At 68.4% G+C, this 106131-nt stretch carries 109 protein-coding genes and 4 tRNA genes (1 of these 113 cut by a window edge); 57 read left to right on the top strand and 56 right to left on the bottom strand.

Annotated elements, in window-relative coordinates; genetic code table 11:
* Nucleotides 1-776 carry the 3' portion of an ammonium transporter gene (locus R2707_18240; GenBank protein ID MEZ5247035.1) on the top strand. Its footprint begins 544 nt before the window's first position, so 776 of the gene's 1320 nt are visible here — the last part of the coding sequence; the start codon falls outside the window, past its left edge; the stop codon is at nt 774-776.
* 85 nt (nt 777-861) lie between these two features.
* Here R2707_18240 and R2707_18245 read toward each other — a convergent pair whose 3' ends face one another.
* Entirely contained in the window at nt 862-1053 is a 192-nt protein-coding gene (locus R2707_18245) for a hypothetical protein (GenBank protein MEZ5247036.1), read from the bottom strand.
* 1 nt (nt 1054) lies between these two features.
* Nucleotides 1055-1813 carry a phosphoglyceromutase gene (locus tag R2707_18250; protein ID MEZ5247037.1) on the bottom strand — a complete coding sequence of 253 codons (759 nt, stop codon included), beginning with the start codon at nt 1811-1813 and terminating at the stop codon, nt 1055-1057.
* Nucleotides 1814-1858: 45 nt separating this feature from the next.
* On the opposite strand from R2707_18250, the gene R2707_18255 reads away from it, so the two are divergent.
* Complete coding sequence (locus R2707_18255) at nt 1859-2668, top strand: SDR family NAD(P)-dependent oxidoreductase (GenBank protein ID MEZ5247038.1); 810 nt, start codon at nt 1859-1861, stop codon at nt 2666-2668.
* A 3-nt stretch (nt 2669-2671) separates the two neighbouring features.
* On the opposite strand, the gene R2707_18260 is transcribed toward R2707_18255, so the two are convergent.
* Nucleotides 2672-4387, bottom strand: coding sequence for a right-handed parallel beta-helix repeat-containing protein (locus tag R2707_18260; protein MEZ5247039.1), 1716 nt, complete (start codon nt 4385-4387; stop codon nt 2672-2674).
* Between the two features lie 219 nt (nt 4388-4606).
* Here R2707_18260 and dnaK point away from each other — a divergent pair, with 219 nt between their 5' ends.
* The 4 genes from dnaK to R2707_18280 are packed head-to-tail and all read left to right on the top strand — an operon-like array spanning nt 4607 to nt 8535.
* Nucleotides 4607-6439: a molecular chaperone DnaK gene (gene dnaK / locus R2707_18265; GenBank protein MEZ5247040.1), complete on the top strand. Its 1833-nt coding sequence runs from the start codon at nt 4607-4609 to the stop codon at nt 6437-6439.
* Entirely contained in the window at nt 6436-6981 is a 546-nt protein-coding gene (locus R2707_18270) for a nucleotide exchange factor GrpE (protein MEZ5247041.1), read from the top strand. The genes dnaK and R2707_18270 overlap by 4 nt, the downstream gene beginning before the upstream one ends.
* A 49-nt stretch (nt 6982-7030) precedes the next feature.
* Nucleotides 7031-8146 (top strand): molecular chaperone DnaJ, encoded by a 1116-nt coding sequence (gene dnaJ, locus R2707_18275; GenBank protein MEZ5247042.1) that lies wholly within the window; start codon nt 7031-7033, stop codon nt 8144-8146.
* Between the two features lie 2 nt (nt 8147-8148).
* Entirely contained in the window at nt 8149-8535 is a 387-nt protein-coding gene (locus R2707_18280; GenBank protein ID MEZ5247043.1) for a helix-turn-helix transcriptional regulator, read from the top strand.
* A gap of 4 nt (nt 8536-8539) precedes the next feature.
* Here the strand turns inward: R2707_18280 and R2707_18285 are convergent, their stop codons facing one another.
* Together R2707_18285 and R2707_18290 are read right to left on the bottom strand one after the other, a co-directional pair.
* Nucleotides 8540-8929, bottom strand: coding sequence for a GntR family transcriptional regulator (locus R2707_18285; GenBank protein MEZ5247044.1), 390 nt, complete (start codon nt 8927-8929; stop codon nt 8540-8542).
* A complete protein-coding gene (locus R2707_18290) occupies nt 8926-9813 on the bottom strand; it encodes a hypothetical protein (GenBank protein ID MEZ5247045.1) in 888 nt (295 codons plus the stop codon). Before R2707_18290 ends, R2707_18285 begins: the two co-directional genes overlap by 4 nt.
* Nucleotides 9814-9879: 66 nt before the next feature.
* On the opposite strand from R2707_18290, the gene R2707_18295 reads away from it, so the two are divergent.
* The 7 genes from R2707_18295 (at nt 9880) to R2707_18325 (ending at nt 19764) form a co-directional block, all read left to right on the top strand.
* On the top strand, nt 9880-10497 hold the full coding sequence (locus tag R2707_18295; GenBank protein MEZ5247046.1) for a hypothetical protein: 618 nt from the start codon (nt 9880-9882) through the stop codon (nt 10495-10497).
* Nucleotides 10498-10665: 168 nt separating this feature from the next.
* A complete protein-coding gene (gene egtB / locus R2707_18300; GenBank protein MEZ5247047.1) occupies nt 10666-11931 on the top strand; it encodes an ergothioneine biosynthesis protein EgtB in 1266 nt (421 codons plus the stop codon).
* Nucleotides 11928-12911, top strand: a complete 984-nt coding sequence (gene egtD / locus R2707_18305; protein MEZ5247048.1) for an L-histidine N(alpha)-methyltransferase — start codon at nt 11928-11930, stop codon at nt 12909-12911. Before egtB ends, egtD begins: the two co-directional genes overlap by 4 nt.
* A 90-nt stretch (nt 12912-13001) precedes the next feature.
* Nucleotides 13002-15491 (top strand): AAA family ATPase, encoded by a 2490-nt coding sequence (locus tag R2707_18310; GenBank protein ID MEZ5247049.1) that lies wholly within the window; start codon nt 13002-13004, stop codon nt 15489-15491.
* 91 nt (nt 15492-15582) lie between these two features.
* Entirely contained in the window at nt 15583-17289 is a 1707-nt protein-coding gene (locus tag R2707_18315) for a hypothetical protein (GenBank protein ID MEZ5247050.1), read from the top strand.
* Nucleotides 17290-17501: 212 nt separating this feature from the next.
* Complete coding sequence (locus tag R2707_18320; GenBank protein ID MEZ5247051.1) at nt 17502-18302, top strand: hypothetical protein; 801 nt, start codon at nt 17502-17504, stop codon at nt 18300-18302.
* A 181-nt stretch (nt 18303-18483) separates the two neighbouring features.
* The gene (locus R2707_18325; protein MEZ5247052.1) at nt 18484-19764 is read left to right on the top strand and encodes an adenylosuccinate synthase; all 1281 of its coding nucleotides are present in this window, start codon (nt 18484-18486) and stop codon (nt 19762-19764) included.
* Between the two features lie 22 nt (nt 19765-19786).
* Here R2707_18325 and R2707_18330 read toward each other — a convergent pair whose 3' ends face one another.
* Nucleotides 19787-20272: a hypothetical protein gene (locus tag R2707_18330; protein MEZ5247053.1), complete on the bottom strand. Its 486-nt coding sequence runs from the start codon at nt 20270-20272 to the stop codon at nt 19787-19789.
* Nucleotides 20273-20368: 96 nt separating this feature from the next.
* On the opposite strand from R2707_18330, the gene purB reads away from it, so the two are divergent.
* The gene (gene purB / locus R2707_18335) at nt 20369-21778 is read left to right on the top strand and encodes an adenylosuccinate lyase (GenBank protein MEZ5247054.1); all 1410 of its coding nucleotides are present in this window, start codon (nt 20369-20371) and stop codon (nt 21776-21778) included.
* Here the strand turns inward: purB and R2707_18340 are convergent, their stop codons facing one another.
* Nucleotides 21779-22183 carry a hypothetical protein gene (locus R2707_18340; protein MEZ5247055.1) on the bottom strand — a complete coding sequence of 135 codons (405 nt, stop codon included), beginning with the start codon at nt 22181-22183 and terminating at the stop codon, nt 21779-21781. It lies immediately after the preceding gene.
* Between the two features lie 181 nt (nt 22184-22364).
* Here R2707_18340 and pyrE point away from each other — a divergent pair, with 181 nt between their 5' ends.
* Genes pyrE through R2707_18355 form a run of 3 tightly spaced genes read left to right on the top strand, consistent with a single transcriptional unit; the run spans nt 22365 to nt 26573 of the window.
* Nucleotides 22365-22910 carry an orotate phosphoribosyltransferase gene (pyrE, locus tag R2707_18345; GenBank protein MEZ5247056.1) on the top strand — a complete coding sequence of 182 codons (546 nt, stop codon included), beginning with the start codon at nt 22365-22367 and terminating at the stop codon, nt 22908-22910.
* A 60-nt stretch (nt 22911-22970) separates the two neighbouring features.
* Entirely contained in the window at nt 22971-24374 is a 1404-nt protein-coding gene (locus tag R2707_18350) for an NAD-dependent malic enzyme (protein ID MEZ5247057.1), read from the top strand.
* A 48-nt stretch (nt 24375-24422) separates the two neighbouring features.
* The gene (locus tag R2707_18355; protein ID MEZ5247058.1) at nt 24423-26573 is read left to right on the top strand and encodes an FAD-dependent oxidoreductase; all 2151 of its coding nucleotides are present in this window, start codon (nt 24423-24425) and stop codon (nt 26571-26573) included.
* Nucleotides 26574-26640: 67 nt separating this feature from the next.
* On the opposite strand, the gene R2707_18360 is transcribed toward R2707_18355, so the two are convergent.
* A tRNA-Phe gene (locus tag R2707_18360) sits at nt 26641-26716 on the bottom strand.
* A 35-nt stretch (nt 26717-26751) separates the two neighbouring features.
* A tRNA-Asp gene (locus R2707_18365) sits at nt 26752-26826 on the bottom strand.
* 128 nt (nt 26827-26954) lie between these two features.
* Here R2707_18365 and R2707_18370 point away from each other — a divergent pair.
* Both R2707_18370 and R2707_18375 read left to right on the top strand, forming a co-directional pair.
* Complete coding sequence (locus R2707_18370) at nt 26955-27674, top strand: hypothetical protein (GenBank protein ID MEZ5247059.1); 720 nt, start codon at nt 26955-26957, stop codon at nt 27672-27674.
* 4 nt (nt 27675-27678) lie between these two features.
* Nucleotides 27679-28674, top strand: a complete 996-nt coding sequence (locus R2707_18375) for an NADPH:quinone oxidoreductase family protein (GenBank protein ID MEZ5247060.1) — start codon at nt 27679-27681, stop codon at nt 28672-28674.
* Nucleotides 28675-28693: 19 nt separating this feature from the next.
* Here the strand turns inward: R2707_18375 and R2707_18380 are convergent.
* Nucleotides 28694-28766: transfer RNA gene (locus R2707_18380), tRNA-Glu, on the bottom strand.
* A gap of 160 nt (nt 28767-28926) precedes the next feature.
* Here R2707_18380 and R2707_18385 point away from each other — a divergent pair.
* The 4 genes from R2707_18385 to R2707_18400 are packed head-to-tail and all read left to right on the top strand — an operon-like array spanning nt 28927 to nt 32340.
* The gene (locus R2707_18385) at nt 28927-29556 is read left to right on the top strand and encodes a glycerol-3-phosphate acyltransferase (protein MEZ5247061.1); all 630 of its coding nucleotides are present in this window, start codon (nt 28927-28929) and stop codon (nt 29554-29556) included.
* Nucleotides 29553-30389, top strand: a complete 837-nt coding sequence (locus R2707_18390; GenBank protein MEZ5247062.1) for a DegV family protein — start codon at nt 29553-29555, stop codon at nt 30387-30389. The genes R2707_18385 and R2707_18390 overlap by 4 nt, the downstream gene beginning before the upstream one ends.
* Before the next feature lie 35 nt (nt 30390-30424).
* Nucleotides 30425-30886 (top strand): PH domain-containing protein, encoded by a 462-nt coding sequence (locus tag R2707_18395; GenBank protein ID MEZ5247063.1) that lies wholly within the window; start codon nt 30425-30427, stop codon nt 30884-30886.
* On the top strand, nt 30883-32340 hold the full coding sequence (locus R2707_18400) for a PH domain-containing protein (protein MEZ5247064.1): 1458 nt from the start codon (nt 30883-30885) through the stop codon (nt 32338-32340). The genes R2707_18395 and R2707_18400 overlap by 4 nt, the downstream gene beginning before the upstream one ends.
* On the opposite strand, the gene R2707_18405 is transcribed toward R2707_18400, so the two are convergent.
* The 3 genes from R2707_18405 to R2707_18415 are packed head-to-tail and all read right to left on the bottom strand — an operon-like array spanning nt 32337 to nt 34075.
* Entirely contained in the window at nt 32337-32798 is a 462-nt protein-coding gene (locus tag R2707_18405; protein ID MEZ5247065.1) for a DUF2017 family protein, read from the bottom strand. The genes R2707_18400 and R2707_18405 overlap by 4 nt on opposite strands.
* A gap of 60 nt (nt 32799-32858) precedes the next feature.
* Nucleotides 32859-33146, bottom strand: a complete 288-nt coding sequence (gene clpS / locus R2707_18410; protein MEZ5247066.1) for an ATP-dependent Clp protease adapter ClpS — start codon at nt 33144-33146, stop codon at nt 32859-32861.
* Complete coding sequence (locus tag R2707_18415; protein ID MEZ5247067.1) at nt 33143-34075, bottom strand: COX15/CtaA family protein; 933 nt, start codon at nt 34073-34075, stop codon at nt 33143-33145. Before R2707_18415 ends, clpS begins: the two co-directional genes overlap by 4 nt.
* A gap of 59 nt (nt 34076-34134) precedes the next feature.
* On the opposite strand from R2707_18415, the gene R2707_18420 reads away from it, so the two are divergent.
* The 11 genes from R2707_18420 to R2707_18470 all read left to right on the top strand — a co-directional run bounded on the left by R2707_18420 (nt 34135) and on the right by R2707_18470 (nt 45559).
* A complete protein-coding gene (locus R2707_18420; protein ID MEZ5247068.1) occupies nt 34135-35031 on the top strand; it encodes a heme o synthase in 897 nt (298 codons plus the stop codon).
* A gap of 202 nt (nt 35032-35233) precedes the next feature.
* The gene (locus tag R2707_18425) at nt 35234-36889 is read left to right on the top strand and encodes a cbb3-type cytochrome c oxidase subunit I (protein ID MEZ5247069.1); all 1656 of its coding nucleotides are present in this window, start codon (nt 35234-35236) and stop codon (nt 36887-36889) included.
* Nucleotides 36890-37480, top strand: a complete 591-nt coding sequence (locus R2707_18430) for a hypothetical protein (protein MEZ5247070.1) — start codon at nt 36890-36892, stop codon at nt 37478-37480.
* A 7-nt stretch (nt 37481-37487) separates the two neighbouring features.
* Nucleotides 37488-38342: a hypothetical protein gene (locus R2707_18435; GenBank protein ID MEZ5247071.1), complete on the top strand. Its 855-nt coding sequence runs from the start codon at nt 37488-37490 to the stop codon at nt 38340-38342.
* Nucleotide 38343: 1 nt separating this feature from the next.
* A complete protein-coding gene (gene coxB, locus R2707_18440) occupies nt 38344-39630 on the top strand; it encodes a cytochrome c oxidase subunit II (GenBank protein MEZ5247072.1) in 1287 nt (428 codons plus the stop codon).
* Nucleotide 39631: 1 nt separating this feature from the next.
* Nucleotides 39632-41650 (top strand): cytochrome c oxidase subunit I, encoded by a 2019-nt coding sequence (ctaD, locus tag R2707_18445; protein MEZ5247073.1) that lies wholly within the window; start codon nt 39632-39634, stop codon nt 41648-41650.
* A gap of 2 nt (nt 41651-41652) precedes the next feature.
* Entirely contained in the window at nt 41653-42300 is a 648-nt protein-coding gene (locus R2707_18450) for a heme-copper oxidase subunit III (protein MEZ5247074.1), read from the top strand.
* A gap of 14 nt (nt 42301-42314) precedes the next feature.
* A complete protein-coding gene (locus R2707_18455; protein ID MEZ5247075.1) occupies nt 42315-42662 on the top strand; it encodes a cytochrome C oxidase subunit IV family protein in 348 nt (115 codons plus the stop codon).
* Between the two features lie 4 nt (nt 42663-42666).
* Nucleotides 42667-43569 (top strand): cytochrome c oxidase assembly protein, encoded by a 903-nt coding sequence (locus tag R2707_18460; GenBank protein ID MEZ5247076.1) that lies wholly within the window; start codon nt 42667-42669, stop codon nt 43567-43569.
* A 54-nt stretch (nt 43570-43623) separates the two neighbouring features.
* The gene (serS, locus tag R2707_18465; protein ID MEZ5247077.1) at nt 43624-44913 is read left to right on the top strand and encodes a serine--tRNA ligase; all 1290 of its coding nucleotides are present in this window, start codon (nt 43624-43626) and stop codon (nt 44911-44913) included.
* Between the two features lies 1 nt (nt 44914).
* Nucleotides 44915-45559 carry a class I SAM-dependent methyltransferase gene (locus R2707_18470; GenBank protein ID MEZ5247078.1) on the top strand — a complete coding sequence of 215 codons (645 nt, stop codon included), beginning with the start codon at nt 44915-44917 and terminating at the stop codon, nt 45557-45559.
* Here the strand turns inward: R2707_18470 and R2707_18475 are convergent.
* Together R2707_18475 and R2707_18480 are read right to left on the bottom strand one after the other, a co-directional pair.
* Nucleotides 45552-45872: a CrcB family protein gene (locus tag R2707_18475; protein ID MEZ5247079.1), complete on the bottom strand. Its 321-nt coding sequence runs from the start codon at nt 45870-45872 to the stop codon at nt 45552-45554. The genes R2707_18470 and R2707_18475 overlap by 8 nt on opposite strands.
* Nucleotides 45869-46228 (bottom strand): CrcB family protein, encoded by a 360-nt coding sequence (locus R2707_18480; protein ID MEZ5247080.1) that lies wholly within the window; start codon nt 46226-46228, stop codon nt 45869-45871. Before R2707_18480 ends, R2707_18475 begins: the two co-directional genes overlap by 4 nt.
* Nucleotides 46229-46250: 22 nt before the next feature.
* Here R2707_18480 and pdxH point away from each other — a divergent pair, with 22 nt between their 5' ends.
* Nucleotides 46251-46886 carry a pyridoxamine 5'-phosphate oxidase gene (gene pdxH / locus R2707_18485; GenBank protein MEZ5247081.1) on the top strand — a complete coding sequence of 212 codons (636 nt, stop codon included), beginning with the start codon at nt 46251-46253 and terminating at the stop codon, nt 46884-46886.
* Nucleotides 46887-46890: 4 nt separating this feature from the next.
* Here the strand turns inward: pdxH and R2707_18490 are convergent, their stop codons facing one another.
* From R2707_18490 to R2707_18500, 3 genes are all read right to left on the bottom strand, one after another.
* On the bottom strand, nt 46891-47508 hold the full coding sequence (locus R2707_18490) for a poly-gamma-glutamate hydrolase family protein (protein ID MEZ5247082.1): 618 nt from the start codon (nt 47506-47508) through the stop codon (nt 46891-46893).
* Complete coding sequence (locus R2707_18495; protein MEZ5247083.1) at nt 47480-48598, bottom strand: cytochrome c biogenesis CcdA family protein; 1119 nt, start codon at nt 48596-48598, stop codon at nt 47480-47482. The genes R2707_18490 and R2707_18495 overlap by 29 nt, the downstream gene beginning before the upstream one ends.
* Before the next feature lie 292 nt (nt 48599-48890).
* Entirely contained in the window at nt 48891-49259 is a 369-nt protein-coding gene (locus tag R2707_18500; GenBank protein MEZ5247084.1) for a WhiB family transcriptional regulator, read from the bottom strand.
* A 443-nt stretch (nt 49260-49702) separates the two neighbouring features.
* Here R2707_18500 and R2707_18505 point away from each other — a divergent pair, with 443 nt between their 5' ends.
* Nucleotides 49703-50476 carry a thioesterase gene (locus R2707_18505; GenBank protein ID MEZ5247085.1) on the top strand — a complete coding sequence of 258 codons (774 nt, stop codon included), beginning with the start codon at nt 49703-49705 and terminating at the stop codon, nt 50474-50476.
* On the opposite strand, the gene R2707_18510 is transcribed toward R2707_18505, so the two are convergent.
* Nucleotides 50457-51536, bottom strand: coding sequence for an MBL fold metallo-hydrolase (locus R2707_18510; GenBank protein ID MEZ5247086.1), 1080 nt, complete (start codon nt 51534-51536; stop codon nt 50457-50459). The genes R2707_18505 and R2707_18510 overlap by 20 nt on opposite strands.
* A gap of 9 nt (nt 51537-51545) precedes the next feature.
* Nucleotides 51546-52094 (bottom strand): oligoribonuclease, encoded by a 549-nt coding sequence (gene orn, locus R2707_18515; protein MEZ5247087.1) that lies wholly within the window; start codon nt 52092-52094, stop codon nt 51546-51548.
* 35 nt (nt 52095-52129) lie between these two features.
* On the opposite strand from orn, the gene dut reads away from it, so the two are divergent.
* Complete coding sequence (gene dut / locus R2707_18520) at nt 52130-52567, top strand: dUTP diphosphatase (protein MEZ5247088.1); 438 nt, start codon at nt 52130-52132, stop codon at nt 52565-52567.
* Between the two features lie 6 nt (nt 52568-52573).
* Here dut and R2707_18525 read toward each other — a convergent pair whose 3' ends face one another.
* Entirely contained in the window at nt 52574-52975 is a 402-nt protein-coding gene (locus R2707_18525) for a hypothetical protein (protein MEZ5247089.1), read from the bottom strand.
* A gap of 61 nt (nt 52976-53036) precedes the next feature.
* Here R2707_18525 and R2707_18530 point away from each other — a divergent pair, with 61 nt between their 5' ends.
* Genes R2707_18530 through R2707_18550 form a run of 5 tightly spaced genes read left to right on the top strand, consistent with a single transcriptional unit; the run spans nt 53037 to nt 58907 of the window.
* Entirely contained in the window at nt 53037-53552 is a 516-nt protein-coding gene (locus tag R2707_18530) for a DUF4031 domain-containing protein (protein ID MEZ5247090.1), read from the top strand.
* 30 nt (nt 53553-53582) lie between these two features.
* Complete coding sequence (locus tag R2707_18535) at nt 53583-54818, top strand: aspartate kinase (protein MEZ5247091.1); 1236 nt, start codon at nt 53583-53585, stop codon at nt 54816-54818.
* Nucleotides 54819-54848: 30 nt separating this feature from the next.
* Nucleotides 54849-55664: an SDR family oxidoreductase gene (locus tag R2707_18540; GenBank protein MEZ5247092.1), complete on the top strand. Its 816-nt coding sequence runs from the start codon at nt 54849-54851 to the stop codon at nt 55662-55664.
* 44 nt (nt 55665-55708) lie between these two features.
* Nucleotides 55709-57766, top strand: a complete 2058-nt coding sequence (locus R2707_18545) for a DUF6351 family protein (protein ID MEZ5247093.1) — start codon at nt 55709-55711, stop codon at nt 57764-57766.
* Nucleotide 57767: 1 nt separating this feature from the next.
* Complete coding sequence (locus tag R2707_18550; GenBank protein MEZ5247094.1) at nt 57768-58907, top strand: serine hydrolase domain-containing protein; 1140 nt, start codon at nt 57768-57770, stop codon at nt 58905-58907.
* A 12-nt stretch (nt 58908-58919) separates the two neighbouring features.
* Here the strand turns inward: R2707_18550 and R2707_18555 are convergent, their stop codons facing one another.
* A complete protein-coding gene (locus R2707_18555) occupies nt 58920-59942 on the bottom strand; it encodes a hypothetical protein (GenBank protein MEZ5247095.1) in 1023 nt (340 codons plus the stop codon).
* 226 nt (nt 59943-60168) lie between these two features.
* Between R2707_18555 and R2707_18560 the strand changes: the two genes are divergently transcribed.
* The 3 genes from R2707_18560 to R2707_18570 are packed head-to-tail and all read left to right on the top strand — an operon-like array spanning nt 60169 to nt 62580.
* The gene (locus R2707_18560; GenBank protein MEZ5247096.1) at nt 60169-60534 is read left to right on the top strand and encodes a nuclear transport factor 2 family protein; all 366 of its coding nucleotides are present in this window, start codon (nt 60169-60171) and stop codon (nt 60532-60534) included.
* A gap of 16 nt (nt 60535-60550) precedes the next feature.
* Nucleotides 60551-61600, top strand: coding sequence for a hypothetical protein (locus R2707_18565; GenBank protein ID MEZ5247097.1), 1050 nt, complete (start codon nt 60551-60553; stop codon nt 61598-61600).
* Between the two features lie 11 nt (nt 61601-61611).
* The gene (locus R2707_18570; protein ID MEZ5247098.1) at nt 61612-62580 is read left to right on the top strand and encodes a pyridoxal-phosphate dependent enzyme; all 969 of its coding nucleotides are present in this window, start codon (nt 61612-61614) and stop codon (nt 62578-62580) included.
* On the opposite strand, the gene R2707_18575 is transcribed toward R2707_18570, so the two are convergent.
* Complete coding sequence (locus R2707_18575) at nt 62572-64302, bottom strand: amidohydrolase family protein (GenBank protein ID MEZ5247099.1); 1731 nt, start codon at nt 64300-64302, stop codon at nt 62572-62574. The two genes, R2707_18570 and R2707_18575, sit on opposite strands and share 9 nt — an antisense overlap.
* Before the next feature lie 123 nt (nt 64303-64425).
* Here R2707_18575 and R2707_18580 point away from each other — a divergent pair, with 123 nt between their 5' ends.
* Nucleotides 64426-66954, top strand: coding sequence for a glycoside hydrolase family 3 N-terminal domain-containing protein (locus R2707_18580; protein MEZ5247100.1), 2529 nt, complete (start codon nt 64426-64428; stop codon nt 66952-66954).
* Here R2707_18580 and R2707_18585 read toward each other — a convergent pair.
* A complete protein-coding gene (locus R2707_18585) occupies nt 66951-67721 on the bottom strand; it encodes a hypothetical protein (GenBank protein ID MEZ5247101.1) in 771 nt (256 codons plus the stop codon). The two genes, R2707_18580 and R2707_18585, sit on opposite strands and share 4 nt — an antisense overlap.
* Before the next feature lie 114 nt (nt 67722-67835).
* On the opposite strand from R2707_18585, the gene msrA reads away from it, so the two are divergent.
* Complete coding sequence (gene msrA, locus R2707_18590; GenBank protein MEZ5247102.1) at nt 67836-68480, top strand: peptide-methionine (S)-S-oxide reductase MsrA; 645 nt, start codon at nt 67836-67838, stop codon at nt 68478-68480.
* Between the two features lie 94 nt (nt 68481-68574).
* Here the strand turns inward: msrA and R2707_18595 are convergent, their stop codons facing one another.
* The 5 genes from R2707_18595 to R2707_18615 all read right to left on the bottom strand — a co-directional run bounded on the left by R2707_18595 (nt 68575) and on the right by R2707_18615 (nt 72735).
* Nucleotides 68575-69510, bottom strand: a complete 936-nt coding sequence (locus tag R2707_18595) for an SDR family NAD(P)-dependent oxidoreductase (protein ID MEZ5247103.1) — start codon at nt 69508-69510, stop codon at nt 68575-68577.
* A gap of 102 nt (nt 69511-69612) precedes the next feature.
* On the bottom strand, nt 69613-70341 hold the full coding sequence (locus R2707_18600) for a DUF3152 domain-containing protein (GenBank protein MEZ5247104.1): 729 nt from the start codon (nt 70339-70341) through the stop codon (nt 69613-69615).
* Nucleotides 70338-70976: a hypothetical protein gene (locus R2707_18605; protein ID MEZ5247105.1), complete on the bottom strand. Its 639-nt coding sequence runs from the start codon at nt 70974-70976 to the stop codon at nt 70338-70340. Before R2707_18605 ends, R2707_18600 begins: the two co-directional genes overlap by 4 nt.
* Nucleotides 70977-70979: 3 nt before the next feature.
* Complete coding sequence (locus tag R2707_18610) at nt 70980-72161, bottom strand: acetyl-CoA C-acyltransferase (GenBank protein MEZ5247106.1); 1182 nt, start codon at nt 72159-72161, stop codon at nt 70980-70982.
* A gap of 109 nt (nt 72162-72270) precedes the next feature.
* Nucleotides 72271-72735 carry a hypothetical protein gene (locus R2707_18615; GenBank protein MEZ5247107.1) on the bottom strand — a complete coding sequence of 155 codons (465 nt, stop codon included), beginning with the start codon at nt 72733-72735 and terminating at the stop codon, nt 72271-72273.
* Nucleotides 72736-72895: 160 nt separating this feature from the next.
* On the opposite strand from R2707_18615, the gene R2707_18620 reads away from it, so the two are divergent.
* The gene (locus R2707_18620) at nt 72896-73375 is read left to right on the top strand and encodes a hypothetical protein (GenBank protein MEZ5247108.1); all 480 of its coding nucleotides are present in this window, start codon (nt 72896-72898) and stop codon (nt 73373-73375) included.
* Nucleotides 73376-73390: 15 nt separating this feature from the next.
* On the opposite strand, the gene R2707_18625 is transcribed toward R2707_18620, so the two are convergent.
* Both R2707_18625 and R2707_18630 read right to left on the bottom strand, forming a co-directional pair.
* Nucleotides 73391-73999, bottom strand: coding sequence for an MBL fold metallo-hydrolase (locus R2707_18625; GenBank protein ID MEZ5247109.1), 609 nt, complete (start codon nt 73997-73999; stop codon nt 73391-73393).
* Between the two features lie 27 nt (nt 74000-74026).
* A complete protein-coding gene (locus R2707_18630; protein ID MEZ5247110.1) occupies nt 74027-74200 on the bottom strand; it encodes a hypothetical protein in 174 nt (57 codons plus the stop codon).
* A gap of 110 nt (nt 74201-74310) precedes the next feature.
* Between R2707_18630 and R2707_18635 the strand changes: the two genes are divergently transcribed.
* Both R2707_18635 and R2707_18640 read left to right on the top strand, forming a co-directional pair.
* The gene (locus R2707_18635) at nt 74311-74868 is read left to right on the top strand and encodes a peptidylprolyl isomerase (protein MEZ5247111.1); all 558 of its coding nucleotides are present in this window, start codon (nt 74311-74313) and stop codon (nt 74866-74868) included.
* Between the two features lies 1 nt (nt 74869).
* The gene (locus R2707_18640) at nt 74870-75721 is read left to right on the top strand and encodes a 3-hydroxybutyryl-CoA dehydrogenase (protein ID MEZ5247112.1); all 852 of its coding nucleotides are present in this window, start codon (nt 74870-74872) and stop codon (nt 75719-75721) included.
* Here the strand turns inward: R2707_18640 and R2707_18645 are convergent.
* The 5 genes from R2707_18645 to R2707_18665 form a co-directional block, all read right to left on the bottom strand.
* A complete protein-coding gene (locus R2707_18645) occupies nt 75715-77160 on the bottom strand; it encodes an MFS transporter (GenBank protein MEZ5247113.1) in 1446 nt (481 codons plus the stop codon). The genes R2707_18640 and R2707_18645 overlap by 7 nt on opposite strands.
* A 53-nt stretch (nt 77161-77213) precedes the next feature.
* Nucleotides 77214-77570: a DUF4157 domain-containing protein gene (locus R2707_18650; GenBank protein ID MEZ5247114.1), complete on the bottom strand. Its 357-nt coding sequence runs from the start codon at nt 77568-77570 to the stop codon at nt 77214-77216.
* Entirely contained in the window at nt 77567-78028 is a 462-nt protein-coding gene (locus R2707_18655) for a DUF3291 domain-containing protein (GenBank protein MEZ5247115.1), read from the bottom strand. The genes R2707_18650 and R2707_18655 overlap by 4 nt, the downstream gene beginning before the upstream one ends.
* A complete protein-coding gene (locus R2707_18660) occupies nt 78025-78705 on the bottom strand; it encodes an HAD family hydrolase (protein MEZ5247116.1) in 681 nt (226 codons plus the stop codon). The genes R2707_18655 and R2707_18660 overlap by 4 nt, the downstream gene beginning before the upstream one ends.
* 373 nt (nt 78706-79078) lie before the next feature.
* Complete coding sequence (locus tag R2707_18665) at nt 79079-79498, bottom strand: DUF983 domain-containing protein (GenBank protein MEZ5247117.1); 420 nt, start codon at nt 79496-79498, stop codon at nt 79079-79081.
* 38 nt (nt 79499-79536) lie between these two features.
* Between R2707_18665 and R2707_18670 the strand changes: the two genes are divergently transcribed.
* Nucleotides 79537-81066 (top strand): PQQ-binding-like beta-propeller repeat protein, encoded by a 1530-nt coding sequence (locus R2707_18670; protein MEZ5247118.1) that lies wholly within the window; start codon nt 79537-79539, stop codon nt 81064-81066.
* Here the strand turns inward: R2707_18670 and R2707_18675 are convergent.
* Entirely contained in the window at nt 81063-81512 is a 450-nt protein-coding gene (locus R2707_18675; protein MEZ5247119.1) for an Lrp/AsnC family transcriptional regulator, read from the bottom strand. The genes R2707_18670 and R2707_18675 overlap by 4 nt on opposite strands.
* Before the next feature lie 111 nt (nt 81513-81623).
* Here R2707_18675 and R2707_18680 point away from each other — a divergent pair, with 111 nt between their 5' ends.
* Nucleotides 81624-82568 carry an EamA family transporter gene (locus tag R2707_18680; protein MEZ5247120.1) on the top strand — a complete coding sequence of 315 codons (945 nt, stop codon included), beginning with the start codon at nt 81624-81626 and terminating at the stop codon, nt 82566-82568.
* Here R2707_18680 and R2707_18685 read toward each other — a convergent pair.
* The 6 genes from R2707_18685 to R2707_18710 are packed head-to-tail and all read right to left on the bottom strand — an operon-like array spanning nt 82517 to nt 88332.
* On the bottom strand, nt 82517-83584 hold the full coding sequence (locus R2707_18685; protein ID MEZ5247121.1) for a serine hydrolase: 1068 nt from the start codon (nt 83582-83584) through the stop codon (nt 82517-82519). The genes R2707_18680 and R2707_18685 overlap by 52 nt on opposite strands.
* A 29-nt stretch (nt 83585-83613) precedes the next feature.
* Nucleotides 83614-84990, bottom strand: coding sequence for a cysteine--tRNA ligase (gene cysS, locus R2707_18690; protein MEZ5247122.1), 1377 nt, complete (start codon nt 84988-84990; stop codon nt 83614-83616).
* A complete protein-coding gene (cysS, locus tag R2707_18695; GenBank protein ID MEZ5247123.1) occupies nt 84990-86174 on the bottom strand; it encodes a cysteine--tRNA ligase in 1185 nt (394 codons plus the stop codon). The genes cysS (R2707_18690) and cysS (R2707_18695) overlap by 1 nt, the downstream gene beginning before the upstream one ends.
* A gap of 21 nt (nt 86175-86195) precedes the next feature.
* Nucleotides 86196-86711: a DsrE/DsrF/DrsH-like family protein gene (locus R2707_18700; protein MEZ5247124.1), complete on the bottom strand. Its 516-nt coding sequence runs from the start codon at nt 86709-86711 to the stop codon at nt 86196-86198.
* Between the two features lie 18 nt (nt 86712-86729).
* Entirely contained in the window at nt 86730-87050 is a 321-nt protein-coding gene (locus tag R2707_18705) for a TusE/DsrC/DsvC family sulfur relay protein (GenBank protein MEZ5247125.1), read from the bottom strand.
* Nucleotides 87051-87078: 28 nt separating this feature from the next.
* Entirely contained in the window at nt 87079-88332 is a 1254-nt protein-coding gene (locus tag R2707_18710; protein ID MEZ5247126.1) for an FAD/NAD(P)-binding oxidoreductase, read from the bottom strand.
* Nucleotides 88333-88449: 117 nt separating this feature from the next.
* Here R2707_18710 and R2707_18715 point away from each other — a divergent pair, with 117 nt between their 5' ends.
* Nucleotides 88450-89064, top strand: a complete 615-nt coding sequence (locus tag R2707_18715; protein MEZ5247127.1) for a DsbA family protein — start codon at nt 88450-88452, stop codon at nt 89062-89064.
* Nucleotides 89065-89098: 34 nt separating this feature from the next.
* On the opposite strand, the gene R2707_18720 is transcribed toward R2707_18715, so the two are convergent.
* Both R2707_18720 and R2707_18725 read right to left on the bottom strand, forming a co-directional pair.
* On the bottom strand, nt 89099-89320 hold the full coding sequence (locus tag R2707_18720; protein ID MEZ5247128.1) for a hypothetical protein: 222 nt from the start codon (nt 89318-89320) through the stop codon (nt 89099-89101).
* A gap of 64 nt (nt 89321-89384) precedes the next feature.
* Nucleotides 89385-90725 (bottom strand): PspC domain-containing protein, encoded by a 1341-nt coding sequence (locus R2707_18725; GenBank protein ID MEZ5247129.1) that lies wholly within the window; start codon nt 90723-90725, stop codon nt 89385-89387.
* Nucleotides 90726-90855: 130 nt separating this feature from the next.
* Between R2707_18725 and R2707_18730 the strand changes: the two genes are divergently transcribed.
* Nucleotides 90856-92034, top strand: a complete 1179-nt coding sequence (locus R2707_18730; GenBank protein MEZ5247130.1) for a PspC domain-containing protein — start codon at nt 90856-90858, stop codon at nt 92032-92034.
* Nucleotides 92035-92036: 2 nt separating this feature from the next.
* Nucleotides 92037-92693 carry a response regulator transcription factor gene (locus R2707_18735; protein MEZ5247131.1) on the top strand — a complete coding sequence of 219 codons (657 nt, stop codon included), beginning with the start codon at nt 92037-92039 and terminating at the stop codon, nt 92691-92693.
* On the opposite strand, the gene R2707_18740 is transcribed toward R2707_18735, so the two are convergent.
* From R2707_18740 to nhaA, 6 genes are all read right to left on the bottom strand, one after another.
* Complete coding sequence (locus tag R2707_18740; GenBank protein MEZ5247132.1) at nt 92659-93717, bottom strand: Gfo/Idh/MocA family oxidoreductase; 1059 nt, start codon at nt 93715-93717, stop codon at nt 92659-92661. The two genes, R2707_18735 and R2707_18740, sit on opposite strands and share 35 nt — an antisense overlap.
* A gap of 39 nt (nt 93718-93756) precedes the next feature.
* Nucleotides 93757-94119 carry a cupin domain-containing protein gene (locus R2707_18745; protein MEZ5247133.1) on the bottom strand — a complete coding sequence of 121 codons (363 nt, stop codon included), beginning with the start codon at nt 94117-94119 and terminating at the stop codon, nt 93757-93759.
* 115 nt (nt 94120-94234) lie between these two features.
* Nucleotides 94235-94633: a hypothetical protein gene (locus R2707_18750; GenBank protein MEZ5247134.1), complete on the bottom strand. Its 399-nt coding sequence runs from the start codon at nt 94631-94633 to the stop codon at nt 94235-94237.
* 96 nt (nt 94634-94729) lie between these two features.
* Nucleotides 94730-94801: transfer RNA gene (locus R2707_18755), tRNA-Arg, on the bottom strand.
* A gap of 97 nt (nt 94802-94898) precedes the next feature.
* Nucleotides 94899-97934, bottom strand: a complete 3036-nt coding sequence (locus tag R2707_18760; protein MEZ5247135.1) for a fibronectin type III domain-containing protein — start codon at nt 97932-97934, stop codon at nt 94899-94901.
* 139 nt (nt 97935-98073) lie between these two features.
* A complete protein-coding gene (nhaA, locus tag R2707_18765; protein ID MEZ5247136.1) occupies nt 98074-99372 on the bottom strand; it encodes a Na+/H+ antiporter NhaA in 1299 nt (432 codons plus the stop codon).
* Nucleotides 99373-99443: 71 nt separating this feature from the next.
* Here nhaA and R2707_18770 point away from each other — a divergent pair, with 71 nt between their 5' ends.
* The gene (locus tag R2707_18770; GenBank protein ID MEZ5247137.1) at nt 99444-100223 is read left to right on the top strand and encodes an SDR family NAD(P)-dependent oxidoreductase; all 780 of its coding nucleotides are present in this window, start codon (nt 99444-99446) and stop codon (nt 100221-100223) included.
* Nucleotides 100224-100401: 178 nt separating this feature from the next.
* On the opposite strand, the gene R2707_18775 is transcribed toward R2707_18770, so the two are convergent.
* On the bottom strand, nt 100402-100929 hold the full coding sequence (locus R2707_18775) for an S-layer homology domain-containing protein (GenBank protein ID MEZ5247138.1): 528 nt from the start codon (nt 100927-100929) through the stop codon (nt 100402-100404).
* 653 nt (nt 100930-101582) lie between these two features.
* Between R2707_18775 and R2707_18780 the strand changes: the two genes are divergently transcribed.
* A complete protein-coding gene (locus R2707_18780; protein ID MEZ5247139.1) occupies nt 101583-102251 on the top strand; it encodes a hypothetical protein in 669 nt (222 codons plus the stop codon).
* Here the strand turns inward: R2707_18780 and R2707_18785 are convergent.
* The 4 genes from R2707_18785 to R2707_18800 all read right to left on the bottom strand — a co-directional run.
* Nucleotides 102215-103633 (bottom strand): phosphodiesterase, encoded by a 1419-nt coding sequence (locus R2707_18785; GenBank protein ID MEZ5247140.1) that lies wholly within the window; start codon nt 103631-103633, stop codon nt 102215-102217. The genes R2707_18780 and R2707_18785 overlap by 37 nt on opposite strands.
* Nucleotides 103634-103873: 240 nt before the next feature.
* Nucleotides 103874-104356 (bottom strand): prepilin-type N-terminal cleavage/methylation domain-containing protein, encoded by a 483-nt coding sequence (locus R2707_18790; protein ID MEZ5247141.1) that lies wholly within the window; start codon nt 104354-104356, stop codon nt 103874-103876.
* Nucleotides 104357-104517: 161 nt separating this feature from the next.
* Complete coding sequence (locus tag R2707_18795) at nt 104518-105738, bottom strand: type II secretion system F family protein (GenBank protein MEZ5247142.1); 1221 nt, start codon at nt 105736-105738, stop codon at nt 104518-104520.
* A partial coding sequence (locus R2707_18800) for a type IV pili twitching motility protein PilT (protein MEZ5247143.1) occupies nt 105735-106131 on the bottom strand: 397 nt, incomplete at its 5' end. The genes R2707_18800 and R2707_18795, both read right to left, overlap by 4 nt.

Consider the following 106131-nt stretch of genomic DNA (forward strand, 5'->3'; position numbering starts at 1 on the left):
TCACCGGTGGTGTGGCCGCCCTCGTCGGTGCCGCAATGCTCGGTCCACGCATCGGCAAGTACGGCCCCGACGGCAAGCCGCAGGCGATCCCGGGTCACAACATCGCCTACGTGGTGATCGGCGTCTTCATCCTCTGGTTCGGTTGGTTCGGCTTCAACGCCGGTTCCGAGCTGGCGGCCGACGGCCTCCTGTCGTTCCTCGCCATGAACACGCTGATGGCGGCAGCGACCGGCACGCTGGGTGCAACCCTGGTGATCTGGCTGAAGACGGGTGTGGCCGACGTGGCCATGGCCGGCAACGGCGCACTGGCCGGCCTCGTGTCCATCACGGCGCCCGTCGGCACCGTCGAGCCCTGGGCCGCCCTGGTCATCGGGTTCATCGGTGGCATCATCGTGGTCTTCGCGGTGCTGTTCTTCGACAAGATCCGCATCGACGATCCGGTCGGCGCCATCTCGGTGCACGGCGTCTGCGGCATCTGGGGCACGCTCTCCATCGGCCTCTTCGCCAAGTACGACGACGCCTTCCTCGGTGGCGGCGGCATCACCGAGAACTACGGTCTCTTCTACGGCGGTGGCATCGAGCAGCTGCTGGTGCAGGGCCTCATGGTCCTGATCGTGATCGCCTGGGTCGGCATCACGAGCTTCATCGTCTTCAAGGGCATCGACATGACGCTCGGTCTGCGAGTCGACGCAGAGGAAGAGGTCATGGGCCTCGATGTCGCCGAGCACGGCACTGCCGGCTACGGCGTCGAGCAGCTCGGCGCCCACTCGGCCTGAGTCTCCAACCCACCGAAGCGGCCCCGGGATCCCCCCTCCCGGGGTCGTTTCGCGTCCCGGGGTCGTTTCGCGTCCCGGGCTGGGCTCAGATGCGGCGGACGCGGGCGATGTAGAGGATCGCGAGAACCACACCGAGCGGTGCGTAGAGGGCGGTGGTCACGGCCATCCCCAGGGTCCAGACCCGCTCGCGGTCCTTGAGTGCCAACACCACCCCGACCAGCACGATCGCGACCGAGACGATGAAGACGATGCCGTTGAACGCGCCCATGCCGAGCATGTCAGTGACCTCCGGCCTGGGCGGCGACTTCAGCGGCGCCGGCGGCGGCCGCCGCCGGGTCGAGCGCCCGTTCGAGGGGGTGCTTCGACTCGACCGGACGCATGTCGCCGTCCAGTCGGTAGTGCAGCGGCATCCCGGTCGGGATGTTGAGTTCGGCGATCTCGTCGTCGGGGATGGAGTCGAGGTGCTTCACGAGCGCCCGCAGCGAGTTGCCGTGGGCGGCGACGAGCACGGTCCGGCCCACCCGCAGGTCGGGCACGATGCCGTCGAACCAGTAGGGCAGCATGCGCTCGACCACGTCGGCGAGGCATTCGGTCTTCGGCAGCAGCTCCGGAGGGAGCTCGGCGTAGGCGGCCGAGTGGTTGGGGTTGTACTCGTTGTCGTCACGGATCGCCGGTGGCGGGGTGTCGTAGCTGCGTCGCCAGATGTGGAGCTGCTCATCGCCGAACTTCTCGCGGGTCGCAGCCTTGTCGAGACCGGTCAGGTCGCCGTAGTGCCGCTCGTTGAGCCGCCAGCTCCGACGGACGGGGATCCAGCGACGGTCGCAGCCGGCGAGCATGAGTTCGGCGGTCTCGATCGCTCGCTGCTGCAGCGATGTGTGCACGACGTCGGGGAGCAGAGCCGCCTCGGTCAGCATCGGGCCGGCAGCACGGGCTTCGGCCCGCCCCTTCTCGATCAGCGGGCAGTCGTACCAACCGGTGAAGAGGTTGAGCTCGTTCCATTCGGAACGCCCATGGCGGACGAGAATCAGGTCGTACATGGGCTGCAGGCTATCCGCCGACGCGTTCGGGCTAGAAAGGCGGCCATGAAGAGCTTCACCGACAAGGTCGTCGTCGTGACCGGCGCGGGCTCCGGCATGGGTCGGGCCTACGCGATCGAGTTCGAGAAGGAGGGGGCGAAGCTGTCGCTCTGCGACATCGACCCGGTCGGTCTGCAGCAGACGGTCGATGCGCTGCGGCGATCGGGTGGCGATCGGGTGTTCTCCGCCGTCGTGGACGTGGCCGACGAGGACGCGATGAACGACTTCGCCGATCGATCGAGGGCCGCGCTCGGCAACGCCCATGTGGTGATCAACAACGCGGGCATCGCCGGTTCGATGCTGCCCGGGGTCGAGACCTCGGTGAAGGACCTCGACCGCGTGTTCTCGGTCAACTTCTACGGTGTCGTTCACGGCACGCTCGCCTTCATGCCCCAGCTCCAGGTCAACCGCGAGGCCGCACTGGTCAACGTGTCGAGCATCTTCGGGATGATCGGTGTGCCCGGCAATGCCGACTATTGCGCGACCAAGTTCGCGGTTCGGGGCTACACCGAGTCGCTCATGGCGGAACTCGACGGGTCCCACATCCAGGTCCACCTGGTGCATCCGGGCGGTATCGCCACCAACATCGTGAAGGGCACGACCGCCGAGGCGGATGCGAAGGATCTGCTCACCACCCCGCCGAGCGAGATCGCGGTCAAGGTCATCGAGGCGATCCGGAAGAACCGTCGGCGGGTGGTGTTCGGCAACGCGGCTCGTCCGGCGCGCTTCGCGTCGAACTTCATGCCGTTGGGCGCGGTCGCCCGGATGCTGCGGAAGGGTGTCGAGCGGGGTCGGGGCCCGGGCGCGCCGAGCTGACGCTCAGTCGTCGTCGTTCACGAAGCCGAGTCCGATGCCCCACCATCCGCCGATGCGGGCGTTGGTGGGATTGCGGAACAGCACTCCCGCCCACTCGAACGGCTCGGTCACGTCGTCGTCGAGGAGTTCGAGTTCGATCGTGGCATCGACCTGGCCGGGCTGGAACGTCACCACGCCGCTGCCGGGAGCGATGTCGGTCCCCAACTCGGCCCATCCCGGGGCCTGCACGGGAGGCGTGTGCCAGTCGACCCGGACCGTCTGATCCGACGGGTGCGACAGTCGGACGGGGATGGTGATCACGCCATCGCCCTCGGTCACCTCGGCGCTGCCGGGGATGACTGCCGGGGTGTCGGGCACCTCGCACGGTTCCAGCGGACCGAGAACGGGGTGGGAGAGGTCGGCCGGCGGTGAGGAGATCGGTGCGCCCAGCGGTTCGAAGGTCGCGGCGATCACCCAGATGAGGCCCAACCGGGGAGGTTGGGTTCCCTCGCAGATCCCGACCGGCCGGCCGTGGCTCGTGTTGCCCTCGACGGTCAGTTGGTCGAAGCCGTGGATCCAGCGGATCGGGCTCTCGTTGCCGGTGACGTCGAGAGTGTTGCCGACGATCGACGTCCGGATGACCGGCTCGCCGAGCACGGTGGTGCGGTACTCCGTTCCCACGATGATGCCGTGGTGCGACGGGTCGCCCGACCTGATCGTGTTGCCCTCGATCGTCGTGCCGTCGTCCTCGACCCGGATGGGATACGTGACGTCGACGAACTCGTTGCCGACGATCGTGTTGTCGGCGGCGTAGTCGCGGGTGACGCGCTGGAGGGGGCCCTCGAGGAAGGCGGGCTTGGTGCACTCCATCGGGAGGGTGTTCTCCGCCATGCGCTGACCGACCCACACGCCGTTGAGTCCGCCGGTGAACGTGTTGCCCTCGATCAGGTTGCGATCCGAGGGCCAGCGACGGTCGAACCACACGCCGGAATCCGGGAACTCTCCGCAGTTCGTGTAGAGCAGGATGCCGCCGTGGCTGTTGCCCTCGAAGGAGTTGCCGACCACGACGTTCTCGTAGCTGCCGTCGATGGCGAGTCCTTCCCGCCCGATTCCCCACCACCGGAACCGCAGGCCGCCGAACTCGTCGACCTGGCCGCCGGGGCCGTTCTCGCGATACCCGTTGTCGTGGATCCGGTTCCCCTCGACGAGGGTACGACGGCTGCCGGTCTCCAGATAGATACCCGCACTGCCCGTGCCCTCGATCACGTTGTCGCGGATCGTGGCATCGCTCACGTAGCCGTCGATGAACACCCCGACGCCACGTGAGTTCCGGAACTCGTTGTCCTCGATGACGACCCCGGTCAAGCCGTTGTCGTACTCGACCCCCGGCTGCAGGTCGCGGAAGCCGACACGGGTGACGCGGAGGTTGTTGAGGAACCCCTCGACTCGGCAGTTGCGGACCACCACGTCGCTCATCGCCGTGTCCGTCGGCGACGAGATCTCGATGCCGCGGCCGCCGCCGTCGCTGCGGATCAGGGCACCGCGGCAATCCAGGACGACGTCGGAAGCCGTGATGTCGAACCCTCCGGTCCACACGCAGCCCGGATCGAGATCGGTGCTCGTGGTGAGTTCGTGACGGACATCGGCGGTGGAGCAGTCGAGTGCGATGGCGGTCGACGCCTCGGCGTCGTCCCCGGCGCCGGCCGGCGTGATCGGTCCCAGGATGCCGAGAACCGCCAACGCGAGAATTGTCGGGCAGGAAACCACGCAACGTCGCATCCCGCAGTATTGATCGCGGCGCGTCCTCTTCGCCACCCTGCGTCGTCGGGCCGGCGTTCGGGCGAGCCGCCAAACCTGATAACAACACACTCAACTTTTCGGTGTTGATGGGAATTTCGGTCGGTATGGTGCGGTTCAAGCACCTGTACTCCCCCAGACACCAGAGAAAGAGCGTGTTCCATGCCCAAGGCAGTCGGTATCGATCTCGGCACCACCAACTCCGTCGTTTCCGTCCTCGAGGGCGGCGACCCCGTCGTCATCCCCAATGCCGAGGGCTCCCGCACCACTCCGTCCGTCGTGGCGTTCGCCAAGGACGGCGAGGTCCTCGTCGGTGAGGTCGCCAAGCGGCAGGCCATCACCAATCCCGGTCGCACCATCCGTTCGGTCAAGCGCCACATGGGCACCAACTGGACCATCGACATCGATGGCAAGGCCTACAACCCCCAGGAGATCTCGGCCCGCGTGCTCATGAAGCTGAAGCGTGACGCCGAGGAGTACCTGGGCGACACGGTCACCCAGGCCGTCATCACGGTGCCCGCGTACTTCGACGACGCCCAGCGCACCGCGACCCAGGAGGCCGGTCAGGTCGCCGGGCTCGAGGTCCTGCGCATCATCAACGAGCCGACGGCGGCCGCGCTGGCCTACGGCCTCGACAAGGAGCAGACCGAGCAGACCATCCTCGTGTTCGACCTCGGCGGTGGCACCTTCGACGTGTCGGTGCTCGAGCTCGGCGATGGCGTGTTCGAGGTGAAGTCGACCGCCGGCGACACGAAGCTCGGCGGTGACGACTGGGACGATGCCGTCATCAACTGGCTCGCCGACTCGTTCAAGAACGACCACGGCGTCGATCTCCGGTCCGATCCGATGGCCGCGCAGCGTCTGAAGGAAGCGGCCGAGAAGGCCAAGATCGAACTGAGCCAGACCCAGTCGACCCACGTCAACCTTCCCTTCATCACGGCGACCGATTCCGGTCCGCTGCACCTCGACTACGAGCTGACGCGCAGCAAGTTCCAGGAGATGACCTCCGACCTGCTGGCCCGCTGCCGCAAGCCCTTCGAGCAGGCCATCAAGGACGCCGGACTCAGCAAGGGCGAGATCGACCATGTCGTGCTCGTGGGTGGTTCGACCCGAATGCCCGCTGTGACCGAACTGGTCAAGGAGCTCACCGGCTCCGAGCCCAACAAGACCGTCAACCCCGACGAAGTCGTGGCGATCGGTGCGTCCGTCCAGGCCGGCGTGCTCAAGGGCGAGGTCAAGGACGTGCTGCTCCTCGACGTGACCCCGCTGTCGCTCGGCATCGAGACCAAGGGCGGTGTCATGACCACCCTGATCGAGCGCAACACCACCATCCCCACCCGCAAGAGCGAGACCTTCACCACGGCCGAGGACAACCAGCCGTCGGTCGAGATCCACGTGCTCCAGGGTGAGCGGGAGATGGCGCAGTACAACAAGACGCTCGGCAAGTTCCAGCTCGTCGACCTGCCCCCGGCGCCCCGCGGCGTGCCCCAGATCGAGGTCGTCTTCGACATCGACGCCAACGGCATCGTCCACGTCAGCGCCAAGGACAACGCGACCAACAAGGAGCAGTCGATGACCATCACCGGTCAGAGCTCGCTCTCCGACGACGTCATCGAGCAGATGGTGAAGGACGCCGAGGCGCATGCCGAGGAGGACCGCAAGCGCAAGGAAGAGGCGGAGATCCGCAACACCGCCGACACCCTCGTCTACCAGACCGAGAAGCTGCTCAAGGACCAGGCCGACAACGTCAGCGACGACGAGAAGTCGACCATCGAGGCGAAGCTCGAGGGTCTCAAGACGGCGCTGGACGGCACCGACCTCGAGGCGATCAAGGACGCCACCGAAGGTCTGATGTCGGCCAGCCAGGAGTTCGGCCAGCGTCTCTACGAAGCGGCCGCGGCGCAGGAGCGCCAGGCAGAGTCGGCCGCGAGCACCCCTGACGACGACGAGGTCGTCGACGCCGAGATCATCGAGGACGACGGCGAGGCATCGTGAGCAACGACCAACGCGAGCCCGACGAGGCCGCGACGATCGACCCGTCCGGGTCGGATGAGCCCCCCGCATCCGGCCCGGACGGCGTCGACGGCGCTGCCCTGACGGTCGAGGAACTGGTCGCGACCCTCGAAGCAGTGACCGCCGAGCGGGACCAGCATCTCGCCGATCTCCAGCGGGTCAGCGCCGACTTCGCCAACTTCCGCAAGCAGACCGAGAAGCGCAACGCCGACATCGCCGCCCAAGCCGGGTCGCGGGTCGCCGAGGCGCTCCTCCCCGTGCTCGACGCGTGCGACGCGGCAGCCCACCAGGGCGTCGAGGGCGTCGAGCCCATCGCCGCCCAGCTCCACGGGATCCTGCAGGGATCGGGGTTGGAGCTCATCTCCGACCAGTCCGAGCCCTTCGATCCCAACCGCCACGAGGCGGCGATGAGCGAACCGGGCGACGAAGGCCAGGAGGTCGCCGTCGTCGCGGAGGTGCTCCGCAAGGGGTACGCGTGGAACGGCCGCGTGCTGCGAGCAGCAATGGTCCGGGTCAAGGGTTGAGCATCACGGCGTCGACGACCGGCGAGTGACGAGACGAAGGAGGTGACACATGGCCGCAGAACCCCAGAAGGAATGGTTCGAGAAGGACTACTACAAGACGCTCGGCGTCGATGAGAAGGCTTCGGCCAAGGAGATCACCAAGGCGTATCGCAAGCTCGCCCGTGAGCTGCACCCCGACGCCAACCCCGGCGATGTCGCCGCGGAGGAACGCTTCAAAGAGGTGTCGTCCGCCTACGACGTCGTCGGCGACGAGGAGAAGCGGGCCAAGTACGACGAGGTTCGGCGTCTCGGCCCGATGGCCGGCGGGTTCGGCCGTGCCGGTGGCGGCCCCGACGGTGGCTTCAATGTCGGTTTCGACGACATCGGAGATCTGCTGGGTGGGCTCTTCGGCCGAGGCGGGCGCGCCCCCCGCGGCGGTCCGCAGCAGCAGTCTCGTGCCCAGCAAGGTGTCGACCTCGAAGCCGACCTGACCCTCGATTTCGACGACGCCGTGAAGGGTCTCGAAACCACCATCACGCTGACGAGCGAGGCAACCTGCCACACCTGCGCCGGGACCGGCTCGAAGCCGGGCTCCAAGCCCGAGACCTGCAGGGTCTGCAAGGGAAAAGGCGTCCAAGACGAGAACCAGGGCCTCTTCTCCTTCAGTCGACCCTGCTCGGCGTGCGGCGGTCGCGGGACGATCATCACCGATCCGTGCACCACGTGTCGCGGAATCGGTGTCGAGGTTCGCCCGCGCGATGTCAAGGTCCGTATCCCGGCCGGGGTCAAGTCCGGCCAGAAGATCCGCCTCAAGGGCAGGGGCGGTCCCGGCCGTGCCGGTGGTCCTCCCGGCGATCTCTACGTGCGGGTCAAGGTGGCCGATCATCCGTTGTTCGGTCGTTCGGGCAAGGACCTCACGATCGATGTGCCGATCACCTTCGCAGAGGCGGCTCTCGGCGCCGACGTGAAGGTGCCGACCCTCGATGCCGATCCCGTCACGATCCGGATCCCGCCCGGAACCGCCACCGGAAAGACCTTCCGTCTGCGGGGCAAGGCCGGTGCCGGCGACCTCCTCGCCACGGTCGTCGTGTCGGTGCCCCCCACACTCTCCGACGAACAGCGCCGGGCGATCGAGGCGTTCGCTGCGGCGTCGCCCGAGTCGCCCCGATCTCACCTGGGAGTCTGATCATGGATCACGAACGGTTCCATCGCGCGGTCTACGTCATCTCCGTCGCTGCCGAGCTCGCCGGGGTGCATCCCCAGACGCTTCGGATCTACGAGCGAAAGGGCCTCGTCGATCCGGCCCGCACCGGCGGCGGTAGTCGGCGCTACAGCGACGCCGACATCGCCCTGCTCCAGCGGATCCAGGAGCTCACCAACGACGGTCTCAATCTCGCCGGCGTGAAGCGGGTGCTCGATCTCGAGGCCCGGGTGGCGCAGCTCGAAGCCGAGCTCGCCCATCGCGAAACGGCGACGTCGGTCGCCGTCGACCAGGTGCATCGCCAGTACCGCCGCGATCTGGTTCCCATGCCGCCGCGCAGCATCACGCTCTACCGGCGGGCCCGGAGCGGCTGAGGCGTCAGCCGAGCGATCGGGTCCGCAGCCGGGTGAGTGCGTCGCGCACCGCCTGCACCGCGGCGTCGTCGTCGATGTGGAGCTGGTACACGGCGACGGCGAAGGAGTCGCTCGCCTGTTCGAGTGCCGCCTCCGCCTGCGCAGCAGCCGCCGGGCGGGGCGAGCGGACGAAGCTGCCGGCGCGCCCTCGTGTCTCGATGAGCGCCTCGCTCTCGAGGAGCTGGAACGCCCGCTCGACGCTTCCCTTCGACAGTCCAAGGTCGGCGGCGAGCTGGCGAATGGTGGGGAGCTGCACGCCGGCGCGGAGCGCACCGGACGCGACCATGCGTTCGATCTGGCTGCGGATCTGTTCGTAGACCGGCACCGGGTCGTTCGCATCGACGTGGAGGATCACGTCGCGATTCTCAGTGTGATGGTGATGAGCGCGAGGATCCCGACGCCGGCGAGGACCAATGACACGACCCGTGCCCCGGACGGTTGGAGTCCGACGCGCCGTGCCGTTTCCGTCATGCCGAACGAACGGTTCCGTCGCCACCACACGAACGCGACCACGAGGCACGCGATGGTGGCCCAGTTCAGGATGGTGAGCCCGGGGGTGAGTAGGCGGTACTGCCACGAGACGACGATCAACTCCAGCGTGACGACGGGTCGCCCGAGCCCGACCGACGCGGCCATCCGCCGGATGTCGTCGTCGGCAGCTGCGAGCTCGGCGGGGAGCGCGGGACGAGGCCGCAGCGCGATCCGGGTCACGGACCATCGGCGGATGCCGCGCAGGGCCACGACGATCGCGGCGAGGGCCACGACGCCCACTGCGGCGGCGTCGAGAACTGCGGACAGGGCGACCGCCGCGATCGCGGCTGCGGCGACGGCCCGTTCCCGCTCGAGCGAGACCGCGTCGTCGTAGTCGTGCGGTGTCCGGACATCGAGCGAGACGATGCGCGTGGCGTTCGGACGGCGGAAGCGGAACACCTCGGCCACGATCGATCCGGCGACGGAACCACCGAGTGCCACGGAGGCGACGAGGGTCAGGTCGAGGCTCCATCCGTCGTCCTGTCCGAGGTCGGCGGCGATCGTGGCGATGAGCAGCGCGAGGGTCCACCCGACGATCGCTCCGGCCAGCCGGTAGCGGCGGGAGCGGGCGAAGAAGCGTTCGTAGAGCGCTCGCTCGGGACCGGTGGAGGTCAACGTGCCCAGGTTGGCGACCGACACGGATGAACTCCGGACCGTCATGGCGATGATCGCGGCGATCACGATCAGGGAGAGCGAAGCGAGTGCCATCGGATTCCTCGGGTTCGGGATGAAAGGGCTTGCTTTGACCTATTGTCCTAGGACAATATGACAAACATGACCGACGAGGCAAGCGACATCGCTCGAGGTACGGCGCGATCGACGATCCCGCCCGAAGTTCTGGACGCGCTCGTGCCGGCACCGGCCGCCCGCTGGCGGCGAGCCGCGCTCTGGCTGCTCTTCGCGGCGGCGGTCGCGGGCGTCGGGTGGGGGTGGAGCACCGGCATCGCCAATCCGGAGATCTCCACCCATCTCGCGAGCTGGGGTGGCGACGGGCCGGTGCATCTGGGATTCCGGGTCGAGTCCCGATCCGCAGTCGACATCGAGATCACCGAGGGGTTCGACGTGCCGGACGGTCTTCGCCTGCTCGGCTACACGACCGCGCCGTTCAGCGACGAACTGGGGATCGCCGACATCGACGGAGGCGTGTTCCCGGTGCGGGTACGTCCCGACGGCCCCGTCGACATCACGGCGTTCTTCGAGATCACCGATTGCGGTCTGCTCGCGAACCAGGTCGGCCCTGCTCGGGTGACGGTGGCGATCGCCGACGGCCCGTTCTCCTGGTTCGAGCATCGGCGAGTCGTGGGGACGGACTTCTTCGCCGCCTCCGACGCCACCGGGCAGGGTGCCTGGCCGACCGCGATCTCAGAGGGCGCCTGCGTGTCGTCGGAGTGAAATCCGGGTTCGAGGGACTGCGGCGGGCACTTGTCGGGTTTGGATGGAGGCGCCGAACCAACGAAGGGCCTCACCAATGTCTGTGCAACTCATGTCTGTGCGAACCATGTCTGTGCATACCTGGATCCATCTCGGACCGATTCGCGATCGCGAGTGGGAGGCAGCGGCATGCGGGCATCAGTGACCGACCTCGCGACCATCACCCTCGCGGCCCGCTACGACGCGGTCCGCGACCAGACCGAGGCACTGGCCTCGGTGCTGAGCCCCGAGGACCAGGTCGTGCAATCGATGCCCGACGTGAGCCCGACGAAGTGGCACCGGGCCCACAGCACATGGTTCTTCGAGACGTTCCTCCTGATTCCCCATGGCGTGGAACCGGTCGAGGAGTACTACGGCTATCTGTTCAACTCCTACTACGAGGCCGTCGGAGCCCGTCACCCCCGCCCCGATCGGGGGTTGATCACGAGGCCGAGCAACGACGACGTGCGGGAGTATCGCCGCCTCGTCGACGAGCAGATGCGCCGACTGATCGACTCCGAGGTCGGCGATGATCCCGCCGTCGCGGCGCTGATCGAGCTCGGGCTCCACCACGAGCAACAGCACCAGGAACTGCTGCTGATGGACATCAAGCACGTGCTCTCGCGCAATCCCTTCTCACCGGCCTACGACCCGCGGCCCGCGCCGCCGGCCGACTCGGTCCCGGACCTGGGCTGGATCGCACACCCGGGTGGCATCATCGAGGTGGGTCACACCGGTGACGGGTTCCACTTCGACAACGAGGGCCCCCGCCATCAGGCCCTCGTCCCGTCGCACCGGCTGGCCGACCGGCTGGTGACCAACGGTGAGTGGCTCGAGTTCATGGCCGACGACGCCTACGCGAATCCCGCGCTCTGGCTCTCGGCCGGCTGGCACACCGTCGTCACCGAGGCATGGGACGCCCCGATGTACTGGTCGCGAACCGACGACGGTTGGGTCGTGCACACGCTGACCGGCACCCGCCCGGTCGACCCCGGTGAGCCGGTGGCGCATGTCAGCTACTTCGAGGCCGACGCGTTCGCCCGTTGGGCGGGGGCGCGCCTCCCGACCGAGTTCGAGTGGGAGGCGCATGCCGCCGCTCGTGCCGTCGACGGCAACCTGCTTCCCGGCGGTGCGCTGCATCCGACCCGCGCAGCGGGCAACGGTGTCCGACAGCTCTACGGCGACGTGTGGGAATGGACGTCGAGTGCCTATGCCCCCTACCCGGGCTATCGGCCTGCGGCCGGGGCGGTGGGCGAGTACAACGGAAAGTTCATGATCGACCAACAGGTCCTGCGAGGCGGGAGTTGTGTCACCCCGGGCGACCATGTCCGCGCCACCTATCGCAACTTCTTCCCGACACATTCGCGTTGGGTGTTCGCGGGCGTACGGCTCGCCGACGACGGGGGTGCGCGATGATCCACCTCCCCGAGGTCGTCGTCGACGTCCATCTCGGGCCCGATGATCTGGCCGCGTCGTTGCGACACGACGTCCGCGACGGCTTGACCCGCCGGTGCAAGGAACTGCCGCCGAAATGGCTCTACGACGAAGCCGGCAGTGCGCTGTTCGATCAGATCACGAGGCTCGAGGAGTACTACCCGACCGCCGCCGAGCGAGAGATCCTCCTGCGCCATGCCGCGACGATCATCGAGCGGGCCGAGGCCCACACGATCGTGGAGCTCGGTGCCGGTACGTCCGACAAGACCCGCGCCCTGCTCGATGCCGGTCGCGACCAGGGAAGTCTGCATCGGTTCATCCCGTTCGACGTGAGTGAGGAGTTCCTCCGCACGACCTCCGACGCGCTGGCCGAGGCCTATCCGGGTCTCGCCGTGCACGGGGTCGTCGGCGACTTCGATCGGCACCTCGGGCGGATTCCCCGCGATGGCGAGCGACGCATGATCGTGCTGCTCGGCGGCACGATCGGGAACTATCCGACCGAGGCCCGCGCGGAGTTCCTGCGGCGGATCGTCGACCTGCTGCAGCCGGGCGACCGGTTCCTCCTCGGCACGGACCTGGTGAAGGACCCGGCGCGCATGGAGCTCGCCTACGACGACCGCCAAGGGGTCACCGCGGCGTTCAACAAGAACGTGCTCGAGGTGCTCAATCGCGAACTCCACGCCGATTTCGACGTCGACTCGTTCGACCACGAGGCCACCTGGGACCCACACGAGGAATGGATGGACCTCGGCCTGCGCAGCCGGCGCGCCCAGCAGGTCCGCGTCGATGCCCTCGATCTCGACATCGCCTTCTCGGAAGGGGAGTACCTGCGAACCGAGGTGTCCGCGAAGTTCCGGCTTCCGCTGCTGGCCGAGGAACTCGCGGCCGTCGGGCTCGAGATCGAGCACTGGTTCACCGACGTCGCCGGCGACTTCGGCGTGAGTCTGTCGGTTCTGCGCTGACCGTCGTGGTGGGGCGGGAATAGAACCCCTCCCGGCAAAGTTGAGTCCATTGCACTCAGGTTTTCTCGACTCGACCGTGGAGGTCCCCCTATGGCGCTCGATCCGAATCGCTGGACACTCAAGACCACCGAGGCCTTCTCGGCCGCCAGCGAGTCGGCTCGCGCCGCATCGCACCCCGAAGTGGTTCCCGCCCACCTGCTGACCGCACTGCTCGGTCAGTCGGAGGGGATCGTCCTCCCCATGCTCCACAAGGTCGGTGTCGATGTCCCGTCGGCACGCAACGCCGCCGCTGATGCGCTTGCCAAGCTGCCCCATGCCTACGGATCCGACCCGCAGATCTCGAAGGAACTGCGCGAGGTCCTCGAGGCCGCCGACCAGGTGCGGGAAGTCCTGGCCGACGAGTACCTCTCGACCGAACACCTGCTCCTCGCGCTCGACCACGCGATCGGGGTCGATCGTGAGACCCTTCTGGGTGCGCTGCGCGAAGTGCGGGGAAGCCATCGGGTCACCAGCCAGACGCCGGAGAACGAGTACCAGGCCCTCGAACGTTTCGGTCGTGACCTCACCGAAGCCGCCCGCAACGGCGAACTCGACCCGGTGATCGGCCGTGACGACGAGATCCGCCGTGTCATCCGAGTGCTCTCGCGTCGCACCAAGAACAACCCGGTGCTCATCGGCGAACCGGGTGTCGGCAAGACCGCGATCGTCGAGGGGCTCGCCTCCCGCATCGTCGAGGGCGACATCCCCGAATCGCTGAAGAACAAGCGCCTGATCAGCCTCGACATCTCGTCGATGGTCGCCGGGGCGAAGTACCGCGGTGAGTTCGAGGAACGACTCCAATCCGTTCTGAAGGAGATCGAGGACGCCGACGGCGAGATCATCACGTTCGTCGACGAGATGCACACGGTCGTGGGTGCGGGCGGCGCCGAAGGTGCCATGGACGCCGGCAACATGCTCAAGCCCATGCTGGCCCGCGGCAAGCTCCGCATGGTCGGCGCCACCACCCTCGACGAGTACCGCAAGTACGTCGAGAAGGACCCTGCTCTGGAGCGCCGCTTCCAGCAGGTGCTCGTCGAGCCGCCGTCCGTCGAAGCCGCGATCGCCATCCTCCGCGGGCTCAAGGAGCGCTACGAGGTGCACCACGGTGTGCGAATCCAGGATTCCGCCCTCGTCGCCGCCGCGGTGTTGAGCGACCGCTATCTCACCGGCCGCTTCCTCCCCGACAAGGCGATCGATCTGATCGACGAGGCGAGTGCATCCCTGCGCATCGAGATCGATTCGGTGCCGACCGAGATCGACGTCGTCGAGCGCCGCATCCGCCAGCTCGAGATCGAGCGGCTCGCCCTGGCGAAGGAGACCGACGCCGCCTCGGCCGAGCGGTTGGAGGAACTCGACCGCGAACACGCGGATCTCACCGAGACGCTGGCGGGGATGACCGCCACGTGGCAGGCCGAGAAGGACGCGATCACCGCGCTGCGCGAGATCAACGAGGAGCTCGAGTTCGTCCGCGGTGAAGTCGAACGTGAGCCCGACCTCGAGCGGGCGGCCGAGCTCCGCTACGGACGTATCCCCGAGTTGGAGCGGCAGTTCGGCGTCGCCCGGACCGAACTCGACAAGATCCAGGCCGAGTCGTCGATGCTGAAAGAAGAGGTCGACGAGGAGGACATCGCCGAGGTGGTGAGCCGTTGGACGGGTGTGCCCGTGTCTCGGCTTCTCGAGGGTGAGGTCCAAAAACTCGTGCGCCTCGAGGACCATCTCCACAAGCGCGTCGTCGGACAGGACAGCGCCGTGTCCGTGGTCGCCAACGCCATCCGGCGGTCCCGGGCCGGGCTCGGCGATCCTCACCGTCCCATCGGCAGCTTCCTGTTCCTCGGCCCGACCGGTGTCGGCAAGACCGAACTGGCCCGATCGCTCGCCGAGTTCCTGTTCGACGACGAGCGGGCGATGGTGCGCATCGACATGTCCGAATACATGGAGAAGCATTCCGTGAGCCGCTTGATCGGAGCGCCTCCGGGTTATGTCGGCTACGACGAGGGTGGGCAGCTCACCGAGACCGTTCGGCGTCGCCCGTACTCGGTGGTGTTGCTCGACGAGGTCGAGAAGGCGCACGGCGACGTGTTCAACGTCCTCCTGCAGCTGCTCGACGACGGTCGTCTGACCGACGGCCAGGGTCGCACCGTCGACTTCGCCAATGTCGTGTTGATCATGACCTCGAACCTTCCGGGTGAGCCGGAGGACTTCTTCCGGCCCGAGTTCGTCAACCGCATCGACGACATCGTGCGGTTCCGCTCGCTGACCGAGGACGACCTCGTCCAGATCGTCGACATCCAGCTCGCGGGTCTCGCCGGTCGCCTCGCCGATCGCCGCCTGACCCTCGAGGTCACCGACGACGCCAAGCGACTCCTCGCCACCGAAGGGTTCGAACCGGCCTTCGGCGCCCGACCCCTCAAGCGACTGATCCAACGGGCGATCGGAGACCCGCTGGCCATCGCGATCCTCGAGGGGACGTACCAGGAAGGCGACACGGTGACCGTGACTGTGGACGGCCCTGTGGACAACCGGGAGTTCGTGCTGGCCTGATCGATCGGGCGGGTGCCGCCGGCGCCCGCAGCATCACCCTCCGTGAGTGGATCGACCACTACGTTCTCTGCCAGGAGTACGGGAGAGCGATGTGAAGCTGCGACAGCTGTGGAAACTGCTGTCCGGCGTCGCCTTGCTCGTCACCGGCATGCTGTTCGGCGCTTCGGCACCGGCGGCGGCCACGACGGGCGGGTGCGCCGGCGACGTCGTTGTCGCGCTCGACGTCGCCGTGTGGTCCCGATCCGGCCATGACACCTACGGCTTCACACTGAGCGAGCCGCTGCCGCCCGGCGAATGGACGGTCCGGACCAGTTCGTCGGATGCCTATGTCGGCCGTAGTGCCAGTCTGCAGCTCCACGAACAATGGCTGCTCGACATCGCCGGCCATGTCGTCCTCGGCCCGACCACGGATCTGGCCGATGGCGTCGAGTCGGCCCAGGTGGCCGACTCCCTCGGTTCGTTCGTGAGCACCGCCGGCGTCACGCGGTTCACGGTGCGCCACGCGGCACCGAGCACTCCGGACGGGACCAACTCGGTGACGGCCGACTGTGTCTCGTTCACCCGGGTCCCTCCACCGACCACGACGGCACCGCCGACGACGGCGCCGACCACGACAGCCCCGACCACGACGGCCCCGACCACGACGGCCCCGACGACGACGACTGTTGCGCCGCCCTCGACGACGATGGCGCCGACCACGACGACGACGATGGCGCCGACCACGACCACGGCCCCGACCACGACCACGGCCCCGACCACGACGACGGCCCCGCCCGCAAGACCCGCGCCGCCCACGCCGACCCCTCCCGGGATCCGTGCCTCCGCGGTCGTCGACTGCCTCGCCGACCGCGTCTACGTCCTGTTGGGCAACGACGGCGACACCGCGGCGACGGTCGACGTCGCCCTTCCGCTCGCCACCGTGCAGTCGGGAGTCGCCGTCGGCGCCGGTTCGACCACGACCAGCACCCTCGCGATCGGCGATGTCGAGGGCGCCAGCGAGATCCGTGTCACCGACTCCTCCACCGGTGCGACCTATCTGCGCACGCCGGTCGAGGTCGACTGCGACGAACCCGCGCGCCCGACGGCAACGACCGTTCTCGACTGCGCCGCCGGGGTGCTCGTGGTGGTGTTGGGCAACGATGCCGGCGACCCCGCCGAACTCATGGTCGTGCACGAACGAGTGGCCGTCATCGCCGAGGTCGTCCTCGAGGCCGGCTCGACCATCCAGGTCGAGGTGCCGGTCCGAGACGCCGACGTCATCCCGATCCGGGTGATCGACGGCGACGGCAACGATGTCATGCGGGTCACGGTCGACAACATCTGCCCGCCGACGGACCCGGCGACCGGCGACGACGGCGACACCGATGGGCCGGGCGATGGCGGCACGGGAGTCGACGGTGCCCCGGGCACGTGCGCCACATCGGTACGAGCGGCGCCGGAATGCGCCGACGTCCGCATCGTCGTCGAGCCCGACTGTCCGCGTTCGCTCGCCGATGTGTCCGTGCGCCGCGAAGGGATCGGCCGGGAACGCTTCGTCGTGCTCCTCGACGGCGCCGTCGCCGGGGTCGTCGCGATCGACGGGACCGGCGATCGCTCGGTTCCGGTGTCGTTGGGCGGCGACGATGCCCTCCTGACCGTTTCCCGTTCGACATCCACCGAGGCGATCGTCGTCGGCAGGATCAGCTGCGATACCGAGAGCAGTCGTGCCGGACCCATCGCGGCGTCGCTGGTCGTCTTCGCCGTGCTCTCGACAGCCGCCGGTGTGCTGCCCTGGCCGCTCAAGGCCGGCGCACTCTGAACCCTCGGTCATCCGAAGTGCGGTGGCCATTGGGCACAACTGTTGGTCCGGGCGGCCTATTGTGACCCCGGTCGGGCCCCTCGTAGCCTGATCTCACGGGGAGGCAACGACCCGTCGGACAGTAATTGGTCGCTTCGTCCGACGGTGAGCCAGAGCGAAACCGACCCTGTTCCACTCCCTCCACTGCACACCTCCGAGAGGTCGGTTTCCAAATGTTGACCCGGACCAAAGCCGCGATCACCACCGCAGCCGTTGCTGCCGTCATGCTGGCGCCTGTGGAGATGAGTGGCGCCGCGGCCGCCGACGGTGCCGCGTACTGCGCCGGCGCCGACCAGGTGATCGCCTTCCCGAACGTGGGCTTCAACGCCGGCGGTGCGGCGACGATCGTGATCGGCAACAGCTGGTATCCGCGCTCCTTGACCGTCTCGGCTGCCCTCCCGGCGGGCGACTACGCCGTGAACACCGCCGCCTACGACGGCTATCCCGGCCGTACCGGCACCGCAGCACAGGACTTCGAGCAGTTCGTGCTCCAGTTCCTCGACTCCGGCGGTGCGGTGATCGCGACCACCGCCATGTCCGGCGACCTCGTCGACTTCGTCGAAGAGGCGAGTTGGACCGGATCGGTGGGCACCGTGGTGCTCGACCGTGAGGCCGTTGCGATCCGTGCCATCCACGCCCACCTGGGGAACGCTGCGATTCTCGCGATCGGCGAGGCCCAGTCGGTGCAGCCTGCGTGCATCGGCGTGACCGATCTGACGCCGCCCACCACCACCAGCACCACGACGACGTCGACCACCACGAGCACGACCACGAGCACCACGACCACGACCGAGGCGCCGACCACGAGCACCACGACCACGACCGAGGCGCCGACCACGACCACCACCGAGGCGCCGACCACGACGACCTCGCTCGTTCCCACGACCTCGACGGTTCCGACGCAGGTGCTGCCCCAGGTGCAGGAGATGCCCGACCCGGATCCGGTCGTCGGCACCCCCACCTTCACGGGCTGACCCCACCGGAGTCACACGCTCGCCCCCGGGCGAACTCCCGCACCCTGGACAGCAAGGGCGAGGCCGTTGCGCCTCGCCCTTCGCCGTTTTCGTGCGTGGGCCGCACTCTCGTTTCAGTGGGCGTTCCACGGCTCGGCGGCTAGCCTCTCCCGGTAACGCAATTCCTCGAGAGGAGAGCGCCGTGCCCGCGACCGTCGTCGTCGGTACTCAGTGGGGCGATGAGGGCAAGGGGAAGTTCACCGACCTCATCGCCAAAGAGATGGAGATGGTCGTCCGCTACCAGGGCGGCCACAACGCCGGCCACACGCTCGTGGTCGATGGCGTGACCTTTGCGCTCCAGCTCGTGCCGAGTGGAATTCTCTACGACCACATCACGCCGGTCATCGGCAATGGTGTGGTCGTCGATCCGCGTGTGCTGCTCAAGGAGATGGACACCCTCGAGTCGAAGGGCGTCGACTGCAGCGCCCTCAAGGTGTCGGGCAACGCACACCTGATCATGCCGTACCACCAGGAGCTCGACGCACTGCACGAGCGCCACCTCGGTGATGGCAAGCTCGGGACCACCAAGCGCGGCATCGGGCCTGCGTATGCCGACAAGGCGATGCGGGTGGGCCTGCGCGTGCAGGACCTGCAGGATCCCAAGATCTTCCGTCAGAAGCTCGATGTCGTGTTGGGTCACACCAACCAGGTGTTGACCAAGGTGTTCAATCGGCTGCCCGTCGACGCCGACGAGATCGCGACGGAGTACCTCGAAGTGTGTGCGCCGCGCGTCATCCCGTACATCGCCGACACGATCAGCCTCGTCCACAACGCGCTCGATGCCGGCCAGGGTGTGCTCCTCGAGGGCGCCCAGGCGACCTTCCTCGATCTCGATCACGGCACCTACCCGTTCGTCACGTCGTCGAACCCGGTCGCGGGTGGGGCGTGCACGGGCGCCGGCATCGGCCCCCGCGACATCGGCCGCATCATCGGGATCGCCAAGGCCTATGTGACCCGTGTGGGCTCCGGCCCGTTCCCGACCGAGCTGGCCGATCAGATCGGTGACCACCTCGTCGACGTCGGCCACGAGTACGGCACCAACACCGGCCGCCGCCGGCGTCCGGGATGGTTCGACGCGGTGATGATGCGTCAGGCCGTCCGTGTCAACTCGTTGTCAGAGGTGGCGCTCACGAAGCTCGACGTGCTCGATGCGCTGGAGTCGCTGAAGGTCTGTGTCGCCTACGACATCAATGGCGTCCGCCACGAGCAGCTGCCGTATCACCAGAGCGACCTCCACGCGGCGACGCCGATCTATGAAGAGCTCCCGGGCTGGGGCACCGACATCAGCAAGGTGACCAACCCCGGCGATCTTCCGAAGAATGCGGCCGACTACATCGCGTTCCTCGAGGCGCAGATCGGTGTCCCGATTCGGCTCGTCGGCGTCGGACCGGGACGCGAACAGTTCCTCGACCGGGCGGCGTGATCGGCGCGGCGACCGGCCGCCCTCAGCCGAAGGGCTGGCTCCAGTCGATGGGCGGCGCGACCCCGTCGGCCGGCTCGTCGGCCTTGGGGGCCGGCGGGGGCGGGGGAATGTCGCCGAAGCTCTCGGCGAGCGCGGCGGCAACGTCGGCGCCGTGGTCCGGGACCGTCACCGGCACCCGTTCGAGGTCCGCCTCGGTCGGCGCCAGCGGGTCCGTCAGCAACGGATCGGAGATCGTGACGGCGTCGCCGTGTGCGCTCGACCGTCCCTTGACGTTGCGGGCCTCCCACACCTTCACCCGTCGTTTGAGATCGCGTTTGGGCATCTCGGGCCGAGCGGCATGGCTCCTGACCCCTCCGGCGACCATCGCGCACTCCTTGCACAACGGCTTTTTCGCCCCGAACGGGAACACCAGGCAGAGTTCGCAGTACTCGAGGCCGCAACGACGGCAGATGTTCTCGGCGGTTTCGAAGCTGTGGTCTCGGCAGAGGCCGGTGAGCTCGTCAGTCACTTCGCATTCTCCTCGTGGTCTGCCACTCCCGTCGGCATCTCTGCCCTGGTTCTTGATGAGTCGAACGACCGGTGAAAGGGTCCTTTTGTGACTGCGATGCCCAATCTGTTGTCCGAGCGCTACGCCAGCGCCGCCATGAACGAGATCTGGTCGCCGGAGCGCAAGATCGTGCAGGAACGTCGGCTGTGGATGGCGGTCCTGCGGGCCCAGGCCCAACTCGGGGTCGATGTGCCCGCCGGTGTGATCGAGGCGTACGAAGCGGTCATCGACGATGTCGACCTCGCCTCGATCGCCCGACGTGAGGCGGTCACCCGCCACGACGTCAAGGCCCGTATCGAGGAGTTCTGCGCCCTGGCGGGACACGAACACATCCATCGGGGCATGACGTCGCGTGACCTCACCGAGAACGTCGAACAACTCCAGGTCCGAGAGGCGCTCGAACTGGTACGCGACCGGCTGGTCGCCGTGTTGGCTCGGGTGGGTGGCCTGGCCGCCACCCATTCGGATCGGGTCATGGTGGCGCGAACACACAACGTGTCCGCCCAGGCGACCACCCTGGGGAAGCGGTTCGCCGATGTCGCCGAGGAACTGATGATCGGGCTCGAACGCGTCGAAGAACTCCTTCACCGGTATCCGCTCCGCGGTATCAAGGGCCCGGTCGGCACCCGTCTCGATCAGCTCGACCTCCTCGGTGATCCCGCCAAGGTCGACCAGCTCGAAGCGGCGGTTGCCGATCATCTCGGCTTCGCCCGTGTCGTCGACAGCGTCGGTCAGGTCTATCCGCGCTCGCTCGATCTCGACGTGGTGTCGGCGCTCGTGCAGGCGGTGTCGGCACCGTCGAGCGCCATGACCACGGTGCGGTTGATGGCCGGCCAGGAGTTGGCCACCGAGGGCTTCCGTCCCGGTCAGGTCGGCTCGACCGCCATGCCCCACAAGATGAACGCACGGAGCGCGGAGCGGGTCGGCGCGTTGCGTACCGTGCTCGACGGTCACCTCACGATGGCGGCGAGCCTCGCGGGCCGTCAGTGGAACGAAGGCGACGTCAGTTGCAGCGCCGTGCGCCGCATCATGCTCCCCGATGCCTTCCTGGCGACCGATGGGCTTCTCCAGACGGCGCTCGTGGTCTTCGAGGAGCTCGGGGTGTTCCCGGCAGTCATCGAGGCGGAACTGGCACGGGATCTGCCCTTCCTCGCGACGACCCGCGTCCTGACCGCGTCGGTCGAGCGCGGTCTCGGCCGTGAGGTGGCTCACGAACTCGTGAAGGAGCACGCGGTCGCGGCCGCGCTCGACCGCCGCGAGATGGCGGGTGCTCCCGGTCTGGTCGAACGGCTCGCCGCCGACGACCGGATCCCGCTCGACCGGGCCGACATCGACGCACTCCTGGCCAACCCGGCCGAGTTCACCGGTACGGCGGTCGACCAGGTCCGACGCGTCGTGGCCCGCGTCGACAAGATCGTCGAACAGCATCCCGAGGCGGCTGCGGCCGCCTCGGAAGTCAGGGTCTGATCAGGCCCCTCGGCTGATGCCGGCCCGCTTGAGGATGGCGGCCGGGACTCCCACCTCGCGCCATGCGGCGTAGCTGATCCCCTTGCGGTCGCCGTATGCGGCTGCGGCGGCGACGAATCCCTCCTCGAGGGCGGTGAGATCGACGGTGGTCTCGGCGGCCGCGATCGCCGCCGCGAGATCGAGGCGCTCCTGCACCAACTGCAGACGTGTCATCGGGTCGGCGCTGTCGATCGTCGCTTCGATCTTGGCGAGCCGGGCCTTCATCGAATCGGGTGTGCGCTTGCGGCCTCGCTTGGGCCGATGGGCGTCGAGCGCTTCGAGATAGCTGCGAACGGCCCGTCCCTGGGCCCGCCCTTCCGCGAGTGCGGCCTTGTGCTCGTCGGTCATTTCCTTGCGTGGTGCCATGGGACTTCCTCGTGATGAACGTTGTCGACCTGTGTCCCGCCGTCATGTGTCCCGCCGTCGTGCGCACCATATCGCTGAAAGATTCGTCGCCCATACACGGAAATACCCGTGGTCTCATTCTGCCGGTCACCGAACTCGGCATCGGAAATCGGTGGGAAGGCGCCGCGGTAGAGTCGCCGCCATGGCCTCACCTGCACTCGTCGCCCACCTGAAAGCGCACTCGGTTCGTGAAGGCGACTTCACCCTCAAGTCGGGGCGCAAGAGCCGCTGGTTCATCGACTCGAAGCAGACCGTCTGTCGTCCCGACGGCATCATCGCCGTGGCCGACGCGGCCCTCGACGTCATCCCCGACGACGCGACCGCGATCGGCGGGTTGACGATGGGGGCCGACCCGGTCGCGTTCGGCATTGCCGCCGTGGCCGCCACCAGAGGTCGGGATCTTCGTTCGTTCTCCATCCGCAAGGAGGCGAAGGGCCACGGCGTCATGGGCCGACTCGCAGGGGCGCTGCAGGAGGGCGACAAGGTCGTCATCACCGAGGACACCGTGACCAGGGGGATCTCCCCGCTCGAGGCCGCGGCCGCCGTGCGAGAACTCGGGGCCGACCCCGTCCTCATCCTGTCGGTGGTCGACCGGGGCGGCACCTGCGCGGCGATGGCCGCCGAGGCGGGGATCCCGTTCGTCGCGCTGGTGACCGCGATGGATCTCGGATTCGAGTACGGCGACTGAGGCAACGCTTCACCGCTGCGCGTACGCCCACTCGGCGCGCGTCCCGGTAGCGTTTCGCCCGTGCAGAACGCCCCGACCGCCGCCTATTCCATCACCCTCAAGGTCTCGCTCGACAACGTGCCGGGAACGCTCGGCCGGTTCGCCACCACGATCGGCGAAGCGGGCGGCAACATCGCCGCCATTCCCGGCTTCGAGGCCAAGGGTCCGACCGTGGTGCGCGCCATCGACGTGCACTGTCGTTCCGAAGAGCACGCCGAGCAGATCGCCGCCGCCGTCGACGCGCTCGCCGGCGTGACCGTGGTCGAGTGGTGGGACCGGACCTACAAACTCCACGAGGGCGGCAAGATCGAGGTGATGGCGCTGTGCTCGGTGGGCGACGCCGACGACCTGGCCATGGCCTACACCCCGGGCGTCGCTCGGGTCTGCATGAGCATCCACGAAGACGAGTCGCTTGCGCACCGCTACACGATCAAGCGGAACACGGTCGCCATCGTCAGCGACGGCAGTGCCGTGCTCGGCCTGGGCAACATCGGCGCAGCGGCGGCGATGCCGGTCATGGAAGGCAAGGCGCTGCTCTTCAAGGAGTTCGGCGGTGTCGACGGATTTCCGATCTGTCTCGACACCCAGGACACCGAGGAGATCATCGAGACCGTCATCCGTCTCGCCCCCACGTTCGGCGGTATCAACCTCGAAGACATCGCCGCGCCGGCCTGCTTCGAGATCGAGGAGCGGCTCAAGGCCGCCCTCGACATCCCGGTCTTCCACGACGACCAACACGGCACGGCCGTCGTCGCGCTCGCCGCGCTGAACAATTCGCTGAAGCTGGTCGACAAGAAGATGGGCGACATCAGCGTCGTCATCTCGGGGATGGGCGCCGCCGGCGTCGCCTGCGGCAAGATCCTGCTCGATGCCGGTGTGGGCGAGGTCGTCGGTGTCGACAGCATCGGTGCCGTGTACTCGGGCCGTGATCGCCTCAACGACGCGAAGCAGTGGTTCGCGGAGAACACCAACAAGGACCGCAAGGCGGGCACCCTCCAGGAGATGCTCGTGGGGGCCGACGTCTTCATGGGGGTGAGCGCACCGAACCTCATCGATGCCTCCGATCTGCGGAAGATGGCGAAGGACCCGATCGTGTTCGCGATGGCGAACCCCGATCCGGAGATCCGGCCCGAACAAGCCGATGGACTCGCCGCAGTCATGGCCACCGGCCGTTCCGACTTCCCCAACCAGATCAACAACGTGCTCGCGTTCCCGGGGATCTTCCGGGGCGCGCTCGATGCCAACGCCCACAGCGTCACCGAGAGCATGAAGGTCGCGGCCGCGACCGCCATCGCCGCGTGTGTCACCGACGACGAGCTCCGGCCCGAATACGTGGTCCCGTCGGTGTTCGACCGCTCGGTCGCTCCTGCCGTTGCGAGGGCGGTGGCCGACGCAGCGATCGCCGACGGTGTCATCCGCGACTGACGGCGCCGAACTGTCACTGCACCGACAGGAGAAATAGGGTCTGGCTCCATGCCGCAGCCCGCATACGACCACCTGCTCTCCCCGATCTCGATCGGCTCGATGACGCTGCGGAACCGCATCGTGATGGCGCCGATGGGCGTCGAGATCGTCGACTCCGACGGTCAGGCGAACGAGGGGATCGTCCGCTACTACGAGGAGCGGGCCCGCGGCGGCGTGGGGATGATCATCACCGAGGTCTGCGCGATCGCCTACCCGGGCGGTGCGAACTCGGTCCATCAGCTCGGGTTGTCCGAGGACGCGTTCGTGCCCGCCCTGCGCGAGCTCACGACGAGAGTGCAACAGCACGGCGCCAAGATGGCCGTGCAACTGGTCCACCACGGCAAGGTGTCGCGGGTCGACACCATGAAGGGCAACGACGTGCTCGTGCCGTCGATCCCGCAGTGGCACGGCTCGCTCAGCATGATCCAGGACCTGACACCGGGGGAGCTCGGTCTGATGGCTGCGGCCAACGGTGGCGGCGCCCCGCGCTACAAGGCCATGACCACCGACGACATCGCCCGGGTGACCGACGACTTCGTGCAGGCAGCACGGCGGGCGAAGGACGCGGGATTCGACGGGGTCGAGATCCACGGCGCCCACGGCTACCTGCTGTCGGGCTTCCTCTCGAAGCAGTGGAACCTCCGCGACGACGACTACGGCGGGAGCATCGAGAACCGTTCGCGGTTCCTGTGCGAGGTGCTGCGGGCGGTGAAGGCCGAGGTCGGCGCCGAGTTCCCCGTGTGGTGTCGGCTCGACGCCCTCGAGTACCGGACCCCCGACGGCATCGTGTTCGAAGACACCGAGGTGACCGCCCGGCTGGCCGTCGAAGCCGGAGCCGACGCGATCCATCTCAGTGCCTACGGCGACATGACCTCGGCCTCGGCGTTCACCGAGGGCACGCTGCCGCACCGCGAGGCGAAGCATGCCGCGCTCACCGGTCGTCTCAAGAAGACCCTCGACGTGCCCGTCATCGGCGTCGGGCGGATCCGCCCCCACACCGGCGACGAGATGATCGTCCACGGCAAGGCCGACCTCATCGCCATGGGGCGACAGATGCTGGCCGACCCGGAGACGGCCAAGAAGCTTCGTGAGGGACGCGAGGACGACATCCGGCCCTGCATCAACTGCTACGTCTGTGTGGCGCAGCCCTTCTTCGACCAGCGGGTTCGCTGCGCCGTCAACCCGGTGCTGGCCAACGAGGTCGAGCTCGGTGAGATCGAACGCACCAAGGCCCCGACAGCGAAGAAGGTGGTGGTCATCGGCGGCGGACCCGCCGGCATGGAGGCGGCGAGGATCGCCGCGACCCGGGGCCACGACGTCACCCTGTTCGAGGCGTCCGAACACTTGGGCGGCGCGCTGCGTTTCGCTGCCCTCGTCTACGAACCCAACCTCCGGCTGCTGCGGTGGCTCACCCGGCAGATGGAGGTCCTCGGCATCGATGTCCGTACCGGCACGCCGGCCGACGTCGAGGCCGTGCGAGGGCTGCAGCCCGACGAGTTGATCGTCGCGACCGGCGCCGCCCGCGAACGTTCGTCGCTGCCCGGCGCCGACCGGCGGTTCGTGGTCGACGGCGATGACCTGCGAGCCATGCTCACCGGTGCGGGAGACGTTGCCGGCGCGTTGAAGAAGCTGCCGCTCGTGGGTCGGATCGCGGCGACAGCCGGTCGCCGACTCGGACTTCTCGACGATCCGGGGCGCCTCGCGAAGCTGACGGAGCACTACATGCCCATCGGCAAGCGGGTCGCCATCATCGGCGGAGGTCTCGTCGGTATCGAGCTCGCCGAGTTCCTGGTCGAGCGCGACCGCACCGTGACCGTGCTCGAGGAGGGCGACGTGCTCGCCACCGAGATGGCCCATCCTCGGCGCTGGCGGGTGTTGACCGACCTCCGAGACGACGGCGCGCAGCTCGTCACCGGGGCCACGGTCACCCGGATCGACGAGGGATCCGTGAGCTATGTCGTGGGTGAAGGTGCCGACGGCACCGCAACGGTCGAGGTCGACTCCGTCGTCATCGCCACCGGCCTCGTCGCCGACGGTCGTGTCGCCGACATGTTCACCGCAGCCGGGTTCGAACCGAAGGTGATCGGCGACTGCAAGGGTGTCGGCTATCTCGAGGGCGCGATCCGCGAGGGGTTCCACGCCGGCGTCGCCGTCGGCTGAAGTCGACCGACCGCTCGCCCGTGCCGGAAAACAAAGGCGACCCGGCAACGAGGCCGGGTCGCCATGGTGGTGGTCGGGACCGGCGTCGATCCGGTGACCTACCGCTTTTCAGGCGGTCGCTCTGCCAACTGAGCTACCCGACCCCACAAACGGCCACCCCGAAAGGGTGGCCGTGCGGCGGTCCTGACGGGATTTGAACCCGCGGCCTCCACCTTGACAGGGTGGCGATCACTCCAAACTGATCTACAGGACCCCCCGCCCGGCGGACCGGGCGAAGATTCCACGACGCCGCCGGAGCGGCACCGCAGAGAGTCAAAAGGTACGGCAGGAACCCCGCGATCACAACCCGGTAACTCGCATGGGGGTCTAGGTTCTTCTGCCATGTCGCCGCTCCTGCAGCCATGGTCCGTGCGTGCGGTCAATCTCGCCGAGCACGCCGACAACCCGGTGCACACCCGTGAAGGTGGTCTCGCCGCGGGATACGCGGGCGCCGTGGTCGCGGGAACGACCGTCTACGCGTACCTGACGCGGCCCGCGGCCGAGGCCTGGGGCGCGGACTGGGTCGGCGGCGGCACCGCCGAAGTGCGGTTCCACGCACCGGTTCTCGCCCATGACGCCGTCACCGTCGTTCCCGTCGAGGGCGCTGATGGCGACTGGGTGATCGAGGCCCACAACCCGACGGGTCGGTGCGCCACGCTCGCGGTCGGGCTCACCGCCGGCGATCCGCCCGACCCCGTCGGCGAACGACTCGAGCCGTTCGTCGAAGTGTTCGGTGAACGCTGGGCCGGCTACGCAGACCGCGTCGGCGAGGATCTCCCGCTCTACGCCGCATCGCGGCTCGCGCATCCCGTGATCTGGCCCTCGCTGGCCAACCGGGTCTTCGCGACCCAGCTCGTCGACGGGGCGTGGGTACACACCCGCAGCGTCGTCCGCCACCTGGGCACCGCCGCGCCGGGCGACACCGTGGTCGTCGAGGCGTGGCTCACCGACCGCTTCACGACGAGGGCCGGGGACCGCGCGGTGATCGACGTGCGGATCAGCGTCGATCGTCGTGCTGTGGCGGCGATCGAACACGAGGCGATCGTGCGTCTGGCAGGGTGACGACATGACTGCAGCCGAGGGACATGCCTGGATGGCCGACGCGTTCGGTGATCCCGGCGAGGTGTTGGTCTTCGCACCCCGGACCTGGGACGCCCCGCCGGAGGGGGCGCTGCTGGTCGAGGTCGCCGCGGCCGGTGTGGGCCTGCCGGACTCGCTGATGCTCCGCGGTACGTATCCCCTCGTCCGGCGTCCACCGATCACGCCCGGCCAGGAGGTGTGCGGCAGGGTGGTCGCGGCCCCGTCGGGATCGAGATTCCGGGTGGGTGAGCGTGTGCTCGGGCCGACCCACTTCTACGCGGGCTCCGGCGGCTTCGCGACGCACACCTATGTCACCGAGGCCCATGCGTCACGCGCCCCCGACAGCCTCTCGGACGAGGCGGCGGCGGGGTTCTACATCGGCTTTCGGACCGCCTACACGACGCTCGTCACCCGAGCCGACGTCCGACCCGGTGAGACCGTGCTCGTGCTCGGCGGGTCGGGAAGCACCGGCGCGATGGCGATCTCGCTCGCCGCGGCGCTCGGTGCGCGTGTCGTTGCGGTCGCGAGCTCGGAGGAGAAGCGGGCGTTCTGTCTCGGTCTCGGCGCCGCCGCCGCAGTCGATCGTGATCCCGACGCGATCCGCGACGCGGTCGAGTCCGAGACGGAGGGCCGAGGGTTCGACGTCGTCGTCGACCCGGTCGGCGGACCGATCGCCGAGGCGGCGCTGCGCGCCATCGCCCGCTACGGCCGATTCGCCGTCGTCGGCTTCGCCAGCGGTTCCTGGGTGCACGTCGAGCCGGCCGACATGGTGCGGCGCAACTATTCCGTCGTCGGTGTGCTCGCGGCCGGGTTCACTGCGGAGGAGAACGCATCCGACATCGGTGAGCTCCTTCGGCTGGCCGAGACGGGGAGGATCTCGACCCCCATCGGGCAGATCTCGGAGATGGCCGACCTTCCCGCCGTCATCGCGTCGATGGGCTCTGCGGGACCACCCGGCAAGCTCGTGGTCCGCAACCCGTAGGTCGCCGGACGCGACGATGTACCCCGTACGGGATTCGAACCCGTGTTACCGGCGTGAAAGGCCGGCGTCCTAGGCCACTGGACGAACGGGGCCCAGTCAGCGAACTGACCGAGGCACAAGGATAGGGCGTCGACCCCGCGACCCGGCAGAAATGGGGAGACGCGGCGCAAAATCGTCGCGGGGACGATCGGCGCGGAATAGCACCCTTCATCCGGCGGTTCCCGAGGCGTGCCCGTCGCCGTGGATCGCTCCGTGAAGATCGTCGCCGCTGCGCTCGTCGGATACGCGGCCGGCAACCTGCCGTCGGCGGATCTCGCCGCCCGAGCCGCCGGCGGCGCCGACCTCCGGACCGAGGGAACCCACAACCCGGGGGCCATGAACGCCGCCCACGTCCTCGGCCGGACGTGGGGACTCGCCGTGTCGGCGGCCGACATCGCGAAGGGTGCGGCCGCGGCCCGTGTCGGCCGGCGGCTGGCCGGCCCGGCCGGAGCCAATGCAGCAGCCACGGCCGCGGTGGTCGGCCACTGCTTTCCCGTCGGCCGACGCGGCGGCAAAGGGGTCGCGACCTCGATCGGTCAGGTCGTCGGTACGTTCCCGTCGTACCTACCGGTCGACATGGCGGTCGCAGGGGCCACGTCGATGCTCCCGTTCTTCGCGCAACGGACGCGCACGGCGACCATGGTGGCGAGTGCGACCTGGGTCGCCTGTGCGACCGTCGCCTGGCGTCGCCACTTCCGCAACCCGGGTGGTGTGGCTCCGACCGCGTCGTTGCCGCTCGCCGCGCTCGTCAGCTCGCTCGTGATCGCGGTCCGGTTCGCCGCCGAGGCCGAGAAGGTCGCCGGCTTCAATGCCGCCGCCACGGATCGCGGAGTCGCAGCGTGATCGCCCTCGTGACCGATTCTGCGTCGCAGATCCCGCCCGAGCTCGCCGAACGACTCACCGTCGAAGTCGTTCCCGTCGTCGTGTCGGTCGACGGGGTCGATCATCGCGAGGGCGTCGACATCCATGCCGACGACTTCTGGGAGCGCTTCGCCGGCGCCGACCTGCCGGAGGTCGCGACGTCGCAGCCCAGCCCCGGCGAGATCGCCGAGGTCTATCGGCGTGCGATCCAGGCCGGTGCGACGGAGATCGTCTCGGTCCATGTCGGAGCCGAACACTCCGGCACGCTCAACGCGGCCCGCCTGGCCGCGGACACGGTCGACGTCGCGGTCCACCTCGTCGACTCACGCACCGCTTCCTTCGGCGTGACCTGCTGTGTCTGGGAAGCGGCCGCAGCGCTGGCCGCCGGCGCATCGGCGGCCGCGGCCGCCGAACGGGCCCGCGCCACCGCACCGACGATCGGGACGACCTTCATCATCCAAGCGCTCGACTTCGCCCGGAAGGGCGGACGACTCAGCGGCCAACTGGCCGAGGATCACGACGGGGTGATGGTGCTCGGAGGCGTGGGCGGTGTGATCGACCTGCTCGCCACCGGCCACTCGATCGACGAGCTCTGCGACCAGATGGTCGCTCCGTTCCTCGCCGAAGGGCGACCGTTCCGCGCCGGCGTCTCCCTCGCCGACCCGGCGACAGCCGTATTCGCCGAGGGCATCGAGGCGCGCCTCCGGGAGAGCGGCCTCTGCGTCGACATGGTCCGCTACCGCGTCGGGCCGTCGATCGCCGCCCACACCGGTCCGGGAACCGCGGGCGGATTCTGGTATCCGATCGGGGAGTGACGCATCGGCCGGCGCGGCTCGTCGATACTGGCACCATGACCGGCACCGAAGCCGACACCATCGCAACCATTCCCCTGCCCGCATCGATTCGGACGTTGTGGCGCGTCCTCGCGGCCGCGATGGCGGCAGTGGTGGCCACCCTGGGTGTCGTCATCGGTCTGCTCGCGGACTCCCTCCCGCTGCTGCTCGTGACGGTCGGGGCGACCGTCATCGCCCTCGCCCTGTGGTGGTGGGTGATCGACCTGAGCTACGCCCGCTGGCGGTGGGGCATCGACGACCGCTGGATCGAGCGCCGGAGCGGCGTGATCGTACGAACCACCCAGGTCGTGCCGCGCTCGCGCGTGCAGACCCTGACCACGCGAACCGGGCCGATCGATCGCCGGCTCGGCCTCAGCTCGATCGTGATCCACACGGCCGGTACCCACACGCCCAACCTGGTGATCCCCCATCTCGAAGCCGATGCGGCCGAACGCCTGCGTGCGGAGCTCGGCGGGTGAGCGACGATGCCGACTGGAAGCGGCCCCATCCGCTGACCACCATCGTTCTCGTCGTCACCTTCGTCAGCGGCAACGCCGGACCACTCGTGGTGGCGGTCGTCTTCGGCGGCAGCGGGATCGGCTTCGACACGGTCGCCCTCGTGGTCGGCGGTGCGACCGTGGGCTTCGGCGTGGTCGGCTGGTACATGACCGGCTACGCGGTCACCGACGACGCGGTGCACTACCGGTCCGGCGTGCTCAACCGGCAGGCCCGGTCGATCGCCCTGACCCGCATCCAGCAGGTCTCGGTGTCCGAGCCGGTGATCGCCCGCGCCGTCGGCCTCGCAGTGGTGCAGGTCTCGGAAGCCTCGGCCGACGGCGACGTCGAGATCCGCTATCTCGGCAAGAACGACGCCACTGCGCTGACGCAGCGACTGCGGACCCTCGCCCGCCGACGCGATGCCCTCGACAACCAGGGCCCGGTGGTGAGCTCGCTGGCCGCGCCGCCCGAGCCGCCGTCGGTCCTGCTCCACGCCACCCCGATCGGCGCACTCGTCCGCTACAGCCTCGGCGCGATGGCCCCCGGTCTGATCGGCGCCGCGGTGATCGGTCTCGTGGTCGTGATCGTGCTGGCCCTCGGCCCCGGCCTCGTCGCCGCGCTCAGCGCGGCAGTCGTCGTCGCGGGGATCCTGCTCCTGGCCCCCGCACTGAGTACCGCGGGTGCGGTCCTGGGGGATGGCGGGTTCCGCCTCCAACGGTCGCCACGGTCGCTCACGGCGCAAGCCGGCCTGCTCTCGCGTCGACAGATCGAGGTGCGCCCGGAACGGATCCAGACCCTCACGGTCAGCTCGGGCCCCATCGTGCGCCGGATGGGACTCCATCAGATCTCGTTCTCCGCCGCCACCGGCAAGACCACCCAGAAAACCGCCATCGTTCGCCTCTCGCCGGCCGCTCGCACCGACGAGATCGCGTCGATCGTCCGGGGAGCGCTCGATGTCGACCCGGCCTTCGGTGTCGATCTCGAGCCGGTGAGCCGGGTGACCGTCCGCCGCCAGCTGGTCCGCTCGGCCATCGCCTACGCCCTCGTCGTCCTGCCCATCTCGATCGTCCTCTGGTTCGTTCACCCGTTCGCCGCGGTGTTGCCGACCCTCGCCTTCTGGCCGCCTGCGTTCGCCTACGCCCGGCAGCGACACCGCCGACTCGGACTGGCCGTCGACGACCGCCGCCTCGTCGCCCGAAGCGGCGTACTCGATCACCACCTCACCCAGATCCCGCTCGCCCACATCCAGTCGGTCATCACCCGGGCGACGTTCTTCCAACGTCGTCTCGGCGTCGCCGACCTCGAGGTCAACACCGCCGGTGTCGGGCCGGGCAACCACGTGACCATTCCCGACCTCGGTGCAGGTCGCTGCGCCGAACTCGCCCGCGACCTGTCGAGCGTTGCCGCGGCCACCCGCTGGGAGCTGCGGACCTAGGCGGTCGACGCCGCCCGGACGAGGAATTCGAGCAGCTCGCCGGTCCACTCGTAGAGAAAGGTCGCCGGCCCCTCCGGGAGCTCGTGCGACTCCAGATCGGCGCCATCGAGCTCGAGGCGTTCGCCGAGCACCAGACGGATCATGTTGAGCCCTTGCATCCACGCGGCCACGTCGCCCTCGTCGAGCGTCGCCCCCTCGATGCCCGCCTCGACGATGTCCAACAACTCCAGACGACCACGCAACAAGTCGTCGCCGATCATCTCGCGGTACGCGGCCTCGGCCTCGTCATTGTCGGGATGAGCCGGTGGCTTGAGCCGCCGCAGCGTGTCGTGGCTGTCGGCCATCAGGAGCTCGCGCAGATCGACGATCAGGCCCGCCAGCACCTCCTGCTCCCGCGCCCCGAGGTTGACGACCACCCCGTCACCCCCCGGCACGAACGGCCACGACGACGCACTCATGAATCGTGCTCCCTCACATTGGTCGCACTCATGAATCGTGCTCCCTCACATTGGTCGCACTCACGAATCGTGCTCCATGGTCGCCCAGAGGCCGTGTTCGTGGAGGCGGAACACATCCATCTCGGCCTTCTCCTTCGGCCCCGAACTCACCACGGCGCGGCCGTCGGTGTGGACCTCCATCATCAGCCGATGGGCCTTCTCCTCCGAGAAGCCGAACAACTTGCGGAACACGAACGCCACGTACGACATCAGGTTGATCGGGTCGTCCCACACGATCACCTTCCACGGCCTCGAGAGATCGTCGACCGACTCCGTCTCCCGATCCTCGACGATCAGGGGCGCAGTCATGTCGAAGCCAGGATCCGGACGCCGGCCGGAGCGTTGATCAGACGCGCCTCGAGGTCGAGACGAACGATGTGGATCCATGCAAGCGATGCGAGAAGGATGTGGACGGCCACGAGCACCACCGGCACTCCGGCGAAGTACTGCCAGTACCCCACCACGCCCTGAGCGACCACGAGTGCCGTCACGATCAGCCCGGCCCGGCGAATGTCGACCAGGCCCCGCCGATGGGCCCGAGAGGTGACGTAGCCCACGCCGAGGAGGAGGACGATCGCCGACATGCTGTGGAGTCGGGTCACGTCGCGCACGAGGAACGGCAGCCGCTCCGCGACCTCCTCCTCATCGCTGCCGGAATGGGGTCCCGAACCGGTGACGATCGTTCCCATCACCAAGACGACGGCCCCCGCCGCCATGACCGCTCGGGTGAGCCGGCGGATGATGCGTCGTTCGGCGACGGCCCTGTCGTGATCATCGGCCCACGCTGCGCCCTGGACGGGGCCGTCGGCGAGTGCGGCGCGATGCATGAGCACCGTCGCGTTCCACAGCAGGACCATGGACAACAGGAAGTGGCCCATGGTGAAGCGCGGGTCGAGCTCGGTCTTCACCAGCAGCCCGCCGAGGACGATCTGGGCGACCACGCCGGCGACGAGACCCAATGACAGCCACACGAGATCGGTCCGGCGCGGCGTCCGCCGGAGTGAACCGAGCACTGCGGCAGCGACCGCGATCGTGACGACTCCCGTGAACATGCGGTTCCCGAACTCGATCATGCCGTGGTACTCGAGGTCGGACACGAGCTGGTCCTGCTCACAGTTGGGCCAGTCGGAACAACCCAGACCGGATCCGGTGAGACGAACCGCGCCGCCCGAGATCACGATGATGGTCAGCGACCAGAGTGCCGCACGGGTCAGGGAGAGGTATCGGGCCGGGCTCACGACCAAAGCGTAGGGCCCCGTTGGGCGGTCATGCCCCCTCGGCCGCTACCCTTCGTCCTGTGACCGCCACCGCCCCCACTCGCCAGCGCCCACGCGTCCTCGCGTTCGTCGCGCTGACGAAACCGCGGATCATCGAACTGCTCCTCATCACCACCGTGCCGACCATGATCGTCGCCGAGGGCGGCATCCCGTCGCTGTGGCTCATGGTGGCGACGGTCGTCGGTGGCACCCTCGCCGCCGGCGGCGCCAACGCGTTCAACATGTACATCGACCGCGACATCGACCGGCTGATGGAACGGACGAAGGGTCGCCCCCTCGTCACGGGCGAGGTGACACCGCAGGAGGCGCTCGTCTTCGCCTTCGCGGTCGAGATCGCCGCGTTCGCCTGGCTGTGGGGCTTCGTCAACCTGCTGTCGGCGGTGCTCGCCGTCTCGGCGACCCTCTTCTACGTCTTCGTCTACACGATGTGGTTGAAGCGGACCTCCACCCGCAACATCGTCATCGGCGGCGCCGCCGGTGCTGTCCCGGTGCTGGTGGGCTGGTCATCGGTCACCAACGAGCTCGACTGGCCGCCCGTGGTGCTCTTCGCCATCATCTTCTACTGGACGCCGCCGCACTTCTGGGCCCTCGCCATCCGGTACAAGGACGACTACCAGGCCGCCGATGTGCCGATGCTGCCCGCCGTCGCCTCCCTGCGCACGACCGCGACCCGCATCCTCGCCTACACGGTCTTCCTCTGGGCACTCACGCTCCTGTTCGGCCCCGTCGCCGACATGGGCCTCGTCTACTACGCCTCGGCGGTCGTGCTCGGCGCCGTGTTCACCGGTCTCGCGGTCCAGGTGTTCCGTCGCCCGGAGCCGGCGCTCGCGATGCGCCTGTTCGGCTGGTCGATCACCTATGTGACGCTGCTCTTCGGCGCGATGGCGGCCGACGAGATCGTCCGCAACGGCTTCTGAGCACCGGCCCGCGGAGAAATCCGTCGAAAATCCTGTGCCGCCCGGTTTCCATCCCGGAGCGTGTGGGGCTGTAGGCTCCCGTCTCGGTACTGCACCTCGGGTGTCGTCGCGTGCTGCGCGACTGCGCCGGTCGTGCACCAACGAACGAAGCAACAGCTGCGCCACCGCTGTCCGGTGCAACTGTCGGAGGACACCTGCCACCATGACGATGACCGAATCACCGCCGGCGACCGACACCGCCCCTGCAGTGTCCGCTCCCGCAGTGGCTGGGCTCTACGACGCCCTCACCACCACCGACCACAAGCGCATCGGCCGACTCTGGCTGCGGTCCGGGATGGTCCTGCTCGTGGGCGCCGTCGTCCTCGGCGTGCTGCTCGGCATCGAGCGCCTCGACGGAGAATCGACCGACCTGTTCGGCGGCGACAACGCCTTCTTCCAGATGTGGGCGCTCTATCGCATCGCACTGGCGCTGCTGGTCGCTGCACCGCTGTTCATCGGCCTCGCGACCATCGTCGTGCCGATGCAGGTCGGCTCGACCAACATCGCCTTCCCCCGTGCGGCCGCCGCGGCGGTCTGGGGCTTCGTCGTCGGTGCGATCATCATGATCGCCGCAACCATGGCGAACGGCGGCTGGGGAGCCGTCGACCGGGCCAGCGGCGACGAACGTGACGCCGTCGCCCTCACACTCGTGGGCATGGGCATGGTGATCCTCTCCCTGCTGCTCGGTTCGCTGTGCATCGCCACGACCGTCGTGTCGCTGCGGGTCAAGGGCATGACCCTGCTGCGTACCCCACTGTTCGCCTGGTCGATGCTGGTTGCCACGGGCGTGTGGCTGCTGACGCTGCCGGTGCTGCTCGCCAACCTGCTGATCGCCTATGTCGACCTCCACAACGGCCCGGGCACGTTCGGTGGCGGCCTGAGCGGTGACCTCAGCATCTACGCCCAGATCGAGTGGCTGTTCGAACAGCCGCAGGTCTACGCCTTCGCGATTCCGGTGCTCGGCGTGCTCGGTTCGATCGTCCCGGTGGCCGCCGGCGTGCGCGCCGCCCGCCACGGCCTCTCGATGGGCCTCATCGGTCTGTTCGGCCTGCTGTCGGTCGGCGCCTGGGCTCAGCCGTTCTTCCAGCCGACCAACGACTCCCTCGTTCGCTACGACGAGAAGTTCGTCTTCATCGCCTTCGGCATCGCTGCGATCCTGCCGGTGCTCGGCGCATTCGGCGGCGCCGCCGACACCCTCATGCGAGGCCGCACCAATCTCTTCGGCATTCCGCCCGCTCACCTCCTCGGTGCGCTCGGTGCCGCTCTGGTACTGCTCGCCGGCACTGCGGCGGGTGTCGCCCGGGTCATCGAACCGTTCGAGCTGGGCCAGCGTGTCACCGTCTCGGGTGTCATGAACCTCGTGCTGTTCGCCGCGGTCGCCGCTGCCGTGGCCGGCATCTGGTTCTGGGGCCCCAAGGTCTGTGGCCACGAACTCTCCCCGGTGATGGGACGAGCCGCGGTGACATTGCTCGTGGCCGGTGGTCTCGTGCTCGGTGCCGCGCAGGTCGTCAACGGGTTCTTCGAGACGAGCGTCAACCCCTTGGTCGCGCCGACCGAGGACGCAGGCGATGCCCTCAACGCCGTGGCGCTGGTCGGCATGCTGATCATCGCGCTCGGCGCCGTCAGCGCGCTCGCAACACTCCTCGTCGCCATGCGCACGGGTGGTGCCGGCGACGCCGACGACCCGTGGGGCGGGCAGACACTCGAATGGTCGACGGTCACGCCGCCCCCGCCCGGCAACTTCGCCGAGCCGCCGGCCCTGGTCACCTCCGAGGCGCCGCTGCTCGATGCATCTTCCGACGAAGGGGAGGAGTCGTAGATGACTGCGATCGCCACAGGTCTTCCGGCCCCCGAGGTCACCCGACCTCGCACCGTTCTGGTCGGCACGATGTTCGCCTCCGCAGCTGCCTTCATGGCCTTCGTCGGGGTGATCATCGTCTACATCAGCGAACGAGCCCAGGCCCGCGCCGACGGTGCGGAGTGGTTCGCCGACGGCTCCGTTGAGCTCGGCCCTGCCGGCTTCGTCTTCGCCACGCTCATCTTGTCGATCTTCACCGTCCAGTGGGCGGTGCAGGCGATCAACAACGACGACCGCAAGAACGCCCTCGTCGCGCTGGTGCTCACGGGCATCTTCGGTGCCGCCGTCTTCAACCAGCTGTGGTTCATCATGAACGACAGCGGCTTCGCACTGTCCGCCACGACCTCGGAGTTCATGTTCTTCGTCGTGTTGGGCACCTTCGTGGCCTTCCTCATCGGCGCCGTCGTCTTCGTCACCCTCACCTTCCTGCGGGCCCTCATCGGGCAGTTCGGCCCCCGCAAGGCCGATTCGGTCGCCGCTGCCGCTTTCTACTGGAACACAGTCGTCGCCATGTACGCGATCGCCTGGTACGTCATCTTCGTCACGAAGTAGGGATCAGATGTTCACCACGGGCTTCAAGTTCTTCTTCGGTCTCGGCGTCGCGCTGGTGACGGCCGGTGTCCTCTACGGCTACACCTCGGGCGGCAACCACGTCGGGCCGATCTCACTCGGTTGGAAGGGCGGCGTCGGCGAGCACGTCGGCTACGGCATCCTCGTCGCCCTCGGGCTGAGCGCCATGGGCATCGCCTTGACCCTCATCTTCTTCCGCGACGCCGATCCCGCCGACCAGGCCGACTACATGGGTGTCGACGACATCGCCCCGACCGCACCGGTCACCGGGAGCTTCTGGCCGGTCGTCGGCGCCTTCGGCGTCGGCACCATGGCCGTCGGTCTCGTGCTCAACACGGCCGTCTTCATCACGGGCCTGGTGATCGTCGGCGCAGTCGCCATCGAGTGGATGATGGACGCCTGGGCCGACCGGGCCACCGGCGACCCGGAGGCCAACCGTGCCCTCCGCAACCGGATCATGGCCCCGATCGAGATCCCGGCCGCCGGCGCCGCGGTGATCGGCCTGGCCGTCCTCTCCATCTCGAGGATCCTCCTGAACACCACCAAGTTGGGCGCGGTCATCGCTGCCGGTGTCGTGTCCGTCGTCTTCCTGGGCCTCGGTGCGTTGGCCGCCAGCGATCGCAAGCTCAACCGCAATGTCGTCGCCGGCCTCGCACTCGTGGTGGGAGTGGCCATCATCGGCGGCGGCGTGTGGGCTGCGGTCGACGGTGAGCGCGAGTTCGAAGAGCACGAAGTCCATGGCGAGACGCACGAAGACGACAGCGTCGACAGTTCCGATGCCGACCACTCCGACGTCGGCACCCCAGATGACGAGACCACTGATGGAGAAACACCCAGTGAGTGACATGTTCAACTTCCGGCGCCGTCTCCCCGGCGCAGGCGTCGTCGTTCTGCTGGGCCTGGTGCTCGCCGGATGCGCGAGCGATGCCGAGCTCGACACGCTGAAGCCCGAGGGCGAAACGGCCGACCAGATCTACGGTCTGGTCCTGCCGGTGTTCATCGTCGCAGGCATCATCCTGGTGCTCGTCTGCGGCGCCGTGCTCTATCTCTCGATCAAGAACCGGGTGGCCACCTACGAAGGCGACGACGAGTTCCCCGAGCAGGTCTCCCACAACAACTCGCTGGAGATCGCCTGGACGATCCTGCCTGCCGTGATCATGGCGGCCATCGCGGTCGCCACCATCGTCACCCATGTGGCGATCAACAAGGACGAGGCCGCCGCGATCGAGATCGAGGTCGACGGCGAGGCTCGCATGTGGGACCCGACCATCGTCGTCGTCGGCCAGCAGTGGTGGTGGGAGTACCGCTACTACCTCGACGAGTTCGATCTCGATCCGTCGATGCTCGAGAACCCGCGCGACCTTCCCCCGGCCGACATCGTCACGTCGGGCCAGTTCGCCTTCCCGGTCGGTGTCGAGATCGACCTGGTCGTCACGTCTCGCGACGTCATCCACTCGCACTGGATCCCGGCCCTCAACGGCAAGCGCGACGCTGTCCCGGGTCGTTTCTCGCCGTGGAAGCTCGAGGCCGACGACCCGGGCATCTACTTCGGTCAGTGCACCGAGTTCTGTGGCCTGTCCCACAGTCGTATGCGTATGCAGGCCATCGGGATGACCGAGGCCGACTTCCAGCAGTGGATCGACATGCAGATGTCACCGGCGACATTCGGTGAGGAACTGCAGCCCTACGTCGCGTCCTACCGTGAGACGGGCGGCGCCACACTGCCTGCCAACCCGAGCCAGGTCGCCCGGGGCCTCGACGTCTTCGTGACCCAGTGCGCCTCGTGCCACCTCGTCAACGGTCTCAACGATCTCAACTACAACGGTGCCGCGGTGGTTTCCGGGTCGGCTCCCAACCTGACCCATCTCGCGAACCGCACCACGTTCGCCGGCGGCATTCTCAACCTCTACAACGAAGACGGGTCGTTCAACCGCGACGACCTGGCGGCCTGGATCCGCAATCCCGAGGAGATCAAGGCGAACTTCGCCAACAATCTGCCCGACGGACAGCTGCCCAGAGGCATGCCGACCCTGGCACTGAGTGAACGACAAATCGACGATGTGATCGCCTTCCTCCAGACGTTGGGCCCCCGCCCGACCGATGAGATGATCCAGGCGACGGAGGTGGAGTGAGATGGCGATTATCGAAGAACCCCTCGCCCTGACAACCGGAGAGCCCTCCACGGTCGAGCGTCCCCTCGGTGTGCTCACCCGGCCCCAGGGTGGCAACGGTTGGAAGGACTGGCTCAGCACCGTCGACCACAAGAAGATCGGCATCATGTACGGCGTCGCCGCGATGTTCTTCTTCGTCGTGGGCGGCATCGAGGCGCTGTTGATCCGCCTGCAGCTCGCCGCGCCGGAAGGCCAGATCCTCTCGGCCGACGTCTACAACCAGGTCTTCACGATGCACGGCGTCACCATGGTGTTCCTGTTCATCATGCCGCTGGCCGCCGCGTTCGCGAACTATCTGATCCCGCTCCAGATCGGCGCCCGTGACGTGGCGTTCCCGCGCCTCAACGCGCTGTCGTTCTGGATCTGGATCTCCGGCGCGATCTTCCTCAACACCTCGTGGATCGTCGGGGGTGGCGGCGCCGACTGTGGGTGGTTCTGCTACTCCCCCAACAGCGGTCTCGCCTTCTCGCCGACCCACGGTGTGGACTTCTACGTCATCGGTCTGCAGATCGCCGGTATCGCCTCACTGGTGTCGGCCATCAACCTGATCGTCACGGTGCTCAACATGCGGGCGCCGGGCATGACCCTGTTCCGCATGCCCATGCTCACCTGGATGCTGCTGGTCACCCAGTTCCTGCTCCTGTTCGCCCTGCCGGTCATCACGGTGGCGCTGTTCCTGCTGATGTTCGACCGGGTCTTCGATGCCCAGTTCTTCAATCCGGAGATGGGGGCCGATCCCTTGCTCTGGCAGCATCTGTTCTGGATCTTCGGCCATCCCGAGGTGTACATCATCATCTTGCCCAGCTTCGGGATCATCTCGGAGATCATCCCGACCTTCAGCCGCAAGCCGCTCTTCGGCTACTCCTTCATGGTGTTCTCGGGCATCGCGATCGGCTTCATGGGCTGGGGCGTGTGGGCCCACCACATGTTCGTCTCGGGGATCGGACCGTTCTCGGTCGCCGCGTTCTCGCTGGCGACGATGTTCATCTCGGTACCGACCGGTGTGAAGATCCTCAACTGGCTGGCCACGATGTGGGGCGGCAAGTTGCGCTTCACGACGGCGATGCTGTTCGCCGTGGGGACCGTCGCGATGTTCACCATCGGTGGTCTGTCCGGTGTGACCCACGCGCTGGCTCCGGCCGACACCCAGCAGACCGACACCTACTACATCGTGGCGCACTTCCACTATGTGATCTTCGGTGGCGGTGTGCTCGGTCTCATGGGCGGCATCTACTTCTGGTGGCCGAAGATCTTCGGCTACATGCTCAACGAGACCCTCGGCAAGATCCACTTCTGGGTGATCCTGGTGGGCTTCAACCTCACCTTCGGTCCGATGCACATCCTCGGCCTGCAGGGCATGAGCCGCCGCATCGACACCTACTCACCTGGCTTCGGGTTCGAACTCTGGAACCTGGTCGCCACGATCGGGTCGTTCACCATCGCCCTCGGCGTGCTGATCTTCTTCTTCAACGTGTGGAAGTCGCACCGCGACGCGCCGAACAAGCCGGCACCGGGTCCCGACCCGTGGGATGCCCGCAGCCTCGAGTGGATGATCCCGTCGCCGTCGCCGGAGCACAACTTCGACACCATCCCCGTCATCGAGAGTGTCGACGAGTGGTGGCACCGCAAGTACGGCTACGACGACGACGGACGCGTCGTCCGCGTCGCTTCCACCGAAGAGGTCGCACAGGACGGCTCGGCCACCGGCGTGCACCTGCCCGCTCCGTCGTTCTGGCCGCTCGTGCTGGCGGTCGGCCTGCCGCTCATCGGCTACGGCCTCATCTTCAACCTGTGGCTCTGCGTCGTCGGCGGCGCCCTCACCGGGCTGGCCATGTACTCGTGGGCCCTCGAACCGGTCGACGACCCCGATGCCGACCACGGCCACGGCGGCCACGATGATCACCACGACGACGGCGGCGATGACGACGCCGTCGCCACCGAGCGCGAGCCGGCCACCGCCGGCGCCGAAGGAGGGGAATGATCATGGCGACCGCGACCATCGACAGCCCTGACACCCATTCCGACGGCCACGACGGCGGCCATGGCGAGCACGGCACCTCGACCGGCATCTCCAACACGAAGCTGGCGATGTGGACGTTTCTCGGCTCCGAGTGCCTCCTCTTCGGCGGGCTGATCTCGACCTATCTGCTCTACAAGACCCGCCGTGGTCCCGGGCCCGACAACACGACGATCCCCACCGACCTCTTCGACATCCCCTTCACCTCCGTGAGTTCGTTCGTGCTCCTCATGAGCTCGCTCACCATGGTGCTGGCGCTGTCGGCCCTGACCCGAGGCGACAACCAGGCCACCCGGGCATGGCTGCTCACCACCTCCATGCTGGGCGGCATCTTCATCGGCGGGCAGGTCTACGAGTTCACCGCGTTCCTGCGTGAGGGCGTGGGCTTCACCCACAACCCGGCGAGTTCGGCCTTCTACACGCTGACCGGGTTCCACGGTGTCCACGTGACCCTGGGCATCGTCATGTTGATGTCGCTCTTCGTTGCGTCCAAACAGGGGAAGCTGACCCCGAAGAACACCGAGACAGTGGAGATCGTCGGCCTGTACTGGCACTTCGTCGACATCGTCTGGATCTTCATCTTCACGGTCATCTACCTGATCCCGGTCGACTGAGCGGAGCTGAGAACGTGTCTGAACAAGCAACTTCCGAGGCAGTCGAGACCCACGAGGGTCACGAGAAGTCCCATGAGCATCCGTCCGACTGGGCCTACATCAAGATCGCTCTGATTCTGGCGACCTTCACCGGTATCGAGGTGCTGACGTACTTCGAGTCGGCGATCCCGATCTTCGAGAACAACTCGGTCACGATCGCCACGCTGATGGTGTTGATGGTCGTGAAGTTCTTCCTCGTGGCGACCTGGTTCATGCACCTGCGGTTCGACAACCCGATCTTCGGTCGGATGTTCGTCGCCGGTCTCATCCTGGCAACCGGCGTCTACGCGATCGCCCTCAGCGCCTTCGAGTTCTGGGCCTGATGCCATGACGGCGAACCTCTTCGCCGTGAACCCGTGGGCCTTCGAGGCCCACCCCGAGGTGTGGATCCTCATCGCCGGCATCGTCGGTCTCGGTGTCTACGCGGTGCGCGCGATCGGGCCGCTCGTCGTCGCCGAAGGCACACCAGTCGTCACGAAGACGCAGAAGCGCTACTTCTTCGCCGGTGTGCTGCTGCTCTGGGTCGCCGCCGACTATCCGATGCACGACATCGCCGAGGACTACCTCTACTCGGTCCACATGTTCCAGCACCTGCTCATCGCGTTCATCGTGCCGCCGTTGCTGTTGTCGGCCATGCCGGAATGGCTGGCCCGCCTTCTCGTCCTCGACGGAGGTCTCACCTCGAAGGTGCTGCGGCTGCTCACCCGCCCCGTGGTCGCCGGCGTGATCTTCAACGTGTTCCAGGTGCTCACCCATTGGACCGCCGTCGTCGACGTCAGCGTCAAGAACGGTGCGTTCCACTACCTGCTGCACCTCGGCGTCTTCTTCTCGGCCCTGCTCATGTGGTTCCCGGTGCTCGGGCCGCTCAAGGAAGTACAGATGACCGAGCCCGGGAAGCTCGTGTACCTCTTCTTGATGTCGATCGTCCCGACCGTCCCCGCCGGTTGGCTCACCTTCGCCGAGGGCATCGTCTACAAGGCGTACGACAACGACGCCCACCTCTGGGGCCTCACGCCGACCAACGACCAGCAGCTGGCCGGCGTCATCATGAAGGTGGTCGGCGGCTTCTATCTCTGGGGGATGATCGCGGTCCGCTTCTTCCGCTACACGGCAGCGCTGCGCAAGGCCGACCTCGACAATCGCAAGGGCCGGACCCGTCTGACCTACTCCGACGTCGCCAAGGCGTTCGACGAGGCCGGCGACCCTCCCCGCGAACCTCAGACGCACTGATCCCACGACGAATTTGGCAACCTCTCGGGTGAGCCACCGGGTACCGTCTTCGTCATGCTCGACATCAAGCTGATCCGCGCCGATCCGGAGGCCGTCAAGGCGGCGATCGCACGTCGGGGCGAGTCGACGTCGGCGATCGACGACGTCGTCCGCCTCGACCAGCGGGTCCGCGCCATCGGTACCGAGCGCGACGACATCCGAGCCGAGGTGAAGCAGATCTCCAAGGAGGTCGGTGCCCTCCACAAGGCCGGGAAATCCGACGAGGCCGCCGCGCTCCAGACGAAGAGTCGCGACCTCGGTGACCGCGAGAAGGAGCTGAGCGACGAGGCCGACGAGTTGGCTGCGTCCATTCGTTCGCTCCTGCTCAACGTGTCCAACATGCCGGCGCCCGACGCGCCCGACGGTCTCACCGAAGACGACAATGTCGTGGTCCGGGTCGAGGACTACGACCCGGCCTCCTACGCCGACCACCAGCGGGTGCCCCACTGGGAGATCGGCGAACAGCTGGGCATCCTCGATCCCGAGCGGGCCGTGCGCATGTCGGGATCCATGTTCGTCATGTACCGCGGCGCCGGAGCCCGCCTCCTGCGGGCCCTCATCTCCTATGGCCTCGACAGAAACCGCGACGCGTTCGAGGAGATCCGCCCGCCCACCGTCGTGAAGACCGAGACGATGGTCGGCACGGGTCATCTCCCGAAGTTCGCCGACGACGCCTACCACCTCGAACGCGACGACCTCTGGGCGATTCCGACCGCCGAGGTGCCGCTCACGTCGATGGTGGCCGGTGAGATCCTCGACGAGGCGGATCTGCCGCTGCGGTTGATGGCCCACACCTCGTGCTTCCGTCGTGAGGCGGGCTCGGCGGGGCGTGACACCCGGGGTCTGCTGCGGGTGCACGAGTTCGACAAGGTCGAGCTCTATGCCTTCTGCACGCCCGATCAGGCCCAGGACATGCACATGGAGATCCTGGCCCGGGCGGAGGACGCCATGCGCGATCTGGGTCTTGCCCATCGAGTGCTCGACCTCGCGTGTGGCGACATCAGCGGAGCCGGCGCACGAACCTTCGACATCGAGGTGTTCGCACCGGGCGCCGACCGCTGGCTCGAGGTCTCATCCGTGTCGTGGTGCACCGACTATCAGGCCCGGCGGGCCAACATCCGCTACCGCCCCGACGAGGAGAAGGGGACCCAATACGTCCACAGCCTCAACGGTACGGGCCTCGCCGTGCCGCGGGTCTGGGCTGCGATCGTCGAGACCTACCGCCAGGCCGACGGCTCGGTTCGCATGCCCGACGTGCTGCTCCCGTATCTGGGCGGCATGACGGAGATCCCGGCGCCGCTCTGAGATGGCGGGAACGGTCCGTCACCTTCCGCCGGTGCTGGCCGTCGACGCGCCCGAACCGAACCACCATGATCATCCGATGCGGGTCGTCACCAACGACATGGCCGCCGGCGAGGCCTTCGATTCCGAACACCGCGCCGCGGTGCAGGCGTTGTTCGATTCGATGGCCGAAGGGTGGCACGCCCACGATGTGCCGGAGCGTCTGGTCGCACTCGAGGATGCGCTCGAACGTTGCGAGCTCCCCGAGGGGGTGCTCGTCGAGCTGGGCGCCGGCACGGGCATCGGCACCAGGGTCATCACCCGCTTCCGGCCGGTCCACGCCGCGATCGACCTGTCGGCCGGGATGCTCGCCCAGGCACCACCGGATCTCGCGCCATGGACCCGCGCCGATGCGAGCCGTCTGCCGCTGGCCGACCGTTCGGTCGATGTGCTGGTCCTGCTCAACATGTTGCTGTTCCCCGCCGAGGTCGAACGGGTGCTGGCGCCGTCCGGCACGCTCGTCTGGGTGAACACCCTCGGTGAGGCGACGCCGATCCACCTCTCGGCCGAGGCCGTGGTCGACGCGCTCCCCGGCCGGTGGTTCGCCGATGCATCTCGGGCCGGTGCGGGCACATGGTGCGTGGCTCGCCGGGCGGCCTCGCTCAGCTGAGGGTCACGCCCACCCACGCCAGGCCGATGCCGCCGACGATGGTTGCCGCCGCGTAGAGCAGCGCACGTCGGGGTCGGGTTCGGCCCAGCTCGAGGATCTCGATCACGAGCGTCGAAAACGTCGTGAGCGAACCGAGGGCTGCGATCCCGACGATCGTGGTGCTCGTCGCCGACGACCCGCTGAGCAGACCGAGCGCGAAGGCGCCGCCCAGGTTGGCAACGAGGGTTCCGGTGAGCGGGGGCAGCACGACCGAGAGCCGCCACCGGGCCAGCGTGCCGGCCGCCGCTGCACCCAGGAATGCCACGACGATCACGGGGTCCTCCGGCGGCCGCGCATGCCGAGCGAGCCGGCCCCGAGGCCGGCCACGAGACTGACGAGCAGCAAGAGCACCGCGTCGCCGGTCGCCCCGCGGTCGAGATCCCGTGCGATGTCGACGGCGAGCGTCGAGAAGGTCGTGAAGGCGCCACAGAAGCCGACTCCCGCGACGAGTCGCAGGTCGGGCCTTCCGCGAAGGAGACCGTGGGCGACCAGACCGAGCACGAACGCGCCGAGGCTGTTGACCGCGACGAGCGCCCACGCCGAACCGTCGGCGAGTTCGAGTGCGCCCCATCGCGCTGCGGCGCCGGCCATGCCGCCCAGAGCGACGAGGGTCGCCTTCGGTAGCTCCACGGTCGCACCGTAGGCTGCGGCGATGGACCTCGCAGCGATGCGCGAACAGTACGGCCTCATGGGTCTCGACGAGTCCGATCTCGCCGCGACGCCGATGGACCAGTTCGACGAGTGGTTTCGATCCTGGGTGTCGACGGAGCCCTACGACGCCAACCTCGCCACGGTGGCGACCGTCGACGCCGACGGTTGGCCGTCGTGTCGGGCGGTGCTGGTCAAGGGAGCCGACGAGCGAGGGTTCGTCTTCTTCACGAACCGCCATTCGGCGAAAGGGCGGGCCCTCGAAGTGGCCCCCCGGGCGGCCCTCACGTTCGTCTGGCGCGAGATCGAACGACAGGTCCGTGTGGTCGGCACGGTGGAGCACGTTGCCGACACCGAGTCCGACGACTACTTCGCGTCCCGGCCCCGGGGGGCCAGGATCGGGGCGTGGGCCAGCGACCAGTCGAGCGTGGTGGCGTCGCGGGCCGTTCTCGACGCACGCTTCGCAGAGATCGAACGCCGCTACCCCGGCGAGATTCCCCGTCCTCCCCACTGGGGCGGCTACCTGATCCGTCCTCTGGCGGTCGAGTTCTGGCAGGGGCGCCCCGATCGTCTCCACGATCGTCTCGAGTACCGATTGTCGGGCGACGGGAGTTGGATGGTCGTCCGTCTCGCTCCGTGAGCCTTCAGTGGGTCGGTGCAGGCGCCCAGGAGTCCACCGCGGCGCAGAGCACGTCGATCAGTTGATCGACCTGAGGCGCTCGACCGGTTCCCTGCCAATCCGACCACTCCGCCTCTTCGCGATTCCACCGGGTCGTCGGCGGCAGCTCGATCTGCACGCCGGCCTGGGTGGGAAGGTTGACGGGATTGGCGGGGTGCTGCCCGCGCAGGCCCCTGGGGATGTCGTCGAGTTCGTCGATGATCCCGAACCGCTCGTCGATCCCATCGCGCAGGTGGGCGCCCACGTGGGAGGCGAGGGCGCGATTGCGCCCGCCGAGGAGCAGGTCCCAGAAGCGGTCCTCGCGGCCGTAGCCGTGGATCGCGATGACGATGTCGACATGGTCGACGAAACGGGCCAACGCGCTCGAGTGGGTCGGATCGAACGCCGTCGAGGGGATGTGTTGGCGCAGCGGTGGCGCCTGGACCACGGCGTAGAGCGACGCGTCGGTTCTCTCGGCGACCTCGGCGGCGATCACGTCGGTGCAGCGTTCGAGGTTGCCCCCGTGGAACGCCATGATGCCGAAGGAACTGCGGAGTTCGCAGATCTCGGTGACCTCAGGACGTGCGAGCAGGTCGCGCAACATGCTGCGGACGATACCGATTCACCCGCCGCACCACGATCCAACCGACCAGGCCGACGACCATCATCTCGAGCGGGACGCCGCCGCGGCCCGGATCGGCGACCCAGTGGCCGATGCGTTCGGGCCAGCCGCCGAAGAACCGGACGAGCGGCAGGAGAATGAACTCACCGCCGTTGTAGATCTCGACGAGGAGATAGCCGACGACATAGGCCATCCCGACCGCCATCCGGGCCACGGCGTCGTCGAGGTCGTCTCGCCACGCGACGACGAGCGCCCCGATGATGCCCAACAGCGAGATCAGCCCGATCCGCTCCGTGGTCGTCTCCTGGATCCACGAACTCGCCGCTTCCTGGAACTCGAGGAAGTGATCGACCAGCAGGTTTCCGGCGTCGAACTCGTTGTTGATCACGACCTGGTAGTCCCAGATGCCGTAGTCGATCATGTAGATGCCGGCGAGGACGAGGAGCACGCCCGAGATCCGGCCGATGTAGGGGAGCAGGCGTCGCATGTTCGTGGCGACATTGCTCTTGGCGAGGGCAAGGCTCATCGTGAGGAACGTGATGACCACGCCCATGCCGATGGCGTAGGCGAGGAAGTTGCCGGTGCCGCGGGCGACGCCGTCCGACGAGAACGAGCTGCTCACGCCCGAGATGAAGATGCCGACGGTGCACGACAACGAGACCACTGCGTAGCTGACACCGAACATGAACACGGAACCGAGATTGCGGCTTCCCGTCCCCTTGTTCATCTTCGGGAGCCTGAGGTTGAGCTCCCGACCGAGCAGCATGCTGATGCCCAGCGGGATCAGGAGCACACCGATCGCGACGATCACATAGGGGACGTAGTCGGCGACGTCCCCCTGGTTGATCACGGTGGCGAAGAGGATCCCGAAGGTGCCGAACACGGCGACGAACCCCATCGTCATCACGAGGCCGACGACGAGGCCCCGGACGACGGTCGTCAGCCGTCGCTGATCGTGCTCCTTGCTCTCGATGCCGAGGAAGTACGAGAGGTACGCCGGCAGCATCGCGAATCCGCACGGGTTGAACGCGGCGAAGATCCCGAGACCGAAGGGCCAGGCGAACTCGCCCATCAGCGGATCTCCCCGTCGCACAGGGTGAACAGGTCGAACAGGCTGCACAGGGTGGCGGCGGGATGGGGAAGGGTCATGGGAACTCCACGAAAACGCTACCCGCACACTGCGGGTCGGCTGCGGTCGGCGGGGAAACCCGCTGACCGCCCCCGATGTTCCGATGACATGGCGCTGCCGGCGCAGTGCCGCTCCGATGAGAGGCCGGGGCTCGCTTCAGCCGTTGCCCGGGCCCGGGGGAGTCATGGAGTGCGACACCACGCCGGCATCACTGCCGCGTGGGGGAATGTGGTGGTCAGGCCGTCAGCCGCTCCGCGCGGTCGACGAGGTGGGCCGGGACGGGGATGACGGGCATCTGGTCCTCGGGGCGGGCGACCTTCGGCGGCCGACCCCGACGGCGTTTGACCGTGAGCATCTTGCCGTTCATGAACAGCTGTCCGCCCCAGACCCCCCACGGCTCCCGCCGTTCGAGTGCCCCCTCGAGGCACGATGCGAGAACCGTGCACTCGGCGCAGACCTGCTTCGCGGCCGCGATCTCGCCGATGTCTTCACTGAAGAAGAGGTCCGCCGCGTTGTCGACCGAGCGGCAGGCCGCGCGGTCCTCCCACGTCTCGTCGAGGGTGAGTGGTCTGCCGGTGAGTTGTGTGTCGACGAGGAGTCCCATGACCTCGTCTCCTTCCCTGGTGGGTGTGTTGCTTGTTGTTCTTGTTCTGGTGTTGCTGGTTGCTGGTCTGACGTTTCGGTCGATGCCCGAAAAGCGGAAAAGCCGCCGGATGTTCCGGCGGCCTCAGTGCTTCTCTCCCGTTTCTGGGTGACGGTGGTGTCACCCGGGAGAGGCTCCGGAGGGCCGCTGGTCGCCATACGGCTTCGTGGCAAATGCCCACGAGGTCGAGATGACGAGAGCCGTACGCACGTTCACGCGCGCACGAGCGGCGTCGGCGTTGTGGCCGTTCTGATGCTCGTTGCACATGAAGGTGTTCATGACGACTCCTGTCGCGACCGGTCTCTCCGGCAGGGGACACGGTCGCGGACGATCGGGCGTCCGTCAACCGAATTAATTCGACTTTCTCGGATTTCCCTCCGATGCGGCCCGATACGGTGCGGCGCATGGCCGAACCCGGTGCCGCAGAAATCACTCCGCGCCCGGCTCGGGGGCGGATCTTCACCACGGGGCGACGCGTGCGTCTCGCCGACGTCGATCCCACCGGCCGCTGTCGCCTCGATGCGCTCGTCCGGCATCTCCAGGACGTCGCCCGCGATGATTCTGCCGACTCCAACCTGTCCGATCCGATGAACTGGGTCGTGCGGCGCACGATGCTCGAGGTCCTGCGACCACCGGTGTTCGAGGAGTGGCTCGACATCGCGACCTGGTGCAGTGGCTTCGGCGGTCGGTGGGCCGAGCGCCGCACCGAGATCCGCGGTGAACGAGGCGCCCACGTCGAGGGGTCGACCGTGTGGGTCTTCGTCGATGCCGCGACGGGTCGGCCGGCCAAGCTCCCGCCCGACTTCTTCGACATCTGGGGTGAGACGGCCGGTGATCGTCAGATCTCCGCCCGCAACTCCCTGCCCTCGGCCTGGCCCGACGATGTGATCGACGACGAGTGGCCGGTGCGCTTCGGCGACCTCGACGTCCTCGGCCATGTCAACAACGCGGCACAGTGGATGGCGGTCGAGGAGGCCCTGGAACGGTCGGGACAGACGAAGTTCCCGGTACGGGCCGAGCTCGAGCACGGGCCCGGGGTCGAGCCGCAGACCGATGTGCGCCTCGAGTGGCGATCCGTCGACGGCGGCATCGACACCTGGCTCACCACCGACGGTGTCGCCGGCAGCGTGGCCCGGGTCCGTCCGCTGCGCGATGGGGCTACGCCGACGGAAGGCTGAAACGGAGCAGGCCGTCGGCATCGCGACGAGCGGTCGCCTCACCGATGACCCGGAGGTGTTCGAGATGGGCGTAGGTCTCGCTGGCCGCCATCTCGCCCCACGACCGCTCCTTGAAGAGGACCTTCATCCATGCGTCGACCGGCGCGTCGACATTGTCGTGCCGGGCGTCTCGGAGGAGCTGGAGCCGCTCGTCGTGGTGTTCACGGATGTGGGTGCACCGACCGGGAAGATCCTCGAACGGATGACCGTGGGCGGGGAGGGCACAGGTCAGGCCTTCGAGCGCGGCCACCTTGTCGAGCGAGCGGAAGAAGGTCGCCAGCGGATCGTCGACATCGGTGGAGCCGGCGATGTGTGGCGTGATGGTGGGCAGGACGTGGTCGCCGGACAGCAGCACGCCCTCCTCGGGATCGAACAGGCAGAGATGGTCGGTGGTGTGTCCCGGCGTGTGGACGGCGAACCAGTCGCGGCCGGCGAGGCGGACGGGGTCGGTGTCGGCCACCCGAATCGTCGGCTCGGGGCCGCGGAACCGCTTGTGGCCACCCTGCCCCATCGTGATCCACCGACGGATCGCGTCGTCGGGTGGCGGCTCCCTCGTGGTACCCCAGGGCGTCGGCTCGAACGATGCGAACTTGCGCTTCCAGAGCTCGATCAGCTCCTCCTCGTCGGCATCGAGGAGATCCATGTCGAGGTCGTCGTTGGTCTCGGCCACCAGCGACCGGAACGATTCGTGGGTGAGGACGTCGGCCCCGGCCTCTTCGCTGAGCTGGTCGGCGCCCCCGAAGTGGTCGGGGTGGGAGTGCGTGACGATCGTGGTGTGGACCCGCTGGAGGGGAATTCCGGCGGTCTTCAGCCGGTCCATGAGCGCTGCCCACGACTCGGGACCCGGCAGACCCGGGTCGACGAGAGCAAACCCGCGCTCGTCTTCGAGGGCGTAGGTGTTGACGTGGCCGAGCCCCGGCATCGAGATCGGGAGCTGCAGGCGCAAGACGCCGGGCGCGACCTCGATCACTTCTTCGGAGGCCGGCTCCTGTTCCTGCTTCGTGTAGACGGGTTCGGGCACCCCGGCACCCTATTGGGGCGGAGCCGAACTCACGAAGAGCGTGGTGCGATAGTGGCGTAGTTCGTCGAGGCTTTCCCGGATGTCGTCGAGTGCACGATGACCGGCGGCCTTCTTCGGTGCCGACGCGAACGCCTCGGGATGCCAACGCCGGGCGAGTTCCTTGAGCGTCGACACGTCGACCGAGCGATAGTGCAGGAACTCCTCGATCTCGGGCAACTGGGTCGCGAGGAAGCGCCGGTCGGTGCCGATCGAGTTGCCGCACAGCGGGACCGATCGTGCCTCCGGAATGTGTTCGCGCAGAAACGCCATGGTCTGGCGCCCGGCCTCCTCGAGGCTGAGCGGCGAGGTCGTGATCTTCTCGAGCAGCCCGCTGCGTGTGTGCATGTTGGTGACGAAGTCGTCCATCTCGGCGAGTTGATCGGCCGTGGCGTGCACGATCAGGTCGGGGCCCTCGGCGATCACTTCGAGGTCGTCGTCGGTCAGGAGGGTGGCGATCTCGACGATCGTGTGACGTGCAGGGTCGAGACCGGTCATCTCGAGATCCATCCAGGCGAGCATCGGGCCAGGGTAGACGGGCTGGGTAGGGTCGGGTCGTGATTGATCTTCCCGTGCTGCGCCTCGATCCCGAACTCCCCCTACCGGCCTACGCGAAAGTCGGCGATGCGGGGGTCGACCTCGTCGCCCGTGAGAACGTCATCCTCGAGCCCCGTGGTGGACGAGCGCTGGTTCCGACCGGCATCGCGATCGCGCTGCCCGACGGCTACGCCGGCTTCGTGCAACCCCGCAGCGGGCTGGCCCTCTCCCATGGAGTGACGGTCCTCAACACTCCCGGTCTGGTCGACAGCGGTTATCGCGGCGAGCTCAAGGTGTGCCTCGTCAATCTCGATCCCGACGAGCCGTTCGAGGTCGTCCGCGGGGAACGGATCGCCCAGCTGGTGGTGCAGGCCGTCGAGCATGTCCGGTTCATGGAGGTCGACGTGCTCGACGAGACCGACCGCGGCGACACGGGGTTCGGGTCGAGCGGGCGCTGAACGCCGCTACTCGTCGGGCTCGTCGGCCCGGTCGGCCGGCGTCTTGCGCAATCGCAGCCAGCCTCGCGCCGGGTCGACGTCGTAGTCGTCGACGAGCTCGCTCGCGATCGCATCGAAGCGGTGGACGGCCGCTTCTCCGACCTGGTGCCCGCCGTCTCGCGTCGCTTCCAGCTCGAAGCGGCCCTCCGTGAGCTTGAACACGATGTCGATGTCGGCGTCGGCGTCCTCGTCGAGACCATCGAGAAGCACGATCATCGCCTCGTCGATGGCGAGCCGGAGATCATCGATCTCCCCGAATCCCATGCCCTGGCGGATCGCGAGCGAGGCAGCGCCGACCCGGACGATTCTCGCGTAGGGCGCCCGTGCGGGCACCCGGAGCAGGATCTCGCTCGCATCGGTCTCGGACACGGCCCGAGTCTGGCACGGCGGCGGGCCGAGAGCCGACCGCGCCGGCCGCTAGCGTCGATCCGTGGCTGTGCTGGTGGACGACGCTCGGTGGGAATGGCGCGGCGGGCGCTGGGCCCATCTCGTCAGCGACCGGTCCTACGACGAGCTGCACGACTTCGCTCGTCGTCTCGGGGTGCGTCGGCTCGGGTTCCAGGGTGACCACTACGACGTCCACGAGGTGGATCGCGACCGGGCGCTCGCACTCGGCGCCGAACTCGTCGACAGCCGGGACCTGGTGCGTCGACTGCGTCGGGCGGGGTTGCGCAATCGTGCCGACAAGCCGATGTGGCAGCGAGTCGGTACGTGGCCATCGGGTGTCGCGGTGATGGCCGACGTCGTCGGAGAGTTGCTGGTCCGCGTCGACCGCCTCGAGATCGACACGACCCTCGCCGATGTCGGTCTCTTCGTCGACGCGCGGCAGCGGGTGTTGCTGTGTGATCTCCCGGCGACGGTGGCCGTCCCAGGGCCGGCCGAGCCCCACGCGACGGGCCGTCGAGCCGACGGTACGTGGAGTGTGGAGCTCTTCCATCCGGCTTGAGTGCGGCGCCGGGCCGGTAGCCTTTTGGCCGTGGCTCTCTACGTGCAGAAGTTCGGCGGCACCTCCGTCGGAGACCCCGATCGCATCCGGGAAGTGGCCGATCATGTCGCCCGTTGCCGCAAGAAGGGCGATCAGGTCGTGCTCGTCGTGTCGGCCATGGGCAAGGAGACCGACGAACTGCTGCGGCTCGCCGACCAGGTCTCGACCACCAAACCCGGCCGGGAGATGGACATGCTCATCACGGGCGGAGAGCGCAAGGCCTGCGCACTGGTCTCGATGGCGTTGCACGACAAGGGGATCGAGAGCGACTCGTTCACCGGCAGTCAGGCGGGCTTCCTGACCGACAGCACGCACCGCAACGCGAAGATCCTCGACGTCAACCCCTACCGGGTCCGCGAAGCGCTCGATGCCGGCCGGGTGCCCGTGGTCGGCGGTTCGCAGGGCGTGTCCACCGAGCACGACGTCACCTTCTTCGGTCGTGGTGGATCCGACACGACGGCGGTTGCCCTCGCCCATGCGCTCGGCGCCGATGCCTGCGAGCTCTACACCGACGTCCCCGGTGTGTTCACCACCGATCCCCGTGTGGTCGCCAACGCCCGGAAGATGGACCACATCTCATTCGACGAACTGCTCGAGATGACCGCCACCGGTTGTCCGAAACCGGCCATGCGGTCGGTCGAGCTCGCCCGTTCTCACGGTGTCGCCCTGCATGTCCGCAGCGCGTTCTCGTGGATTCCGGGAACCTGGGTCACCGAGGAGGCCACCATGGAACGCGCCATCATCTCTGCGGTCACGCACGACACCTCGGAGGCCAAGATGACGGTCTCGGGGGTGAGCGACCGGCCCGGCGTGGCGGCCCTGCTGTTTCGCACCCTGTCCGATGCCGAGGTCAACGTCGACATGATCGTGCAGAACGTGTCGGCCGAAGGACGCACCGACATCAGCTTCACGTTGCCGCACGAGCAGGTCGGCGCCGCGCAGCCCGCCATCGCCGCGATCACGGGCGAGCTCGGTTCCCACGCGGTGCTGATCGACGACGACATCGCCCGGGTCAGTCTCATCGGCGCCGGGATGCAGACCAACCCGGGCGTCGCCGCAACCATGTTCGAGACCATGGCCGACATCGGGATCAACATCGAGATGATCTCGACCTCCGCGATCAGGATCTCGTGCGTTGTCCGCGAGGACATGGCGGAGGACGCCGTCGCCGCGTTGCACGAAGCGTTCCAGCTCGACAAGGCGCCCGAGGACCGCGACGACCCCTGATCCACGACGGTGGGGCTACTGTCGTCGACCATGGAGCGACCCACCGCACTGGTCACCGGCGCAAGTCGCGGTCTCGGCAAGGCGATCGCCATCGCCCTCGCCGAGGCCGGCTACGACGTGGCGATCACGGCCCGGACGATGGTCGACGGTGAACGGCGACTCGAAGATGACGAGACGATCGTCGTCCCTGGAGGACTCGACACCACGGCGTCGGCGATCGAGGCGGCCGGTGGCCGGGCCGTGCCGCTGTTCATGGATCTCCTCGATCGCCCGACCGTCGTGTCCGCCGTTGCCGACGCGCTGGCCGCGTTCGGCCGGATCGACGTCGTCGTCAACAACGCCATCTACCAGGGGCCCGGGGCGATGGTCGAGTTCCTCGACCTCGACGACGACCAGATCGGCAAGCTCTTCGAAGGCAATGTCTTCGCCCAGATCGCGCTGCTCCACGAGCTCTTGCCCGCCATGATCGCGGCCGGCGGTGGCACGGTCGTGAACATGATCTCGGCCACCGCCTATGCCACGCCGAAGAACCGGATCGGCAGCGGTGGTTGGGGGATGGGCTACGCGATGACGAAGGCCGCGTTCGAACGCGTCGCTCCGCTGCTCGAAGTCGAGCACGCAGACGACGGCATCCATGCCTTCAGCGTGGATCCCGGGCACGTGCCGACCGAACGGCAGGTCGCCGCCGGACGGGCGAAGCAGTACGAAGGCAACTTCACCGCAGGCACACCACAGGCCATCGGTGCCGCCGTGGCCTGGATCTGCACGAGTCCCGATGCAGCGGAATACCGCGGCCGGATCGTCCCGGCCCAGAAGATCGTGAAGGAACGCGGCCTGCTCGGTTGACCCGGCGGTTGGACAGGCCGCCTCAGGCGGAGTAGCTCCTTGCCATGGTTCGCCGCACGGTTCCCGTCCTGTTGTTGCTCGCGTTGCTGGCTTCGGCCTGTTCCGACGATGCGGATCCTGCCACCGACGCAGACCCGGCCGCAGCGGCGGACGACACGACCGACGCCGACACGGGGGTCGACGATGGGTCGGCGGCGGTGGCCGGGGCGCTCGAGGTGGTGGGCAGGGCGGAGTACGTGACGGGCGGCGACGTCCTCGTCCACTACGACGGCCCGGAGGACGAACCGACGTTCACGGTCGACGGTGTCGCGCTCGACTCGACCTCCCGGGGGAACGGCTACCACGTGGTCCGAGGACTCGGTCTCGGGGCGTCGACGATCCAGGCGGGCGGCAGTCGTGTCGATGTGGTGAACCATCCGATCACCGGGCCGGTGTTCTCCGGTCCGCACCAGGAGCCGTTCTTCTGTGCGCTCGACGTTTACGGGCTCACGCCGACCGGCGACGACGACTGTTCGGCCGAAACCTCGGTGCAGTTCGGCTACGTCGGCGACGACGGGTTCGTCGAGACCGACGACGTCCCGGACGGCATCACGCCGATCCGGCTCGAGACGGGCACGATCAATCGGGGGATCTACTCGATCGCGGTGGCCGATCCCTCGTTCGGTGCCGATCCGATTCCCGCCGGGAAACACCTGATCTACCTCTTCGGTGGGGGCTGCGGCAATGGCCACATCCAGGCGAGCGGGCTGGTGCCGGGCTCGTCGGTTCTCGATGCCGACGCGCTCGAGGCGGGCTACATCCTGGCGACCTCCTCGCTCAACGTGTTCCAGGCCCACTGCAACGACGTCCTCTCGGCCGAGACCCTGATGATGACGAGAGAACGGGTGGAGGAACTGGCCGGTCCGATCGGCCTCACCATCGGTCGAGGAGGCTCGGGCGGCGCCATCCAGCAGTACTCGATCGTGCAGAACTATCCGGGGCTCCTCGATGCGGTGCACGCCAGCGTGAGCTTCCCCGACAGCGCCACGATCTCCGGCGGGGTCACCGACTGCGGACTCCTGCTCGAGTTCTACGGGAGCGAGGCCGGTGCATCGTTCACCCCCGAACAACAGCTGGCGGTCAACGGCCACGGGACGGTGCAGTTCTGCGAGGCGTGGTCGCAGCTGTTCCTCCCCAGCGTCTACGCCGACCGGGGTTGCGACGAGTCGGTCCCGCTCGCCGAGATCTACGACGCCGACACGAACCCGGACGGCATCCGGTGCACGCTCCAGGACTCGGCCTCGAACCTCTTCGGCGTCGACGAGAACGGCTTCGGGCGGCGGCCGCTCGACAACGTCGGCGTGCAGTACGGGCTCGACGCCCTCGAGGCCGGCGTGATCAGCGTCGACCAGTTCCTCGATCTCAACGAGGCGATCGGCGGCTACGACATCGACGGCGACATCGTCGCGGAACGGGCCGCTGCCGACCCCGACGTGATCGAGCTGACCTACGCCACCGGCCGGGTGCTGCGCGGCGACGGTGGTGTTCTCGACGTCCCCATCATCGACGTCGACCTCTACAGCGACTTCGGCTACGACATCCACGACCGCTTCCGGCTGTTCACCATCCGGGCCCGGATGGCGAACGACGACGGCAGCCCCGCCGGGAACCGCGTCATCTGGACCCGGAGCGGTTCGGGGCTCCTCACCCTCGTGGGCGGTGGTGACGCTCCGCTGGTCGACGAGGGACAGGTCGTTCCCTCCGAGACCGACATCGCCGATCTGCTCGTCGAGTGGGCGTCGACGGGCACCCGACCCGAGGGCGTGGCCGACGACTGCGTGATCGAGGACGTCCGCATCGTGGGTGACGACGTGTTCGACGACGGTGAGCCGTGCGCCGAGGCCTATCCCTACCACGGCGACCCGCGTACCGCAGCCGGTCAACCCCTTGCCAACGACATCCTCAAGTGCACCACGAAGACCCCCGAACCCGACGACTACGAGGTCGAGTTCAGTCCGGAACAGTTCGCCCGTCTGGAGCTCGTCTTCCCCGACGGCGTGTGTGACTACACCGCCGCCGGGGTCGGGCAGGTGCCGCTGCGCGGAACCTGGTTGGAGTACTGACATGGTCGAGATCCACGGCCATGTCGACCCGGCGTTCTCGGCGGTACACGACGGGTTCGCCGAGAACTTCGCCCAGGGCGACCTCGGGGCATCGTGCGCGGTCATCCACGGCGACGAGCTCGTCGTCGACCTGTGGGGTGGCCACCGAGACGTCGCCGCGACCCTTCCATGGGAACGCGACACGATCGTCAACGTCTGGTCGACCACGAAGATGATGGCCGCCCTCTGTGTGTTGGTGCTGCACGATCGTGGTGAACTCTCGGTCGACGACCCCGTCGCCGACCACTGGCCCGAGTTCGCGGTCGAGGGAAAGCAGGGTGTGCGTGTTCGGCATGTGCTGAGCCACACCGCGGGATTGGCGGGTTATGACCCGCCGATCACCGAGGAGGAGATGTACGACACGGTCGGCTGCGCGGCCCGGCTGGCCCGCCAGGCGCCCTGGTGGCCGCCCGGCACGGCGTCGGGCTACCACTCGTCCACCCAGGGGCCGCTGCTCGGCGAGATCGTCCGTCGGGTCGACGGCCGCTCGTTGGGTGTGTTCTTCCGGGAGGAGATCGCGGGTCCCCTCGGAGCGGACTTCCACATCGGCACCCCCGACTCGGCGTTCCCACGGATCGCCGAGGTCCGGACCGACGAGATCGATGTCAGCGTCGCCGTGGGCGACTCGATCGCGGCGCGGCAGTCCCAGGGCGAACCGTCGCATGCCTCGATGGTCAACACCGATCGGTGGCGTCGCTTCGAGCAGCCGGCGAGCAACGGCCACGGCAACGCCCGCTCGGTGGCCAGGATCGTCTCCTGCCTGGCGAGAGGCGGTGTGGTCGACGGCCACCGTGTCCTCTCCGAGGCGACGATCGAGCGCTGCTTCGAGGTGCAGGCCGACGGGATCGATCTGGTGCTCGGTATCCCGGTGAAGTTCGGTATCGGGTTCGGCATGCCGTCGGAGGGCATCCCGATGGGCACCAACGACCGCACCCTGCTGTGGGCCGGCTGGGGCGGCTCGATGGCGGTGGTCGACGTCGAGCACGGGCTCACCGCCGTCTACGTGATGAACCGCATGCAGGACGGCGCCACCGGCGGCATCCGCTCGGCCCGGGTGATCTTCGCCGCCCACGAGAGCGCGCGGCGTATCCGGGACGCGTGACCGGTCCGCTGCTCAGATGTTGGTCAGGGGGTGGCCGGCATCGACGAGACCCCGGGACGGAAGGTCCAGGGAGGGGGTCGACGTCTGCTGCCAGAACGGCGGTTCGTTGTACCCCAGTGCGGCCGCTGCGCCCTCGTCGGTGACCCGCCGCTGCTCCCGCTTGCGCAGGACTCCGGCGAAGGACGTGAGCCCGATCCCGACGATGCCGCTGAGCACGGCGGGTGCGAGCAGCTTCAGGCTCACCGATCGGACGGCGATCTCGGCCGACCGATAGCCGGTCAGTTCGCCGATCAGGTAGGGCAGGGCGACCGCGGCGATGGCGCAGATGAGCCCGAAGCCGACGACCCAGCGGCCGATCCATCCGGCCAGCGGATGGCGTCGGGGATGAAGGGCGAGCCCGATGGGAACGAGCAGCGAGGCGAGCAACGAGGCGCGCAGGGTCCGGGCGGCGAGATCGGCGGCAGTGGTGAAGTCGGGAAGGGTGTCGCCGTCGATGGTCCACAGCATCGCGTCGGCCGGGATGATCGACGCCAGACGCGGCGAGTTCGCCTCGATGACGGCGCGGACCGCAGTGCTCAGTGCGGTGAGATCCACCACATCCGGATCGTGCTCGACCGTCACCCGGGAGTGGATCTCGGCGGCGACGGCATGGAGTTCGGCCCGTACGAGTTCGTCGTCGAGGACGAGCCCCGAGACGCGGTTGGCCTCCTCGGTCACGTCCAGGCCGTAGGCGGCGGCGACGGCGGCCAGGTCGTCGCCGACGAGTCCGTTCTCGATCCCCACGGCCAACTCGGCCTGGATCTCTTCGCGGGCGAGCGGATCGTCGAGCATCGAATCGAACGCCCGTAGCGACGGCTCGGCGTCGATCACGAGGAGCCGGAGACCGATGATCACGGCGGTGATCGTGACGGCAACCACACCGATGCCCACGAGGAGCGCGGCTCCGCGCGCACGGATCCCGGCCGGCGACTTGGTCGGGACGCGCGACGCCCGGATGGGGGCGTCGAGATAGACGCTGCCGGTGCGCTGCTGCATCGATCCACCTCCGATCCGTTCGCGTGTGCGGGTGGCGGGTTGATCCGCACGCTCGCCGGTCACCCGTGTCTTCGGAACACAATCGCCGCGGGTGTAGAGGAACCTCGCCGACGGTGGGGAGTCGATCGGCCCATCTTCTCCGCGAGCTGGGTCGAACGGCCCACGCCGGATGCGCGAGACTCGCGTCCGGGCCATCCGGCCTTCGACCGACCACGAGGAGTGCAAGATGACGGCGCAGAACCGAGCGGTGGTGGCGTCCCTGGCCGATGCCTGGGCCGCTCAGGACATCGAGGCGATCATGGGGCACTTCACCGACGACATCGTGTACCACAACATGCCGATGGAACCCGCCGAGGGAACCGAGGCGGTACGTGCCGCGATCGAAGGATTCCTCGCGATGGCCGACTCGATCTCCTTCGAGACCCTGCACGAGGTGGCGGAGGGCGACGTCGTGCTCAACGAGCGGGTCGACACGTTCGTGATCGCCGGCAACCCGACGCCCATCGAGGTCATGGGCATCTTCGAGCTGCGAGATGGCAAGATTGCCCGATGGCGCGACTACTTCGACATGGCCGGCCTCACCGGCGGATGACCCCGGCGGATCGGTGATGCAGACGATCGAATCGACGGTCTCGACACGGGTACGAACCCGCTGGATTCGACAGCCGGGGTGGGACGCGCTGATGGCGTTCGCATGGGTGCCGTTCGCGGCGGCGGCGCTCGCCTGGAGCGGGCAGACCGATCGCCTCGAGTGGCTCGTTGCCGCCACCCTGGTCTTCTCGGTCTCGCACCAGCCGCTCACGATGCCGCTGGTCTACGCCGATCCCCACGTGCGGACTTCGCGTCCCGTGATCTTCGGCCTCTCGCCGTTCATCGTCATGTCGCTCGTGCTGATCGGACTCCAGCTCGACCCGGTGGTCATCGCGGTGGTCGCGGGCGTGTGGAACGCCGGGCACACCCTGCAGCAGCGCTACGGCATCACGCGGATCTACGGACGCAAGGTCGGGCAGGGCGACGGTACGGTCGAACATCGGCTGCTCTGGTCGATGCTCGTCCTCGCGCTCCTCGTCGCCGCCGCCGACTCGGCGACCCCGGACCGGATCGCCTCGGCAGGCCTCGGTGGCCGCAACCAACGCGGTCTCGACATCCTGACGAACGCGGCCCCGGTGGCTCGCTACCTGGCCCCGTTGATGGGCGTGGTGGTGGCCGTGTTGGTGGTGCAGTGGCTTCGCCAGGAGCTGGCGGCGGACCAGGTCAACCCGGCCAAATGGCTCTACCTCGGTTCCACCGCCGGGCTGATCGGACTGACGATGGTCTCGCCGTTGGCCGGGTTCGTCGGCTACGTGGGCTCCCACGCCGCCGAGTACTACCTCATCGTCCACAACCATCTGGCGGACCGCTACCCCGACGCGGTCACCGACGGTGGCGCGCCCCTCGGCCGAGCGGTACGGAGCCGTCCCGGGCCGCTGGGACTGATGGCGGCCTACGCCGTCGGCATCGCCGTGTTCATATGGGCGGTGCGGTCGTTCGGGAGCTACCAGGTCTACGCCGCGGTCTTCTTGACCCTCGGTGCCCTCCATCTCTTCTACGACGGTCTCATCTGGAAGCTGCGCCGGCCCGAGGTCGCCCGCGGGTTCCAGATCCCGGCCTCGAGCTGAACCGGCCCGGCGTGGACGGGCTGCTGTCGATCGACGAGGTCGATGCCGCGGCGGCGCAGCTCGACGGTGTTGTCCATCGCACGCCGGTGGTGACGAGCCGAACGCTCGACGCGCATGCCGGAGCGAGGGTCTTCGCGAAAGCCGAATGCTTCCAGCGTTCGGGTTCGTTCAAGTTCCGAGGGGCCTACAACTCCCTGGCGGTGCTCGACGACGACGCTCGCCGCGGCGGTGTCGTCGCCTATTCGTCGGGCAACCATGGCCAGGCGGTGGCCCTCGCCGCGTCGCTTTTCGGCATTCCCGCGACGATCGTGATGCCCTCCGACGCGCCCGGTATCAAGCGGGCGGCCGTCGAGGGTTACGGCGCCCGGGTGATCACCTACGACCGCTATCGAGAGAACCGCGAAGCGATCGGTGCGACGCTCTCGGCCGAGCACGGTGCCGCGCTCATCCCGCCGTTCGATCATCGACCGGTGATGGCCGGCCAGGGGACGGCGGCGCTCGAGCTCCTCGAATCGTCGGGGCCGCTCGACACGCTCGTGGTGCCGGTCGGCGGCGGTGGCCTGATCGCCGGCAGCGCGACCGTCGCGAAGGCGGCGGGCAACGTCTCGGTGATCGGCGTGGAACCGGCCGCCGGTGACGACGCCAGGCGCTCGCTGGAATCCGGCGAGATCGTGACGATCGAGACGCCCCGCACCATCGCCGATGGTCAACAGACCACCTCGGTGAGCGAGGCCACCTTCGCAGTCATGCAGGCGCGCGTGAACGAGATCGTGACCGTGACCGACGAACAGATCCGCGAGGCGATGATCTTCGCGTTCGAGCGATGCAAGATCGTGCTCGAACCGAGCGGTGCGTGCGGGCTCGCGGCGGTGCTGACCGGCTCGATTCCGGGTGATCGGATCGGGGTGATCCTCTCGGGGGGCAACATCGACGCCCGCCGGTTCGGCGAGCTGGTCGGATGCGGCGCGTCGTCAGGCTGAGGCGGTGACGGTGTCGGTGTCGACGCCGGAGCGCATCACCTTGCCGGGAAGCGCGTCGGTGGCGGTGCCGTCGACGACGGTGGTGACGCCGTTGACGAGCACGCGACGAATACCCGTGGCCTCCGAGTAGAGGCGTCGGCTGTCGCCTGGCAGATCGAAGACCAGTTCGACGTCGGTGGCGCCGATCTCGTCGGGATCGAAGATCACGATGTCGGCGAAGTAGCCCTCCTCGAGGCGACCGCGGTCGCGGAGACCGAACAGCCGGGCGGGTACGTCGGTGAGGTGACGGATCGCGTTCTCCATCGTGGTGAGCTTGCGGCCGCGGAGGCAGTCGTCGAGCCAGGCGGTGGTGTAGGGCGCACCCGCCATCCGGTCGAGATGGGCGCCGGCATCGGACCCGCCGATCATCACCGCGTCGTGTTCCCACGCCTGAGCCCGCAGGCGCCAGCTCTCGGGATCGTCGTCGGTCGGCAGCGGCCACCAGACGGTGCGGAGGTCGTCGTTGAGGGAGATCTCCACCATCGTGTGGAACGCCCGCATGCCACGCTCGCGGGCGATGTCGCCCACGCGGCGGCCCTTGAGGCCCTCGTTGGCCTCGCTGTAGGTGTCGCCGACCAGATAGTTGTCCCATCCCGTGAGGCGGGAGAAGACCCCGGCCTCGGGCAGTGCCGCCTGGTTCTCGAGCCAGGTCACGACCTCGGGGTCGCGCAGCTTCTCCATGCGTTCGGGAACGTCGAGACCGAAGACGGTCTTCCATTCCGGCAACTGATGGAGCGCACAGAAGGTGCCGAGGCTCATGTTCATGCCGACGAGGATCGGCATGGTGAGGGCCACCACGCGGGCGCCGGCGTCGTTGGCCTTCTCGCACGCGTCGATCTGGTTGAGGTAGGCCTCGGGCCGGGCGGAGTCGATGGTGAGGACATTCCAGTTGAGCGGTCGATTGCCCTCGATCGACATCTTCGTCATGAGCTCGACTTCACCGTCGTTGAAGCCGTTGAGGCACCCGTCGGCCACCCATTCGAGGGTGGTTCCCTCGTGCTGGGAGGTCTCGCGGCAGAGCTCGAGGACTTCCTCCTCGGCCGCCCAACGGCTCGGCACGGGATTGCCGTCCCAGTCGTTGTGGGTGAACGAACGGCCGGTCGAGAAACCGAGCCCGCCCGCTTCGATCGATTCCTTCAGCATCCGGCGCATCTCGGCAACCTGCTCGGGGGTCGCCTCGTTGCCGACCGCGTCGTCCTTCATCACCACACGACGCAGGGCGCAGTGCCCCACCAGGAAGCCGACATTGATCGCGGTGCCGTTCTCGTCGACCCGGTCGAGGTACTCGCCGAAGGAGTTCCAGTTCCAGGGCACGCCCAGCTCGAGGGCCTCGAGCGCCATACCCTCGACCTTCACCATCATCCGCTTGAGGTACTCGCCGTCGGCTGCGTCGCCCAGCGGGGCGAGGGTGAAACCGCAGTTGCCGGCGATCATCGAGGTGACCCCGAAATAGTTGGACGGCGTGGCCCGCGGATCCCAGAACAGTTGGGCGTCGTAGTGCGTGTGAGGATCGACGAAGCCGGGGCACACGGTGAGGCCCACCGCATCGATCGTCTCCCTCGCCTCCTCGGTGACGTCGCCGATCGCGACGATGCGTCGGTCGCGGATGCCGATGTCGGCCCGCACCCCTGGGGCACCGGTGCCGTCGACCACGGTGCCGCCCTTGATGATCACGTCGAGCATGTGTGCCGTCCTCCGAGTAGAAGTGCCCGCCATCGTATGGGTCGGCCGCGCGTTCTGACGAGTCGTCAGGGCCTGGTCGTGTGTGGCTAGCGATCCCGCCTTCGGGGTGCGAGGCTGCCGCCCATGAGTGAACGCATCTTGCAGCTGGTGGCCGACATGACTCTCGACGAGAAAGTCGCGGCCGTGACCGGGCTCGACATGTGGCACACGCGTCCCAACGAGCGGCTGGGCATCCCGAAGATGAAGGTGACCGACGGACCCAACGGTGCACGGGGCGACGGCCTCATGGGTACCGGAGCGCAGACCGCGTGCATCCCGTCCGGCTCGGCGCTCGGCGCGACCTGGGACCCCGAGTTGGTGGAACGTCTCGGTGAGATCCTCGGCGACGAGGCCGTCGCGAAGAAGGCCCATGTGCTTCTCGCTCCCACCATCAACCTGCACCGTTCGCCCAAGGGGGGCCGCAACTTCGAGTGCTACAGCGAGGATCCGATCCTCACCGGCCGACTGGCCGCCGCGTTCGTGCGTGGCGTGCAATCCAAGGGAGTGGCGACGACGGCCAAGCACTTCGTGGCCAACGACTCCGAGTTCGAGCGCAACTCGATCGACACGCAGGTCGACGAGCGGACGCTGCGCGAGGTCTACCTGGTGCCCTTCGAGCACGCCGTCAAGGACGGCGATGCGTGGGGGGTCATGAGCGCCTACAACCGGCTGAACGGGACGTTCTGTTCCGAACACGAATGGCTGCTCACCACCGTCCTGCGCGACGAATGGGGCTTCGACGGCTTCGTGGTCACCGACTGGTTCGCTGCTCGATCGACTGCTGACATGGCCAACGCCGGGCTCAGCCTCGAGATGCCGGGGGAGGGTCGGTTCTACGGCCCGGCGCTTGCGGCCGCAGTCGAATCCGGTGAGGTGAGCGTCGACGCGCTCGATCGGATCGTGCTCGACGTGCTGCGCACGATGGAACGCACCGGCGCCCTCGACGGCGACGGCGACTTCACCGAAGGGACGCTCGACCGTCCCGAGGACCGTGCCACCATTCGCGCCGCTGCTGCCGCCGGCTCCGTGCTCCTGCGCAACGATGGCATCCTGCCGCTCGACCCGGCCGGCCTGACCAAGATCGCGATGATCGGGCCCAACGCGCTCAACGCCAAGGTCATGGGTGGGGGCTCGGCCAAGGTCAACGCCTACCGGGCGACCTCGCCGCTCGACGCGCTGACGGCCCGCCTTCCCGATGTCGAGGTCTCCTGGGAGAAGGGCAGCGACATCGATCGAACGACTCCGCCACTCAGTCGCCCGCTGGTCGATGGAAGCGTCACGCTCGACTTCTTCGACGGCCAGGACTTCGCCGGCGATCCTGTCTGCACGCACGAGCGGTCCTCGCTCGAGACGCTTGCCTTCGGTGCGCCGGCGCCGGGGGTGTCCGCCGAAGCCTTCTCGATCCGGGCGACGTGCACGGTCGTTCCCACCGTCTCCGGTCCGCACGAGTTCCGCCTGATCCAGTGCGGCCGGGCGCGGGTGCTGGTCGACGGAGAGGTGGTCATCGATGCGACCGAGGGCGAGATTCCGTCGGGTACCGCGTACTTCGGGTTCGGCAGCGACGAGATCCCGGGCACGGTCGAGTTGACCGCGGGCACTCCCGTCGAGGTCGTGACCGAGTACTCGAACCGCGATGCCGTGCTCCTCGGCGGGTTCACGGTGGGTGTCGTCGCCCTCGTCGAGGAGGATCTCCTCGCCCGGGCCGAGGCGCTCGCCGCCGGGAGCGATGTCGCCATCGTCGTGGTCGGCACCAACGACGACTGGGAGACGGAAGGACGCGACCGCGACCTGTGGGAGCTTCCCGGCGACCAGCCCGAGCTGATCTCACGGGTGTGCGCGGCGAATCCGCGGACCATCGTCGTCGTGAACGTCGGTGCACCCCACGACCTGAGCTGGATCGACGAACCGGCAGCGGTGCTCAGCGTCGGGTTCGGCGGTCAGGAACTCGGCGACGCGCTGGTCGACATGCTCCTCGGCGACGTCGAGCCCAGCGGGCGGGCCCCCACGACGGTCGGGGCGCGCTACGAACACTTCGGTGCGTACCCGAACTATCCGGGCGACAACAGCATCGTGCGCTACGGCGAGGGGCTCTTCACCGGCCACCGCTTCCACGACGCGATGGCGATCGAGCCTGCCGTCCCGTTCGGATTCGGGCTGGGCTACACCTCGTTCTCGATCGGTGCGCCACGGGCGGCGACCCTTGCCGCCACGGGCGACACGATCTCGGTGGCCGTCGACGTGACCAACACGGGCGACCGGGCCGGGTCCGAGGTCGTGCAGGTCTACGTCGAGCCGATCGATCCGGCACTCATCCGGCCCGTGCGAGAGCTGAAGGCCTTCCGCAAGATCATGCTGGAACCCGGCGCAACGGAGACGGTGACACTCGAACTCGACGCCAGGGCGTTCGCCTACTTCGACGTCGGCGATCCGATCTGGGACGAGCTGCAGTCCGGCATGCCCGTTCCCGCCCACGGCGACGCGCTGCACCGGGCCACCCCGGGTTGGTACGTCGACCCGGGCCGCTACCGGGTCGTGGTCGGCCGTTCGTCGCGGGAGTTCGCGGGGGATGTGGTGGTCACGCTCGAGGGCGAGCCCGCGCTGCTCGATCGCTAGACCGCGACGAAGCCGATGAGGTTGTGGGTGACCACGGCGTCGTCGGCACCACGATCGACGACCTTGACGACGGCGATGTGCTGCCCGATGGGTTCGACGACCGCCTCGAAGGGTCCGACCCGTCCCATGGTCACGTAGCGCACGTCGAAACTGGTGGTCACGAGGTCGTGGCCGGAAGCGGCTTCGAGGTGGCGCTGGGCCGCCAACTCGGCCAAGAGCGCGGCGACGCCACCCTGCAGGATGCCGGCCGGATTGAGGAGCTCCGGGCGCTTGTCGACTTCGAGTCCGCGGACGGTCGCCAGGGGGGCGAGCAGTTCGGCCAGGGGGGCGTCCGGTGGATGCCAGACCGACATGGAGTCCGACGGGAAATTGGGCCGCGGCGGGTCCTGCGGGCGGCGGGGAAGACGGATGAAGGTCGACACGCCCGTGGCGGTCGCGTCGCCGTGGTCGTCGACCATGGGGAAGTCGATCGAGATCGTGCGGCCGGCCCGCTGTACCGCCGGAGTTCCGTTGATCCTCTCGGTCGCCACGGGAGTGCGGCGAATGCCGATGTCGACGGTGAAGCTCCAGTCGTCGCCGGAGGCCATCTCGGCCGCGAAGCCGCCCCCCACGTCGACCAGCATGACGAGTGTCGATCCGAGCGCCATGCCGTGCGAGCAGATCTCGGGAGAGACCTGCAGCCAGCATTCGACCGAGTCGTCGACATGTCGTAGATGGGAACCCATCTGCGAGGGCAGGGAGCGCGGCTGCATGGGGAGATCGGTCACCGACGGGAAGATAGCGGGCCAGCCGGGGCGGGAACGAATGGGAGGTACGCAGCGTTTCCTGCTGAGATGGCAGGTGCGAGAAGGCACTGTCGCAAGCCCTGAGGAGTGGCAGCCATGTTGTTCGGACGTGACAAGCAAGAGATGCCCGATCCCGCCGACGCGTTGCCGGGTCGGCCCGATCCGGTGCCTGTGCCCGATGCGCATCTCGTCCTGGGAACGCCGCTCGTCGGCCCGTACCCGGACGGAATGGAGACCGCCCTGTTCGGTCTCGGGTGCTTCTGGGGGGCAGAGAAGTTCTTCTGGGATCTCGACGGGGTCTACACGACGGCGGTCGGCTACGCCGGCGGCTACACCCCGAATCCGCTCTACGAAGAGGTCTGCACGGGTCGGACGGGTCACAACGAGGTCGCGTTGGTCGTGTTCGACCCCGAGATCGTCTCCTACGAGGCCCTGCTGAAGGTGTTCTGGGAGGTCCACGACCCGACCCAGTTCATGCGCCAGCACAACGACATCGGCACCCAGTACCGCAGCGAGATCTACGTGTTCTCCGAGGAGCAGCGCGATGCGGCCGAGGCGAGCAGGGCCAAGTACCAAGATGCCCTCAGCCGCAACGGGTTCGGCGACATCGAGACCACGATCGTCGACGCCCCGACGTTCTATTTCGCCGAGCCCTACCACCAGCAGTATCTCCACCGGAACCCCGGCGGCTATTGCAACCACGGCCACTGCCAGGTCCGCTACGACCTCACCGACTCCTAGCCGACCCTCCCCCCAACCCCTAAAACGAAATCAAGGCGAGTTGACCACCGAAGATCGGGTCAACTCGCCTTGATTTGCGGGGGAATGGGGTGGATCAGATGGTCTTGCCGGGGAAGCCGGGACCTTCGTGGTCGGTGCCGTTCATGTTGGCGTTGAGCCGGGCCGCGCCCATCAGCTTCGCCATGACCGGACCGAGATCGGAGGGGTCGTCGGTCTGGGTCTCGACCGGTCCGAGGTGCCAGCCCTCGGCGATGCCGAGCTTGGGTCCGCGGACGTCGAACACGCGACCGGTGACGTTGGCACCCTCGGGGCTCGCCAGCCAGGTGGTGACGACGGAGATCCAGCGAGGCGACATGGCCTCCTTCATCTCGTCGGTCAGGTTCTCCTCGCCGCCCATGAGCGGGAGGGTGAGACGCGACACGGCGGTCGGAGCGAGACAGTTGACGGTCACGCCGTACTTGACCAGCTCCTGGGCGGCAATGATCGAGAACGCGGCGATACCGGCCTTGGCGGCGCCGTAGTTGGTCTGTCCGACGTTGCCGTAGATGCCGGAGGGCGACGCGGTGTTGATGATGCGCCCGTAGACCTCTTCGCCCGCCTTGGCCTTGGCCCGCCAGTGGACGGCGGCGTGGTGGGCGGGGCCGAACGTGCCCTTGAGGTGAACGGCCATGATGGCGTCCCAGTCCTCTTCGGTCATCGAGAAGAGCATGCGGTCGCGCAGGATGCCGGCGTTGTTGACCACGATGTTGATGTCGCCGAACGTGTCGATCGCCTGGTCGATCATGGCCTTGGCCTCGTCGAACTTGGCGACGTTGCCCCCGTTGACCACGGCCTTGCCGCCCATGGCCTCGATCTCGGCCACGACTTCCTGGGCCGGGGTGGCGTCGCCGCCCTCACCGTGGATGTCGCCGCCGAGGTCGTTGACGACCACGGCGGCGCCGTGCTCGGCCATCATGAGGGCGTGTTCGCGGCCGATGCCTCGGCCGGCGCCGGTGATGAGGGCGACCTTGCCCTCGAGAAGCTTGCTCATTGGTACCCCTCCGGGGTGGTGGCTGCCGGGAAAGGGCAGGATCGTGACAAGTGAACGATCGTTAGCGTGCCACGGGGAACCGCAAACGGCTACTCCGGTGTGTCATCCCGTCGAGGCATCGGGATCGACCCATCCGTTTGCCACACATCCGTCGAGTCCCTTGGTCTGTTGCATCATCACCGGGGCGATCTCCCCGTCGCCGGGACACTCCTCGTGGGCGGGGCCGACGATGTAGTGGCCGACCTCGTGATTGACGAGGTACCGACGGTAGGTCTCGAGGTCCGACGGCCAGTCGTCGGTTGCGCCGAACCAGCGGAGCGAGTTGAACGCGATCCATCCGTTGCGGGCGCACGAGTACCGGCCGTTGGTCTGCAACGGCGCGCACATGCGGTCGACGTCGTCGGGCAGGGCGACGATCATGGTGAAGTCGCCGCCCTCGTCGAGCAGCTCGAAGCCGGCGCCGCGGCCGACCCAGCTGCGCGCATCGCCCAGTGTCTCGACGACGAACCGGGCGAACTCGTCACGGTCCACGTCGACGCCCTCGCCCACGTCGACGGAGAAGCGCACCATCGGCGAACCGTCGATCGACAAACTCGGCGGCGTTGCCACGGTCGTGGAGGTACTGGTCGTGGAGGTGCTGGTCGTGGAGGTGCTGGTCGTGGACGTACTGGTCGTGGACGTGCTGGTCGATGGCGGCTCCGAGGTCGGCGGTGCCGTGGATGCGGTGGTGGCGGGTGGCCGCGTCGTCGCCGGGGCGATCGCGAGGTCGGATGACCCGCACGCGGCGACCACCAGGGCCAGCGCGATCACGAGCGCCCGGGGTCGGGTCATCCGACCGCGTCGAGGGCCCAGGTGAGTCCGCCCGCGTGGCATTCGTGCTTGCGTCCCTGGGCGATCAAGTTGGGCATGACGGCGGCCGATCGCTCGACTGCCTCGTCGACGGATCCGCCGGCGATCTCGTAGATGGTCAGGTGGTTGGCCGAACCCGTCCGGGCGTCGGTCCGGCGCCAGCGCGAGCCGGCCGCGAAGGCACCGCTCGCCATCATGTCGGGGAGGTGCTGTGTGTCGTACCACTCGTCCCACTCGTCGACGCGGGTCGGATCGATGCAGAGGACCTCGGCGACGATGAGGCCGGTGACCTCGCCGTCGGATTCGCGGGCGATGCCGTCGCCGGCGCGTGACCACTCGTCGCGTCGGATTTCGGCATGACCGGCGGCCCGGCCATCGCGGCGCGCATTCGCCGTCGCCTCGTCGAAGTGATCGGTGCGGCCACCGGGTAGGTGGATCACATGACTGTGGCCGGCTCCGGGGCGACCGGCGGGCCCGGGATCGAGCAGCCGCCAGAGCCCTCCGTCGTGAGCGGTGGCGTGGCCGGTGAGCCAGGTCTCCCAGTTCGTTCGCTCGTCCGCGCGGATGGTCTTGGCGCTCACGAACGTGACGCGGTCGAGATCGCGGACCGTGCGCACGGCTCAGCGCACGCGGATCAACATGGCGTCGCCCTGGCCACCGCCACCGCACAACGCGGCGGCGCCGATGCCGCCACCCCGGCGCTTCAACTCGTAGGCGAGGGTGATGGCGAGGCGGGTGCCGCTCATGCCGATGGGGTGGCCGAGGGCGATCGCGCCGCCGTTGACGTTGACCACGTCGTCGGGCAGCCCGAGGTCGGCCATCGACGCGATGGACACGGCCGCGAACGCCTCGTTGAACTCGAAGAGGTCGACGTCGCCGAGCTGCATCCCCGCCCGCTCGAGGGCCCGGGCGGTCGCCCGGCTCGGTTGGGTGAGCAGCGAGGTGTCGGGGCCGGCGATCTCCGCGTAGTCGATGATCTCGGCCAGCGGTTCGACACCGAGCTCGTCGGCCACCGACTTCGTGGTGACCACCACGGCGGCGCCGCCGTCGGACAGCTGCGACGCATTGCCGGCGGTCACGTTGCCGCCCTCGGCGAAGGCGGCGCGGAGGGCGCCGAGTGACTCGGCCGTGGTGCCGACCCGGATGCCCTCGTCGTCCTTCAACACGATGAGATCTCCCTTGCGCTGAGGGATCTCGACGGGAACGATCTCGTCGTCGAAGAGGCCGTCCTTCTGGGCCCGGGCGGCTCGATCGTGTGAGGCGGCGGAGACGGCATCCATCGCGTCGCGGCCGATACCGGCCTCGGCCGCGTGGCGCTCCGTTCCGGCCCCCATGAGTTCCTGCTCGAAGGAGCAGTAGAGGCCGTCGTAGGTGAGAGCGTCGGGCAGCGTGGCGTTGCCGTAGCCGTAGCCGCTGCGGCCGTTCACGAGCAGATAGGGCGCCTGGGTCATCGATTCCATGCCGCCGGCGACGACGATCTCGGCTTCTCCGAGCGCGATCATGCGGTGGGCCTGCTGGATCGCGTTGAGCCCCGACGGGCAGGCCTTGTTGAGGCCGGTCGACGGAACCGTCAACGGGATCCCGCCGGCGAACGCGGCCTGACGGGCGGGCACCTGGCCGGCGGCGGCCTGCACCACCTGCCCCATGTAGGCGTAGTCGACCCGGTCGCCGTCGATGCCGGCGCGACGGAGGGCTTCGGCGATGGCCAGGCCCCCGAGGGCGGTACCGCTGAACCCCGAGAGGCCACCGTTGAATCTGCCGATCGGTGTGCGGGCGCCGGTGAGGATGACGGTCTCGGCCACGGTGAACTCCTGTCGTTCGGGCGTGGCCGCGAGAGTATCGGTCTGCAAGGTGGTCGCACGAAGAACGCCCACCCCGAAGGGTGGGCGTCGGTCGGTTCCGGGGTGCGACTCAGGCGACGGCGGGAACCCGCAGCAGGAGCTTCATGATGTCGTTGGCGAAGTCGGCGGCTCGATGGTCCGACGGCAGGTCGAACTGCACGACCGACCAGTCGGCGAACGTGAAGCGGAGCTTGGCGAGAGCGATCCGAGCCGGGATGACGTCGACCTGGTGCAGCGCGCCGAGCGAATCGGAGCCGCCGACGGCGATGTCGCTGCCCATCCGGCCCTTGTTGCACCAGAGGACCCGGCGATCGGTGACGACCACGAGGTTCGTGCGATTCGGCATGGCGCCCTCGCCGGTCATCGCTCCCTGGGAGGCCGAGCTGAAGACGGACGGACCGAGCAGGGCGAGGGTCGTCTCATAGGCACGATCCTCGACCTTGCCGCCGGCGACCACCGGTCGGAACGCCTCGACCCGTTCCCCCGGTTCGAGGGTGCTGCGCAGTGCTTGTTCGATCTGGTCACGTGTGCTCATCGTCGTCTCCGCTCGGCGTACCGGCCCCCGATGGACCTTGGTGGCGATGTTGTCGGCGTGGTGTCGTCGGTACTTCGCGAGATCGGGCCGTTCGGTCTATCAACTTGGATCAGGAGACCCAGTCGAGTTCGGGCGATCTCGCGTGTGCGACCATGCACGCATGCGCATCAACTGCTGGCACGAGGTCGGCCGCAAGAACGCGGCGAAGGACGTCGTCCGGGTCCGCAACATCCCGAGTGCGCGGCAAAAGGAGCTGCGGACCGCCATCCGTGCGGCGCGCGACGGGAGCGGCGACGGGGAGCTGTTCGTGCTCGAGCGTGGCTACTCGAACCGCGGGCGGGCGGTGGCGCGGCTCGCCGTGGGAGTCGGGGTGGTCGTCGCGATGCTGGCTGCGGTCGCCGCGTTCCTGGCGCCCGACTCCGCGACCGACATCCTCGGCCTCGGGGTGATCCCGGCGGTGATGGTCGCGGGCTTCACGGCCTATTTCTCGTCCACCTACGACACGGGAGTGCGGATCAGCGCCGACGGCGTGCTGCAGACCGAAGGTTGGGGCGGGATCCGCACGATCGATCTGCGGTCGTTCGCCCGGGTCACCGTTGCCGAGGACGAGTCGTTCGACGGGATGTGGATCGAGGGCTGAGTCGCCGCCCGGTCGTCACCAGCCGCGGGCGGCCCACTCGTCGAGTGACGGCGCCTCGGCACCGATCGTGGTGTCGTTGCCATGCCCAGGGAGCACCAGCGTGTCGGCATCGAACACCCGGAACATCCGATCCTCGATGCTGCGCAGGATGGTTGCGAAGTCCCCGCCGTCGTAGCCGGTGGCTCCCGGGCCGCCGGGGAACAGCGTGTCGCCGGTGAAGAGCAACGGGGTGCCCTCGACGCTGAACGACATGGACCCGGGGGTGTGCCCGGGTGTGTGGTGGGTGTGGATGCGCAACCGACCGATCTCGATCACGGACTCGTCCTCGAGGAGGTAGTCGTAGCTCGGGAGCATCTCGGCGTCTTCGGCGGTGATTCCCACGCGATAGCCGGCATCGCGGATCGCCGGAACCGCCTGGATGTGATCCCAGTGGCCGTGGGTCTCGAGCACGGTGCGCACATCGAGGGCCTGGCAGAGCTCGAGGAGGCGCTCGTGCTCGTTCGCCGCGTCGAGCAGTACCGCTTCTCCGGACTCCCGGCAGCGGATGACGAACACGTTGTTGTCCATCGGCCCGACGACCAGTCGGTGCACCTCGGTGCTGCTGTCGCTCCAGTGAAGAGTCATGGAACGATCGTAGCGACCCGGATGGTCTCAGGCCGCCGGTTCGTCCTCGACGAAGCGGACCTCGCCGCGGGGCTGGCCGGGGTCGCCGCACACCCAGCACGCGTCGCCTTCGACGCCGCGCCACGCCACGTCGCAGCGCGGGCAGCGCAATGGGTGCTCGGGCCCGGCGACGGTGCCGTGGGATGCGATCATCTCCTGCACGCGAATCACCCTATGCACCGGGGAAACGCCGACGGGGTGATCCCCGTGTCACCGCCGTACCCTTTCCGGGTCCGCCGCGAGTGTCGGCCGGCACGAGGAGAGGAATATCCATGGCCACCCCATGCCCCAACGCCGACGGTTCGAGCCCCCAGCAGCGTGAGTTCGCCGAGGCGCCGGAGATGTGCATCGACCCCTCGAAGCGCTACACGGCGACCATGGAGACGAGCCTCGGGCAGCTGGTCATCGCGCTCGACGCGTCGACGGCTCCGAAGACGGTCAACAACTTCGTGACCCTCGCCCGCTACCACTACTACGACGGCATCATCTTCCATCGCATCATCAACGGCTTCATGTGTCAGGGTGGCGACCCGACCGGGACCGGTCGTGGCGGTCCGGGCTATCGCTTCGAGGACGAGCTCCCGGCCCCCGGCCGCTACGAGATCGGGTCGTTGGCGATGGCCAACGCCGGCCCCGACACCAACGGTAGCCAGTTCTTCATCGTCTCGGGCGCGAGTGGCGTCGGCCTCCCGCCCCAGTACTCGCTGTTCGGCAAGGTCGTGAAGGGCCTCGAGGTCGTCGACGAGATGCAAAAGGTCGACACCGATCGCAGCGACCGTCCCACCACCGACGTGGTGATCCAGTCCGTCACCATCGACGAGGCCGACTGAGATGGCGATCGACACGCTCGGCATCGTCGGCGCCGGTGCCATGGGGAGCGGCATCATCGAGGTCGCGGTCAAGGCCGGCGTGTCGGTCGTCGCTCGCGACATCAGCCCGGAAGCGGTCGATGCCGGCAGGGCCCGGGTCGAGGGGTCGCTGGCCAAGGCGGTCGATCGCGGCAAGCTCGACGCCGCGGCCCGCGACGATGCCCTGGCGGCGATCACCTGGACCACCGATCTCGGCGATCTCAGCGGCTGCCAGATGGTCATCGAGGCCGCACCGGAGATCCTCGAACTCAAGCTCGCGATCTTCCGTGAACTCGACGCGGTGCTCCCTGCCGGCGTCGTGATCGCCACCAACACGTCGTCGATCCCGATCATCGACATCGCGATGGCCACCGGCCGGCCGGAGTCGGTCTGCGGCATCCACTTCTTCAACCCTGCCCCCGTCATGCAACTCGTCGAGGTGATCGAGACACAGCGGACTTCCCCCGAGGTGCTCGAAGCGGCATCGACCTTCGCGAGCGACGTGCTCGGCAAGCGGGTCGTCGTCTGCAAGGACCGCGCCGGGTTCGTGGTCAACGCCCTCCTCGTGCCGTTCCTGTGCCAGGCCATCGCCATGTTCGAGGCCGGTCACGCGTCGGCCGACGACATCGACGAGGCGATGAAGCTCGGCGCCGGGCACCCGATGGGACCGCTCACACTGTCCGACATGATCGGGCTCGACGTGCTGTTGTCGGCGGCCGAGTCGCTGCACGCCGAGTACCAGGAGCGCTTCCTCGCGCCGCCCCCGCTGCTCCGTCGGATGGTCAGCGCCGGGCAGCTCGGTCGCAAGACCGGCACCGGCTTCTACGACTACTGACGCCAGCGACGACTGTCGATGGTGGCCGAATAGGGAGCGGATGGCGACGGTGTCGCCTTCGCCGGGCTCGGCGCGTCGGGGAACCTGATCGCGCCGGCGGTGGCGATGGCGACGACGGCCACCACGGCGGCGATGACGAAGACGAACAGGAACCGCGCGGGTGACGATTCCTCGGTGACGAGCGCCGACAGCAGGCTGATGCCCGCCGCGGCGCCGATCTGACCGGTCATGTTGAGCATGCCGGTACCCACACCCATGTCGTGCTCTCCGACCGCCTCGGTGAGCGCGGCGATGATCGGCGGTCGTGCGATGCCGCTGCCGGTACCCGCGATCGCGACGCCGGAGACCACGAGACCCACCCATCCCTCGACCGCGCCGATCCCGATGAGGGCGAGGCCCAGCGCGATCCCGACGCAGCCGAGGATGACGACGATGCGTCCACCCAGCTTGTTGACGAGGCGGTCGGCGAGCCAGGCGCCGGCTGCGAACATGATCGGGCGGGGAAGGATCAGCAGGGAGATGGCGGTGGTGCTGTAGGCGAAGGTGCTGTCGGCGCCGAGCATCAGCGAGGTGAGCACCAGACCGGCCATGTAGGGGCCGTTCAGGAACAGCTGGCTCACCAGCGGGAGCGAGACATTGCGCTCCGCCAGGACCGGCAGCTCGATCAGTGGATGGGGTGTGCGCCGCTCCCACCACACGAAGAGGCCGAAGGCCACCGGGGCGAACGAGAGCCCTCCCCAGATCAGCGGGTGGTCCCACCCGAACGAGCCGGCCCGGTTGAGTGGCACCAGTACGGCGGCGATACCGATGGCCAGGAACACGCCGCCGAGGAGATCGAAGGTCAGGTCGTCGCGGCGCTCGCTCTCGGGCAGCACCCGTTGCGACGCGATGACGGCCACGATCATGCCGATGCCCTGGATGATGAAGAGCGTGCGCCAGCTGGTCGCATCGACGAGGGGCCCGCCGATCACCACGCCAAGCGCCGGCGAGGCCGCCAGCACGGCGCTCCACACACCGGCGACCGAGGTCCGTTCGTCGTCGGGGAACGCCTTCATCATGATGGCGAGGGCGGAGGGACCGGTGGAGGACGAGAACGCCTGGGCCAGGATGCGGGCGCCGATGAGGAAGGCGGCGTTGGGCGCGGCCGCGGTCACGAACGACATCGCGGCCGCGGCGCTGAAGCCGATGAGATACATGCGCCGGTGGCCGTAGAGATCGCCGAGCTTCCCTGCCATCGGCGTGAACACGGCGAAGGCGAGGAGGGGACCGGCGATGACCCATGTGATCGTGCTGGTGGACGAATCGAGGTCGTCGGCGATGTCGGGCAGCGCGGCCGACAGGACCGTGATCGTGAACGACGAGGCGGCCACGCCGATCAGGGCCACGAGCTGGATCACCCGCGGCGAGAACTGCCGGTCCGGGGGATCGAGAAAGCTCATCGGAGTGGAGGGTAGATGGCTGTCGCGTCAGCGACGCCGTCGTATGACGAGCGTCACCGTCGACGCTTCCAGGCCCGCGCCTCGGCCCGCGCTTCCACCTCGGCCGGAATGGCGAGATAGGCCTGCCGATGGTTCCGCAGCCGCACCAGGCCCCGGAGATAGTCGCGGATGTAACGGGCCAGGAACGGGACGAGACCGACCGCCGCGTACTGGCGGACATGGACGAGTTCGTGCGCGAGGAGTTCGCGTTCACCGGTGCGATCGACATCCGACGTCAGGAGTACGAAGCGACCGATGGTCATGCCTGCGCTCCCGGGAGCGAGGAACGGCACCCGCAGGATTCGGACGCGCTCGGCCAGTGCGGGATCGAGGCCGTAGTGCTCCAGTTCCGGACCCTCGAGCCGTCTCACCGTGGTGTCTCGTCGGGCGGCGGGAAGGTCAACAGGAAGGTGAAGGCGTCGCGGCTCGGGCCGTTCGCCACGAGCGCGGCGAGCCGCGCTTCGGCCTCCTCGATCGTCGGTTCGTGGCCTGCCGGGATCCACCACAGGACGAGATGGGCGCCGTCGCGTGGCTCGAACCACTCGAGCCGCCGGCGCATGTAGTCGACATGACCCGTCGCATAGGTGAAGTCCTTCAGCGACCGGACCGATTCCCACACCGAAAGGTTGAGGATCCGGAGCGGATCGCCGTCACGCGCGAATGCGGTGGCGTTGCCGCTGTCGTCCTGGAGCCGCCACACGAACCCCGGCGCAGCCTCGGCGAGCGCGTTGACAGGGTCGAGGTTGTCGGCGAATCCGGCGGAGTCCGGGTGCTCGATCGGGGCGCGCAGGACTCCGACGTTGAGCTGGGCCAGGTGCCAGCCGGTCATGACCACGCCTCCAGCAGCGGGGGGAGATCGCGGAGGTGGTCGAGCGTGGGGTACTCGTGGTCGTGAGATTCGTGGTGGGCCTCGTGGGCCCAGGTGATCTGGTAGGGGACGTGCACCGCACGTGCGCCGAGTTCGACGACCGGGAGCACATCGGACGGGAGCGAGTTGCCGACCATCACGAAGTCGCGAACGGGAACCTGGTGGACCTCGAGCAGGTGCGCGTAGGTGGCCACGTTCTTCTGGGCGACGACCTCGATCCGCCAGAACCGGTCGGCGAGTCCGCTCTCCGCGATCCGCGCGTGCTGGGCGTAGAGGTCGCCCTTGGTGATGAGCATGAGGGTGTGGTGGGCGAGTGCGTCGAGCACGTCGACGACGCCGTCGAGCAGCTCGGTCGGGCGATCGAGGATCGTGTGACCGAGCTCGATGATGCGGCCGATGTCGGTGCCCGAGATGGCGCCGTCGGACACGTCGATCGCGGTCTCGGTCATCGACAGCATGAACGCCTTCGCGCCATAGCCGTAGCGGGCGAGGTTGCGCATCTCGATGTCGTAGAGGCGAGCGTCGACGACATCGGCCGGTGCCCACGGCGAGAGCAGATCCTCGAACGCCCGGTGGGTCGAATCGAACAGGTCCTCGTTGTGCCAGAGGGTGTCATCGGCGTCGAAAGCAACGATCATCAGGAAGGGATCGTAACCATCACCTGTCCACCGGTTGACTCGAACCCGCCAGTACGGTCGATGCATGGCTTCGTGCGCTCGACCCGGATGTTCTCGTCCCCGGGCCGGCGTGCTGCTCCTGCAGCGCGGCGACCGTCGAGCCGAGGTGGTGCCGCTCGACGACCTCACCGGTGAGCGCTACGGCACCCCGTTGTGCGAGGAGCACCTGACACGGTCGAAGCCCCCGTCGGGCTGGACCCTCGTGGACCGCCGTGGGTCGGCCGCCAAGCCGGAGCCGGCGCTGGAGCCGACGTCGCAGCCGACGGCCGAATCGGTCGTCTGGGCGCCGCGGCGCGAACTCGACGACATCCCCGAGTCGGTCAGCTCGGTGCGTTCACCCCTGCTGCGACGCGCGTTCCTTGGTTCCGACCTCGGCCTCACCGGGCTCGAGCGGGTTCATCATGAGATCGATGGCGACCCACAGCGTCTTGGCCGTCGGATGGACGAGGATCGGAAAGAACACGGCGATGGGGAGCATCGGGAGCAGCAGCGGCAGGGTCTCGAGGTCGGGCCACATGATGGCGATCCCGACCAGCAGCGTGATGAGGAGCAGGCCGAACGTCGCGATGGTGCTCATGCCGACGGCGCCGACGAAGTGGCCCGCCTTGCGCTCGAAGTGAAACCGGCACGTCGGGCAGTCTTCACGCAGACTCACCCCTCGGCGGGTAAGGCCACGCCCTCCGCACGCCGGGCACGCGCGGGTGACGCCGCGCCAGAGGAGGATGCCGTTGCGGGCGGTCGGGGGGCGGTCCATACCCCCGAGCCTACGGTCCGTCAGCTGCGTCTGGTGGTTTGAGCACCGTCATTCGTCGCCTCAACATCGGGCTCGCGGCCGTTGTCGCGCTGCTCGTGGCGACCATCGTCTGGCCCGACTCCGCCCACGAGGCCGCCCTGCCCGGCTCGGATCCGCTGGACTCGCCCGCATCGAGTTCCACGTCGACGAGCACGTCGTCGACGACGACAACGACGACGGCTCCCCCCTACGACGGCTGGGTCGATCCGGCCTCGTCGGGGCAACGATGGGGTGACGCCGTCGACGGCATCCTGACCTTTCGCGGCAACCCGACCCGGACCTTCTACGGCGCCGGGCCGGTCCCGACTGATCCCGAGGTCGTCTGGCGGTTCCCGGAGGACGGGGCGATGTGTTCGAACTCGTCGGTCGGGAGCGAGGTCATCAACTGGTGTGGTTCGGGGTGGACCGGTCAGCCGTCGATCTTCGAGCGAGACGGACAGACCTGGGTGGCGGTCGGGGCCTACAGCCGCAACGTCCACTTCCTCGACGCCGACGACGGCAGCCGTCTGCTGCCCGACTTCCCGACCGGCGACATCATCAAGGGGTCGGTCACCATCGATCCCGATGGCTATCCGCTCCTCTACACGGGCAGTCGTGACAACTTCTACCGGGTGATCGCGTTCGACGGCGACGAGCCGCGCGAGCTCTGGGCGTTGAACGCGACCGACGTGTCGCCCACGAAGTGGAACAACGACTGGGACGGGGCCGGTCTCGTCATCGACGACTACCTCTTCATCGGCGGCGAGAACAGCCAGTTCCACATCGTGAAACTCAACCGGGGCTACGACGACGATGGTCGGGTCACCGTCGATCCATCGCTCGTGTTCAACACACCGGGATGGGACGACGAACTGTTGCGCGTCGTCGACGGCAACGTGTCGATCGAGAACTCCGTCGCCATCTCCGGCGATGTCGTCTACTTCGCCAACTCGGGCGGTCTCGTCCAGGGATGGGACATCTCCGGTCTCGACGAGGGCGTCGAACCGACGCGGGTGTTCCGCTACTGGGCGGGCGACGACATCGATGCGTCACTGGTCATCGACGAGGAAGGGATGATCTACGCAGGGGTCGAGTACGAGCGGGGCAACAGCCGCAGCCAGGAGGTCGGGCAGATCATCAAGCTCGATCCCACCAAGCCCGATGATCCGCTGGTCTGGGGAGTCGACGAGCGGCCCCGGCTCGATTCCGGCGTGTGGGCGACGCCGGGGCTCCACCGCGACCTGTTGATCGTCCCGACCGACACCGGCAAGGTGCTGGGCCTCGACCGAGACACGGGTGAGGTGCGGTGGACCAAGCAGTTGGCCGGCCCGACCTGGCAGTCGCCGGTCATCGTCGACGACGTCTGGATCCAGGGCGACTGCGCCGGGATGATCCGCGGCTTCGATGTCAGCGACACGACGGTCGAACCGCCCCTGCTGTGGGAGGTGGAGCTGCCCGGCTGCATCGAGTCCACCCCTGCGGTGTGGGACGGCCGCATCGTCGTGGGCACCCGGGCCGGGTGGATCTTCGCCCTTGGTGATCCGCCCTAGCGACGTTCGATCGCGGTGCTCGTCACCACATAGCTGGTGATGTGGGCCTGACCCGGGAGTCGCGCAAGTTCGTTGCGGATGACATGGTCGTACGCGTCGAGATCCTCCACGTCGACGCGAACGAGATAGTCGACGTCGCCGGTGACGTGATGGGCCTCGGTCACCGCGGCGATGGCGCGGAGCCCCTCCTCGAATCCGCGCTGGGCCTCGGGGTCGCCCACTGCCAGCCGGGCGGTGACCCACACGCTCAGGCCGCGACCGATCGCGGCGGGGGCGATGTCGGCGGAGTATCCCCGGATGACCCCGTCGGCCTCGAGTCGGCGCAGCCGCCGCAACGTCGGGGAACCCGAGAGTCCGATCCGCGCCGCGAGGTCGTGCACGGTGATCCGCCCGTCGCCCCGCAGCTCGTCGAGGATCCGACGATCGATCTCGTCAATCTCGTCCATGCGCAGAAGTCTGCCATGGAACGGTTATAGAGCGCAGTAATCCTGCGGCAACGTGCGCAGATGCGCCGAGAACGCACCCATTCGCCGGGCGCGATCCGTCACTGTGGTCGGATGCGTCGCGCTCCGTCCCCCGTCTCCGCCCTGGTGCTCGCCGGCTTGTGCTGGGGGTCGTCCTATGCGGTGGTGGGGCTCGTGCCCGGCGCGAATCCGATGCTGATCACCGGCAGCCGGTTCGCGATCTTCGGACTGGTGGCGGTCGTCGGACTCCAGGCCACGGGCGGGTTCCACGACATTCCATGGCGCACGGCGTTGGGTCATGCCATCGGCGGATCGGTCGGCCTCTACCTCGCCGAGGTGACGGCGATCTCGCTCGCCGGCGCCGGGCCGACCATTGCCGTCGTCGGCTCCATCCCGGTCGTCTACGCCGTGGTCGGGGCCCGACGCGACGGCAGCGCACTCCGGCCGTTGGCCCCGTCGATCGTTCTCACTGCCGCCTCACATGTCGTGATCCACCGCGATTCGTGGCCCTCCGACGACAGTGCCGTGCCGATGCTCCTCCTGGGACTGCTCGTCGCCGTCGCCGGCGTTGCGGGCTTTTGCATCTACGCGCTCCACTCCACCGATCACCTGCGGGCGCGGCCCGACCTCGGCCCCGAGCGGTGGTCGAGTGCCGTCGGTGTGGCGAGTGGGCTGTGCGCGGTGCCGCTGCTCGTTCTGGGTGTGATCGGCGGGGTGCCGGCAGACCCGACCCGACTGCTCGTCGCCGGGGTCTTCCTCGCAGTGATCCCGTCATGGCTGGCGACCAGCCTCTGGAACCGGGCGGTGGTGGACGTGCCGCGCGCCTTGGCCGGTCAGCTGCTCGTGTTCGAACCCCTGAGCGCGTTCGTGTTCGTGCATCTGGTCACGGGATCGCTCCCGGGATTCACGCTGGTGATCGGCGAACTGCTGCTGTTGTCGGGCGCCCTGCTCGCGGTGCGCACGGTGCGTGCTCCGACCGAGCCCGCTCAGTCGAACAGCGTGATCAGTTCGTCGAACCAGGCCTTCGGGGTCGGGTAGTCCTCTTCGGGTGTGCGGCCGAGGCGGACCACGACGAGGTCGCTGGTCGGTACGCACGCGACCCTCTGGATCTCGAAGCCGCTGGCGAAGAAGCGTCCTCTGTCGTCGGGGTACGTCCACCAGTGTGATCCGTAGCCGATCCCGTCCTCGTCGCGGGCCCGGGTCGTGCGGGCATCGTCCACCCAGTCGCGGGGCAGCACCTGCTCGTCGCCCCACCGGCCGCCCCGGAGGTACAGGAGTCCGAATCGGGCCCAGTCGCGGGCCGTCGCGTTGAGATAGCTGGAGCCGACGAAGTCGCCCGATTCGGCGAACTGTGGGTCGGCGGAGTGCATACCGATCCGCGAGAAGAGGCGCTCGTGCATCCAGGCGCGGGCATCGTCGTTGCGACCGATGAGGTCGCCGACGATGCGGGCGACGATGTTGGTCGTGCCACTCGAGTAGTTGAAGACGGTCCCCGGCGGGTGTGCGAGTGGCCGCGCCGCGGCGTAGGCGGCCGGGTCGGCGGTGCCGGCCCCGAACAGCATGTCGATGCAGTGGGACCAGGCCGCCTCTTCACCATCGGCGGGGATCGCGTAGGTCTCGTTGAAGTCGAGCCCATCGATCATCCGCAGCAGCTGACGCAGGGTGATCTCGTGACGCGGGTCGCCAGGATCGCTCCATTCGGGTACGGCGGCGCGCGCTTCCGGATCGAGTCGACCCTCGTCGACCAGCAGGCCGACCAGCGCATGGGTCACCGACTTGGCCATCGACCACGATCCGAGCGGCGTCGTGTCGTCGACCCCGGGACCGTAGCGCTCGACGACGATCCGGCCCGCCTTCACGACGATCGTCGCGAACGACTCGCCGAACGCCGGCTCGGGCGTCGGGCCGAACGCCCGATCGAGCAGGGCGTCGAGGGCGGTCGCGTCCACGCTGTCGGGCAGCGGCCCGGTGGGCCACTCGGTGGTCGGCCAGGGCACATCGTCGGGCTGCTCGGGGAGCGGGCGCAGCGGGTCCGGAGGGTCGATGATCGGCATGGTCCGACGCTACGCGATCCGGCCCGCGGTCAGGACCGGTGCCACACCGGCCCGGTTGGGGTGTCCTCCACGACGATGCCGCGGGCGGCGATCTCGTCGCGGAGGCGGTCGGCCTCGGCGAAGTCCTTCGCCGCCCGGGCGGCCGTACGGGCGGCGACGAGTGCATCGATCTCGGCGTCGTCGTCGCCTGCCGCCGCGGTGCCCACGGTCATACCGAGCGCGCCGGCAAGGTCGATGACGGTGGCGACCAGCGAGGCCGCTGCTGCATCGCCGTCGTCGAGGGCGGCATTTGCTCGGCGGACGGTCTCGAAGATCGTGGCGACCGCCTCGGGTGTGCCCATGTCGTCGTCCATCGCCTCGCGGAACGCGGCCACGGCGGTGTCGTCGAGTGGGGCATCGGCCAGGTCGAGATCGGCGGCACCGGCCTTGCGGGCCATGGCATCGAGGCGTTCGATCGCACCGCGGGCCTGGGCCATCACGTCGGCGTTGATCTCCATCGTCTTGCGATAGTGGGTCTGGAGCAGCAGCAGGCGCAGCGCCCGGGCGTTGAGTGGATGCTCGTCGAGCAGGGCCTGCACGGTCGTGAAGTTGTTGAGGGACTTCGACATCTTCTCGCCGCCGATGTTGAGCATGGCGTTGTGCATCCAGTGGCGGGCGAAGTCACGCCCGGCCGCGATGGCCTCGGCCCGCTCGTTGGTGTGGTGCGGGAAGACCAGGTCGGTGCCGCCGCCGTGCAGGTCGAAGCCGTCGCCGAGCACGTCGAGGCTCATGGCGACGCACTCGATGTGCCAGCCGGGGCGGCCGTCGCCCCAGGGCGAGGGCCAGGTCGGCTCGCCGGGCTTGGCCGCCTTCCAGAGCGCGAAGTCGAGTGGGTCTTCCTTGTTGTCGTCGATCTCGATGCGGGCTCCGGCACCCTCGCGGAGATCGTCGAGGCTGCGGTGCACGAGCCCGCCGTAGTCCTCGACCGAGTGCACACGCAGGTAGACGCCCGAGTCGTTGGCGTAGGCGCTGCCGTTGTCGACCAGTGTCTGGATGAACGCGACCATCTCGTCGACGTACTGGGTCGCGTGGGGTCGGTCGTGGGGACGCAGGATGCCGAGCGCATCGAAGATCGCCGCGTCGTAGACCGCCTTCCATTCCTCGGCGACCTCGGGCTCGGTCGAGCCCTCCCGGTTGGCCCGGTTGATGATGTTGTCGTCGATGTCGGTGACGTTGGCGACATGGTGGACCTCGAGCCCGCACCATTCGAGGTAGCGGCGGACGATGTCGTAGGTCATCGCCTGACGGGCGTGGCCGAGGTGGGGGTGGTCGTAGACGGTCGGGCCGCAGGCGTAGAGCGAGACCTTGCCCTCGTCGCGGAGCTCGAGTGGGCGGATCTCTCCGCTGAGGGTGTCGTAGAGGCGCATCATGTGAGGGGAGCGGCGGGACGGTCGAGCCGGATGCCGACCAGGGCGCCGAGTTCGGCCAACACCGTAGGGGCTGTCGGGTCGTCGCCCCCGGCAGTTATTGCCGCGGCGAAGTCGGTGAGCGCGGCCCGCGCCGTCGGCGCGTCGAGATCGTCGTCGAGGGCGGCGCGGACCCGTGCGGCGAAGGGCGCCGGGTCGGGCCCGCTCCCGGCCGCCGCGGCGGTGACGAGGGCGTCGAGCATCGTGGAGGCGTCGTCGATGTCGGTGTCGAACCACTCCCAGTCGTCGCGATAGTGGTGACCCATGAGCGCGAGGCGAATCGCCCGCGGGTCGGCCGTCTTCGAGAGCTCGCTGACGAACACGAGGTTGCCGAGCGACTTCGACATCTTCGTGCCCTCGTAGGCGACCATGCCGCAGTGCATCCAGTGGCGCACGAAGGGCGCGCCCGTCGCGGCCTCGCTCTGGGCCCGCTCGCACTCGTGGTGCGGGAAGATCAGGTCGCTGCCCCCACCGTGGAGGTCGATCGTCTCACCGAGGATGCCCATCGACATGGCGCTGCACTCGATGTGCCAACCCGGTCGTCCGGCGCCCCACGGCGAGTCCCAGCTCGGCTCGTCGTCGAGTGAGGGTTGCCAGAGGATGAAGTCGAGCGGGTTGCGCTGACGGGGGTCGTCGGGGTTGCCGCCGCGTTCTCGGGCGAACTCGATCATGGTCTCCTCGTCGTAGCCCGAGACCGCCCCGAACGACTCGAAGGTCGCCACGTCGAAGAAGACGGTGCCGTCGACCGCGTACACGTGGCCGCCGGCCTCGAGCCGTTCGATCAACGCGACCATCTCGTCGATCCACTTGGTGGCATGGGGCTCGACCTCGACCGGCCGGGTGTCGAGGGCGACCATGTCGCGATGGAACCGGGCGGTCTCGGTCGCCGCCAGCTCCAGGAAGTCGATGCCGAGCTCACGTGCCTTCGGGAGAATGGAGTCGTCGACGTCGGTGATGTTGCGGACGAGGCGCACGGTGTGGCCGAGATCCTCGAGCCGGCGGATCAAGAGGTCGTAGGTGACGTAGGTGTTCGCGTGGCCCAGGTGGGTCGAGTCGTAGGGCGTGATGCCGCAGACGTAGATCGACACCACCTCGCCGGGTTCGAACGGGACGGTCTCGGCGCGGGCCGTGTCGAAGAGACGCACGGCGCCACGGTAGCGGTCGCGCTACGTGAAGATGATCTGGCCGCCGGCGGCCATCTCGTAGAAGTCGCCGATGGTGATGATGTCGTCGACGTGCTCGACGAAGTCGTCCCGCTCGAGCTTGAAGAGGTCGACCGACGCCAGGCAGGCGTAGACGCCGGCCCCGGTGTCGGAGATCATCTCGATGAAGTCCGGAATCGACGGGATGTCGAGCGCTTCGATCTGATGCTCCATGTACTTGGTCATCAGCGCCGACACGCCCGGCAGGCCGCCGGCCCAGGTCGGGATGTGCAGGCCGGGGTTGCCCACGGTCGAGACCTTGATGTGGTCCTGACGCTTCTTGTGGATCGCGTCGAGTCCGAAGAAGGTGAAGAAGACGTTCGCCTCCATGCCCTCGGCGCGGGCCCCGTTCGCCATGATCAGCCCGGGATAGATCTCCTCGAGGGAGGCCTTGGAGATGACGATCGAGACCTTGGTGATCGGCTCGGGCTCGCCTTCGGATGTGGTCTTGGTGTCGAACTGTTCGGCCAATGTCGCCATGACGGCCACCTTTCCTGTCTAGATGCAGCCTTTGGGCTTCGGGATGCCGGCGATGCGGGCGGCCAACTTGGCCGGACCGCCGGGGAAGAGCTGGTACAGCTCCTTGACGCTCACACCGGACGACTTGCCGAGTTTGCGAACCGTCGGACCGGTTCCCTTCTCGAAGTACTCCTGGCGCATGTAGTTGATGACGTTCCAGTGCTGGTCGGTGAGCGGGCCGGTGATGCCCCATTCCTCGGCGAGTTGGGGAACCATGTCGGTCGTCCACTGCTCCGGGTCGACGAAGAAGCCTTCTTCGTTCAGCTCGACGTCGACGCCTGCGAGTGTTGCGATGGTCATCTCGTTCTCTCTTTCGTTCGTCTCGGGGTCACGAGGTCTCGACGGGTTCCTTCCCGCGATCGGGCATGTCCGCGCCGATACCGGGGATGTCGCGGCCGGGGAGCAGGCCGTGCCAGTAGAAGGACTGGAACATGAGCTTGCCCAGGTGGTTGATGCGGGATTCCTTGAGGAGCGGCAGGCCGAAACGGCTCGGGTAGTGGCCCGGAAGCGGCTCGGTCTCGTAGTTGAAGTCGATCAGCAGCGCCTTCGAGAACCCGGTCTCGATGAAGCAGTTGGCATGCCCGTCGTAGCTCGCTTCGAGCGGCGTGCCGGCGAGGAACGATGCGATGTTCTCGACGAGCACCTCACCTTCGAAGTGCGTGACCGACCCCGCCTTCGAGGTCGGCACGTCGGCGGCATCGCCGAGCACGAAGATGTTCGGGCGAACCAGCGATTGCATCGTGGCGTTGTTCGTGGGCACGAAACCGAGTTCGTCGCCGAGGTCGCCGGACTCGGCGACATACGGCGCGCCGCCGTGCAGGGGCACGATCACGGCCAGGTCGAAGGGAACCTCGGTGCCGTCGTAGCCGATCAGCATCTTGTTCTCGTTGTCGACCTCGCCCGTGTTGAACTCGGTGACGATCTCGATGTGCTTGTCCTCCAGCAACGAGCCGAGGGCATTGGATGCGACCGGCTTGGTGAAGGCTCCGTCGAGCGGGGTGGCGTAGACGATGGTGATCGCATCGCGGACGCCCTTCTCGGTGAAGTACCAGTCTGCGAGGAAGACGAACTCGAGCGGGGCTACGGGGCACTTGATCGGCATGTCGACGACGTTGACGACGAGGCGACCCTCGCTGAAGTTCTCGAGCGCGTCGTGGAGCGCCGTCGCCCCCTCCATGTCGTAGAAGGTGAAGACCGAGTCCATCCACGCATCGCCGAGGAGGCCCTCGGTCTCTTCGGGCTGCAGCACCGTCCCGGTGGCAACGAGGAGGACGTCGTAGTCGAGGACGGCCCCATCGCCGAGCTCGACCCGGTTGGCATCGATGTCGACCCTGGCCACCGGGTTCAGGTGGTAGGTGATGTCGTCGTGCAGCTGGTCACCCCGGGGGCGGACGATCTCATCGGGTTTGGCCAGCCCGAACGGCACGAACAGGAGGCCGGGCTGGTACACGTGGGTGTCGTTCTCGTCGACGATGTCGATCATCAGCTCCGAGACCGGAAACTGCTTGCGGAGCCGGTTCGCGGCGAGCGTTCCGCCGGTTCCGGCACCGAGTATGACGAGCCGCCGTGGTGTGTCGGTCATCTGTGTCTCCCTGTTCACACTGAGCATCGGCGTTTGGATCGGCCGAGACAAAGGTCCTTCGTCCCGTCTTGACGCGCGGCTGCGCGGGTCACTTCGGGCGCCCGTAATCTGGCGTACATGCGCAGACGTCTCGAGGTGTTCGCCGACATCACCTGCCCGTTCACCCATGTCGGCCTGAAGCGGGTGGTCGCCCAGCTCGACGAGCTCGGCGCCGATGTCGACCTGGTCGTTCGGGCATGGCCGCTCGAATGGGTCAACGGCGAGATGTTCGATGCCGAGGCCATCGCCATGAAGATCGGCGTGCTGCACGACCAGCTCGGAGTCGACGACTTCGCCGGGTTCGATCCGTCGGCCTGGCCGACCACGTCGATCCCCGCCCTCAACCTCTGCGCCGCCGCCGCCCGGGAAGGCACCGCCAAGGGCCTGGAAGTGGCCCTCGCGGTACGGGCCGCCCTCTTCGAGCGGGGAGCCGACATCTCCGACCCTGCCGTGCTGGCCGAGATCGCCGCCGCCCACGGGCTGCCGACGCCCGGGACCGATCCCGACCCAGGGGTCGAATCCGACTACGACGAGGGTCGGCGTCGCGGCGTGCGCGGGTCACCCGACTTCTGGGTGGGCGACACCGAGTTCTTCTGTCCGTCGCTCGATCTCTCCCGCAACGACGAGGGCGAGCTCATCGCCCACTTCGACCCCGACGGGCTGTCCCGGTTCGTGGCCGCTGCCGTCGGCTGAGTCCGTAGCGGGTGTCTGACACCGCTGTGGCGGGTCAGGAATCGGGGGTGTCCGGATCGGACCGGGTGCTCGGACTCCTGACGAAGCGAGCCACCACGAGGCCGAGCAGCAGCAGGCCGATGAGCATCACGCCGGCGGCGGTGAACGCCGTGACGTCGACGTCCTCCCATTGCTGATTGGCGAAGATCGCCAGCCCGGCGAGTCCGAAGAACAGGCCGGCGATGAGGGCGATCGGGTCGATCGGGTGGGTGTCCATCAGGATTCCTTGGGGAGTTGGTCGAGGAGAACGGCGATCATGAGTCCGAGCATCCAGAGTCCGACTATGGGCATGGGATCGTCCCGCCGCCGCAGACGATGACTTCGGCCTCGCCGATGCCGAGGTCGACGTCGAGATGCAGGGTGCCACCGGCCGGGTCGCCGACACTGCGTTCGAGGGCGACGTCGACACCGTCGTCGTTGAGGCGCAGGTCGTGGTCGCTGACGATGACCGACCCGAGTCGACCGTCGAGGTCGATGTCGACGCCGAGCGTGTCGGGCACCCAGATCTTGAGCTCGCCCACGGTGAGGCCGATGGCGAGGTCGCGATCCTCGCCGTCGAGGTCGAGGTCGCCGAGGTCGATGTGGAGCTGGCCGACCCCCCATCGGTACTCGTCAGCGAGTTCATCGAGGCTGTCGACGGTGATCAACTCCTCACCGACGCCGTCCCACCAGGTGAGGTCGACCGCGGCGACGGCCCAGGCGATCGGCAGCAGCAAGAGACCGAGCCAGATGAGGCCTCGGGCCCGTCCAGCGAAGGCCGAGACGACGAGCACCACGCCGATGACCATGAGGCAGATGGCGAAGAACGCGGCCGGGTCGGTGCTCCACCAGCCGACCCGATCGGCGAACACGGTGAGGCCGGCGAACGCGAGGAGCAGCGCGAGGCCGATCGGGCCGAGGAACGGTGCCGGGCGAGGTCGGCGCCGGGCCGAGCGAGGTGGCCGGGCCGGTGCCGGGGCGTCGGTCGCTCCCTCGGGCTGCACACCCTGTTCCTGAACACCCTGCTCCTGAACACCCTGCCCCTGAACGCCCTGCCGATAGCCGTGACGCCACTGGTGTCGACTCTCACGCCATTCGTCGCGTTCCCGACGCCACTCGGAACGGACCGCCTCGCGTTCGCTGCGCCACTCGGCGTCGTGGCGGTGCCAGCGGTCGTGCCAGTCCGTTCCGTCGGCGGGCCACACCAGCAGCGCGATGCCCGCCGCCAGGATGAGGAGCGGCAGGAAGAGCCCATCGCCGAGCGGCAGCCAGAACAGCGAGCCCGAAAGCACGACGATCCCCACGAGCAAGAGGCCGACGGCGAGGAAGGCCCGGCCACCCGGTCGATGACCGCCGCGCAATGCGTTGATCGCCATGCTCTCGTCCTCGTGGGCGTGCGGCATCACCAGCCACGCGATGAGATACAACCCGATTCCGCTGCCGCCGAGCAGGGCGAGCGCCACGAAGGCCAGGCGCACGATGATCGGATCGATGCCGAAGTAGTCGGCGATCCCACCACTCACGCCGGCGATCATCCGGTCGTCATTGCTGCGACGGAGACGCCGGGGACCGATGGGATCGCCGGGGGGAGGAGCCGGGGGGAGCTCCTGGGTGGTGTCGTCGGTGGTCGACTCTTCGCTCATGGATCCAACTCTGACGCCTGGGCGACGATCTGCCCATCGGGGTCGACCCTGATTCGACCCTGAGACCTCGGGGACCGCTCCGGGTTCACCCCCGAGTCGCAACTGGGCCGGTTCGTGCGAGCATGGAGGCGTGACCGAGGCGACCGCCACTCCCAGCCGCAACCTGCCGAACCGGTCGACCAACGACCGGGTCGTCGCCGGTGTGTGTGCGGGCCTGGCCCGAGCGGTCGGGGTCGACCCGCCCGTGGTGCGGATCGCCGCCATCGTCCTCGGCATCACCGGCACCGGCGCCCTGCTGTACCTGTTCGCCTGGGCGGTTCTCCCGTCGGGACCCACGCCGGAGCCGGGTGGGAGCGACACCCCGGAACTCCGGCGCGGCATCGGGCTGACCCTCATCGTCCTGGGTGTCGTCCTCACCCAGAACGCGCTCGGGCTCGGGCTTCCCGGTCAGGTCGTGTGGCCGGTCGTCGTCGTCGGCATCGGTGTCGGTGTCGTCGTGTGGCAGGTGCAGCCGCAGCTCGAAGCCACCCGGTCCGAGGCCGTCCGCATCGGCGCCGGAATCCTGGTCGTCGGCGCCGGGATCACCGCCCTCATCGCCGGCAACCTCTCCTTCGAGGTCATCCGCAGCAGCATCCTCGCGACCTCGCTGGTGCTCGGCGGGGCGGCGCTCATCATCGGACCGTGGATCGCGGTCCTCATGCGAGACCGGGCCGAGGAGCGCCGGCGCCGGCTCCACGCCGACGCGAGAGCCGACATGGCCGCCCATCTGCACGACTCGGTCCTGCAGACCTTCGCGCTCATCCAGCGAACCGACGATCCCAAGGTGATCGCCCACCTGGCCCGTCAACAAGAGCGCGAGCTGCGTCGTTGGCTCTATGCCGACTCCGACGATCCGGCGGCGACCACGCTCAAGAACTCGGTCGACCGGATCGCCGGCATCGTCGAGGATCGGTTCGACGTCGCGGTCGAGCAGGTCGTCGTGGGCGACATCGCCCTCGACAGCACGCTCGAGGCGCTCATGGCCGCGATGGGCGAGGCGGCCACCAACGCGGCCAAGTGGTCGGGCTGCGACCAGGTGTCGGTCTACGCGGAAGTCGAGGACGACGGGGTGCGCGTGTTCGTGCGCGACACCGGCGCCGGGTTCGACCCCGCCGCGGTGGCCGAGGACCGCCTGGGCGTGCGCGAATCGATCGTCGGCCGCATGGAGCGCGTCGGGGGAACCGTCGACATCCGGTCGGCTCGCGGGGAAGGCACCGAAGTCGAGCTCTTCGCCCCGCTCGTGGGTGCCGCACGTAGGGATACGGTCTGACCATGGCAGCCGCCCCGCCCCGCGTCGTTCTGGTCGACGATCATCAGATGTTCCGCAGCGGCGTGCGCTCGGAGATCGGCGATCGGGTCACGGTCGTGGCGGAGGCCGACGACATCGCCGCCGCGGTCGCCGTGATCGAGCAGTGGTCCCCGGATGTCGTCCTCCTCGACGTGCACCTTCCCTCGGGTACCGGACGCGAGGTGATCGAGGAGATCGACGCCGCCGGTGTCGACACGCGGTTCCTCGCCCTGTCGGTCTCCGATGCCGCCGAGGACGTGATCGACGTGGTGCGGGCCGGCGCTCGCGGTTATGTCACCAAGTCGATCTCGGCCGATGAACTGGTCGACGCGATCATCCGGGTGAGCGAAGGCGATGCCGTGTTCTCGCCCCGGCTCGCCGGCTTCGTGCTCGACGCGTTCGCCGGTGGGCCCCCGGCCGCCGAGGTCGAGGACGCCGACAACGACCTCGACGCCCTCACCACCCGCGAGAAGGAGGTGCTGCGGCATCTTGCTCGTGGCTACACCTACAAGGAGATCGCCCAGCAGCTGACGATCTCGGTGAAGACGGTCGAGACCCACGCGTCGGCGGTGTTGCGCAAGCTGCAGCTCTCGAATCGCCACGAACTCAGTCACTGGGCGGCGGCGCGTCGGATCTGGTGACCGTGTCGCGGGCCACGCTCATCGGTGCGCCGTCGGCGGCGGCGCTGCGATAGGCGGCATCGGCGAGCTCGTGGGCTCGCACCGCCACGGAGAAGTCGGGGTGTGCCGGTCGCCCCTCGCGGACGGCGGCGACGAAGTCGGCGTCGGGAGCGCCGGCGATCCCGTCGTGGGCCAGGGCCGCGTTGACGAGCTCCTTGCCTTCGAGCGTCGCAGGCTCGCCATCGGCGTCCTGCCATCGCACCGGTCCGAACCAGTCCCCTTCGACGGCGAGGTAGCGGAGACGGCAGAACACCTCGACCGACCGCTGGCTCGGCCGGGCATCGATGTCGTGCCAGGTCGAGCTCAACACGGCCTGGGCGCCGTCGGCCGTCCGCAGGATCACGCTCGCCTGATCCTCGATCCCGTCGATGCCGTGCGCATGAGCCGTGGTGCAGTTCACTGACACGATGTCGCCCATGATCCACTCGATCAGGTCGAGATCGTGGATGGAGTGTTCGAGCAGAGCGCCCGCACCGGCGAGGGCGGGATCACCGCGCCACGTGGACGCGTACATCCCCCGCGTGGGGAGGTACTGGTCGTCGCGGAACACCATGCTCATGGGTTCCCCGTGCTCGCCGGAGCGGACTTCGTGGTGCAACCAGCGAAAGGCCGGTGAGGATCGCAGGACGAGGCCGACCTGGTTGACGACGCCTGCTCGTTGCACGGTGTCGAGCATCGCCCGGGCGGTCGGTAGGTCGACGCCGAGCGGCTTCTCGCAGAACACCGGGAGACCGGCGGCGGCGACCTGCTCGACCGCGGCCGGGTGCGCGGCCGTCCAGGTGGTGACGTAGACGGCGTCGACGGCAGCGACGACATCGTCGACCGAGGTGGCGACTTGTGCGCCGTGGGCGGCGGCGAACGCACGGCTCCGTTCCGCGTCGATGTCGTACGCGGCCACGATGTCGGCATCGACGACCCGCGAGAGCCCGAAGGCGTGGAAGCCGGCGATCAATCCACAGCCGACGAACCCGATGCGAATGGTCATCCGCCCAGTCTGGCGCGGCGGCCGCCGGTGCGAGCCGGTTCACACCGCGAGCGGCGGTCCGAGCAGTTCGATGTCGAGCGAGCCGGCGAACGCGCGGACACCGACGATGTGGGCGTCGTTGCTCTCGACGACATAGGTGTGGACGACGTCGGCGGGCGTGTGGATGGTGTCGCCTGCGTGGGCGAGGAACTCCTCGCCGTCGATGATGACCCTGACCGTGCCGCTGATGACGAGCTCCCAGGTCGGCCACGGGTGGCGATCGGGCGACGCACATGCCTCGGTGTCTTCAGCGAGTCGGCCGCTGCGGTGCTTCGTCTCACCCTCGGCGAGTACAACCGGTTCCCGGAGCTCGCCCGCACGGTGTGGGAGGCCGGCCCGACCCGGACGTATGCGAACTTCCACGCCTTCCTCGCCGACCGTGAACGGCGCGGCGAGCTGACGGTCGACGCCCGGGTGAGCGAGGCGGTGCGCTGGTTCGTGCTGCGCTACGGCGTCACCCCGCCCTGACGTCGATGAGTCAGGCGGCCACAGCGAGCAGCTGCTGACAGGCCATCTCACAGCGGCGGCAGGTGTCGGCGCAGGTCATGCAGTGCTTCGAGCGCGTGTGGGTCTCGCACTCGGCGGCGCAGGCATGGCACGCCCGGGCGCAGGTCTCGAGCAAGCGCCGCCACACCTCACCGTTCGGGGCCGGCCGACTGAGCACCTGCGCGGTCGCGGTACAGATCGTCGCGCAGTCGAGATCGAGTTGAATGCACCGACGCATGTCGGCGTCGCTCTCGTCGACCAGGCACGCGTCGGCGCACATCGCGCTCACGGCCGCGGCCTCGACGCACGCCTCGATGGCCCGGGCCAGCTCGACGGTGTCGAAGGTGTCTCGGCTCGGGTGGTTGGCGAGCTGTTGGGCAATGGCGTTCACGGTGGCTCCTCGGAGTGGACGGGTGCGGCTGCTGTCGGCAACCGACAGTGGCCTTCCCGATCCGCGCCGCTCCCAAACCCGAGCGGCGCCCGGTTGCGCCCCCGGCAAGAATCGAACTTGCGCACACGGTTTAGGAAACCGATGCTCTATCCACTGAGCTACGGGGGCGGGACCGCACGATTTCGCGGCGCGAAACCCCCGGTCGGGCGATCAGCGTAGTGCCGGTGCGCGGCCGGGCGTCGCCCGAGAGGACGGCGAATCCGTGTCAGGAGTCGCCGATCGCGCGCCACATGCGGGCGAGGAACGACGCCATCTGGTCGCGGTCGACGAGGCCTCCGAGGCCATCGGGGCTGTAGGTGGTGGGGGAGGTGCCGGTGGTGATGCCGAGCCCGTAGATGCAGGCCACGTCCGCCTCCGAGATGACCGAGCCGATGTCGGTGAACGGCACCGTCGGCGCCGGGCATTCGAGTCCGGCGGCGCGCCAGAGGCGGGCGAGGAAGGAGGCCATCTGGTTGCGGTCGACGAGGCCGTGGGGGCCATAGGTGGTGGGAGAGGTGCCGGTGGTGATGTCGAGCCCGTAGAGGCAGGCGATGTCCGACTGTGAGATGACCTGGGCGATGTCGGTGAACGGCAGGGCGGGGCTCGGGCATTCGAGTCCGGCGGCGCGCCAGAGGCGGGCGAGGAAGGAGGCCATCTGGTTGCGGTCGACGAGGCCGTCGGGGCTGTAGGTGGTGGCCGAGGTGCCGGTGGTGATGCCGAGTCCGAACAGGCAGGCAACGTCGGCTTCGGAGATCACCTGGGCGGTGTCGGTGAACGGCAGGGCGGGGGTCGGGCACGGGGCGAGCGTGGCCGGGAGGTTCACGACGGAGCCCGCTCCGACATCGCCGTCGTCCGGCGGGTTCGTCGTCGGTGTCACCGAGACCGCGGGCGCCGACGGCATGCCGGTGACGCCGGCGGAGCTCGCGACGACGGTGATCGAGTAGGTCACGCCGTTGGTCAACCCGGTCACCGTGCAGGTCAGCGCCGCCGTGGTCGAACAGGTCGCGCCGCCCGGCCACGCGGTCGCCGTGTAGCCGGTGACCGGCGCTCCGCTGCCCGGCGCGGGTGCCACCCACGTGACCGTGGCCGCCCGGTCGCCGGGCGATGCGGCCACGCTCGTCGGCGTGCCCGGAACGACCGAGGTGACCTCCCCGGACGGCCCCGTCGGGGTCACGGGTGCGGTGGCGGTCGATGCGGGGCTGGTGCCGATGGCGTTGGTGGCGGTCACGGTGAAGGTGTGGGCGATGTCGTTGGTGAGGCCGGTGACGGTGCAGGACAGGAGCACTGCGGTCGAGCAGGTCGCGCCGCCCGGGATCGCAGTCGCCGTGTAGATCGTGATGGGCGACCCGCCGTCGGAGACGGGTGCCGACCACGACACCGTGGCAGTGGCGTCGCCGGCCACGGCGATCACCCCCGTCGGGGCGTCGGGCGCCGTCGCCACGACGGTCTCGGATGCCGCCGAGGGCGGGCCGGTGCCGATCCCGTTGGTGGCGGCGACCGTGAAGGCGTAGGTCTCGCCCGCCGTGAGTCCGCTGACGGTGCACGACAGTGCGCCGGTGGTCTCGCAGCTCGCGCCGCCCGGCGATGCCGTCACCGTGTAGGAGACGATGGCCGACCCCCCGTTCGATTCGGGCGCCGTCCACCACACGACCGCCTCGGTCTCGCCCGACAGCCGTGCGGTCGCGCCGGTGGGGGCCCCGGGGAGCGTCGCCGGTGTCAGCCAACCCGGCACGGCCGAAGGCGGACCGGTCCCTTCGCCGTTGGTCGCCATCACCGCGAACGTGTATGCGGTCCCGTTCGTGAGTCCGGCCACCGTGCACGACAGTGCACCCGACGTCGAGCAGGTCGCGCCGCCCGGCGATGCCGTCACCGAGTACCCGGTGATGGGCGAACCGCCATCGGACAGCGGTGCCGACCACGACACCGTGACCTGGGAATCGCTCGCCACACCGCTCACGTCGAGCGGCGGTCCCGGCACCGGTGTCGGGGTCAGTGAACCATGGACCCGTACGTGGCCGGCGTTGTCTCCCGCGCCGTCGTTGCGTGGCGCGCCGACCGCGAAGGCGACGCCGTCGGCGGCCATGGCCACCGACGTGCCCGATCGGTCGTCGGCCGCCTCGCCGATGACGTTCGCACCCGACTGCAACCATGTCGAACCCGTCCACAGGAAGATCCGGACCTGCCCCGGTCCGGCTCCCGTCGCCCCGACGGCGAGGCGTGATCCGTCGGCCGACAAGGCCACCGACGCGCCCGATTGGTCGTTCGCCGACTGGCCGTCGATGTCGGCCCCCAGCGGCATCCACGCCGCGCCGGACCACGAATACACCCGCACATGTCCGGCGTCCGCTCCCGCGTCGTCGTTCTTGGCCGCCCCGACGGCGAGACGGGACCCGTCCGCCGACAGGGCAACCGATCGACCGGAGAAGTCGCCTGGCGCTTCGCCGTCCACGAACCCCATCCGTGTCCACGCCGAACCCGTCCAGGTGAACACCGACACGCGCCCCGCGTTCGGGGCCGAGTCGTCGTTGCCGGGTGAACCCACGGCCAGTCGAGTGCCATCGTCCGACAGCGCCACGGACCAGCCCGACGTGTCCGACACGGTGTCGCCGGAGATCGTCTCTCCGAGCTGGGTCCACGTTGTGCCCGACCACAGGTACACGCGCACGAGCCCGCGGTTCGAGTCGCCCCCGGGCGCGCCGACGGCGAGTCGGGCACCGTCGGCGGACAACGCCACCGAGTAGCCGGACTGTTCGTACTGCGCTTCGCCGTCGATGTCGGCGCCCACCTGCTGCCAGGCCGAACCCGTCCACTGGAAGACCCGCACGTGCCCGGCGAAGTTCGCGGCGCCGTTGTTGAGCCGCGCACCCACGGCGAGTCGGGAACCGTCGGCCGACAACGCCACGGAGTATCCCGATTCGTCGTTGACCGACTCCGCATCGATGTCGGCCCCCATCTGGCTCCAGGCCGAACCCGTCCACTGGAACACCCGGACGTAGCCGGCATGGGTGCCGTCGTCGCGAACGGCGCCCACGGCGAGTCGGGTGCCGTCGTCGGACAACGCCAGCGAGTAGCCGGACTGGTCACCTGCCGTCGCGCCGTCGATGTCGCGGCCGATCTGGTCCCAGGGCGATGCGGCCGCCGCCGGCGTGAACAGGCCGAGTTCGGGTACCGCCGAAGCCGCGGCCAGCATCGTGAGTGCACCGACCGACGCCATGAGGCGTCGCATCGCCATCGCCAGGGAAGAGGGGGTCGAACGGGGCACCGCAGGTCCTCACGGGGGACTGTTCACGCCGTCCATGGCCTGACAGGTGAGCGCGATCCGTCGACTCGACCGCAGTCTCGGCAGCTCGGTCGCCCGCATGAGGGCTGGTCTGCGATCCGAGGATCGGCCCGGCGATGCCTCAGTCGCGGAGTGCCGCGGCCTCTCGCTTCAGGACGTGCGAACCGGCGAGGGCGGCGAGGACCGAGGCGGTGAGCACGCCGATCTTCGCGGCGTCCTGCAGGTGCGGGTCTTCGAAGGCGAGCCCGGTGATGAACAACGACACCGTGAATCCGATGCCGCCGAGCAGCGCCACACCGGTGATCATCCGCCAGTTCACACCCTCGGGCAGCGAGCCGATGCCGAAGCCGACGGCGAGGCGGGTGGCGACCACGATGCCGATGCACTTGCCGGCGACCAGGCCGCCGATGACGCCGAGCGTGATCGGACTCGTCGCGGCATCGGCCAGTCCGGAGGCGGAGAGCTCGACGCCGCCGTTCGCGAGGGCGAAGATCGGCAGGATGACGAACGCCGTCCACGGGTGCAGGGTGTGGAGGAGGCGATCGGTGACCGGGATCGTCTCTCGGGCGTCGGTCAGCACTTCGTGCAACACACCGAGCGGGGTGCTGGGCTCGACGGCGACGAGCGTCGGGTCGGGCTTGCGGGCGACCGCCGGCGCCATGAGTCCGAGGATGACACCGGCGAGCGTCGCGTGGACGCCCGATTCCAGCATCGCCACCCAGAGGCCGATGCCGACGATGACATAGGCGGGCACGAACCAGATGTCGGCCCGCTTCATCAAGATGACGAGGGCGAGGAGACCACCGACGATGCCGAGCCATGTGAACGAGATCGACGAGCTGTAGAAGATGGCGATGACCAGCACTGCGCCGATGTCGTCGGCGATCGCGAGGCTGAGGAGGAACACCTTGAGGCCGGAGGGCAGACGCCGCCCGACGACGCCGAGCAATGCGACCGCGAACGCGATGTCGGTCGCGAGGGGGATGCCCCAACCGCCGGCGCCGTCACCGCCGGCGTTGATCATCACGTAGATCACCGCCGGCATGATCATGCCGCCGAGAGCGGCGATGGCCGGGAGTGCGGCGCGACGGATGTCGCGGAGCTCGCCGACGACCAGTTCACGCTTGATCTCGAGGCCGGCCACCAGGAAGAAGATCGCCATGGCGCCGTCGTTGATCCAGTGGACGAGCGACTCGTCGATCTCGACCGGCCCGACCATGACCACGGCGTGGTGGTGCCAGAACTCGGCGATGGTGTGGCCGAGGGGCGAGTTGGCGAGCACCAACGCCGTCACGGTCGCGACGAGGAGGCACACGCCCCCGGCGCTCTCGAGCTTGAGGAACTCGCGGAGGGCGAGTCGTGCGTTTCGGTTGGTGGGCTGGTCGACGGTTGCCGTCGGCGATGGTGCGGTGGATGACATGAGACCCCCTTCGGCCGGGAGCATCGGCGCAGATCGGGCCCATATCAGGGCGACGAGTAGGGTTCGATGCCATGACGGAATTCAGCGAACGATTCGGACCCTGGGCTGTGGTGACGGGCGCAGCGATGGGGGTGGGTCTCGCCTTTGTCGAGGAGATCCACGGGCGCGGTGTCGGTGTGGTGATGGTCGACCGCGACCCGACGGTGCACGACGTCGCCGCCGAGCTGTCCGGCGAGACACGGGCGGTGGTGGCCGACGTGACCGATCCTGCGTGGCTCGACACCCTCACGAGCGAGGTCGGCGATCTCGAGATCGGTCTCGCCGTCGCCAACGCCGGCATCAGCTTCGTCGGCAACTTCCTCGACATGTCGGCGGCCCAGCGTCAGGCCCACCTCGACGTCAACTGCAAGGGCGTCGTCGATCTCGCTGCATGGGCACTCCCTGCGATGGTGGCCCGAGGGCGGGGTGGGTTCGTCGCGACGAGTTCGGGCTCTGCGCTCGCAGGCACCGCGGGCGTCGGTCTCTACAGCGCCACGAAGGCGTTCGTCGTCAACCTGATCGAGGCCGTCGGCTGGGAGATCCGTGAGAGCGGGGTCGTGACCCAGGCCGTCGTCGCCCCGAGCATGGACACGCCGGCGTTCCGGGCGAACGGGGCCGACCATTCGCGCATGATGGCCCCACCGGTCGATCCGCGGACGGTGGTGTCGCGGGCGCTCGACGATCTGCCCGAGGGCGGTCGCTGGCTGGCCGACGAAGGACTCGAGTTCGCGGCCACCGTGCCGCGGGCAGATCGCGTCGACATGATGTCGGCGGCGACCACTGCGATGTATCCGCAGGTGTTCGAGTCGTAGCGGGTCAGGTCCGGGTACGCAATGATGCTCGCCCCTTGACCGCTGCATTGGGGGGTCGGACCCCCGTCGCAGTTCGAGGCTGCCTCGGGCGGCCGAGACGAAGGGCGAGAGCCGAGGTTCACCCGGTCTCGTCGCCTGATCCTCTCTGAATGGTCAACGAGCGCAGACCGCGTCGCGCTCAGCCGGCGGAGAGGCGGTAGAGGAAGGTGGCGAGTTGGGCGCGGGTGACGGGGGCGTCGGGGGCGTAGGTGGTGGGGGTGGTGCCGGTGGTGATGTCGTTGGCGACGAGCCATGCGACGGGTTGGGCGTAGTAGCTGGTGGGGTTGACGTCGGTGAAGGTGGCGGCGGCGGTGTCGGCGGCGGTGTGGGTCTGGTCGTTGTGGCTGTCGTTGGTCGAGAGGCGGTAGAGGAAGGTGGCGAGTTGGGCGCGGGTGACGGGGGCGTCGGGGGCGTAGGTGGTGGGGGTGGTGCCGGTGGTGATGTCGTTGGCGACGAGCCATGCGACGGGTTGGGCGTAGTAGCTGGTGGGGTTGACGTCGGTGAAGGTGGCGGCGGCGGTGGCGGCGGCGGTGTGGGTCTGGTCGTTGTGGCTGTCGTTGGTCGAGAGGCGGTAGAGGAAGGTGGCGAGTTGGGCGCGGTGACGGGGGCGTCGGGGGCGTAGGTGGTGGGGGTGGTGCCGGTGGTGATGTCGTTGGCGACGAGCCATGCGACGGGTTGGGCGTAGTAGCTGGTGGGGTTGACGTCGGTGAATCGTCGGCCGAACAGTTCGCCGGGTGCGACCCAGCCGGTCTCGACCCAGGTGAGCGGCGCAGCGACCGATTCCAGCAGTTGCTCGGCGGTGGTCGGGTCGGTCGGGCCCTGCGCGGCGATCAGCAGACCGACCACGCCGCTGATCCACGGCGACGAGAAGCTGGTGCCGCAACCGAGGGTGTCGGGCCCGTGCACGTCGTGGATGCAGCCCGGAGCGGCGACGTCGACCCAGCTGCCGTAGCTGGACCACTGGTAGCGCCCGAAGAGGTCGTCGTGGGCGCCGACCGAGATCACGCCGTCGAGGGCTGCGGGGTAGAAGGGCGCGTCATCGCCGTAGTTGCCCGCGGAAGCGACGACGATCACGTCCTGGGCGAGGGCGTAGGCCACCGCTTCGCTCACCACCGAGGGCGTCGCGCGTCCCCCGAACGACAGGTTGATGATGTCGGCGCCGTGATCAACGGCCCAGACGATCCCTTCGGCAGCGGCCGACCAGGCCACACCACCGTTGGCGTCGGCCACCTGGACCGGCAGGACGAGGCACGCAGGGCAGACCCCGGCGGCCTCGCTGCCGTTGTGGGCGGCGGCAGCGACCTTCGCAACCGCGGTTCCATGCCCGAAGCTGTCGTCGGTCGGGTCCCCGTCGATCATGCTGACGCCGGGAAGGAGGCGATCGCCGAACTCGGGTCCTGGCGTCACCCCGCTGTCGAGCACGGCGATGACCACGTCGGACGAGCCGAGTGTCGTGTCCCACGCGGTTTCGAGGCTGGCCCGCTGGGCGGGTGCGCCGTGGGCGAACCCGGGATCGGCGGGTCGGACGGTCAGTCGGGCGGTGCCGTTCCACTCGACCCGCTCGCCGTCCTCGACCGTGTCGAGCAGGTCCAGCAGGCCGTCGAGGTCGGTCTCGACGACATCGAAGCTGGGGGCCTGGCCCTCCCCGACCGGCTCGGAGACGATCACTTCCACGGTGGGTGCCGAGTGCGCGTCGGCGGCGGGTCCGGCTTCCTCGGCGGCTGCCGGTGCCGCGAGCGTGAGGCTGATCAGCGCGGCCGCAACAGCCACTCCGATCCCTTCTCGTCGCTCGAATCTCCCGGCCATGCGCCGGGCAACGGCGGTGCTTCGCGCGCTCTTGACGCCGACGAATCGTCCGCCTCAGCGGGTGGTGACGAACCTCATCGGGCCTGTGACCTTCGGGCCATCGTGGGCGATGATCTTGTCGTGAGCCGATCAGCCCGAGACCGTTCTCAGCTGGAGCGGTCGCCGATGTCGAGGCGGGTGTAGGCCACCGCTTCGTCGAGCTTCACCGGCCGGGAGTAGAGGTATCCCTGCTCGTGCGAGCAGCCGGCCTCACGGGCGATGCGCGCCTGTTCGGGTGTCTCGACCCCCTCGGCGATCACGTCGAGACCGAGCGACCGTCCGAGTGCGGCCAGCGTCGCGAACACCCGCGCCGCGCCGCTGTCGTCGTCGCCCCCGAGACGGCTGATGAGGGACCGGTCGAGCTTGATGGCGTCGACGGGCAACGCCGCGATCTGTGCGAGCGACGAGTAGCCGGTGCCCACGTCGTCGAGTGCGATGCGCACGCCGAGGTGTCGGAGCGCCAGGAGCTGTTGTTCGACCTCTTCGGGACGGGCCAGCGTGGACTCGGTGATCTCGAGCTGCAGCGACGAGGGGGCGACGTCGGTGCTCGCCAGGACTGCCTCGACGAGCTCGGGGAAACCGGGCTTGCGCATCTGGTGCGGCGACACGTTGACGGACAGGAACAGGTCGTCTCGTTCGGCGGCGATGTGCTGGAGGTCCTCACACGCCTTTTGGAGCACCCACGCGCCGATCTCGACGATCGCGCCGGTGTCCTCCGCGATCGGGATGAAGTCGACCGGCGACACGGGTCCGAATGTCCGGCTGTCCCACCGCAGGAGCGCCTCGACCCCGGCGAGGGCGCCGTCGTCGGTTCGATGGATGGGCTGATAGGCCAGATAGAGCTCGCCGTCGGCGACGGCCGTCTTCAGCTGCTGCGCCTGATGAAAGCTCTTCTCGGTGTCGCGGCGGAGCGAGTCGGTGTAGAGCACGGCGTGGTGGGCGCCGTCGCTGCGGGCCTTCATGAGGGCGGTCTGGGCGTCGTCGATCAGCCGCTCGCCGTCGACGCGCCGGCCGACGGCGATGCCGGCGTGGGCGTCGACCGCGACGGTGGCGTTGTCGATCTCGAACGGTTCGCGGATGGCGTCGAGCAGACGGCTGGCGGCGCGGCGGGCGCCGTAGGCCGTCACCGGTGCCTCGAGGGCGACGATGAAGCGGGCCCCGCTGGTTCGTGCGAGGACCTCCCCGTTCCTGACCTTCGATTGCATCCGGGTGGCGACGGTCGTCAGGACGAGATCGCCTGCACCTCGACCGAGTGTCGCGTTCAGCGCGCCGAACTCGCCGATGTCGAACGCGAGCAGGGCGATGTCGTCGTCGCTGTCGGTCCGGCGGGCGCGGGCGCGCCGCAAGTGGGTGATGAGGCCCGACCAGCTGGCGACGCCCGTCAGCGGATCGCGGTCGGGGTCGGCTGCGGCAGCGTTCCGTTCTTCGAGGCCGGCGACGGTCCGACGCAGCGTCCGGATGGTCCCGGCGCCGATCGCGATCACGACGACGGCCACGAACGCGACGACGGAGACGACGAGTGTCATCACTGTCGGCTCGATTCGCGGTGTGGCTGCGCGGTGGCGCCGGAACTGCCGGTCATGGTCGCCAGCATCGGCACGGCGTCTCGCAGTATGACGGGACGGATCCAGTTCGGCCGGCTGTTGCCGAAAACCGCAACACGAGCCCCGAAGGGCCCGTGTTGACGTCGAGTCGATCTCTGGTCGATCGCCCGCTCGAATCGAATCCGGTCGGGTCGACTCAGTTCTCCCGGCAGGGAGCGGCTCCTACCACTCGGAGTCGCCGACGCCGAGTGCCTTGCTGCCGGTGCAGGAGCTGCCCGACGCATGGCCGTAGAGCGTGCTGCCGTCGGCCCGCAGGCGGATGTAGAAGCATTCGCCCGAGTCGGAGAGCGTCGCCGCACCCCACTCCGAGCCGTCCCGGGTGGAGGCGATGCTGATCTCGTCCTGGTCGCGAGATGCCGAGTTGCTGTTTCGCCAGGTGAATCCCGGCTCGGCGGCACGCATGTTGGCGACGTTGGCGTCGCGGTACGTCCCGTTGTCGGTGTAGACGACGGCAGCCGTCGTCTGCGCGCTGCGCAGGGTCGAGCGAGCGGCCTGATCCTGGGCCCGTTCACGAGCGCCGAGGTAGGTCGGCACGCCGATGGCGAGCAGGATGCCGATGACGAGCACGACGACCATGACCTCGATGAGAGTGAAGCCTCGGTCGCCGGTGGCCCGTGCGCCGGTGTGAGTGCGGTGTCGATTCATGGCTGGTCTTTCGTGGTGGGGCCGGGCTGGTGCCCGGTCGTCGGGAATCGGCCGCAGCATCGGCAGGCCGGATCGGCGGATCAGTGCGAACGTCCGACAGGGGCGAAACGGGCCGGGGGGAGTGGCCGAAGGTCACCGCCCGGCTGGGCCCTACGGCCCAGCTACTGCACGAGGTCGACGAGTCGGAACATCGGCAGGTAGAGCGACAAGACGATGCCGCCGACGACCACACCGAGGAAGGCGATGAGCAGCGGCTCGGCGACCGCGGACAACGACTCGGCTGCGGTGTCGACCTCGGACTCGTAGACGTCGCCGACGAGGGAGAGCATCTCGGTCAGGTCGCCCGACTCCTCGCCGACCGCGACCACCTGGGAGAACAGCGGTGGGATGACGGCGTGCTTTCCCAACTCCGACGAGAGGGTCCGGCCGTTGCGGATGGCGTCGCCGGCGTCGTTGAACACCGTCCGGATCACGGCGTTGCCGCTGACCCTCCCGGCGATGTCGAGTGCTTCGAGCAGGGGCACCCCTGCAGCGGTCAGGACGGCAAGCGATCGGGAGGCCCGAGCGAGCGCGGTGCGGCGGATGAGATCGCCCACGATCGGGAGCCGCAGGATGAACCGGGCCGTGGCGAGCTCGCCGGCAGGCGTGGTTCTCCACCTCCGCAACGCGGCACGGGCGAGGAAGGAAGCGGCGATCAGCGGGATGATGTTGCTGCTGAGGAACCCGCTCACGGCGAGGACGACGACCGTCGGCAGCGGGAGCTCCCCGCCCAGGTCGGCGTAGACGGACCTGAACACCGGCACGACGAACAACGACATCGCGACGACCACGACACCGACGAGGGCGAGGACCGCGATCGGATAGGCCAGGGCGCTGCGTACCTTCCGTCGCAGCGCGGCACGGCGTTCGAGCGCGGTGGCCGCCTGCGTCAGGGCGAGGTCGAGTGTGCCCGAGGCCTCGCCGGCGCGGACCAGACTCACGAGGATGGTGTCGAAGACCTTCGGGTGGCGTTCGAGCGCCGCGGACAACGCATCGCCGCTCTCGATGTCGGTTCTCACCGCCGCCCAGGCCCGCTCCAACGTGTCGTCGCTCTGTTCGACGATCACGTTGAGTCCCCGCATCATGGGAACACCGGCCCGCAGCATGGCGGAGAGTTGGCGAATGCTGCCCGCCAGCTCGGCCGCGTCGACCTTGCCGGCGAATCGTTCGATCTGGAAGTCCCGGGAGAAGATGCTGGTGCTCGGCTCGCGCAGGCTGACGGGGCGGTAGCCGAGGTCGCGCACGCGGCTGACCGCGTCGCCCTCGCTGCCCGCCCGGATCTCACCGGTCACGGTGTTGCCGTCGCCGTCCATCGCGGCATAGGTCCACAGGGTGGAGGTCATCGGATCAGCTCCTGGATACCGGTCGGGTCCACGCAGCGAGCCAGTGCCGTTTCGCGGGTCACGAGACCGCGTCGCAGCAGCGTCGCAAGGCTTCGATCCATCGACTGCATCCCGTGGGCCGCGCCGGTGTCGATCGCGGCGCCGATCTGGTGGACCTTGCCTTCGCGGATCAGGCTCGACACGCCGGTCGACGCGGTCAGCACCTCGGTGGCGAGGACTCGACCACCCGTCGCGGCGGGAACCAGTTGCTGGCTGACGACACCGATCAGTGCATCGGCCAGTTGGGCTCGCACGAAGTTCTGACTGCCCTCGCCGAACGATTCGACGATTCGCGACACGGCGCCCTGAGCGGTTCTGCTGTGCAGGGTCGCGAGCACGAGATGTCCGGTCTCG

Source organism: Acidimicrobiales bacterium (assembly GCA_041394245.1).
Taxonomy (GTDB): domain Bacteria; phylum Actinomycetota; class Acidimicrobiia; order Acidimicrobiales; family Aldehydirespiratoraceae; genus JAJRXC01.

Excerpts from the sequence above, each read along its gene's own strand:
- R2707_18735 (MEZ5247131.1), top strand. The coding sequence starts at position 92,037 with ATGGCAGCCGCCCCGCCCCGCGTCGTTCTGGTCGACGATCATCAGATG.
- R2707_18505 (MEZ5247085.1), top strand. The coding sequence starts at position 49,703 with ATGGCCGAACCCGGTGCCGCAGAAATCACTCCGCGCCCGGCTCGGGGG.
- R2707_18685 (MEZ5247121.1), bottom strand. The coding sequence starts at position 83,584 with ATGCCGATCATCGACCCTCCGGACCCGCTGCGCCCGCTCCCCGAGCAG.
- R2707_18250 (MEZ5247037.1), bottom strand. The coding sequence starts at position 1,813 with ATGTACGACCTGATTCTCGTCCGCCATGGGCGTTCCGAATGGAACGAG.
- R2707_18545 (MEZ5247093.1), top strand. The coding sequence starts at position 55,709 with ATGGTTCGCCGCACGGTTCCCGTCCTGTTGTTGCTCGCGTTGCTGGCT.
- R2707_18290 (MEZ5247045.1), bottom strand. The coding sequence starts at position 9,813 with ATGGCACTCGCTTCGCTCTCCCTGATCGTGATCGCCGCGATCATCGCC.
- R2707_18340 (MEZ5247055.1), bottom strand. The coding sequence starts at position 22,183 with ATGGCACCACGCAAGGAAATGACCGACGAGCACAAGGCCGCACTCGCG.
- R2707_18720 (MEZ5247128.1), bottom strand. The coding sequence starts at position 89,320 with ATGGACACCCACCCGATCGACCCGATCGCCCTCATCGCCGGCCTGTTC.
- ctaD (MEZ5247073.1), top strand. The coding sequence starts at position 39,632 with ATGGCGATTATCGAAGAACCCCTCGCCCTGACAACCGGAGAGCCCTCC.
- R2707_18560 (MEZ5247096.1), top strand. The coding sequence starts at position 60,169 with ATGACGGCGCAGAACCGAGCGGTGGTGGCGTCCCTGGCCGATGCCTGG.
- purB (MEZ5247054.1), top strand. The coding sequence starts at position 20,369 with ATGCCCAATCTGTTGTCCGAGCGCTACGCCAGCGCCGCCATGAACGAG.
- R2707_18710 (MEZ5247126.1), bottom strand. The coding sequence starts at position 88,332 with ATGACCGACACACCACGGCGGCTCGTCATACTCGGTGCCGGAACCGGC.
- dnaJ (MEZ5247042.1), top strand. The coding sequence starts at position 7,031 with ATGGCCGCAGAACCCCAGAAGGAATGGTTCGAGAAGGACTACTACAAG.
- R2707_18495 (MEZ5247083.1), bottom strand. The coding sequence starts at position 48,598 with ATGGGCGAGTTCGCCTGGCCCTTCGGTCTCGGGATCTTCGCCGCGTTC.
- R2707_18680 (MEZ5247120.1), top strand. The coding sequence starts at position 81,624 with ATGCGTCGCGCTCCGTCCCCCGTCTCCGCCCTGGTGCTCGCCGGCTTG.
- R2707_18565 (MEZ5247097.1), top strand. The coding sequence starts at position 60,551 with ATGCAGACGATCGAATCGACGGTCTCGACACGGGTACGAACCCGCTGG.
- R2707_18490 (MEZ5247082.1), bottom strand. The coding sequence starts at position 47,508 with ATGTTGCGCGACCTGCTCGCACGTCCTGAGGTCACCGAGATCTGCGAA.
- R2707_18460 (MEZ5247076.1), top strand. The coding sequence starts at position 42,667 with ATGACGGCGAACCTCTTCGCCGTGAACCCGTGGGCCTTCGAGGCCCAC.
- R2707_18705 (MEZ5247125.1), bottom strand. The coding sequence starts at position 87,050 with ATGACCATCGCAACACTCGCAGGCGTCGACGTCGAGCTGAACGAAGAA.
- R2707_18775 (MEZ5247138.1), bottom strand. The coding sequence starts at position 100,929 with ATGGCTCGTCGCCAACGACATCACCACCGGCACCACCCCCACCACCTA.
- R2707_18395 (MEZ5247063.1), top strand. The coding sequence starts at position 30,425 with ATGACCGGCACCGAAGCCGACACCATCGCAACCATTCCCCTGCCCGCA.
- R2707_18245 (MEZ5247036.1), bottom strand. The coding sequence starts at position 1,053 with ATGCTCGGCATGGGCGCGTTCAACGGCATCGTCTTCATCGTCTCGGTC.
- serS (MEZ5247077.1), top strand. The coding sequence starts at position 43,624 with ATGCTCGACATCAAGCTGATCCGCGCCGATCCGGAGGCCGTCAAGGCG.
- R2707_18295 (MEZ5247046.1), top strand. The coding sequence starts at position 9,880 with ATGACCGACGAGGCAAGCGACATCGCTCGAGGTACGGCGCGATCGACG.
- R2707_18575 (MEZ5247099.1), bottom strand. The coding sequence starts at position 64,302 with ATGCTCGACGTGATCATCAAGGGCGGCACCGTGGTCGACGGCACCGGT.
- R2707_18255 (MEZ5247038.1), top strand. The coding sequence starts at position 1,859 with ATGAAGAGCTTCACCGACAAGGTCGTCGTCGTGACCGGCGCGGGCTCC.
- dnaK (MEZ5247040.1), top strand. The coding sequence starts at position 4,607 with ATGCCCAAGGCAGTCGGTATCGATCTCGGCACCACCAACTCCGTCGTT.
- R2707_18375 (MEZ5247060.1), top strand. The coding sequence starts at position 27,679 with ATGACTGCAGCCGAGGGACATGCCTGGATGGCCGACGCGTTCGGTGAT.
- R2707_18600 (MEZ5247104.1), bottom strand. The coding sequence starts at position 70,341 with ATGACCCGACCCCGGGCGCTCGTGATCGCGCTGGCCCTGGTGGTCGCC.
- R2707_18500 (MEZ5247084.1), bottom strand. The coding sequence starts at position 49,259 with ATGGGACTCCTCGTCGACACACAACTCACCGGCAGACCACTCACCCTC.
- egtB (MEZ5247047.1), top strand. The coding sequence starts at position 10,666 with ATGCGGGCATCAGTGACCGACCTCGCGACCATCACCCTCGCGGCCCGC.
- R2707_18425 (MEZ5247069.1), top strand. The coding sequence starts at position 35,234 with ATGACGATGACCGAATCACCGCCGGCGACCGACACCGCCCCTGCAGTG.
- R2707_18790 (MEZ5247141.1), bottom strand. The coding sequence starts at position 104,356 with ATGAATCGACACCGCACTCACACCGGCGCACGGGCCACCGGCGACCGA.
- pdxH (MEZ5247081.1), top strand. The coding sequence starts at position 46,251 with ATGGACCTCGCAGCGATGCGCGAACAGTACGGCCTCATGGGTCTCGAC.
- R2707_18620 (MEZ5247108.1), top strand. The coding sequence starts at position 72,896 with ATGCGCATCAACTGCTGGCACGAGGTCGGCCGCAAGAACGCGGCGAAG.
- R2707_18405 (MEZ5247065.1), bottom strand. The coding sequence starts at position 32,798 with ATGAGTGCGTCGTCGTGGCCGTTCGTGCCGGGGGGTGACGGGGTGGTC.
- R2707_18370 (MEZ5247059.1), top strand. The coding sequence starts at position 26,955 with ATGTCGCCGCTCCTGCAGCCATGGTCCGTGCGTGCGGTCAATCTCGCC.
- R2707_18640 (MEZ5247112.1), top strand. The coding sequence starts at position 74,870 with ATGGCGATCGACACGCTCGGCATCGTCGGCGCCGGTGCCATGGGGAGC.
- R2707_18355 (MEZ5247058.1), top strand. The coding sequence starts at position 24,423 with ATGCCGCAGCCCGCATACGACCACCTGCTCTCCCCGATCTCGATCGGC.
- egtD (MEZ5247048.1), top strand. The coding sequence starts at position 11,928 with ATGATCCACCTCCCCGAGGTCGTCGTCGACGTCCATCTCGGGCCCGAT.
- msrA (MEZ5247102.1), top strand. The coding sequence starts at position 67,836 with ATGTTGTTCGGACGTGACAAGCAAGAGATGCCCGATCCCGCCGACGCG.
- R2707_18770 (MEZ5247137.1), top strand. The coding sequence starts at position 99,444 with ATGACGGAATTCAGCGAACGATTCGGACCCTGGGCTGTGGTGACGGGC.
- orn (MEZ5247087.1), bottom strand. The coding sequence starts at position 52,094 with ATGCTCGCCTGGATGGATCTCGAGATGACCGGTCTCGACCCTGCACGT.
- R2707_18715 (MEZ5247127.1), top strand. The coding sequence starts at position 88,450 with ATGCGCAGACGTCTCGAGGTGTTCGCCGACATCACCTGCCCGTTCACC.
- R2707_18450 (MEZ5247074.1), top strand. The coding sequence starts at position 41,653 with ATGGCGACCGCGACCATCGACAGCCCTGACACCCATTCCGACGGCCAC.
- clpS (MEZ5247066.1), bottom strand. The coding sequence starts at position 33,146 with ATGACTGCGCCCCTGATCGTCGAGGATCGGGAGACGGAGTCGGTCGAC.
- R2707_18780 (MEZ5247139.1), top strand. The coding sequence starts at position 101,583 with ATGCCCGAAGCTGTCGTCGGTCGGGTCCCCGTCGATCATGCTGACGCC.
- R2707_18540 (MEZ5247092.1), top strand. The coding sequence starts at position 54,849 with ATGGAGCGACCCACCGCACTGGTCACCGGCGCAAGTCGCGGTCTCGGC.
- R2707_18740 (MEZ5247132.1), bottom strand. The coding sequence starts at position 93,717 with ATGACCATTCGCATCGGGTTCGTCGGCTGTGGATTGATCGCCGGCTTC.
- R2707_18595 (MEZ5247103.1), bottom strand. The coding sequence starts at position 69,510 with ATGAGCAAGCTTCTCGAGGGCAAGGTCGCCCTCATCACCGGCGCCGGC.
- R2707_18435 (MEZ5247071.1), top strand. The coding sequence starts at position 37,488 with ATGTTCACCACGGGCTTCAAGTTCTTCTTCGGTCTCGGCGTCGCGCTG.
- R2707_18310 (MEZ5247049.1), top strand. The coding sequence starts at position 13,002 with ATGGCGCTCGATCCGAATCGCTGGACACTCAAGACCACCGAGGCCTTC.
- R2707_18320 (MEZ5247051.1), top strand. The coding sequence starts at position 17,502 with ATGTTGACCCGGACCAAAGCCGCGATCACCACCGCAGCCGTTGCTGCC.
- R2707_18700 (MEZ5247124.1), bottom strand. The coding sequence starts at position 86,711 with ATGGCGACATTGGCCGAACAGTTCGACACCAAGACCACATCCGAAGGC.
- R2707_18625 (MEZ5247109.1), bottom strand. The coding sequence starts at position 73,999 with ATGACTCTTCACTGGAGCGACAGCAGCACCGAGGTGCACCGACTGGTC.
- R2707_18675 (MEZ5247119.1), bottom strand. The coding sequence starts at position 81,512 with ATGGACGAGATTGACGAGATCGATCGTCGGATCCTCGACGAGCTGCGG.
- R2707_18725 (MEZ5247129.1), bottom strand. The coding sequence starts at position 90,725 with ATGAGCGAAGAGTCGACCACCGACGACACCACCCAGGAGCTCCCCCCG.
- R2707_18430 (MEZ5247070.1), top strand. The coding sequence starts at position 36,890 with ATGACTGCGATCGCCACAGGTCTTCCGGCCCCCGAGGTCACCCGACCT.
- nhaA (MEZ5247136.1), bottom strand. The coding sequence starts at position 99,372 with ATGTCATCCACCGCACCATCGCCGACGGCAACCGTCGACCAGCCCACC.
- R2707_18785 (MEZ5247140.1), bottom strand. The coding sequence starts at position 103,633 with ATGACACTCGTCGTCTCCGTCGTCGCGTTCGTGGCCGTCGTCGTGATC.
- R2707_18635 (MEZ5247111.1), top strand. The coding sequence starts at position 74,311 with ATGGCCACCCCATGCCCCAACGCCGACGGTTCGAGCCCCCAGCAGCGT.
- R2707_18645 (MEZ5247113.1), bottom strand. The coding sequence starts at position 77,160 with ATGAGCTTTCTCGATCCCCCGGACCGGCAGTTCTCGCCGCGGGTGATC.
- R2707_18555 (MEZ5247095.1), bottom strand. The coding sequence starts at position 59,942 with ATGCAGCAGCGCACCGGCAGCGTCTATCTCGACGCCCCCATCCGGGCG.
- R2707_18470 (MEZ5247078.1), top strand. The coding sequence starts at position 44,915 with ATGGCGGGAACGGTCCGTCACCTTCCGCCGGTGCTGGCCGTCGACGCG.
- R2707_18660 (MEZ5247116.1), bottom strand. The coding sequence starts at position 78,705 with ATGATCGTTGCTTTCGACGCCGATGACACCCTCTGGCACAACGAGGAC.
- R2707_18550 (MEZ5247094.1), top strand. The coding sequence starts at position 57,768 with ATGGTCGAGATCCACGGCCATGTCGACCCGGCGTTCTCGGCGGTACAC.
- R2707_18655 (MEZ5247115.1), bottom strand. The coding sequence starts at position 78,028 with ATGACCGGCTGGCACCTGGCCCAGCTCAACGTCGGAGTCCTGCGCGCC.
- R2707_18795 (MEZ5247142.1), bottom strand. The coding sequence starts at position 105,738 with ATGACCTCCACCCTGTGGACCTATGCCGCGATGGACGGCGACGGCAAC.
- cysS (MEZ5247122.1), bottom strand. The coding sequence starts at position 84,990 with ATGCGCCTCTACGACACCCTCAGCGGAGAGATCCGCCCACTCGAGCTC.
- R2707_18665 (MEZ5247117.1), bottom strand. The coding sequence starts at position 79,498 with ATGGACCGCCCCCCGACCGCCCGCAACGGCATCCTCCTCTGGCGCGGC.
- R2707_18615 (MEZ5247107.1), bottom strand. The coding sequence starts at position 72,735 with ATGAGCACACGTGACCAGATCGAACAAGCACTGCGCAGCACCCTCGAA.
- coxB (MEZ5247072.1), top strand. The coding sequence starts at position 38,344 with ATGTTCAACTTCCGGCGCCGTCTCCCCGGCGCAGGCGTCGTCGTTCTG.
- R2707_18580 (MEZ5247100.1), top strand. The coding sequence starts at position 64,426 with ATGAGTGAACGCATCTTGCAGCTGGTGGCCGACATGACTCTCGACGAG.
- R2707_18280 (MEZ5247043.1), top strand. The coding sequence starts at position 8,149 with ATGGATCACGAACGGTTCCATCGCGCGGTCTACGTCATCTCCGTCGCT.
- pyrE (MEZ5247056.1), top strand. The coding sequence starts at position 22,365 with ATGGCCTCACCTGCACTCGTCGCCCACCTGAAAGCGCACTCGGTTCGT.